This window comes from Pseudomonas sp. URIL14HWK12:I6, from assembly GCF_000514195.1.
GTDB lineage: Bacteria > Pseudomonadota > Gammaproteobacteria > Pseudomonadales > Pseudomonadaceae > Aquipseudomonas > Aquipseudomonas putida_A.
Genome location: NZ_AZVL01000001.1, coordinates 572944 through 688286, shown reverse-complemented (window position 1 = coordinate 688286; position 115343 = coordinate 572944). Strand labels below are relative to the sequence as shown.

The 115343-nt window shown below is 61.0% G+C and carries 99 protein-coding genes and 1 riboswitch (2 of these 100 only partly in view); of the genes, 44 read left to right on the top strand and 55 right to left on the bottom strand.

Translation table 11 applies throughout. The annotated features are described in order from the left end of the window. The 3 genes from creC to H043_RS0103135 all read right to left on the bottom strand — a co-directional run. Window positions 1-1190, bottom strand: the 5' portion of a protein-coding gene (creC, locus tag H043_RS0103145) for a two-component system sensor histidine kinase CreC (protein ID WP_027610671.1). The gene continues 229 nt to the left of window position 1, outside the view; the window shows 1190 of its 1419 coding nt (coding positions 1-1190); its start codon is at window positions 1188-1190; its stop codon lies beyond the left edge, outside the window. Further along, the gene (gene creB, locus H043_RS0103140) at window positions 1190-1870 is read right to left on the bottom strand and encodes a two-component system response regulator CreB (RefSeq protein WP_027610670.1); all 681 of its coding nucleotides are present in this window, start codon (window positions 1868-1870) and stop codon (window positions 1190-1192) included. The genes creC and creB overlap by 1 nt, the downstream gene beginning before the upstream one ends. Before the next feature lie 68 nt (window positions 1871-1938). Continuing rightward, a complete protein-coding gene (locus tag H043_RS0103135) occupies window positions 1939-2442 on the bottom strand; it encodes an ATP-dependent zinc protease (RefSeq protein ID WP_007962587.1) in 504 nt (167 codons plus the stop codon). Between the two features lie 310 nt (window positions 2443-2752). Between H043_RS0103135 and H043_RS0103130 the strand changes: the two genes are divergently transcribed. Further along, complete coding sequence (locus H043_RS0103130) at window positions 2753-3640, top strand: acyltransferase (RefSeq protein ID WP_027610669.1); 888 nt, start codon at window positions 2753-2755, stop codon at window positions 3638-3640. Window position 3641: 1 nt separating this feature from the next. On the opposite strand, the gene H043_RS0103125 is transcribed toward H043_RS0103130, so the two are convergent. Beyond that, a complete protein-coding gene (locus tag H043_RS0103125; RefSeq protein WP_027610668.1) occupies window positions 3642-4199 on the bottom strand; it encodes a DUF2780 domain-containing protein in 558 nt (185 codons plus the stop codon). A 148-nt stretch (window positions 4200-4347) separates the two neighbouring features. On the opposite strand from H043_RS0103125, the gene H043_RS0103120 reads away from it, so the two are divergent. Continuing rightward, window positions 4348-4983 (top strand): RNA polymerase sigma factor, encoded by a 636-nt coding sequence (locus H043_RS0103120; protein WP_027610667.1) that lies wholly within the window; start codon window positions 4348-4350, stop codon window positions 4981-4983. Beyond that, window positions 4980-5654: an anti-sigma factor gene (locus tag H043_RS0103115; RefSeq protein WP_027610666.1), complete on the top strand. Its 675-nt coding sequence runs from the start codon at window positions 4980-4982 to the stop codon at window positions 5652-5654. Before H043_RS0103120 ends, H043_RS0103115 begins: the two co-directional genes overlap by 4 nt. 117 nt (window positions 5655-5771) lie before the next feature. Here H043_RS0103115 and fdhA read toward each other — a convergent pair whose 3' ends face one another. From fdhA to H043_RS0103075, 8 genes are all read right to left on the bottom strand, one after another. After that, complete coding sequence (gene fdhA / locus H043_RS0103110; protein WP_027610665.1) at window positions 5772-6971, bottom strand: formaldehyde dehydrogenase, glutathione-independent; 1200 nt, start codon at window positions 6969-6971, stop codon at window positions 5772-5774. A gap of 203 nt (window positions 6972-7174) precedes the next feature. Continuing rightward, entirely contained in the window at window positions 7175-8032 is an 858-nt protein-coding gene (gene purU, locus H043_RS0103105) for a formyltetrahydrofolate deformylase (RefSeq protein ID WP_027610664.1), read from the bottom strand. Window positions 8033-8248: 216 nt separating this feature from the next. Next, window positions 8249-8881 (bottom strand): sarcosine oxidase subunit gamma, encoded by a 633-nt coding sequence (locus H043_RS0103100; protein ID WP_008086919.1) that lies wholly within the window; start codon window positions 8879-8881, stop codon window positions 8249-8251. A gap of 143 nt (window positions 8882-9024) precedes the next feature. Further along, window positions 9025-12042 carry a sarcosine oxidase subunit alpha gene (locus tag H043_RS0103095; RefSeq protein WP_027610663.1) on the bottom strand — a complete coding sequence of 1006 codons (3018 nt, stop codon included), beginning with the start codon at window positions 12040-12042 and terminating at the stop codon, window positions 9025-9027. Then, complete coding sequence (locus H043_RS0103090) at window positions 12039-12368, bottom strand: sarcosine oxidase subunit delta (RefSeq protein ID WP_003228964.1); 330 nt, start codon at window positions 12366-12368, stop codon at window positions 12039-12041. Before H043_RS0103090 ends, H043_RS0103095 begins: the two co-directional genes overlap by 4 nt. 14 nt (window positions 12369-12382) lie before the next feature. Further along, window positions 12383-13633, bottom strand: coding sequence for a sarcosine oxidase subunit beta (locus tag H043_RS0103085; protein ID WP_003206307.1), 1251 nt, complete (start codon window positions 13631-13633; stop codon window positions 12383-12385). A 20-nt stretch (window positions 13634-13653) separates the two neighbouring features. Further along, the gene (gene glyA / locus H043_RS0103080) at window positions 13654-14907 is read right to left on the bottom strand and encodes a serine hydroxymethyltransferase (protein ID WP_027610662.1); all 1254 of its coding nucleotides are present in this window, start codon (window positions 14905-14907) and stop codon (window positions 13654-13656) included. Between the two features lie 273 nt (window positions 14908-15180). Further along, entirely contained in the window at window positions 15181-15891 is a 711-nt protein-coding gene (locus H043_RS0103075; protein ID WP_027610661.1) for a TraX family protein, read from the bottom strand. 126 nt (window positions 15892-16017) lie between these two features. Here H043_RS0103075 and H043_RS0103070 point away from each other — a divergent pair, with 126 nt between their 5' ends. Both H043_RS0103070 and H043_RS0103065 read left to right on the top strand, forming a co-directional pair. Then, entirely contained in the window at window positions 16018-17058 is a 1041-nt protein-coding gene (locus tag H043_RS0103070; RefSeq protein ID WP_016772826.1) for a low specificity L-threonine aldolase, read from the top strand. A 208-nt stretch (window positions 17059-17266) separates the two neighbouring features. Further along, window positions 17267-18091: an NAD(P)-dependent oxidoreductase gene (locus H043_RS0103065; RefSeq protein ID WP_027610660.1), complete on the top strand. Its 825-nt coding sequence runs from the start codon at window positions 17267-17269 to the stop codon at window positions 18089-18091. A gap of 120 nt (window positions 18092-18211) precedes the next feature. On the opposite strand, the gene gbcB is transcribed toward H043_RS0103065, so the two are convergent. Next, window positions 18212-19312 carry a glycine-betaine demethylase subunit GbcB gene (gbcB, locus tag H043_RS0103060; RefSeq protein ID WP_027610659.1) on the bottom strand — a complete coding sequence of 367 codons (1101 nt, stop codon included), beginning with the start codon at window positions 19310-19312 and terminating at the stop codon, window positions 18212-18214. A gap of 281 nt (window positions 19313-19593) precedes the next feature. Between gbcB and gbcA the strand changes: the two genes are divergently transcribed. Next, window positions 19594-20889 carry a glycine-betaine demethylase subunit GbcA gene (gene gbcA, locus H043_RS0103055; protein WP_027610658.1) on the top strand — a complete coding sequence of 432 codons (1296 nt, stop codon included), beginning with the start codon at window positions 19594-19596 and terminating at the stop codon, window positions 20887-20889. A 102-nt stretch (window positions 20890-20991) separates the two neighbouring features. Here the strand turns inward: gbcA and H043_RS0103050 are convergent, their stop codons facing one another. The 9 genes from H043_RS0103050 to H043_RS0103010 all read right to left on the bottom strand — a co-directional run bounded on the left by H043_RS0103050 (window position 20992) and on the right by H043_RS0103010 (window position 36724). Beyond that, window positions 20992-22236: a metallophosphoesterase gene (locus H043_RS0103050; protein ID WP_027610657.1), complete on the bottom strand. Its 1245-nt coding sequence runs from the start codon at window positions 22234-22236 to the stop codon at window positions 20992-20994. A 25-nt stretch (window positions 22237-22261) separates the two neighbouring features. Then, on the bottom strand, window positions 22262-24130 hold the full coding sequence (locus tag H043_RS0103045; protein WP_027610656.1) for a hypothetical protein: 1869 nt from the start codon (window positions 24128-24130) through the stop codon (window positions 22262-22264). A 165-nt stretch (window positions 24131-24295) separates the two neighbouring features. Continuing rightward, window positions 24296-27748 (bottom strand): GMC oxidoreductase, encoded by a 3453-nt coding sequence (locus H043_RS0103040; protein WP_027610655.1) that lies wholly within the window; start codon window positions 27746-27748, stop codon window positions 24296-24298. A gap of 1073 nt (window positions 27749-28821) precedes the next feature. Next, on the bottom strand, window positions 28822-29592 hold the full coding sequence (locus tag H043_RS0103035) for an electron transfer flavoprotein subunit beta (RefSeq protein WP_027610654.1): 771 nt from the start codon (window positions 29590-29592) through the stop codon (window positions 28822-28824). 10 nt (window positions 29593-29602) lie between these two features. Then, on the bottom strand, window positions 29603-30823 hold the full coding sequence (locus H043_RS0103030; protein ID WP_027610653.1) for an electron transfer flavoprotein subunit alpha/FixB family protein: 1221 nt from the start codon (window positions 30821-30823) through the stop codon (window positions 29603-29605). Then, window positions 30823-32772: a dimethylglycine demethylation protein DgcB gene (gene dgcB / locus H043_RS0103025; protein WP_027610652.1), complete on the bottom strand. Its 1950-nt coding sequence runs from the start codon at window positions 32770-32772 to the stop codon at window positions 30823-30825. Before dgcB ends, H043_RS0103030 begins: the two co-directional genes overlap by 1 nt. Before the next feature lie 153 nt (window positions 32773-32925). Beyond that, window positions 32926-34986: a dimethylglycine demethylation protein DgcA gene (gene dgcA, locus H043_RS0103020; protein WP_027610651.1), complete on the bottom strand. Its 2061-nt coding sequence runs from the start codon at window positions 34984-34986 to the stop codon at window positions 32926-32928. 15 nt (window positions 34987-35001) lie between these two features. Next, window positions 35002-35532 (bottom strand): DUF5943 domain-containing protein, encoded by a 531-nt coding sequence (locus H043_RS0103015; RefSeq protein WP_007926354.1) that lies wholly within the window; start codon window positions 35530-35532, stop codon window positions 35002-35004. A gap of 214 nt (window positions 35533-35746) precedes the next feature. Beyond that, window positions 35747-36724 carry a dipeptidase gene (locus H043_RS0103010; RefSeq protein ID WP_027610650.1) on the bottom strand — a complete coding sequence of 326 codons (978 nt, stop codon included), beginning with the start codon at window positions 36722-36724 and terminating at the stop codon, window positions 35747-35749. 234 nt (window positions 36725-36958) lie between these two features. On the opposite strand from H043_RS0103010, the gene H043_RS0103005 reads away from it, so the two are divergent. Then, window positions 36959-37360, top strand: a complete 402-nt coding sequence (locus tag H043_RS0103005) for a lysozyme inhibitor LprI family protein (RefSeq protein ID WP_027610649.1) — start codon at window positions 36959-36961, stop codon at window positions 37358-37360. 48 nt (window positions 37361-37408) lie between these two features. Beyond that, window positions 37409-37825 (top strand): DUF3010 family protein, encoded by a 417-nt coding sequence (locus H043_RS0103000; protein WP_027610648.1) that lies wholly within the window; start codon window positions 37409-37411, stop codon window positions 37823-37825. A 139-nt stretch (window positions 37826-37964) separates the two neighbouring features. Here H043_RS0103000 and H043_RS0102995 read toward each other — a convergent pair whose 3' ends face one another. Further along, window positions 37965-38909, bottom strand: coding sequence for a GlxA family transcriptional regulator (locus H043_RS0102995; RefSeq protein ID WP_027610647.1), 945 nt, complete (start codon window positions 38907-38909; stop codon window positions 37965-37967). Window positions 38910-39101: 192 nt separating this feature from the next. Here H043_RS0102995 and H043_RS0102990 point away from each other — a divergent pair, with 192 nt between their 5' ends. From H043_RS0102990 to H043_RS0102965, 6 genes are all read left to right on the top strand, one after another. Then, the gene (locus H043_RS0102990; RefSeq protein WP_027610646.1) at window positions 39102-40046 is read left to right on the top strand and encodes a choline ABC transporter substrate-binding protein; all 945 of its coding nucleotides are present in this window, start codon (window positions 39102-39104) and stop codon (window positions 40044-40046) included. Window positions 40047-40122: 76 nt separating this feature from the next. Continuing rightward, on the top strand, window positions 40123-41010 hold the full coding sequence (locus H043_RS0102985) for a 3-keto-5-aminohexanoate cleavage protein (protein WP_027610645.1): 888 nt from the start codon (window positions 40123-40125) through the stop codon (window positions 41008-41010). Window positions 41011-41150: 140 nt separating this feature from the next. Beyond that, window positions 41151-42116, top strand: coding sequence for an L-carnitine dehydrogenase (locus tag H043_RS0102980; RefSeq protein ID WP_027610644.1), 966 nt, complete (start codon window positions 41151-41153; stop codon window positions 42114-42116). A 127-nt stretch (window positions 42117-42243) separates the two neighbouring features. Next, window positions 42244-42720 carry a thioesterase family protein gene (locus H043_RS0102975; RefSeq protein ID WP_027610643.1) on the top strand — a complete coding sequence of 159 codons (477 nt, stop codon included), beginning with the start codon at window positions 42244-42246 and terminating at the stop codon, window positions 42718-42720. Between the two features lie 23 nt (window positions 42721-42743). Next, a complete protein-coding gene (locus H043_RS0102970) occupies window positions 42744-43907 on the top strand; it encodes a gamma-butyrobetaine dioxygenase (RefSeq protein ID WP_027610642.1) in 1164 nt (387 codons plus the stop codon). 370 nt (window positions 43908-44277) lie between these two features. Beyond that, on the top strand, window positions 44278-44541 hold the full coding sequence (locus H043_RS0102965) for a hypothetical protein (RefSeq protein ID WP_007962640.1): 264 nt from the start codon (window positions 44278-44280) through the stop codon (window positions 44539-44541). Window positions 44542-44628: 87 nt separating this feature from the next. Here H043_RS0102965 and H043_RS0102960 read toward each other — a convergent pair whose 3' ends face one another. After that, the gene (locus H043_RS0102960) at window positions 44629-45732 is read right to left on the bottom strand and encodes a GlxA family transcriptional regulator (RefSeq protein WP_007949927.1); all 1104 of its coding nucleotides are present in this window, start codon (window positions 45730-45732) and stop codon (window positions 44629-44631) included. Between the two features lie 515 nt (window positions 45733-46247). After that, window positions 46248-47624, bottom strand: a complete 1377-nt coding sequence (locus H043_RS0102955; protein ID WP_007962642.1) for an L-serine ammonia-lyase — start codon at window positions 47622-47624, stop codon at window positions 46248-46250. Window positions 47625-48060: 436 nt separating this feature from the next. On the opposite strand from H043_RS0102955, the gene H043_RS0102950 reads away from it, so the two are divergent. From H043_RS0102950 to choV, 3 genes are all read left to right on the top strand, one after another. Next, the gene (locus H043_RS0102950) at window positions 48061-49008 is read left to right on the top strand and encodes a choline ABC transporter substrate-binding protein (RefSeq protein WP_027610641.1); all 948 of its coding nucleotides are present in this window, start codon (window positions 48061-48063) and stop codon (window positions 49006-49008) included. 66 nt (window positions 49009-49074) lie between these two features. Beyond that, window positions 49075-49920, top strand: coding sequence for a choline ABC transporter permease subunit (choW, locus tag H043_RS0102945; protein ID WP_007962645.1), 846 nt, complete (start codon window positions 49075-49077; stop codon window positions 49918-49920). Then, a complete protein-coding gene (choV, locus tag H043_RS0102940) occupies window positions 49917-51095 on the top strand; it encodes a choline ABC transporter ATP-binding protein (RefSeq protein ID WP_007962646.1) in 1179 nt (392 codons plus the stop codon). Before choW ends, choV begins: the two co-directional genes overlap by 4 nt. Before the next feature lie 201 nt (window positions 51096-51296). Here the strand turns inward: choV and H043_RS0102935 are convergent, their stop codons facing one another. After that, window positions 51297-53237 (bottom strand): BCCT family transporter, encoded by a 1941-nt coding sequence (locus tag H043_RS0102935; RefSeq protein ID WP_256214117.1) that lies wholly within the window; start codon window positions 53235-53237, stop codon window positions 51297-51299. Between the two features lie 485 nt (window positions 53238-53722). Here H043_RS0102935 and betI point away from each other — a divergent pair, with 485 nt between their 5' ends. The 9 genes from betI (at window position 53723) to yccS (ending at window position 67837) form a co-directional block, all read left to right on the top strand. Next, window positions 53723-54316, top strand: a complete 594-nt coding sequence (gene betI / locus H043_RS0102930) for a transcriptional regulator BetI (RefSeq protein WP_025108530.1) — start codon at window positions 53723-53725, stop codon at window positions 54314-54316. Window positions 54317-54405: 89 nt separating this feature from the next. Next, on the top strand, window positions 54406-55878 hold the full coding sequence (betB, locus tag H043_RS0102925) for a betaine-aldehyde dehydrogenase (protein ID WP_027610639.1): 1473 nt from the start codon (window positions 54406-54408) through the stop codon (window positions 55876-55878). A 209-nt stretch (window positions 55879-56087) separates the two neighbouring features. Further along, the gene (gene betA / locus H043_RS0102920; protein WP_027610638.1) at window positions 56088-57791 is read left to right on the top strand and encodes a choline dehydrogenase; all 1704 of its coding nucleotides are present in this window, start codon (window positions 56088-56090) and stop codon (window positions 57789-57791) included. Window positions 57792-58048: 257 nt separating this feature from the next. Further along, a complete protein-coding gene (locus tag H043_RS0102915) occupies window positions 58049-59491 on the top strand; it encodes a TldD/PmbA family protein (protein ID WP_027610637.1) in 1443 nt (480 codons plus the stop codon). After that, on the top strand, window positions 59491-60828 hold the full coding sequence (locus tag H043_RS0102910; RefSeq protein ID WP_027610636.1) for a TldD/PmbA family protein: 1338 nt from the start codon (window positions 59491-59493) through the stop codon (window positions 60826-60828). The genes H043_RS0102915 and H043_RS0102910 overlap by 1 nt, the downstream gene beginning before the upstream one ends. Before the next feature lie 151 nt (window positions 60829-60979). Then, window positions 60980-62419 (top strand): multidrug transporter subunit MdtD, encoded by a 1440-nt coding sequence (gene mdtD, locus H043_RS0102905; protein WP_027610635.1) that lies wholly within the window; start codon window positions 60980-60982, stop codon window positions 62417-62419. A gap of 281 nt (window positions 62420-62700) precedes the next feature. Further along, the gene (dbpA, locus tag H043_RS0102900) at window positions 62701-64086 is read left to right on the top strand and encodes an ATP-dependent RNA helicase DbpA (protein ID WP_007962660.1); all 1386 of its coding nucleotides are present in this window, start codon (window positions 62701-62703) and stop codon (window positions 64084-64086) included. 153 nt (window positions 64087-64239) lie between these two features. After that, window positions 64240-65418 carry an NAD(P)/FAD-dependent oxidoreductase gene (locus H043_RS0102895; RefSeq protein ID WP_027610634.1) on the top strand — a complete coding sequence of 393 codons (1179 nt, stop codon included), beginning with the start codon at window positions 64240-64242 and terminating at the stop codon, window positions 65416-65418. 226 nt (window positions 65419-65644) lie between these two features. Continuing rightward, window positions 65645-67837 (top strand): YccS family putative transporter, encoded by a 2193-nt coding sequence (gene yccS, locus H043_RS0102890; protein ID WP_027610633.1) that lies wholly within the window; start codon window positions 65645-65647, stop codon window positions 67835-67837. Window positions 67838-67958: 121 nt separating this feature from the next. Here the strand turns inward: yccS and H043_RS0102885 are convergent, their stop codons facing one another. Next, on the bottom strand, window positions 67959-68696 hold the full coding sequence (locus H043_RS0102885) for an ABC transporter substrate-binding protein (protein WP_027610632.1): 738 nt from the start codon (window positions 68694-68696) through the stop codon (window positions 67959-67961). A gap of 256 nt (window positions 68697-68952) precedes the next feature. Here H043_RS0102885 and H043_RS0102880 point away from each other — a divergent pair, with 256 nt between their 5' ends. After that, entirely contained in the window at window positions 68953-69405 is a 453-nt protein-coding gene (locus H043_RS0102880) for a GNAT family N-acetyltransferase (protein ID WP_027610631.1), read from the top strand. A 115-nt stretch (window positions 69406-69520) separates the two neighbouring features. Here the strand turns inward: H043_RS0102880 and H043_RS0102875 are convergent, their stop codons facing one another. Genes H043_RS0102875 through H043_RS0102865 form a run of 3 tightly spaced genes read right to left on the bottom strand, consistent with a single transcriptional unit; the run spans window position 69521 to window position 72496 of the window. Next, window positions 69521-69817, bottom strand: a complete 297-nt coding sequence (locus H043_RS0102875) for a helix-turn-helix domain-containing protein (RefSeq protein ID WP_027610630.1) — start codon at window positions 69815-69817, stop codon at window positions 69521-69523. A gap of 20 nt (window positions 69818-69837) precedes the next feature. Next, entirely contained in the window at window positions 69838-70329 is a 492-nt protein-coding gene (locus tag H043_RS0102870) for a M48 family metallopeptidase (protein WP_027610629.1), read from the bottom strand. Window positions 70330-70372: 43 nt separating this feature from the next. Further along, a complete protein-coding gene (locus H043_RS0102865) occupies window positions 70373-72496 on the bottom strand; it encodes a bifunctional diguanylate cyclase/phosphodiesterase (protein ID WP_027610628.1) in 2124 nt (707 codons plus the stop codon). Window positions 72497-72830: 334 nt separating this feature from the next. Between H043_RS0102865 and H043_RS0102860 the strand changes: the two genes are divergently transcribed. Further along, window positions 72831-73499 carry a polysaccharide lyase family 7 protein gene (locus tag H043_RS0102860; RefSeq protein WP_027610627.1) on the top strand — a complete coding sequence of 223 codons (669 nt, stop codon included), beginning with the start codon at window positions 72831-72833 and terminating at the stop codon, window positions 73497-73499. Between the two features lie 220 nt (window positions 73500-73719). Here the strand turns inward: H043_RS0102860 and H043_RS30220 are convergent, their stop codons facing one another. The 7 genes from H043_RS30220 to tkt all read right to left on the bottom strand — a co-directional run bounded on the left by H043_RS30220 (window position 73720) and on the right by tkt (window position 80918). Then, on the bottom strand, window positions 73720-74166 hold the full coding sequence (locus tag H043_RS30220) for a hypothetical protein (protein ID WP_155953472.1): 447 nt from the start codon (window positions 74164-74166) through the stop codon (window positions 73720-73722). 392 nt (window positions 74167-74558) lie between these two features. After that, the gene (gene fba, locus H043_RS0102850) at window positions 74559-75623 is read right to left on the bottom strand and encodes a class II fructose-bisphosphate aldolase (RefSeq protein ID WP_003229012.1); all 1065 of its coding nucleotides are present in this window, start codon (window positions 75621-75623) and stop codon (window positions 74559-74561) included. Window positions 75624-75875: 252 nt separating this feature from the next. Then, window positions 75876-76208 carry an MliC family protein gene (locus tag H043_RS0102845; RefSeq protein WP_027610626.1) on the bottom strand — a complete coding sequence of 111 codons (333 nt, stop codon included), beginning with the start codon at window positions 76206-76208 and terminating at the stop codon, window positions 75876-75878. A gap of 57 nt (window positions 76209-76265) precedes the next feature. After that, a complete protein-coding gene (locus tag H043_RS0102840; protein ID WP_007961876.1) occupies window positions 76266-76487 on the bottom strand; it encodes a hypothetical protein in 222 nt (73 codons plus the stop codon). 34 nt (window positions 76488-76521) lie between these two features. Continuing rightward, window positions 76522-77685, bottom strand: a complete 1164-nt coding sequence (locus tag H043_RS0102835) for a phosphoglycerate kinase (protein ID WP_027610625.1) — start codon at window positions 77683-77685, stop codon at window positions 76522-76524. A 26-nt stretch (window positions 77686-77711) separates the two neighbouring features. After that, window positions 77712-78770, bottom strand: a complete 1059-nt coding sequence (gene epd / locus H043_RS0102830) for an erythrose-4-phosphate dehydrogenase (RefSeq protein ID WP_027610624.1) — start codon at window positions 78768-78770, stop codon at window positions 77712-77714. 150 nt (window positions 78771-78920) lie between these two features. After that, window positions 78921-80918 carry a transketolase gene (gene tkt / locus H043_RS0102825; protein WP_027610623.1) on the bottom strand — a complete coding sequence of 666 codons (1998 nt, stop codon included), beginning with the start codon at window positions 80916-80918 and terminating at the stop codon, window positions 78921-78923. Window positions 80919-81177: 259 nt separating this feature from the next. Between tkt and H043_RS0102820 the strand changes: the two genes are divergently transcribed. The 4 genes from H043_RS0102820 to H043_RS0102805 all read left to right on the top strand — a co-directional run bounded on the left by H043_RS0102820 (window position 81178) and on the right by H043_RS0102805 (window position 85785). Further along, entirely contained in the window at window positions 81178-82173 is a 996-nt protein-coding gene (locus H043_RS0102820) for a metalloregulator ArsR/SmtB family transcription factor (protein WP_027610622.1), read from the top strand. A gap of 18 nt (window positions 82174-82191) precedes the next feature. Beyond that, window positions 82192-83382 carry a methionine adenosyltransferase gene (gene metK / locus H043_RS0102815; protein ID WP_027610621.1) on the top strand — a complete coding sequence of 397 codons (1191 nt, stop codon included), beginning with the start codon at window positions 82192-82194 and terminating at the stop codon, window positions 83380-83382. Between the two features lie 235 nt (window positions 83383-83617). Beyond that, entirely contained in the window at window positions 83618-85294 is a 1677-nt protein-coding gene (gene ligB / locus H043_RS0102810; protein ID WP_027610620.1) for an NAD-dependent DNA ligase LigB, read from the top strand. A gap of 95 nt (window positions 85295-85389) precedes the next feature. Then, window positions 85390-85785 (top strand): DUF1090 domain-containing protein, encoded by a 396-nt coding sequence (locus H043_RS0102805; RefSeq protein WP_007961884.1) that lies wholly within the window; start codon window positions 85390-85392, stop codon window positions 85783-85785. Window positions 85786-85911: 126 nt separating this feature from the next. Here the strand turns inward: H043_RS0102805 and H043_RS0102800 are convergent, their stop codons facing one another. Then, complete coding sequence (locus tag H043_RS0102800) at window positions 85912-86361, bottom strand: cytochrome c (protein WP_027610619.1); 450 nt, start codon at window positions 86359-86361, stop codon at window positions 85912-85914. Window positions 86362-86489: 128 nt separating this feature from the next. On the opposite strand from H043_RS0102800, the gene H043_RS0102790 reads away from it, so the two are divergent. Beyond that, window positions 86490-87674 (top strand): murein transglycosylase A, encoded by a 1185-nt coding sequence (locus H043_RS0102790; RefSeq protein WP_027610618.1) that lies wholly within the window; start codon window positions 86490-86492, stop codon window positions 87672-87674. Between the two features lie 140 nt (window positions 87675-87814). Here the strand turns inward: H043_RS0102790 and H043_RS0102785 are convergent, their stop codons facing one another. Both H043_RS0102785 and H043_RS0102780 read right to left on the bottom strand, forming a co-directional pair. Next, window positions 87815-88198, bottom strand: a complete 384-nt coding sequence (locus H043_RS0102785) for an MAPEG family protein (protein ID WP_027610617.1) — start codon at window positions 88196-88198, stop codon at window positions 87815-87817. A 39-nt stretch (window positions 88199-88237) separates the two neighbouring features. Continuing rightward, window positions 88238-89071 carry an EamA family transporter gene (locus tag H043_RS0102780; protein ID WP_027610616.1) on the bottom strand — a complete coding sequence of 278 codons (834 nt, stop codon included), beginning with the start codon at window positions 89069-89071 and terminating at the stop codon, window positions 88238-88240. 155 nt (window positions 89072-89226) lie between these two features. Between H043_RS0102780 and H043_RS0102775 the strand changes: the two genes are divergently transcribed. After that, a complete protein-coding gene (locus H043_RS0102775; RefSeq protein ID WP_027610615.1) occupies window positions 89227-90489 on the top strand; it encodes a sodium:proton antiporter in 1263 nt (420 codons plus the stop codon). 30 nt (window positions 90490-90519) lie between these two features. Here H043_RS0102775 and H043_RS0102770 read toward each other — a convergent pair whose 3' ends face one another. Beyond that, the gene (locus tag H043_RS0102770) at window positions 90520-91383 is read right to left on the bottom strand and encodes a LysR family transcriptional regulator (protein ID WP_027610614.1); all 864 of its coding nucleotides are present in this window, start codon (window positions 91381-91383) and stop codon (window positions 90520-90522) included. Window positions 91384-91474: 91 nt separating this feature from the next. On the opposite strand from H043_RS0102770, the gene H043_RS0102765 reads away from it, so the two are divergent. Further along, complete coding sequence (locus H043_RS0102765) at window positions 91475-91888, top strand: VOC family protein (RefSeq protein WP_027610613.1); 414 nt, start codon at window positions 91475-91477, stop codon at window positions 91886-91888. A gap of 39 nt (window positions 91889-91927) precedes the next feature. Then, the gene (locus tag H043_RS0102760) at window positions 91928-93217 is read left to right on the top strand and encodes a cation:dicarboxylase symporter family transporter (RefSeq protein WP_027610612.1); all 1290 of its coding nucleotides are present in this window, start codon (window positions 91928-91930) and stop codon (window positions 93215-93217) included. A 2-nt stretch (window positions 93218-93219) separates the two neighbouring features. On the opposite strand, the gene H043_RS0102755 is transcribed toward H043_RS0102760, so the two are convergent. Further along, entirely contained in the window at window positions 93220-94116 is an 897-nt protein-coding gene (locus H043_RS0102755) for a formate/nitrite transporter family protein (protein WP_027610611.1), read from the bottom strand. A gap of 174 nt (window positions 94117-94290) precedes the next feature. Further along, complete coding sequence (locus H043_RS0102750; RefSeq protein WP_027610610.1) at window positions 94291-94698, bottom strand: acyl-CoA thioesterase; 408 nt, start codon at window positions 94696-94698, stop codon at window positions 94291-94293. A 196-nt stretch (window positions 94699-94894) separates the two neighbouring features. Beyond that, a riboswitch (S-adenosyl-L-homocysteine riboswitch) is annotated at window positions 94895-94993 on the top strand. Window positions 94994-95016: 23 nt separating this feature from the next. On the opposite strand from H043_RS0102750, the gene ahcY reads away from it, so the two are divergent. From ahcY to H043_RS0102730, 4 genes are all read left to right on the top strand, one after another. Then, window positions 95017-96426, top strand: a complete 1410-nt coding sequence (gene ahcY / locus H043_RS0102745; RefSeq protein ID WP_027610609.1) for an adenosylhomocysteinase — start codon at window positions 95017-95019, stop codon at window positions 96424-96426. A gap of 160 nt (window positions 96427-96586) precedes the next feature. Further along, window positions 96587-97432 (top strand): methylenetetrahydrofolate reductase [NAD(P)H], encoded by an 846-nt coding sequence (gene metF / locus H043_RS0102740; RefSeq protein WP_027610608.1) that lies wholly within the window; start codon window positions 96587-96589, stop codon window positions 97430-97432. 146 nt (window positions 97433-97578) lie between these two features. Further along, window positions 97579-98391 carry an ABC transporter substrate-binding protein gene (locus H043_RS0102735; protein WP_027610607.1) on the top strand — a complete coding sequence of 271 codons (813 nt, stop codon included), beginning with the start codon at window positions 97579-97581 and terminating at the stop codon, window positions 98389-98391. A gap of 221 nt (window positions 98392-98612) precedes the next feature. Beyond that, entirely contained in the window at window positions 98613-100478 is a 1866-nt protein-coding gene (locus H043_RS0102730; protein ID WP_027610606.1) for a DEAD/DEAH box helicase, read from the top strand. Window positions 100479-100729: 251 nt separating this feature from the next. Here H043_RS0102730 and H043_RS0102725 read toward each other — a convergent pair whose 3' ends face one another. The 3 genes from H043_RS0102725 to H043_RS0102715 all read right to left on the bottom strand — a co-directional run bounded on the left by H043_RS0102725 (window position 100730) and on the right by H043_RS0102715 (window position 104026). Continuing rightward, window positions 100730-101323, bottom strand: coding sequence for a YceI family protein (locus H043_RS0102725; RefSeq protein ID WP_027610605.1), 594 nt, complete (start codon window positions 101321-101323; stop codon window positions 100730-100732). Between the two features lie 31 nt (window positions 101324-101354). Next, window positions 101355-101906, bottom strand: coding sequence for a cytochrome b (locus H043_RS0102720; protein WP_027610604.1), 552 nt, complete (start codon window positions 101904-101906; stop codon window positions 101355-101357). Window positions 101907-102244: 338 nt separating this feature from the next. Further along, entirely contained in the window at window positions 102245-104026 is a 1782-nt protein-coding gene (locus H043_RS0102715) for a flavin monoamine oxidase family protein (RefSeq protein WP_027610603.1), read from the bottom strand. A 224-nt stretch (window positions 104027-104250) separates the two neighbouring features. On the opposite strand from H043_RS0102715, the gene H043_RS0102710 reads away from it, so the two are divergent. Next, window positions 104251-105657: an adenosylmethionine--8-amino-7-oxononanoate transaminase gene (locus tag H043_RS0102710; RefSeq protein ID WP_027610602.1), complete on the top strand. Its 1407-nt coding sequence runs from the start codon at window positions 104251-104253 to the stop codon at window positions 105655-105657. Between the two features lie 142 nt (window positions 105658-105799). Then, on the top strand, window positions 105800-106519 hold the full coding sequence (locus H043_RS0102705; RefSeq protein ID WP_027610601.1) for a 16S rRNA (uracil(1498)-N(3))-methyltransferase: 720 nt from the start codon (window positions 105800-105802) through the stop codon (window positions 106517-106519). A gap of 121 nt (window positions 106520-106640) precedes the next feature. Here H043_RS0102705 and H043_RS0102700 read toward each other — a convergent pair whose 3' ends face one another. Continuing rightward, window positions 106641-107543 (bottom strand): transporter substrate-binding domain-containing protein, encoded by a 903-nt coding sequence (locus tag H043_RS0102700; RefSeq protein ID WP_027610600.1) that lies wholly within the window; start codon window positions 107541-107543, stop codon window positions 106641-106643. Window positions 107544-107584: 41 nt separating this feature from the next. Further along, window positions 107585-108826, bottom strand: a complete 1242-nt coding sequence (locus H043_RS0102695; protein WP_027610599.1) for a D-amino acid dehydrogenase — start codon at window positions 108824-108826, stop codon at window positions 107585-107587. Between the two features lie 108 nt (window positions 108827-108934). Between H043_RS0102695 and H043_RS0102690 the strand changes: the two genes are divergently transcribed. Beyond that, window positions 108935-109852 (top strand): LysR family transcriptional regulator, encoded by a 918-nt coding sequence (locus tag H043_RS0102690; protein ID WP_027610598.1) that lies wholly within the window; start codon window positions 108935-108937, stop codon window positions 109850-109852. 43 nt (window positions 109853-109895) lie between these two features. Here H043_RS0102690 and H043_RS0102685 read toward each other — a convergent pair whose 3' ends face one another. Beyond that, window positions 109896-110513 carry a hemolysin III family protein gene (locus H043_RS0102685; protein ID WP_007964065.1) on the bottom strand — a complete coding sequence of 206 codons (618 nt, stop codon included), beginning with the start codon at window positions 110511-110513 and terminating at the stop codon, window positions 109896-109898. A gap of 142 nt (window positions 110514-110655) precedes the next feature. On the opposite strand from H043_RS0102685, the gene H043_RS0102680 reads away from it, so the two are divergent. Further along, a complete protein-coding gene (locus H043_RS0102680) occupies window positions 110656-111570 on the top strand; it encodes a LysR substrate-binding domain-containing protein (protein ID WP_027610597.1) in 915 nt (304 codons plus the stop codon). A gap of 110 nt (window positions 111571-111680) precedes the next feature. Here H043_RS0102680 and madM read toward each other — a convergent pair whose 3' ends face one another. From madM to H043_RS0102650, 6 genes are all read right to left on the bottom strand, one after another. Further along, window positions 111681-112445 carry a malonate transporter subunit MadM gene (gene madM, locus H043_RS0102675; protein ID WP_027610596.1) on the bottom strand — a complete coding sequence of 255 codons (765 nt, stop codon included), beginning with the start codon at window positions 112443-112445 and terminating at the stop codon, window positions 111681-111683. Window position 112446: 1 nt separating this feature from the next. Beyond that, a complete protein-coding gene (gene madL / locus H043_RS0102670) occupies window positions 112447-112863 on the bottom strand; it encodes a malonate transporter subunit MadL (protein ID WP_027610595.1) in 417 nt (138 codons plus the stop codon). A gap of 66 nt (window positions 112864-112929) precedes the next feature. Beyond that, window positions 112930-113850: a malonate decarboxylase subunit epsilon gene (gene mdcH, locus H043_RS0102665; protein WP_027610594.1), complete on the bottom strand. Its 921-nt coding sequence runs from the start codon at window positions 113848-113850 to the stop codon at window positions 112930-112932. After that, a complete protein-coding gene (locus tag H043_RS0102660; protein WP_027610593.1) occupies window positions 113847-114467 on the bottom strand; it encodes a malonate decarboxylase holo-ACP synthase in 621 nt (206 codons plus the stop codon). Before H043_RS0102660 ends, mdcH begins: the two co-directional genes overlap by 4 nt. Next, window positions 114461-115246 carry a biotin-independent malonate decarboxylase subunit gamma gene (gene mdcE, locus H043_RS0102655; RefSeq protein ID WP_027610592.1) on the bottom strand — a complete coding sequence of 262 codons (786 nt, stop codon included), beginning with the start codon at window positions 115244-115246 and terminating at the stop codon, window positions 114461-114463. The genes H043_RS0102660 and mdcE overlap by 7 nt, the downstream gene beginning before the upstream one ends. Further along, window positions 115243-115343, bottom strand: partial view of a biotin-independent malonate decarboxylase subunit beta gene (locus tag H043_RS0102650; RefSeq protein ID WP_027610591.1) — the 3' end only. Its footprint extends 751 nt past the window's final position; the window shows 101 of its 852 coding nt (coding positions 752-852); its start codon lies off the right edge, out of view; its stop codon occupies window positions 115243-115245. The genes mdcE and H043_RS0102650 overlap by 4 nt, the downstream gene beginning before the upstream one ends.

Sequence of the window (115343 nt, the reverse complement as noted above, 5' to 3'; positions counted from 1 at the left end):
CGCTCGGCACTGAAGCGCAGCAGCCCGGCGACCGGGGTGAAATCCAGCGCATTCTCCAGCAGATTGCCCAACGCCTGACGCAACAGAAACGGCTCGCCGATCAGCAGCAGATCTGGCGCAATCGTCTGCTCGACCTTGAGCCGCCGGCCTTCGATGCGCGCTGCCTGCGCCCGCAGCAAATCATCAACCAATGCCGCCAGAGGTACCGCCACGCGCTCGTCCAGTCCCTGACGCTGCTCGACTTGCGCCAGATTCAACAGCCGCTCGATCAACTGCTGCATCCGTGCGCTTTCGCTGTCGATGTTGCCGACAAAGCGCAGGCGCTGAATCGCTGGCATCTCATCCTGCAGCAATTCCGCAGCACCGCGAATCGCCGCCAGCGGACTCTTCAATTCATGGGTCAGGGTGTGCACGTAGCGTTCGACGTAAGCCTTGCCTTCGAGCTGGGTGCGCATCTGCTCCACCGCTGTGGCCAGTTGCTTCAGTTCGCCGCCACGGTAATGCGGTACTTCCACTCGCCGGCCTTCGCTCACCGCCTGCGCATACCCGGTCAAACGGTGCAGCGCGCGGCTCAGCCACCACGACAGCAAAGCGCCGAACAGCAGACCGAGGCCGATCAGCCCGGCACCGTAAAACAGCAAGCGCCGCTCGGTACGATCAACATAAGGCTGCAATGAGCTGTTGGGTTTGGCCACGGTAACCACGCCGATGATCCGGCCGTTGTCGCGGATCGGCGCACCGACGTGCATCACCGAGGAGTTCGCATCATTCGGATCGCTGCGGCTCGAACGAGCGCCGTACTCACCACGCAAAGTCAGGTACACGTCGTTCCAGCGCGAGTAATCCTGACCGACCGCCACGCCGCTGGAATCCAGCACCACGATGCCTTTGGCGTCGGTGACGTAGATGCGGTGGTTGACCTGGTTTTTCGGCAAACCCCAAATCGTCGCCTGTGGTTGGCGCTCGCCGTAGGCCCGCAACAATTCGGGCCAGCGGTTCTCGCTGAGCGTGCCGGCCTTGAAATCATCACGGAGAATTTCCGCCATCAGGTTGGCGGTGTCGACCAGGGTTTCTTCGGTGGACTGGCGCACGCCCGGGCGGATTTCTTCCATCACCGTGTTGAGCACGAAGTAACCGGTCAGGCCGATAAACAGCACATACACCAGAAAAATCCGCAGCCCCAACGACATCAGCTGTGCCCCGGGCTGTAGCTGTAACCGAGGCCGCGGTGGGTCTGGATCGGCTCGGCATCGGCCCGCACCAGGCGCAATTTGGCGCGCACGCTTTTGATGTGGCTGTCGATGCTGCGCTCGTAGCCGGCGTCCGCCGCCACGCCCAGCGCATCGAGCAATTGCTCGCGGCTGAACACCCGCTGCGGTTGTTCGAGCAGGCATTGCAACAGACGAAACTCATGACGGGTCAGGCTCAACGGCTGTCCCCGATAGACGATCTGCACACGCTCGGCATCGATGCGAAACAGCGTCGAGGACGCTTCAACCGCAGGACGCGGCGCCATGCGCTTGAGAATCGCCCGTACCCGTGCGGCGACTTCCCGTGGGCTGAACGGCTTGACCACGTAATCGTCGGCGCCGATCTCCAGCCCCACCACCCGATCGATCTCGGCGTCCCGGGCACTGAGAAACAGCACCGGCACTTCACTGAAGCGCCGCAGCTGTTTGCAGGTTTCGAAACCGCTGATGTCCGGCAGGCCGATATCGAGAATGATCAAGTCAGCCGGGGTCTGCCGTTGAAACTCCAGCGCCGCCGCGCCGAGGCTCAGCCACGTGGTCGCGAACCCCTCGCCCTGCAGGGCAAAAATCAGCGTGTCGGCAATCGCCGCTTCGTCTTCGACAATCAGGATATGAGGCATGGCGTCCGAGCCCATGGGTTAAGTGCGCGAACGGTGCCCCAAGCCTGACGTTACGTCAATGAGACCACTTAGCAGTCCGGCTTGTCGGCGGTGAAACGCCGCGCCGGATTCACTGCCGCGCCGAACTCGCGCAGGGCCTTGGCACCGATCAGCAGCGGGTAGTTGAAGTTGCTGCGGTCGGTCAGGTTGACCTCAACGGTGCGCTTGACGTTGCCCAGGCACAGTTCCAGATCGACCACCGGGCGCTTGGCGACTTCAGTGCTGTCACCCTCGTCCTCTTCATCCGAGCGGCTCTTGATCTTGCTGATCCGCGCGACCTTGTGTTCGTAGACCTTGTTGCTGGCATCCTTGGTGCCGAGGCGGAAACGCACCCAGTTCTCGCCGTCGCGGGTGAAAGTCTCGATGTCCTTGGCCGACAGCGAGGCGGTCAGCGCGCCGGTGTCCATCTTGGCCTTGAGCACCTCACCACCGATTTCCGGCAGCGCGATGTATTCGTAACGCCCGTACAGGGTCGGCTCGGCGGCCATGACCGGCAGGGCGACGAGGGCAAACAGTGCAAGGAGGGATTTCACGTAGAGGGCTTCCTTGGAAAATGAGGGCGTCAGACGCGAGATTTTAGACAGCGGACGGGCAATTGGTTCGCCTCAAGTCAGCCTTCGCGAGCAGGCTCGCTCCCACAGGGGATCCGGGATCTGTTGGAGATGGCATGCACACTGAAGATCCACTGTGGGAGCGGGCTTGCTCGCGAAGAGGCCAGCCCTGCCAACACGGTAATCAGCTCCAGCATAGCCAGCCAAAAGTGAAACATTCGTCACCATCGATTTGGCCTGTCACCCGAAGCCACTTATCATGGCGCGCCCATCCGCCTTCATAGAGTTGCTTATGCGCCGCCTGCTCACCGGCTGTTTCGTCACCCTGCTGCTGTTGCTCAACACCCTGATCCTGATCGGGCCGTTGCTGGTCTTTGCCCTGCTCAAGCTGATCGCGCCCGGGCGCTGGCGCGATTACGCCTCGTGGGCGGTGATGTGGATTGCCGAGACCTGGGCCGAGATCGACAAACTGATCTTTCGCCTGTGCATTCCCACCCAATGGGACATCCGCGGCGGCGCAGACCTGCGCGGTGACACTTCGTATCTGGTCATCAGCAACCATCAGTCGTGGGTCGACATTCCGGCGCTGATCCAGACTCTCAACCGGCGCACGCCGTTCTTCAAGTTCTTCCTCAAGAAAGAGCTGATCTGGGTACCGTTTCTGGGGCTGGCGTGGTGGGCGCTGGATTACCCGTTCATGAAGCGCTACAGCAAGGCGTTCCTGGCCAAACATCCGGAGTTGGCGGGCAAGGATCTGGAAATCACCAAACAGGCCTGCGAGCTGTTCAAACGCCAGCCGGTGACGGTGGTGAATTATCTGGAAGGCACCCGCTACACCGCGGCGAAAAGTGCGCAGCAGCAGTCACCGTTCAGACACCTGCTCAAACCCAAGGCCGGTGGCGTGGCGTTTGTGCTGGCGGCGATGGGGGAGCAGCTGGATGCATTGCTCGACGTGACCGTGGTTTATCCACAGGAGAACATTCCGGGGTTCTGGGATCTGATCAGCGGCAGCGTGCCGCGGGTGATCGTCGACATCCAGACCCGCGAACTCGACCCGGCGTTGTCGCAGGGCGATTACGAGAACGATCCGGCGTTTCGCGAGAAGGTCCAGAACTGGGTCAACCAGCTCTGGACCGAGAAGGATCAGCGCATCAGCGAACTGCGCGGCGAGCGCGGCTGAATCAGCTACCGGTGCCGGCGCCCCAGATGCTGCCCAGGCTCTGCAGAATCGGGCCGCCGACGCCCTGATCACCCAGATACTTGAGCAGCACCGGGGCAAACTGGCCGACCATGCCGCTGTCCATGCCCAACGCACCGAAGGCATTGTTCAGGTCGTTGGTGTCCTTGACGTTGCCCAGCGCGTTTTCCAGCCCGGCCGACTTGCCCGACGAACCCAGCAAACCACTCAACGCCGCCAGGTTGCCGCTGCCGCCCGACAGTTTGTCGATGCCCGGCACTTCTTTGGCCAACTGCGAATAATCGGTGCTGCTCAACTGATTCTTGGCCAGGCCGAGCATGGCGCTGGTGCCACCGACGGCTTGCTGAGGCGTAACACCGAGACCGGTAACGGCTTGCAGCAAACCGGCGGTTTCCGAGGTCGGCGCGGCGGCGGTGGCAGCGTTGCCACCCTGCATGCTTGCAGCCGCTTTGGTCACGTCGTCCAGACTGAAGCCAGCAAACACCGGGCTCGCTGCAAGGGTCATAAGTGAAGCCAAGGCAATACCGCGTGAAATCTTCATTCAGACATCCTCTTGCACTGTGGTAACCGCCCGTCTATGAGCGGTAAAACTGCCGGTTTGACCGGGTTTCAGCCTGCATGTTCCTCGCCGGCGCATCCATTTTCAGGATAGCCACGTATATAAAACGTGAAACCGTGGATAACCGCAGATGAATGGCACAAGCGCTGTCGCTGAACTAGCCTGTGAACAGCCCGAGCAGCGCCCTCGTCGCCCGCCCATTGCCTGGAGAGCCGTCATTTCCATCGCCGACCACGATCAGTTGCGCCAGCTGTTGGCCCAGTGCTCACTGGGCGACCGCGGTGCATTCGAAACGCTCTATCGCAGCGTTGGCCCGCGCCTGCACGGCGTGGCCCTGCGCTTCATGGGCCGGGCGGATCTGGCCGAGGAAGTGCTGCAGGAAAGCTTCGTGCGCATCTGGAACAACGCCTCGCGCTACGAAGCCCATTTGTCGGCGCCGCTGACCTGGATGATCAACATCACCCGCCATCAGGCCATCGACCAATTACGCAAACAGCGCGAACGGCCGATGACCGACTTCGAACAGGACACCCTGCCGGACGAAGGCCCTTCGGCCCACGACCTGTTGAACAGCAGCCGCGAAGCCAGCGCGCTGCACCGTTGCCTCTACACCCTCGACGGCATGCAGCGCCAGTCGATCAGCGTCGCCTACTTCCAGGGCCTTTCCTGCTCGGAACTGGCCGAACACCTGGCGGCACCGCTGGGCTCGGTGAAGTCGTGGATTCGTCGCGGCATGGAGCGTCTGCGCAGGTGCCTTGAATCATGAACTACCAGACCCCCGCCCTGCGCCGCGCCCTCGCTGCCGATTACGCCATTGGCCTGATGTCGGCGGCGGCGCGTCGACGTTTTGAACAATTGCTGCTGGATGACGCAGCACTGCGAACCGAGTTGGCGCAGTGGCAGGAGAGCCTCGCCAGTCTTACCGAAACGCTGCCGGAGCACCCGGTGCCGGATCGGGTGTGGCAAGGCATCACCGCACGGATCGAACCGCAAGTGCTGCACGTCCCGGAAAAACGTCCGTTCTGGAACTGGCTGCGGGTTACCGCCGCACTCTGCTCGATCGTGGTGCTGGTGTTCCTCGGCTCCCTGTACAACCGCGACGACGCCCGCTACCGCGCCACCCTGCTGACCGCCGACGCGCAACCTGCGCTGAAAGTCGAGGCGCATGCGGATTATCTGCAGGTCGAACCGCTGACATTGGCAGCAATAGGGCCAGATCGCAGTCTGGAATTGTGGGCGATACCGGCGGACGGCAAGCCGATTTCACTGGGGGTGATTCCTGCAGGCGGCAAAGGCAAGGTCGAGTTGAGCGCGGCGCAGAAAGTCTTGATCGGCCAGCCGATTGCGCTGGCGGTGAGTCTGGAACCGAAGGGTGGCTCGCCGACCGGGCAGCCGACCGGTCCTGTGCTTTACCAGGGCGCTTTGGCAGCCCTCTGATTGCAAAAATCAAAAGATCGCAGCCTTCGGCAGCTCCCACATCGATCCCTGTAGGAGCTGCCGAAGGCTGCGATCTTTTGATCTAAAAAAAGGCGACCCGTGGGTCGCCCTTTTTACTTACGCCGCACTGAACAACCGATGCGGATCGATCACAAACTTCTTCGGCACACCCGCATCGAACTCGCCGTAACCTTCCGGCGCCTGATCGAGGCTGATGACCTGCACGCCAACCACTTCGGCGATGTTGATGCGGTCCCACATGATCGCCTGCATCAGTTGGCGGTTGTATTTCATCACCGGGGTCTGGCCGGTGTGGAAGCTGTGGGATTTGGCCCAGCCCAGGCCGAAGCGGATGCTCAGGCTGCCCATTTTCGCGGCGGCGTCCACGGCACCTGGATCCTCGGTCACGTACAGGCCCGGAATACCGATCTTGCCGGCCACACGCACCACGCCCATCAGCGAGTTGAGCACGGTAGCTGGGGCTTCGGCTTTCACCCCGTCGTGACCGTGGCCGCGTGCTTCGAAGCCCACGCAGTCCACCGCGCAATCGACTTCCGGTTCGCCCAGCAGCGCGGCGATCTGTTCGTGCAGCGGCGTGTCCTTGGACAGGTCGACCACTTCAAAACCCTGAGCCTTGGCGTGCGCCAAACGGATGGTGTTGACGTCGCCAATGATCACCACCGCCGCCCCCAGCAGACGCGCCGAGGCTGCAGCGGCCAGACCGACCGGGCCGGCGCCGGCGATGTAAACGGTGCTGCCCGGGCCAACGCCCGCCGTCACCGCACCGTGATAGCCGGTCGGGAGGATATCGGAGAGGCAGGTCAGGTCGCGGATTTTCTCCATGGCCTTGTCGCGATCCGGCAGCTTCAGCAGGTTGAAATCGGCGTACGGCACCAGCACGTATTCGGCCTGGCCGCCGGTCCAGTCGCCCATGTCGACATAACCGTAGGCACCGCCGGCACGGGCCGGGTTGACGGTCAGACAGACGCCGGTGTGTTGCTCCTTGCAGGAACGGCAGCGCCCGCAAGCCACGTTGAACGGTACGGAGACCAGATCGCCGATCTTCAGATTCTCGACGTCGGAACCCTTTTCGATCACTTCGCCGGTGATTTCGTGGCCCAGCACCAGACCGGTCTGCGCCGTGGTCCGGCCGCGCACCATGTGCTGGTCGGAGCCACAAATGTTGGTGGACACCACACGCAGAATCACCCCGTGCTCGATCTTCCTGCCACGCGGGTCCTGCATTTTCGGATAGTCGATTTTCTGCACTTCGACCTTGCCAGCGCCGAGATACACCACACCACGATTGCCAGACATGCTTTCACCTCGCTGTTGTTTTTATGGAACTGCGTTGCCCAGGCAGGCAGCGCGTTAAGTGCTCGGGTACAGATGCTGATTGTTGTGTTGCCTGTTATGGCCTCTTCGCGAGCAGGCTCGCTCCCACAGTTGATCTTTGGTGTGACAGAGACCTGTGTTTCGACACAAATCCCTGTGGGAGCGAGCCTGCTCGCGAAAGCGATCTAGAGAACGACCGTGCGATTGGCGTTGAGAAACACCCTGCGCTCAATGTGATAACCCACGGCCCGGGCCAACGTCAGGCCCTCGATATCCCGCCCCTTGGCAATCAGATCCTCCGGGTAATGACTGTGATCCACCGCCTCGACGCCCTGGGCAATGATCGGCCCTTCATCGAGGTCGTTGTTGATGTAATGCGCCGTCGCGCCGACCAGCTTCACGCCCTTGTTGTAGGCCTGGTGATACGGCTTGGCACCCTTGAACCCCGGCAACAGCGAGTGATGAATGTTGATCGCCTTGCCATCGAGCTTGCGGCACAGCTCCGGTGACAGCACCTGCATGTAGCGGGCGAGGATCACCAGTTCGGCGCCGGACTCTTCGATCACCTGCCACACCTGACGCTCCTGCGCCGGTTTGTCGTTAGGGTCGAGGGGGAAATGGTAGTAGGGAATCTGGTGCCAGTCGGCCAGCGGCTTGAGGTCCGGATGGTTGGACACCACCGCCGCCACGTCCATCGACAACTGGCCAATGCGCTGGCGGTAGAGCAAATCGTTGAGGCAGTGATCGGCCTTGGAGACCATGATCACCACTTTTGGCCGGTAGTTCGGCGCGGTCAGCTCGAAGACCATGCCGAATGCCTCTCCGCGCTCGGCGAGGCCGGCGCGGAAGGACTGCTCGTCGAAACCGTCGGGCTGACGGAATTCCACGCGAATGAAGAAACGGCCCGAGAGCCGGTCATCGAACGAATGGTGCTCGGTGACGTAGCAACCCTGCTCGAACAGAAAACGCGTCACCGCGTCCACCGTGCCGAGCACGCTGGGGCAGTCGGCGGTCAGAATCCATGTGTCTGGGGCGCGGCTCATGGTGCGGTGACTCCTGTTCTTTTGTGCGCGGTGTCTGGGGGATTTTTGCCCCTCACCCTAGCCCTCTCCCGGAGGTAGAGGGGACTGACCGAGGTGTTCTTTCGAGCTACGCCGACCTGAAATATCGCGGCGAACTCAGGCTCGAAAACTACACAAATCTGCTCCCTTTCCCCCTCTCCCCCTTGGGGGAGAGGGCTGGGGTGAGGGGGTAAGCTTTTAGGCTTGTACGCTCAACCCGTATTCAGCCGAAGCATCCTGCAGCCACAACCACCAGTAGTCCGAGAAGCTGCGGCGGATCAGCAGTTCCCAGGTGTCTTCGGCGGTATGGCGGATCATCAGCTGCGACTTGGCGAACACCGTGCCCACCGCTTTGCCGACCGGGAAGTTGTTCGGGTGCACGTCGTAGCTGGTGGATTTCATCAGCACCTGACGCACGTTCGGCCCGCTCAGTTCGAGCACTTGCTGGCCGCCGCTGACGTTGACGATCGCGATGTGCAGGTCGCCCAGCGCTTCGCGCAGTTTCTGCTCGGCGGCGAATTCTTCACCGCTTGGCACGATCAGCAGCCACTCGTCCGGGCCCATCCATTGCAGGCTGGTTTCGCCTTTGACGATCACGCTCAGGGCGCCCGGCAACTCAATGCCGAGGGCCTTGTGCACGCCAGCGGCGAAGGCTGCATCGTGGCCATCGCCACGAATGGTCAGATGACCGAGGAGTTTCTTTTCACGCACGATCACGCCGGCGTTCTTGCGACCCTTGCCGACCAGGCTGGCGAGGTCGGCATGGTGCAGCGACGACTCGGCCTTGGCCCCGGTGGTCGGGCGTTGTTGGTACACGTTGGCTGTGGTCATAAAGCACCTTCCTGAATTCTGTTGGTTCCTGCGGGGGCTGATCTGCCGCTTTCGCGAGCAGGCTCGCTCCCACAGGGGAACGCGGTCGAATGTGGGAGCGAGCCTGCTCGCGAATAGCCGCCCGCCCACAATTCCTGAGGCCATCAGATGTTCTGCCGATCCCCCTTCGGATCGAAGAACACCGAAGACACAATCTCCGCCTCGATCACGCTGCCATCGGCCAGCGGCGCAAACACCCGCTCGCCCATGCGCTTCAGACCGCCCTTGACCACGCCCATGGCAAACGAATAGCCGAGGGAGTTGTGCGCGTAGCTGGAGGTCACGTGGCCGACCATGGTCATCGGGATCGCCTGCTTGGTGTTGAACACCAGTTGCGCACCTTCCGGCAGCCAGACGTTCGGGTCGATCGGCTTCAGGCCCACCAGTTGTTTACGCTGATCCTTCACGCAGTCTTCTCGGTTCATGCCGCGCTGGCCGATCCACGAGAACGGTTTGGTGCGACCGACGCACCAGCCCATGTTCAGGTCGTCCGGGGTCATCGAGCCGTCAGTGTCCTGACCGACGATGATGAAACCTTTCTCGGCGCGCAGGACGTGCATGGTTTCAGTGCCGTACGGCGTCAGGTTGTACTGCTTGCCAGCCTCGACGATTTTCTCCAGCACGCCCATCGCGTAGTCGGCCTGCACGTTGACTTCGTACGACAGCTCACCGGTGAACGAGATACGGAACACCCGCGCCGGCACACCGCCGACCAGACCTTCTTTCCAGGTCATGAACGGGAAGGCTTCGTTACTCAGATCAATGTCGGTCACGGCGCTGAGCAGCTTGCGGCTGTTCGGCCCGGACAGGGTCATCGTCGCCCAGTGGTCGGTGACCGAGGTGAAGTAGACCTTCATCTCCGGCCATTCGGTCTGGTGGTACAGCTCCAGCCATTGCAGCACGCGCGCCGCGCCGCCAGTGGTGGTGGTCATGACGAAATGGTTGTCGGCCAGACACGCCGTCACACCGTCGTCGAAGACCATGCCGTCTTCTTTGCACATCAGGCCGTAACGCGCCTTGCCCACGTCGAGCTTGGTCCAGGCGTTGGTGTACACGCGGTTGAGGAACTCGCGGGCATCCGGGCCTTGAATGTCGATCTTGCCCAGGGTCGAGGCGTCGAGCAGGCCGACGCTGTCGCGCACGGCTTTGCATTCGCGTTTGACGGCGGCATGCATGTCTTCACCGTTTTTCGGGAAGTACCAAGGACGTTTCCACTGGCCGACGTCTTCAAACTCGGCGCCGTTTTTCAGGTGCCATTGATGCAACGCGGTGTAGCGTACCGGTTCGAAGATGTGCCCACAGTGACGGCCGGCCACGGCGCCGAACGTTACCGGCGTGTAGTTGGGGCGGAACATCGTGGTGCCCATCTGCGGGATGGTCACGTTCAGCGAACGCGCGGCGATGGCCAGGCCGTTGACGTTGCCGAGCTTGCCCTGATCGGTGCCGAAGCCCAGCGCGGTGTAGCGTTTGACGTGTTCGACCGACTCGAAACCTTCGCGGGTCGCCAGTTCGATGGCGGCGGCGGTGACGTCGTTCTGCAGGTCGACGAATTGCTTCGGCGCACGCGAAGTGCCCTTCTCGTGCGGCACCTGGAACAGCGCCAGGGTCGCTTCTTCGAGACGGCTCAGCGCTTTTGGCAGCGTGCCTTCGACCACCGCAAAACCGGCTTCACTGGCAGCGCGTGCGCCACCTTCGAAACCATCGGCCAGCGAATCTCCGAGGCCGTAAACGCCGTTGATGCCGCCGACGCACACACGCTTCTGCGGTGCTTCGCCCGGTACGAAACCGAGGATGTCTTCGCGCCAGATCGGCTTGCCACCGAGGTGCGAAGCCAGGTGCACGACAGGGCTGTAACCGCCGGAACTGGCGATCACGTCGCAGTCGAGCCATTCGCCCGGGCTGGTCACGGTGTGCGCTTTGACGTCAATCGCGGCGATGCGGGCAGCGGTGACGCGCTTGCTGCCACGGGCCTCGATCACGGCGCTGCCGGTGAGGATGCGAATGCCTTTGGCGCGGGCTTCTTCCACCAGCGCACCACGCGGATTGCTGCGTGCATCGGCGATGGCCACCACTTGCAGGCTGGCGTCGAGCCAATCCAGCGCAACGCGATAGGCGTGATCGTTGTTGGTGGTCAGCACCAGCTTCTTGCCCGGCGCCACGCCGTAACGACGCACGTAAGTCGAGACCGCACCGGCAAGCATGTTGCCCGGCACATCATTGTTGCCGTAGACCAGCGGACGCTCATGGGCACCGGTCGCCAGCACTACACGCTTGGCGCGAACCCGGTGGATGCGCTGACGCACCTGACCGATTGGCGCGCGGTCACCGAGGTGATCGGTGAGGCGTTCGTGAATGGTCAGGAAGTTGTGATCGTGGTAACCGTTGACCGTGGCGCGTGGCAACAGCAGCACGTCCGGGGTGTTCTTCAACTCAGCGATAACACTGGCCACCCACTCGATCGCCGGTTTGCCGTCGAGGCTTTCGCGCGAATCGAGCAGGCTGCCGCCGAACTCTTCCTGCTCATCGGCGAGGATCACCCGCGCACCACTGCGCGCAGCCGCCAGGGCCGCGGCGAGACCGGCAGGGCCGGCGCCGACGATCAGCACGTCGCAGTGCTGGTTCATGTAGTCGTAGGTGTCCGGATCGACTTCGGTCGGCGAACGGCCCAAACCGGCAGCCTTGCGAATGTACTTCTCGTAGGTCATCCAGAACGATTGCGGGTACATGAAGGTTTTGTAGTAGAAACCCGGCGGCATCAGCTTGCCGCCGACCTTGCCGAGAATGCCCATCATGTCGTTGTTGACGCTCGGCCAGCCGTTGGTGCTGGTGGCGACCAGGCCTTGGTACAGCGCCTGTTGCGTGGCGCGCACGTTGGGAATCTGCGTGGCTTCGGTGGCCCCGATCTGCAGCACGGCGTTCGGCTCTTCGGCACCGGCGGCGAAGATCCCGCGTGGACGCGAATACTTGAAGCTGCGACCGATGATGTCGACGCCGTTGGCGATCAGTGCCGAGGCCAGCGAGTCGCCCTCGAAGCCTTTGTAGCTCTGACCGTTGAAGGTGAAGCTCAGCACTTTGTTGCGGTCGATCCGTCCACCGTTGGACAGGCGATTGGTCTGGCTCATACCTTCTCTCCCAGCGCCGTCGTGGCTGTTTTCGCCGTATCAGCCTTGTCGGTGAATTGCGGCTTGGTGCCGATCTTGTAGGTTTCGAGAATCTCGTAGGTCACGGTGTCGCGGGTGACGTTGAAGTACTGGCGGCAACCGGCGACGTGATCCCACAGCTCGTGGTGCAGACCACGCGGGTTGTCGCGGAAGAACATGTAGTCGCCCCACTCTTCATCGGTGCAGGCGTTCGGATCCAGCGGACGCGGAATGTGCGCCTGACCGGATGCATGGAATTCCTCTTCGGAGCGCAGTTCGCCGCAGTGAGGACAGAAGATATGCAACATGGGGATTTCTCCTGTTAGTGGGCAACCGCAGCAGCGCCGTGTTCATCGATCAACGCACCGTTGTGGAAACGGTCGATGGAGAAAGGTGCGGCCAACGGGTGCATTTCACCCTTGGCCAGACTCGCGGCAAACACGTTGCCCGAGCCAGGAGTCGCCTTGAAGCCACCGGTGCCCCAACCGCAGTTGAAGAACATGTTCGGTACCGGGGTTTTCGAAATGATCGGGCAAGCGTCCGGGGTGGTGTCGACGATGCCGCCCCACTGGCGGTTCATGCGCACCCGCGACAGCACCGGGAACATCTCGACGATGGCCTGGATGGTGTGCTCGATCACCGGGTACGAACCGCGCTGGCCGTAACCGTTGTAACCGTCGATACCGGCGCCGATCACCAGGTCGCCCTTGTCCGACTGGCTGATGTAACCGTGCACGGCGTTGGACATGATCACGCTGTCGATAATCGGTTTGATCGGCTCGGACACCAGCGCTTGCAGCGGGTGAGATTCGATCGGCAGACGGAAACCGGCGAGCTTGGCCATGTGCCCGGAGTTACCGGCGGTGACCACACCGACACGCTTGGCGCCGATGAAACCCTTGTTGGTTTCGACGCCGATGCACACGCCGTTTTCCTTGCGGAAACCGATGACTTCGGTCTGCTGGATCAGATCCACACCCAAGGCGTCGGCGGCACGGGCAAAGCCCCAGGCCACGGCGTCGTGACGAGCGACGCCACCACGACGCTGAACGGTTGCGCCCATCACCGGGTAGCGGGTGTTTTTCGAGCAGTCGAGGTACGGAATCTCGTCGGCCACTTGCTTGGCGTTGAGCAGTTCGCCATCAACGCCGTTGAGGCGGTTGGCGCTGACCCGACGCTCGGAATCTCGGATGTCCTGCAGGGTGTGGCACAGGTTGTAGACGCCGCGCTGGGAGAACATCACGTTGTAGTTCAGGTCCTGCGACAGGCCTTCCCACAGTTTCATCGCGTGTTCGTACAGGTGCGCCGACTCGTCCCACAGGTAGTTCGAGCGCACGATGGTGGTGTTGCGCGCGGTGTTGCCGCCGCCCAGCCAGCCCTTCTCGACCACGGCGACGTTGGTGATGCCGTGCTCTTTCGCCAGGTAGTAGGCGGTCGCCAGACCGTGCCCGCCGCCGCCGACGATGACCACGTCGTAGACCTTCTTCGGCGTCGGCGTGCGCCACATGCGCTGCCAGTTCTCGTGGTGGCTGAGGGAGTGTTTGAAGAGGCCGAAGCCCGAATAGCGTTGCATAGTCATTTACTCCAAACCGCTCAGCGATAAACCGGGTAGTCGGCGCACAGTGCCGCGACGTTCTTGGCCACATTCGCTTCAACGTCGGCGTCACCGAGGTTGTCGAGGATGTCGCAGATCCAGCCGGCCAGCACTTCGCACTGGGCGACCTTGAAGCCACGCGTGGTGACGGCCGGGGTGCCAATGCGCAGGCCCGAGGTCACGAACGGCGACTGCGGGTCGTTCGGCACGGCGTTCTTGTTGACGGTGATGTGCGCGCGGCCAAGCGCAGCGTCAGCATCTTTGCCGGTCAGGCCCTGACGGATCAGGCTGACCAGGAACAGGTGGTTGTCGGTACCGCCGGACACTACATCGTAGCCACGTTTGATAAACACGCTGGCCATCGCCTTGGCGTTGTCGATCACTTGCTGCTGATAGGCCTTGAAGCCTGGCTCCAGCGCTTCCTTGAAGCACACCGCTTTACCGGCGATGACGTGCATCAACGGGCCGCCCTGGGCACCGGGGAATACCGCGGCGTTGAGCTTCTTCTCGATCTCTTCGTTGGACTTGGCCAGGATCAGCCCGCCACGCGGACCGCGCAGGGTTTTGTGGGTGGTGGTGGTGACCACGTCGGCGTACGGCAGCGGGTTCGGGTACAGGCCAGCAGCGACCAGACCGGCGACGTGGGCCATGTCGACGAACAGCAGCGCACCGACCTTGTCGGCGATCTGGCGGAAACGCGGGAAGTCCAGGGTCTTGGAGTAGGCGGAGAACCCGGCAACGATCATCTTCGGCTTGCACTCGACGGCCAGACGCTCGACTTCGTCGTAATCGATCAGCCCGGTGTCGGTGTTGATCCCGTACTGCACCGCGTTGTACAGCTTGCCCGAGGACGACACTTTCGCGCCGTGGGTCAGGTGACCGCCGTGGGCCAGGCTCATGCCGAGAATGGTGTCGCCCGGCTGGATCAGCGCCAGGTACACGGCGCTGTTGGCCGAGGAACCGGAGTGCGGCTGGACGTTGGCGTAATCGGCGCCGAACAGCTGCTTGGCGCGTTCGATGGCCAGCGCTTCGACTTTATCCACATGCTCGCAGCCACCGTAGTAGCGCTTGCCCGGATAACCTTCGGCGTATTTGTTGGTCAGGCCGCTGCCCTGCGCTTGCATGACGCGTTTGCTGGTGTAGTTCTCCGACGCGATCAGCTCGATGTGATCTTCCTGACGTTGCTCCTCGGCATTCATTGCCGCCAGCAGTGCATCGTCGTAACCCTGGATCTGGTCTTGCTTGCTGAACATCGCGTCTCTCCCAGCGGCATCTGTGCGCCATTCGTCTCGGTAAGGCACTGGCAATCAAGGCAGTGCCCTTTGATGCCGATGGTATGACCGGCGCAGACAGCTCAAATGCCTGCGGACGCCACGCAAAGGTGCGTTTACGACATGGCCTGAAATGACCGATTGAATTCGTGGAGATCCCCTGTGGGAGCGAGCCTGCTCGCGAAGAGGCCGGCACATCCGACATGGAAGTTGGCTGACAGACCGCCTTCGCGAGCAGGCTCGCTCCCACAGGGGTCAGGTGTATGCCGCACGGATGGCGAGCAGCAGGAGGAAATGCAGGGGATAGAGCGCATACGCCCAGCGGCGCATGGGCAATGGATGAAGGGATCCGGCATGTCGCAACAAGACTATCCCGAGCAGTGGCGCAATCAGACACGCCGCGATGCCAAACACCGCCACGTAGTTACCGAACTCCGCAGCCTCATACAGCACCCGCCATTGATTGCCCGCCAGACACACTAGCCCCGGCAGCAGGCCGAAGTACCAGGGACGACGGATCACCCACAGCAGCGCCAGCGGCAACAGCACGCCAAATATGCCGAACATCAGCCACTGCGAAAACAACGCCGCCAGCAGCAAGGCGCCCGCGCCCAAAAGTCGCGACAACAACGTACGATCCTGCCAGCCCCGCGCCACCAGCAACCCCAGCGCCAGCGTAGGCATCACGTTCAAGGTGTCGGGATCGGGAATGTACAAGCGGTAAGGAATCTCGCTGACCAGGCTGAACAGCAGCAACCAGCCCAGATAACGCCACTCGGTCTTCTGCGCACCGGCCCGGGACAGGTTCGCCGCCATCGCCAGACAGAACCACGGGAACGCCAGGCGCCCCGGCACATACAGCCAATCGGCGCTGATCCCGACATATCGCAGGTGATCGAGCAGCATGCTCAGCAGCGCCAGCCACTTGAGCAGATCCAGCGCGCCGTCGCGTTTAGTCACGTGCATAATCGGGTAACAAACTGGTAATTTTCTGACAGCGACATCCCGTGTGCTCCCCGGAAGATCTTCGGTAAAGTGCGCACCCTCATTGACCACGAGCCTTCACAAGAGTCTCGACCACGGAAGCCGGCCATGACCGACAAGAGCCAACAATTCGCCAGCGACAACTACTCCGGTATCTGCCCTGAAGCCTGGGCCGCCATGGAACAGGCCAACCACGGCCACCAGCGCGCTTATGGCGACGATGAATGGACCGCACGCGCGGCCGACCATTTCCGCAAGCTGTTCGAAACCGACTGCGAAGTGTTTTTCGCCTTCAACGGCACCGCCGCCAACTCGCTGGCGCTGTCGTCGCTGTGCCAGAGTTACCACAGCGTGATCTGCTCGGAAACCGCCCACGTCGAAACCGATGAATGCGGCGCCCCGGAATTCTTCTCCAACGGCTCGAAACTGCTGATCGCCGGCACCGAAAACGGCAAGATCACCCCGCAGTCGATCCGTGAGGTCGCGCTCAAGCGCCAGGACATCCACTACCCGAAACCGCGCGTCGTGACCCTGACCCAGGCTACTGAAGTCGGCAGCGTCTACACCCCGGAAGAAGTCCGCGCCATCAGTGCCACCTGTAAGGAGCTGGGCCTGCACCTGCACATGGACGGCGCGCGTTTCTCCAACGCCTGCGCATTCCTCGGCTGCTCGCCGGCCGACCTGACCTGGAAGGCCGGCGTCGATGTGCTGTGCTTCGGCGGTACGAAAAACGGCATGGCCGTGGGTGAAGCGATTCTGTTCTTCAACCACAAACTGGCCGAAGACTTCGACTACCGCTGCAAGCAGGCCGGGCAACTGGCGTCGAAAATGCGCTTCCTCTCGGCACCGTGGGTCGGCATCCTCGAAAACGACGCCTGGCTCAAATACGCCCGCCACGCCAACCACTGCGCGCAACTGCTGGCCGAGCTGGTCAGCGACATTCCGGGCGTGGAACTGATGTTCCCGGTACAGGCCAACGGCGTGTTCCTGCAACTCTCGGAACCGGCCATCGCCGCGCTGACCGCGAAAAACTGGCGCTTCTACACCTTCATCGGCAAGGGCGGCGCACGCTTCATGTGCTCGTGGGACACCGAAGAAGAACGCGTACGCGAACTGGCCCGCGACATTCGCGAAGTCATGTCCGCCTGATAGCTCCCTTGCCCTGTGGGAGCGAGCCTGCTCGCGAAGAGGCCGGCACATCCGACGTAGAAGTCGGCTGACAGACCGCTTTCGCGAGCAGGCTCGCTCCCACAAAAGCTCACCCAATCCAATCGCCCCTCCTCGTTCGCACCTGAAGACATCGTCTACATTGTCTGTCGAGCCCTCCGCTCACATAACAATAAGCAGGAGCATCGGCATGTCGCTACAAGGCAAAACCCTGTTCATCACCGGCGCCAGCCGTGGCATCGGCCGTGAGATTGCGCTGCGCGCCGCGAAAGGCGGGGCCAATATCGTGATTGCGGCCAAAAGCGCCGAAGCCCATCCCAAACTGCCCGGCACCATCCACAGCGTAGCCAAGGAAGTCGAAGCCGCTGGCGGCAAGGCGTTGGCGCTGCAAGTCGATGTGCGTGATGAAGACGCGGTGCGCAATGCGCTGGCCCAGGCCAACGAGCATTTCGGCGGCATCGATGCGCTGGTCAATAACGCCGGGGCGATCAAGTTGACTGGCGTGCAGCACATCGAACTCAAGCGTTTCGACCTGATGCACCAGATCAACACCCGCGCGGTACTGCTGTGCAGCCAGGCCGCCCTGCCCTATCTGAAGAAATCCGCCGGACACATTCTCAACTTGTCGCCACCGCTGAACATGGCGAACAAGTGGTTTGCCCAGTTCAGCCCCTACACCGTGACCAAATACGGCATGAGCATGCTGACGATCGGGATGAGCGAGGAATTCGCCAGTTACGGCATCAGCGTCAATTCACTGTGGCCGCAGACGATGATTGCCACCGCCGCCATCGAATTTCAGCTGGGCAACCGCGAGTCGTTCAAGCATGCGCGCACGCCGGCGATCATGGCGGATGCGGCGCATGTGATTCTGAGCAGCAGCGGGCGGAAGATCAGCGGGCGGTTTTTGATTGATGAAGAGATTTTGCGCGAGAGCGGTGTGACTGAGTTCAAGCATTACCGGTTCGAACCGGACAGCGACGCCGCACTGATGCCCGATCTGTTTATCGATTGAAGCGCATAACCCTGTGGGAGCGAGCCTGCTCGCGAAGAGGCCGTGTCAGACAGCACAGATGTTGAATGACACATCGCCTTCGCGAGCAGGCTCGCTCCCACATTGGATTTGTGCAGTGGTCTAGAACTCGATGCGCACGTCGCCCTTCGGCACGCTGCAGCACGACAGAATGTAACCCTCGGCCTCGTCGTCCTCGGTAATCCCGCCGTTGTGCTCCATCTCTACTTCGCCGCCCAGTTTCATCACCTTGCACGTGCCGCAGATCCCCATACCGCAAGCTTTCGGAATCATCAGGCCAAGCTTGGCCGCCGCCGCGTGCACGGTTTCGCCCGGTGCCACGCGAATGCTCTTGCCGGAGGCGGTGAACTCGACCTGATGCAGATCCGCCGCATCGATTTCCGGTGCATCGGCTGCCTGCTCGGCCTGTTCCACCGCATCGGCACGAGCTTCCGGTGGCGTTGCGCCGAAGGATTCCTCGTGATAACGCGACATGTCGTAACCGGCCACTTCCAGCAGGCGCTTGACCGCGTTCATGTACGGCGTCGGGCCGCAGCAGAACACTTCGCGCTCAAGGAAGTCCGGCACCATCAGTTCGAGCATCTTGTGATTGAGGTAGCCGCGATAACCGGCCCACGGCTCGCCCAGCCCGTGTTTCTCGCAGATCAGGTGCAGGCTGAAGTTGTCGATCCGCGACGCCATGTGCTCCAGCTCGCGGTGATAAATGATGTCTTTCGGCGAGCGCGCGCTGTGGATAAAGGTCATGTCGACGTTGGCGTTGGTGTCGTAGAACCAGCGCGCCATCGACATGCACGGAGTGATCCCCACGCCGCCGCTGAGATACAGCACTTTCGGGCTCGGGAAGTCGATGGCGTTGAACAGCCCGACCGGCCCGTGCACCGCCAGCTCCTGGCCTTCATGCAGGGTGTCGTGCAGCCAGTTGGAGACCTTGCCCCCCGGCACACGCTTGATGGTCACCGAGAAGCTGTACGGCACCGACGGCGAACTGGAAATGGTGTACGAACGCATGATCGGCTGGCCGTCGATTTCCAGCTCCAGGGTCACGAACTGCCCGGGCTTGAAGAAGAACAGGATCGGCTGGTCGGCCATGAAACAGAAGGTGCGCACGTCCCAGGTTTCCTGGATGACTTTGACGCAACGGACGATGTGTCGGCCATTGGCCCAGGTCTGGGTGGTGACCGGATTCAGAAAGCTGTTGGACATGCTGTTCTCCACGGCCGACTGTCGGCCTTCATGTGGCGATTCTGCGTATAGCGTGAACCGTCCGTTTACCTATCCGCGACATCGGCATACTTATCGCGACCAGCCCCCAACCGCCGGGGGTTGCGCGTCGGGAACAGATTGCACCATGTCGCCCATGGATAAGGTTCCGGGCAGCGTCGGCCCCACACTCGCCCCACACCAAGACGAATTCTTTACACCTTGCGTAGCAACCCTGATCAGCCACTTTCGCGGCCACGCAGATGGCCTTGAGGAATACATCGATGGACGTCACCGCAAAAATCAGCCTGGGCGATCCGCTGGAACCCGCACGCAAGGCCACCGCACAGATGCTGCAGGAGCGCGAGCGCACCTTTTCGCTGCCGCAGCCGTTCTACAGCGACGAGCGCCTGTTCGATATCGATATGCAGGAGATCTTCCAGAAAGAGTGGTTGATCGCCGGCATGACCTGCGAGATCCCGGCCAAGGGCAACTACCTGACCCTGCAGGTCGGCAAGAACCCGATCATCGTCATCCGTGGCGCCGACGGCGTGGTGCATGCCTTCCATAACGTCTGCCGCCACCGTGGCTCGCGCCTGTGCACCAGTGAAAAGGGCAAGGTTGCCAAACTGGTCTGCCACTACCACCAGTGGACCTACGAACTGGACGGACGCCTGCTGTTCGCCGGCACCGAGATGGGCGCCGACTTCGACATGAAGCAGTACGGCCTCAAACCGGTGAACGTGAAGACTGCCGGCGGCTACATCTTCATCAGCCTGGCGGAAAATCCGCCGGCCATCGATGACTTCCTGTCGACGCTGAACCACTACATGGAACCGTACGACATGGAGAACACCAAGGTGGCGATCACCACCACCTTGATGGAAAAGGCCAACTGGAAACTGGTGCTGGAAAACAACCGCGAGTGCTACCACTGCAACGCGTCGCACCCGGAACTGCTGAAAACCCTGCTGGAATGGGACGACGTCACCGACCCGCGCGCCGATCAGGCGTTCAAGGATCACGTCGCCGCGTCTGCTGCTGCGTGGGAAGCCGAGAAGATCCCTTATGCCCACGCCAGTTTCGGCCTGCGCAACCGTATCGTGCGCATGCCGCTGCTCAAGGGCACCGTGTCGATGACCCTGGACGGCAAACAGGGCTGCGCCAAACTGATGGGCCGGATCAAGAACCCGGATCTCGGTTCGATGCGCATCCTGCACCTGCCGCACTCGTGGAACCACTGCATGGGCGACCACATCATCGTCTTCACCGTATGGCCGATCAGCGCCCAGGAAACCATGGTCACCACCAAATGGCTGGTGCACAAGGACGCGGTCGAAGGCGTGGATTACGACGTCGAACGCATGCGCCAGGTGTGGGACGCGACCAACGATCAAGACCGGCGTCTGGCCGAAGAAAACCAGCGCGGGATCAACTCCACTGCTTATCAGCCAGGGCCGTACTCGAAGACCTATGAGTTTGGTGTGGTCAACTTCGTGGACTGGTACAGCGAGCGGATGCTGAACAACCTTGGGGCTGAGCCTGCGCCGTACCTCAAGGGCGTCCCGGTTCAGGGCTAAGATCAAAGGCAAAAGCTTCGCGAGCAGGCTCACTCCTACAGGGGAACGCATTCCAACTGTAGGAGTGAGCCTGCTCGCGATGGCGTCAGAACAGCCACCTCATTACTTGGATGACCACCTCACCGATCCATCCTCCCCAATAAACTCCTCAAAAATATCCTCCCCCACCAGCCTGATTTTCGCGTAGCCATTCAACACCCGCAGCGGATACGCCGGATCATTGGCATCCTGCGTCTCCGACCACAACACCCGCGAATGCCCGTTCAGCTCGCTGGCATTGCCATAGGGAATCGCCCCGTGTCCGGCGCAGCGCGCGTGCAAACCGCCCTGCTGTGCGTAAACGATGCCGTTGTGCAGATGCCCCCAGTACCAGTAATCCGGCTCGCGCCCCAGGGCATCGCACACCGGTTGATACAGCGCGGTCTGGTGATGCCCGGAAATATCGAAGCCCTGGTGATGGCTGAGCACCATGATCTTTTTGCGTTTCGGCAGGGCTTTCATCCAGGTGATCTGCGGCTCGTTGAGCGTGCCGTCCATGTACAGGTTCATCGCGTCCGAGGCATACGCCGAATCCAGCCCGACCACCAGCCAGTCGTCGTTGATCAAGGCGAAATAACTGGTGCCCTGCTGCCCCGGAAAGCGCTTGGCCAGTTCTTTGAAATAGCCGTGGGCGCCGCTGTACATCTCGTGGTTGGAGTTGAGGGTGAACGAGCCGTGGCTGCCCATCGGCCAACCGGCCATGTCGACGTCTTCCTGCGAATGGCTGCCGGCGTAGTAGACGTCGCCCAGATGGATGGTGAAATCCGCTTGCGCCAGTTGCATCTGGTTGGCGACTGAAACCGCCGGCGCATGACTGTCGAAGGGGCCGGTGCCCCAGTCGCCGGCAATCGCCAGGGTCACGTCGCGCTCCATCTGCACCACCGCCGGGTCAGTGCCGAAGGTCGCGTGATGGCGCAGGTTTTCAATCCACTTGAGCAATGCCTCGCTCCACAGCAGATCAAGCAATTCCCACTTGCGACAGCCGAGCAGGCTGCCGTCCTGCAACACCCGGGTCGCCAGTTGATCGGGCGATTGCGGGAGCGGCGTGGCATTGCCGATGCGCAAAATCGACAGGCCATGAGACAACTCCCACGGCACCGCCGGTTCATCGCCCGGCAACTCACCGTTTTTCAGCACGTATTGCGCCTGATCGTGACCGCGCTGCAGCAGCTTGATGATCGCCTGAAACTCCTGCGGCTCCAGCTCGCTGATGAGCTTCATCCAGGCCATTTCCATGCGCGTGAACAAGCCGTGAATGCGCAGTTTGACCTTGTCGTACTCGTGTTCCCAATGACTGACCAGTGACATGGCGTAATCCTCTATCCGTAAGGGCTCACAGGGTTTTCATGAACTCGATCAACGCACGTTTGTCGTCGTCCGACAGCGTGGTGCCATACAGGTGACCGCTGTTGTGGTTGCCCTCCAGTCGGGTGTCGTATTTGAAATCCGCCGAGGCTTTGGCCTGAGCGCCCGTGGTGACAAAACCGACGTTGACCGGGTCGTAGACGTCGGAGCCGGTGATGAACACCACCGGACGTTTTTCCGGCGGTTGCAGCAGGTCCCACAGGGTCGGCACCGAACCGTTGTGCAGGTACGGCGCACGCAGCCAGATGCCGTCAGTCGGCGTGTTGCTGTAGCTCTGGGTCTTGCGATAGGCACCGAAGTCGAACGGCGGTTTCTTGAAGGTGTGGAACGCCGTCACCAGACCGGTGGTGAACGAGTCCAGCCGATGTGGATCGGTGCCGAGTTGATCGATATTGGTGGTGACCTGCCCGGTGTCGGCGCGACCGAAGTCGTGGCACGCGGCGCAATTTGCATCCCAGATCGGTTTGCCCTGCGCGACTTTCGCCTGATCCAGCGCCCATGGCCACGCCGGCGCCTTGTGCCCGAGCAGCCAGTTGGTCACGCGGTTGAAGCTTGGCGGCAACACCGACTCCGGCGTTGCGCCCACGGCCATCGCGGCGGCGTAGTTGCGTTCGTGGATCTTGTTGTTATTGCCGTCCCAATGCAGGTACATCGATTCCCGCGGCTTCTGGTTCCACACTTGCGGCAGGTCGACGGTGCCGATGGTCGAGTCATCCGGGAAGCCGAACACCACCATTTTCGTCGGGTTGAAGGTGTCGGTGCGGCCCGGGCCCTGTTGCGGACGCAGCTTCTGCCAGGCGTAGGCCTGTTTCTGCTTGAGCAAAGCGCTCTTCGCCATCGGAATAATCAGATATCGGTTGTAGAGCTTCTCGAAAAAGCCCAGTTGGAATTTGCCGTTGATCGCCGCCATCACCGCGTCGGTGGTGAATTTCGGGTCGCTGGCGCAATCGTAGGCGAACCACTGGAAGGCCTGCAGTTGCAGGGTGTTGGCCGGCGCGCTCGGCACGTTGACCGCGACGTCGCTGGCATTGGCCCGGTAGGAACCGGTGTGGCACAGCGCGCAGTTCGGTTCAACGGTGGGGTAACCGATCTGCCGCTTGGCCATGCCGATCGGCAGGTCCTTGCCGTTTTCATAGAGAAAGCCGAAGACCTCCCAGCCGCCGGGTTTGGGCAGTTTTTCCGGGCACATCTGCGGCAGCACGGCGAACAGGTAATACGGGATCCGCGCTTCGATGCCCAGACCGATGGCCGCGTATTTGTAGTGATCTTCGTCGGAGGCGTACTCCTGCTCCGGCACCACCCGCAGCATCTGGTACCAGGTCTGGTAACCGATGAAACCGAGCAGCGCCAGTACGACCAAGGTACCGACCTTGAAGGTATGGCTCTGCCATTGCCGCGCCCAGGCCGCGCGCAACTCGCGCCAGCCATCGCACAGCAGCGCCCATGGCCGGTTCGCGGGCGTGGTACCGAGGTACAGCAGAATGCCGAGGATCAGGAAGAAGCTCAGATCGCCCATCAGCATCGGCACGAACACCGAGCCTTGAATGCTCGTATTGATCAGGTAAATCCAGAACACCACGGCGATCAGCCGCGTCAGTACGCACAGCCAGGAATGCACCACATAGCGCGGCGCATTGAAGCCCGACGGCATGTAAAACACGCTGATGCCCACCAGCAGCATCCCGGCGTTTTCCAGCCACGGGTCGGAGAGTTGCGGCGGCAGACCGACCACCGATGTCAGCAATCCCGGCGCGAACAGCGCCGGGATCGCGAACACCATGTTCATCGCAATGCCGATCCAGATGAAGCGTTGAAACCAGCGGATGTAGCTGTCCATATCATCCATTTCCTTGTGCAGACCTGAGAGGTGTTGTGCCAGATGCACCGCTTTCGCGAGCAGGCTCGCTCCCACATTGGATTGGGGATGCCCACTGGTTTTTGGGACTGGCACAAAACCCTGTGGGAGCGAGCCTGCTCGCGAAGCGGTCGACTCGGTCTGCAGTCAACCGAGGGCCGTTTTCTCCAGGTGCTCAAGGATGAGCGGATACACATCCACCACCGCGTTCTTGCCGAACATGCAGTCGATGTGGCCGTAACCCGGCACTACGTGCCGGCTGTAGCGCTCCGGCCCGTGGGCTTCGCAGACTCGCTGGTAGGTCTTGAGCGTGCTTTCCGGCAGATAGCACTGGTTCTCCGCGCCGCTGATAAAGCAGATCGGCATAGTCAGCCGCTCGAAGTGCGGCATGTACACATCGTTGCCTTTGAAATCCACCAGATGCCCTTTGCGCACGATCAGCGCCAGGTGCTCGAAGGTCTCGATGTTCGACTCGCCGAACAGCTCGTGCAGGTTGTCGTGCAGGGTTTCATTGAGCGTGTCGTGGCGATACAGCGAGGCGTACATAAAGGTGATGCGGTGGCACACCGGGTTGGTGCAATAACCCTGCGCCTCGATCCGCGCGTAGCCGTTGAGGGCCTTGTCGTAGAGGCGGTTGAACCAGTTCTCCTTGCTGTCGGCGTAAGCCGTCATCGATTTGATGCCGATGGCATCGAGCATGCCCGGCAAGTGCAGACCAGCCTTCAACCCGGTAGCCGTGGCAACCACAGTGTCAGCGGCAATCTGCGAGCAGACCACCGAGCGCACACCCTGCAGCCCTGCCAGCAACGACATGAAGAATGTCGTCGCGCCGTAGCAATGCACCACGCACTGCACGTCTTTGGCCTGCGTCTCCTGCTGAATTTGCGCAATGGCAGCCTTGAAGTCGTACTGGGCGATCTGGTCGCCATTCCACTCTTTCTTGCTCGCCGGCAGCAGAATGCTCACCCGGAAATCCAGCAGCCACACGTCATAGTCGTGCTTGCACAGGTACTCCAGCAGGTTGGTCTGGATGGTGTCGGTGGAAAAGATATTCGAGCCGACGCCCAGGCCATGCACCAGCATCACCGGGCCTTTGCTACCGGCCTGATAACGGGTCAGGCGCAGCTCGACGCCGTCCTCGGTGGGGAAGAAATGCACCGCCGGGATCGGCGCATCCAGTGGCCGTTTCAGGCGTGGCGGCGCGTCGGGGTTGAAGTAGATATCGCCAGCGAAGACCCCGCCGTAACTCTCCCAGAGAATCCCGGCGAAGAACTTGCCGAAGCGCGCCAGGCCTTCGATGCGCTCGCGCTCGTTACGCGCGTTGAGCACTTTCATGGTGGTCATCTGCTTGGCGAAATCGGTCGGATGAATGTGCATCACCCCGGAGCCGATCACCTCGCCCGACTTGTCCGGTCCGCGATACAGCGTCACGTACAGGGTGCTGGTGTCGTGCCAGATATTCAGCACACCGTTGTCTTCCGGCACGGTTTTGAAGGCACTGAAGAAGTAATCGCTGCCGTCCTCGGCGGTCAGTTTCATGTCGTATTTCATGTGCCGTGTGTCGACCTGCTGCTCGAATTGTTCGAACAGGTTGAACACGCCGTTGCTGGCGGTCAGCGGTTGCGGCGACAGCGCCGGGGCATTGACCGTACCGACAATGGTCGCGGCGTGCTCCGGTTCCTTGATCATCCGGTTGAGGTCGTTGGCGGTGATGGTCAGGGTAAAGTCGATCGGCGAATTATCTGCCTCACCGCGTTTGGCCGCCGCTTCGTAGACTTTCAGATCGGTGCTTTGCGCGGCGGTGAAGGCGCGGGAGAAATAGCCTTTCATGGTTTCGGTGAACTGCACGCCGAGAGTCGGTGGTGCCACCTGTTTGCGCGGTGCCGACGGCAGCGTGTAGTCGATCTTCCAGCCACGGTCGGCGGCCAGCAGGCCCATGTTGCGTTCACTCACAGCGGAGATGGTCAGCAGCGGATTGACCGCCAGCGAAGTCGGAATCACCGCGCCGTCAGTCACGTAGAGGCTGGCGTAGACATCAGTGCCGTTGGCGCCGCTGAACACCTGGCCCTTGTGATTGACCACGCCTTGCGCGGCGTCCTCGCCCATCACGCAACCGCCCAGCGGATGCACCGAGACGATGCTGTGCTTGAGCAGTTGGGTCCAGATCGGATTCTCGACCCAGACCCCGCCCAGTGCCTTGGTACTCTGGTACAAACGTTCGTTGCCAAGCTTGAAGTTTTCCTGCTCGCCGACACCCGGCCAGTCGATGCGCAACTGGTCCTTGTTGTCGAGAATCATCCGGCCCTGGCCACTGTCGTGGCTCATGATCAGGTAGGTCTGCATATTGTGCAGCGCGCCGTAATAGGGGCCGCGCAGGAAGCTTTCGGCCTCGCGCTCCTTGTAGCCGAGCTTGCCGCTGAAACTGTCGTCCGTGGCCTTGCCGATCAACTCGGCAAACCCGGCCATTGCCGGCACCATCGGCCGGCCGAGGGCGCCGGGGATCGAACCTTCCTCGATGACCATGCGGCTGCGCCAGTCACCGTCGGTGCGCATGTCGATGATCGAGGTGATGCACGGGCCGACCGGGTGCAGCTCCTTGGCCGAATGCGCGCCGAAGCCGATGCCGTTGATGGTCTGCTCGCAGTTGTGGCCGAAACCGAGGATGTCACCGTTACCGCTCATGTTCTCGCCGAGCTGACCGGACATCACCAGCCCCTTGTCCCGCGAACGCAGAAGGATCTCGGTAGAGCCGAGAGTGCCGGCGGAGACCACGACGATAGCGGCCTTCACGAACAGCGTCGGCGCGTCGAACTTCTCGCGACCGCTGTCGAGGTACTGGAAGTGCACGATCCAGCCATCGCCGTCGCGCTCCAGATGCCGCACCTCAGCCTGGCAGAAAATCTCCGCGCCATGGTTCCAGGCATCCGGCAGATAGTTCATCAGCGTGGTGTTCTTGGCCTTGTTGTTACAGCCCGAGACGCAGTCGCCGCACTGGTTGCACGGCAGTTGCTCGACGCCGACGTGGTTGAGGTTGTTCGGCAGTTTGTCGAAGGTCACGTTGATCGGTGGCTTGTAGAAATGCGCGCCTTGCTTGAGGTAGTCCGCAGACTTTTTGTTGGCGTCGAGCTTGGGCAGGTTCGGTGCGTTGTTCGGGTACGGATTAGGCTTGAGCATTTCCCGGGCACGGGCGTAACCGTCCTTGAGCAGCGTATCGCGATGATCGCGTACCGCCTGCGGCCAGCGTGGATCCTCGAACACCCCGGGTTCCGGCTCCAGGGCAACGTTGGCGTTGATCAGCGATGTACCGCCGAGGCCGCAGCCGACCACCACGTTCTGCTGGGCGTTGACGTGCAGATCGAACAGCCCGGTGCGCGAGCCGATGTGGCCGTCCGGGTCATGCACCTGCAACTCTTCGGTCGCGGCGATCATGGTGTTGGGGTATTCACCGGGCTGGATTTCCCGCCCGCGTTCGAGCAGGCACACCTGCTTGCCGGCCCGGGACAGGCGCGACGCAGCAATGCCGCCGCCATAACCGGAGCCGATGACGATCACGTCGTAGTGTTCCTTGATCTCGCTGATGGGCGTTGCGATGCGTGTCATGAGGGTGTTCCTCTTCTCAGGCAGATGGGGCAACTCTGCGGTTGCCTGCAATCTATGGGCGAACGGGCACCTGGCCTCCGGGTCGAGCCCGGCGACAGCACAGCGGTTAAAGCAGGAGGTCGCTACAGACGAGCGCGTTGATTGGCCGCACGACGTAACGTGCGCTTGCGTGGCGAGGGGGGATGGCGGTGTGGGCGGCTATCCATCATGCGTTCTCCCAGAACCTGATGTGGATAAGTGACGGCTGTCCTTGTGCCATTGCAGTGAAGACAGCGCAGGAATCGAAGTCAAGGCAACGGTTTAGAACTGTATGAAATCTGATCAATTGCTGTTTGGACTATGCCCGACGGGGCCTGCAGGGTTTGGCAAACAAGTTATCCACATAACCGCCCACAGCAATTGGGGGTAACTGTGGATGACTGGAAAAATAACTCGCTGATTTGTGAAGAAAAATCGTGACTTATCCAGAATGATGGTTTGCCAGACACATTGGCTATTTTTTGATCAAGTCTTTGTAAGCCACGGTTTTCATGGCTTGTAGAGGATGGCGAACACGTTATCCACAGAAGCACCAACAGAGTTCGGGGGTAACTTCGCGGCGGCTGTGGAAAAGCGCTGAGGGCTGTGTGAAATCGCGGTCTACACGGGGATTATCAGCTTTAAAAGCTTAATCGATCAATTATTGATCAATCCTATACAGGCCACGTTTTATATGGCTTGCAGCGGACAGCGAACATCTTGTCCACAGAAGCGCCAACAGAGATTGGGGGCAACTCTTGGCGTTATGCAGGAGAAAAAGCCCGGAAAAACCGTGACTTAGGCTGGTTGTTTTTTGAGCTGGAGCCTGGAGGGCTTGATTGGCGTGGGGTACAGGGATGGGCGAACACGTTATCCACAGATCCGCCAACAGGGATTGTGGGTAAACATATTCAGTCAGGTACACATGGATTCCAATGTGGTAGCGAGCCTGCTCGCGAAAGCTTCGGATCAGTCGACATATGTATCAACTGACAATCCGCTTTCGCGAGCAGGCTCGCTCCCACAGAGGGTTCAGAGTCTGGAAGAAGGTGTCGCTAGCGAACGACGCCTTCTTCGATCAGGAGTTTGAGGATCGCTTCCGCCCCGGCCTGCGCGGTGACGCCTTTAAGCACTTGTCCACCGCCGCCACTGGCTTTGGCGGTGGCAGCTTTCATGCGGTCCGCACCGCTCTTGGCCTTGATCACCTTCAAACGTTTCGGCCGTGGCTTGGCCGGTTGCAGTGTGGAGACGGCCAGCAGTTCATCGTCCAGCACGTCGACGTCTTCGGCGTTCAGCACACCGCGCCGCGCCGGACCGTAGGCACTCTGTCGAGGTTTGGGCGCGGCGTTATCCACAGTCGCCAGAAACGGCAGCTTCACCTTCAACCGCCGCCGCTGCCCACGGGGCAAGGCTTGCAGCACCAGCGCCGAACCATCATTGATCGACTCGACCTGCGCCAGCCCGACCACCAGCGGCCAGCCCAGCCCTTCGGCGAGCAAGAACGGCAACATGCCCGAGCCTTCGCCGGTTTCCGCCTGACTGCCGGTCAGCACTACCTGGGCGCTGGCATCACGCAGATACGCGGTCAGCGCCGGCAAGGCGTCCGCGCCAGCGGGTTGCTCCAGCACATGCAGCTGTTCCAGGCCCATGCCCAGATAGGCGCGCAGTGCCGGTTCCGCGACATCCCCGGCATGCAGCACTTGCAGGTTATCCCCAGCCAGTTGCAGGCCCAGTTCTACGGCGCGCGCGTCCTGTTCGGCGCGGCGTGGCCGGCCCGAGGTCGGATGGGCACCGATGGAAACCAGACTGATGATCTTTGTGCTCATAACCCGTTCCTTAAGCCGCATCGCGCTTGGCTTCGTTGCGGTAAGCCGCTACCGCCGCGATCAACGCCTGAAGAATTTCCGCGCTCTCGCCAATCACCGACAGGTCGGCGCGTTTGATCATGTCGCAACCGGGGTCGAGGTTGATCGCCACCACCTTGTCGCAGGCACCAATGCCTTGCAGGTGCTGGATCGCCCCGGAGATACCCACAGCCACGTAAACCCGCGCAGTGACCCAGGTGCCGGACGCACCGACCTGCCGATCACGGGCCATGAAGCCATCGTCTACCGCCACCCGCGAGGCGCCTTCGGTGGCGCCGAGTGCCGCAGCGGTCTGGTGGAACAACGCCCAGTCCTTGACCCCGTTGCCGCCGGAGAAAATGAATTCGGCCTCGGCCATCGGAATCGCCGCCGGGTCCACCGCGACCGCGCCAAGATCCTCGATCCGCGACAGGCTGCGCGCAATCGTTGTGGATAACTCCACCGGCAGTGCCTCATGACGGGTTTCGCTGACCGGTTCGGCGCATTCGGCTGCGGCCAGAATCAAGCGTGCGACCGGACGCGCCAGATCTTGCAGGCCCGCGCCAGCGCGACCGATGCATTCCTGATCCTTGACTTGCCAGACCCGCGTTGCCGGCCGTTCGCCCAGTGCCGCGGCAAAACGCCGACCGAGTTCACCGCCACCGCTGCGGCTGTCCGGCAGCAGCCAGTGACGCGGGTTGAACTGGTTATCCACAGCCCGCAAGCCCTGCACCCGTTGCTCCGGTGCATAACCGCTGAATTGGTCGCCCTCCAGTACCAGCAAGCGATCGACGCCGGCCGTGGCGAAGGCGTTCTCTTTGTGTTCGCCAAACACCACCGCCAGCACCGCGCCGTCGTTGCCGGCCAATTGATGAGCCAGGCCCAGCAAGTCGCGGTCGTGGCTGCTCAGGCGGCCGCCGACCATGTCCGGCACCACGCTGATGTAGAACGCCGGGGCTGGCACCTGATGCAGCGGCAACTGCACTTCAACCGTGGCCGAGCGTTTGACCGCCCCGCCCTGTTGCGCGCCGCTGCGGTCGATACGCTTGATGCCGTTGGGGCCGATGAATCCGATGCCGTGCAGGTTCTTGCGGATGACACCATTGGGGCCCATCCAGCTGTGTTGCGCCGGTTGCATCGCCGCGTGCAACGGGTGCAGGCGGTTACGCGCAATCCATTCGGCGCGCGGGTCGCGGCGGATAATGTCGCTCATCAGTGGGCCTCCGCAGGTTCACGTTTGGCCGGTGCAGTCGGCTTGTTCGGCGCGGCGTCTTCGAGCAGCGCGTCGGCCACCAGTTCGGCGATGTCCTTGATCAGCGGACGCGGTTCGACCACGCCCTCGAGCATCGCAGTGCACTGTGGACAACCTACTGCCACCAGCTCGGCGCCGGTCTCGCGGATGTCATCCATGCGCATGTCGGGGATCCGCTGCTTGCCGGGAATGTCGGTGATCGGCGCACCGCCACCGCCGCCGCAGCAGCGCGAACGGAAGCCGGAACGTTGCATCTCTTTGACCTCGATGCCGAGGGCGCGCAGCACTTCACGCGGCGCCTCGTACTCGCCGTTGTAGCGGCCGAGGTAGCACGGATCGTGGTAGGTCACGCTGTTGCCTTTGTGCTGACCGAGATTGAGCGCACCGGCCTGAATGATTTCCGCCATGTAGGTGCTGTGGTGCTGCACCAGGTAGTTGCCGTCGAACGCGCCGTACTCGTTTTTCAGCACATGGAAGCTATGCGGATCGCAGGTGACGATGCGGTTGAAGCTGTATTTGGCCAGGGTCTGGATATTGCGTTTGGCGAGCAGCTGGAAGGTCGCTTCGTCGCCTAAACGCCGGGCCACATCACCGCTGTCACGTTCTTCGAGGCCGAGCACCGCAAAGTCGACCTTCGCGGCTTTCAGCACTTTGACGAACGCACGCAAGGTGCGCTGGTTGCGCATGTCGAAGGCGCCGTCGCCGACCCAGAACAGTACGTCGGTAGACTTTTTTTCGCTGAGCAGAGTGAGGTTCAGATCCGCCGCCCAGTTCATCCGCCCGCCCGGAGCGAAACCGCCGGGGTTGTCAGTGGCGATGAGGTTTTCCAGGACCTCGGCACCCTTGTTCGGGGTCGCGCCTTTTTCCAGCGTCAGGTGGCGGCGCATGTCGACGATGGCGTCGACGTGCTCGATCATCATCGGGCATTCCTCGACGCAGGCGCGGCAAGTGGTGCACGACCACAGGGTTTCGGCATCGACCAGACCATTGACGATAGGTTGATGCGGATTGCCGCTGTGCTCACCGATTGGCTTGCCCGGATAAGGACTACCGGCAAACTTCGCGTCAGTGCCGCCAGCCAGGCCGACGACCATGTCCTGAATCAGCTTTTTCGGGTTCAGCGGCTGGCCGGCAGCGAAGGCCGGGCACGCCGCTTCGCACTTGCCGCACTGCACGCAGGCGTCAAAACCGAGCAACTGGTTCCAGGTGAAATCCTTGGGTTTTTCCACGCCGAGCGGCGCGCTTGGATCATTCAGATCCAGCGGTTTCAAACCGGTGGAACGACCGCCGCCAAAGCGCTCGGCGCGGCGGTGCCAAGCCAGGTGCAGGGCGCCGGCGAAGGCGTGCTTCATCGGCCCGCCCCAGGTCATGCCGAAGAACAACTCCGACACGCCCCACAAAACACCGAGCCCGAGAATCGCCGCCAGCAGCCAGCCGCCGAAGTTCTCCGGAAGGATTCCGGCCACCGGCAGGGTCACCAGGAAGAACGAGGCGGAGAAAGCCAGCAGGCTTTTCGGCAGGCGCATCCACGGGCCTTTCGACAACCGTGCCGGCGGATTGAGCCGGCGCCGATAAACGAAGAGCGCACCGACGAACATCACCGCCGTCATCAGCAGCAGCGCATAGCCGAGGATGCGGTTATGCAGGCCGAAACCGTGCACCAGAATCGCCAGCACGATCGACGCCACCGCACCACCGGCCGTGGCGACGTGGGTGTTGGCGATGTATTTGTCCCGCGCCACCACGTGGTGCAGATCGACCATGTAACGCTTGGGCATGGCGAACAGGCCGCCGAGCAGATCGACCTTCGAGGCCCGGCCCCGACGCCACATGGCCACCCGCCGCAACGCACCCAGCACCGCAAGGGCCAGGGCTGCGAACAACAGGATTGGAAGAAGGGTGTTCAACATGGTGAAGCTCCCACCAGTACAGCCTGGAGAAACACGGTCCGCTTTACTGTGGGAGCGAGCCTGCTCGCGAAAGCGCTGGGTCAGTCGACATCATCGTCAACTGACAGATTGCATTCGCGAGCAGGCTCGCTCCCACAGGGTTTGGTGCAAGTCTTAGAAGTCTTTGCAAAGGCGCAACGCGTCATAGATCGCAGCATGGGTATTACGCTGCGCCACGCAGTCGCCGATGCGGAACAGCAAGTAGCCGTCGCCCGCCTCGCTCAGCGAAGGTTGCGGCTGGATCGCGAACAACGCTTCCACGTCGATCTGGCCCTTGTTGCGCGAACCCTCTTTGAGCGCGTAGTAGATTTCCTCATCCGGACGCACGCCGTTTTCCACCACCACCTGATCCACCACCCGCTCCTCTTTGGCGCCGGTGTATTCGTTCTCCAGCACCGCCACCAGCTTGTCGCCTTCGCGGTAGACCTTTTCCAGCATCATGTCGCCGGTCATGATCACTTCTTTCGGGTACATGCTGCGGTAGTAGGTCGGGAACGACGTACCGCCGATGGCCACGCCCGGCTTGATGTCGTCGGTAACGATCTCGACCTGGCTGCCCTTGTCGGCGAGGAAGTCGGCCACCGACATGCCGGTAAACTCGCAAATGGTGTCGTAGACCAGCACGTTCTTGCCCGGCGCGACCTTGCCGTCGAGCACGTCCCAGCTGCTGACCACCAAGCCTTCGGCGGCGCCCCAGTGTTCGTTCTGCTCAAGGAACGGATGCCCACCGACCGCCAGCACCACCACGTCCGGACGCAGATCCATAATGGTTGCCGCATCGGCCGCCGTGCCCAGACGCAGGTCGACTTTCAGCCGCGCCAGTTCCAGCTGGAACCAGCGGGTGATGCCGGCGATCTGGTCGCGCTGCGGCGCTTTCGACGCGGTAGTGATCTGCCCGCCGATAAATTCTTTCTTCTCGAACAGGGTCACGTCGTGGCCACGCTCGGCAGAGACGCGTGCTGCTTCCATCCCGGCCGGGCCGGCACCAACGATCACCACTTTGCGTTTGACGCCTGTGGACTTCTCGATGATGTGCGGCACGCCCATGTATTCACGAGAGGTCGCGGCGTTCTGGATGCACAGCACGTCCAGACCTTGATACTGACGATCGATGCAGTAGTTGGCGCCGACGCACTGTTTGATCTGGTCGATCTGGCCCATCTTGATCTTGGCGATCAGGTGCGGGTCAGCGATGTGCGCACGGGTCATGCCGACCATGTCGACGTAACCGCCTTCAAGGATGCGCGTGGCCTGGTTCGGGTCCTTGATGTTCTGCGCGTGCAGCACCGGCACCTTGACCACTTCCTTGATTCCGGCCGCCAGGTGCAGGAACGGCTCCGGCGGATAGCTCATGTTCGGAATCACGTTGGCCAGGGTGTTGTGGGTGTCGCAACCCGAGCCGACGACGCCGATGAAATCGAGCATGCCGGTGTCGTCGTAATACTTGGCGATCTGCTTCATGTCCTCGTGGGAGAGACCGTCCGGGTGGAACTCGTCACCGCAGATACGCATGCCCACGCAGAAATCGTCACCGACCTCAGCGCGCACGGCTTTCAGCACTTCCAGACCGAACTTCATCCGGCCTTCGAAGCTGCCACCCCATTCATCGGTACGCTTGTTGACGCGCGGGCTCCAGAACTGGTCGATCATGTGCTGGTGCACGGCAGACAACTCGACGCCGTCCAGGCCACCGGCCTTGGCGCGACGCGCCGCTTGCGCGTAGTTGCCGATCACCCGCCAGATTTCTTCCGGCTCGATGGTCTTGCAGGTCGCACGGTGCACGGGTTCACGGATACCCGACGGCGACATCAGGGTCGGCCAGTGGAAACCATCCCAACGCGAGCGTCGGCCCATGTGGGTAATCTGGATCATGATCTTGGCGCCATGCTTGTGCATGGCGTCGGCCAGGTTCTGGAAGTGCGGGATGATCCGGTCGGTGGACAGGTTGACCGAACTCCACCATTGCTGCGGACTGTCGATGGCGACCACCGACGAACCGCCGCAGATCGCCAGGCCAATGCCGCCCTTGGCTTTCTCTTCGTAGTATTTGACGTAGCGCTCGGTGGTCATGCCACCGTCGGTCGCGTAGACCTCAGCGTGCGCTGTGCTGAGCACGCGGTTGCGGATGGTCAGTTTGCCGATCTGGATCGGCTGGAACATTGCTTCGAAAGCCATGGCGGGTTCCTCGACTTACAACGGCTTGACGGTGAACAGGCCGTCGTCGTGGCCTTCTTCGGAGCCACCGTAGACTTGCTCGGCAACCGTACGAATCTTGCTGCCGCGAGCGGCGAGGATCTGGTCCATGGCGCCGGCAAACCAGCCGGTGAACATGTAGTCAACCTTGCGCCCGACCTTGCCGTAGACGTAGACGAACGCGGAGTGTTCGAGCTTGACGCTGGCGGTGCCTTTATCGAGGTCGATGTCCTGAATCTTGAACAGGCCCCAGCCGCGTTGCGACAGGCGCTTCATGTAGTGTTCGAACACCGCGACGCCTTCCAGGCCGTGACATTCGGCTTCTTTTTCACACCAGTGCCAGGCGGACTTGTAGCCGGCCTTGTAGAGGATTTCGGCATAGGCGTCGGCGCCCAGCACTTCCTCGATGCCCATGTGGTTATTGACGAAAAAGTGGCGTGGCACGTAGAGCATCGGCAGGGCGTCGGAGGTCCAGACACCGGTCTCGCTGTCGACTTCGATTGGCAATTGCGGGGCGATCTTGGCCATGGAAACTTAACTCCAGAAAAATTCGTGGTTGGTGCCGAGCGAAGCTTTTGCTTTGCTCTTATAAACAAGCCGTATGAGTGACTTTGGAGCCGTAGCGAGCACGTCGAGAGCAAGGAAGGACCGGAGCGACAAGCGAGACAGTACGGGACGTACGGCGAGTTTGGCGCGAGGACCTGACGCAGCTATCGGCGAGCGGAGTAGGCTCCAGAGTTATTCATTCGCCCCAGACGTCTTTGAGGACGTTCACCCAGTTCTCGCCCATGATCTTGCGCACCACACGCTCGGAGTGGCCGCGCTTGAGCAGGGTTTCGGTCAGGTTCGGGAACTCGCCGACCGTGCGGATGCCAAGCGGGTTGATGATCTTGCCGAAGCTGGTCAGACGACGGGCGTAGCCCTTGTCGTGGGTCAGGTATTCGAAGAAGTCCTGGCCGTGACCCTGGGTGAAGTCGGTGCCGATGCCGATGGCGTCTTCACCAACGATGTTCATGGTGTATTCGATGGCTTCGGCGTAATCGTCGATGGTCGAATCGATGCCTTTGGCGAGGAACGGCGCGAACATGGTCACGCCAACAAAACCGCCGTGGTCAGCAATGAACTTCAGTTCTTCATCGGACTTGTTGCGTGGGTGCTCTTTCAGACCCGACGGCAGGCAGTGGGAATAGCAGACCGGTTTTTTCGATTCGAGGATGACTTCTTCGGACGTCTTGGAGCCGACATGAGACAGGTCGCACATGACGCCGACGCGATTCATCTCGGCGACGATTTCGCGACCGAAGCCCGACAGGCCGCCGTCACGCTCGTAGCAACCGGTGCCGACCAGGTTCTGGGTGTTGTAGCACATCTGCACGATGCCGACGCCGAGCTGCTTGAACACCTCGACATAGCCGATCTGGTCTTCGAACGCGTGGGCGTTCTGGAAGCCGAAGAGGATGCCGGTCTTGCCCTGCTCCTTGGCACGACGGATGTCGGCGGTGGTGCGCACCGGCATCACCAGGTCGCTGTTTTCGCGGATCAGCTTCTGGCTGGCGGCAATATTGTTCACAGTCGCCTGAAAGCCTTCCCACACCGACACGGTGCAGTTGGCCGCCGTCAGACCGCCCTTGCGCATGTCTTCGAACAGCTCGCGGTTCCATTTGGCAATGATCAGACCGTCGATAACGATGCTGTCGGCGTGTAATTCGGCTGGGCTCATCAGGCGTCCCCTTATTGGCGATTCATGCGCCGAATCGTCTGCCGGCGCTTTGGGGCCAGCATATGCCTCGGTGCCGGGGCGACCGGGTGCAAAAACGACAGGGGAATTGCCGAAAGCGTCAATCCGCGACAAAGGGTCGCCAGGCGTCCCGATCAGCTACCTGTTCAAGCCCGCCAGCTTGAGCCAGAATCTGGCGCATCTTGGATACACCACTGGATTAGAGCGGCGACAACCATGAAATCGATCTTCCTGGCTTTGGCACTGATGGCGACTGGCGTACACGCCGCCGAAGAGACCGACAACAACCCGTGCGACGCGGTGGAAAACGACGTCCAGACCCTGGAATGCTCGACCTACAGCCGCAGTACCGCCGAAGACCTGCTCAAGGACAACTACGCCAGCCTCAACGAACGCATGCAGGCCACCTACGGCAAAAACGCCGCGCAACTGGCCGACATCACCGCCAAACTGAAAACTGCCCAGCAACAATGGCTGAAAACCCGCGACGCCGATTGCGCCGTGGAAGCCTTCCCCGCCACCGAAGGCAGCAAGGCATTCAAGATTGCGCAGAATGACTGCGTGGCACGGATGAGTGACGAACGGTCGGAGTTTTTGGAGTCGATCGGGCAGGAATGAGGATCTGCGCTGTAAGCTGCACCTCATATAGCCAATCAAGGGACACTCATGAACATCTGCGGCATCGAAATCAAAGGCAGCGAAGCGATCATCGCCGTGGCCTCCCTTGACGGGGCAACGCTGAGCCATGTGGCGCTCAACACCAAGAAAATCGCCCTCGACGATGATGACGAGGCAGCCAACGTCAAACGCTTCGCGGCGCAGGTCGCTTCGTTTGTGCGCGAGCATTCGATTGACCGGATTGCGATCAAGAAGCGCAGCAAGAAGGGTGAGTTTGCCGGTGGGCCGACCACGTTCAAGATCGAAGGTGTGTTTCAGTTGCTGGAGGGGTGCGAGGTAACGCTATTGTCGCCGCAGACGATCAATGCGCAGGCCAAGAAGCACAACTTTGAGCTGCCGGGGACGCTGAACAAGTATCAGCATGAGGCTTACAAGGCGGCGTGTTCGGCGTTGGTGAAGAAGTAACCTTTTCTTCAGACACTGAAGATCAAAAATGTGGGAGCGGGCTTGCTCGCGAATGCGGAGTGTCAGTCGACACATGAGTTGACTGATCCACCGCATTCGCGAGCAAGCCCGCTCCCACATTGGTTTTGTGTACATTCATTCAGGCTTGGGCGGTACGCCGGTCTTCGCGGGGGCAGCGAGCGAACCTCGCTCGATAGCTGCGGGTGAAATACGACGGTGATTCAAAGCCGCAGGCGATGCTGACTTCGAGCACGCTCATATCGGTCTGACGCAACAGCTGCCGGGCTTTCTCCAATCGCAGGCGCAGATAAAAATTGCTCGGTGTGTCGTTCAGATGCAGCCGAAACAGGCGCTCCAGTTGCCGCCGTGTCACCTTGATCGATTCCGCCAGTTGCAGCGTGGTCAGCGGTGGTTCGCTGTGTTGTTCCATCTCGCCAATCACTTGCACCAACTTCTTGTTGTTGATGCCGTAGCGCGTGGCGACTTCCATGCGCTGGTGGTCCTTGCGCGGACGAATCCGCCCCAGCACGAATTGTTCGCTGACCTGAATCGCCAGTTGCGGGCCGTGGGCCTGGGCGATCAGATCAAGCATCAGATCGATAGACGCCGTGCCGCCCGCCGAGGTGATGCGCCGCCGGTCAATCTCGAACAGTTCCTGGGTGACGCTGAGCTGTGGATAAGATTCCTTGAACGCATCGATGGCTTCCCAGTGCAGGGTCAGGCGATGGCCGTCAAGCAGGCCGGCCTCCGCGAGGACGAAGCTGCCGGTGTCGATAGCGCCAAGGGTCACGCCTTCGTTGTCCAGGCGGCGCAGCCAGTGCTCAAGGGTTGGCGTGGCGAACTTCAGCGGTTCGAATCCGGCCACCACTAACAGCGTCGCACCTTTCTTCAGCGGCTCCAGCGCCGCGTCGGCGTTGACCGACATGCCGTTGCTCGCCAGCACCGCCCCGCCATCGGCGCTGAGCACGTGCCAGCGGTACAGCTCGCCACGAAAACGGTTGGCCACCCGCAGCGGTTCGATCGCGGAGATAAAGCCGATGGCGGAAAACCCCGGCATCAGCAGAAAGTAGAAATCCTGGGACATGTGCGCACTCGGTTAGCGGGTAGCGTGGATCGTTGATACGCCGATTGTCGTCAGCGTTCAAGCGCACAGGTCGCTACAGTGCAAATGCCAGTCGCCGCAGTGCGCTTTCACGGGGCCGTTGCTGCGTAACTTGGCATCACCGGCACGCCAGATGCCGGAACTCACAATAAACGACCTGCCGAGGAACCCGACATGAAACGACTGATCAGCAGCTGTGTTCTTGCACTCAGCGGTACCGCTTTCTTGAGCGCCAGCGTCATGGCAGCCGAACCCGCCTCGTGCCAGAACGTGCGCATGGGCGTCGTCAACTGGACCGACGTGATCGCCACCAGTGCCATGACCCAGGTCCTGCTCGACGGCCTCGGCTACAGCACCAAACAAACCAGCGCGTCCCAGCAAATCATCTTCGCCGGGATCCGCGATCAGCGTCTGGACCTGTTCCTCGGTTACTGGAACCCGCTGATGACCCAGACCATCACCCCGTTCGTCGACGCCAATCAGGTCAAGGTCCTGCCGGCGCCAAGCTTGAAGGACGCCCGCGCCACCCTCGCGGTGCCGACCTATTTGGCGGACAAGGGCCTGAAAACCTTCGCCGACATCGCCAAATTCGAGAAGGAACTGGGCGGCAAGATCTACGGCATCGAGCCGGGTTCGGGCGCCAACACGCAGATCAAGGCGATGATCGCCAAGAACCAGTTCGGCCTCGGCAAATTCCAGCTGGTCGAGTCCAGCGAAGCCGGGATGCTCGCCGCCGTCGACCGCGCCGTGCGCCGCAAAGAGGCCGTGGTGTTCTTCGGCTGGGCGCCGCACCCGATGAACGTCAACGTCAAGATGACTTACCTCACTGGCAGCGAGGACGCCCTCGGCCCGAACGAAGGCATGGCCACGGTATGGACTGTCACCGCGCCGAAATACGCTGAACAGTGCCCGAACATCGGTCGCCTGCTGAGCAACCTGACGTTCACCGCCGAAGACGAGAGCCGGATGATGCAGCCACTGCTCGATCACAAGGACGCCTTCGAATCGGCCAAGCAATGGCTCAAGGATCACCCCGAAGACAAGCAGCGCTGGCTGGAAGGTGTAACCACCTTCGACGGCAAACCGGCCGCTGAAAATCTGCAACTGACCAGCAAATAACCCAAGCCCGAACACACGCTTCGCAGCCCGAGAAAAGGCTGCGAACAGACCCATCACGCCTGAAGGAAACCGCACCATGAACCACGACGTCATCATCACCTGCGCACTCACCGGTGCTGGCGACACGACCGCCAAAAGCCCCCACGTGCCGGTCACCCCGAAACAGATTGCAGCGGCTGCCGTGGAAGCAGCCAAGGCCGGCGCCACCGTTGTGCATTGCCATGTGCGCGACCCGCAGACCGGCAAGTTCAGCCGTGACGTGGCGCTGTACCGCGAAGTGATGGAGCGCATCCGTGAGGCCGACGTCGACATCATCGTCAACCTCACCGCCGGCATGGGCGGCGACCTCGAAATCGGTGCCGGCGAGCACCCGATGGAGTTCGGCCCGAACACCGATCTGGTCGGCCCGCTGACCCGTCTGGCTCACGTTGAAGAACTGCTGCCGGAAATCTGCACCCTCGATTGCGGAACGCTGAACTTCGGCGACGGCGACACCATTTACGTCTCGACCCCGGCGCAACTGCGCGCCGGCGCCAAGCGCATCACCGAGCTGGGGGTGAAGGCCGAGCTGGAAATTTTCGACACCGGCCACCTGTGGTTCGCCAAGCAGATGATCAAGGAAGGCTTGCTCGACAACCCGCTGTTCCAGCTGTGCCTGGGCATCCCGTGGGGTGCGCCGGCCGACACCACCACCATGAAAGCCATGGTCGACAACCTGCCCGCCGATGCGGTGTGGGCCGGGTTCGGCATCGGCCGCATGCAGATGCCAATGGCCGCGCAAGCGGTGTTGCTCGGCGGCAACGTGCGGGTCGGCCTGGAAGACAACCTGTGGCTGGACAAGGGCGTGCTGGCGACCAACGGTCAACTGGTCGAACGCGCCAACGAGATCCTCAGCCGCCTCGGCGCTCGCGTACTGACCCCGGCTGAGGGCCGCAAGAAGATGGGCCTGACCCAGCGCGGCTGACCCAGCACTCATTTCCCCCTGTGGGAGCGGGCTTGCTCGCGAAGGCGCTGGCTCTGCCCATAAAGATGCGTCGGATGTACCGGCCTCTTCGCGAGCAAGCCCGCTCCCACAGTTTTTTGTGCCAAATTCAGGAAATCACCATGAGCTTTATCACCGACATCAAAACCTTCGCCGCCCTCGGCAGCGGTGTCATCGGCAGCGGCTGGGTCGCGCGTGCCCTCGCCCATGGCCTCGACGTGGTGGCCTGGGACCCGGCGCCCGGCGCTGAAGCTGCGCTGCGCAAACGCGTGGCGAATGCCTGGGGTGCGCTGGAGAAAAACGGTCTGGCGCCCGGTGCTTCGCAGGATCGTCTGCGTTTTGTCGCGACCATCGAAGAATGCGTGCGCGATGCCGATTTCATTCAGGAAAGTGCCCCGGAACGCATCGAGCTGAAACTCGATCTGCACAGCAAAATCAGCGCAGCGGCCAAGCCTGATGCCTTGATCGGATCGAGCACTTCCGGCCTGTTGCCGAGCGAGTTCTACGAGAGCTCGACCCACCCTGAACGCTGCGTGGTCGGGCACCCGTTCAACCCGGTTTACCTGCTGCCGCTGGTGGAAGTGGTCGGCGGCAAGAACACCGCGCCCGAGGCCGTGCAAGCGGCGATGAAAGTCTACGAATCCCTCGGCATGCGCCCGCTGCATGTGCGCAAGGAAGTGCCGGGATTCATCGCTGACCGTCTGCTCGAAGCGCTGTGGCGCGAGGCGCTGCACCTGGTCAACGACGGGGTGGCGACCACTGGCGAGATCGACGACGCGATCCGTTTTGGCGCCGGGCTGCGCTGGTCGTTCATGGGCACGTTCCTGACCTATACGCTGGCCGGCGGTGACGCGGGGATGCGTCACTTCATGTCGCAGTTCGGCCCCGCGTTGCAGTTGCCGTGGACTTATCTGCCGGCACCGGAACTGACCGATAAGCTGATCGACGATGTGGTCGATGGCACCAGCGACCAGCTCGGCCGCCACAGCATTTCAGCACTGGAGCGCTATCGTGATGACTGCCTGCTGGCGGTGCTGGAGGCGGTGAAGACCACCAAGGAAAAGCACGGGATGAGTTTCAGCGAGTAATCCTTGCTCAGCAGTTCCGGCCCCTTCGCGAGCAAGCCCGCTCCCACAGGTGACCGCATTCCAATGTGGGAGCGGGCTTGCTCGCGAAGACGGCAGCCCAGTCACTATTAATGTTGGATCTGACACCATGCCCACTCTCACCACCTACCAAACCACCATCATCCCCGACTGGGTCGACTACAACGGCCACCTGCGCGACGCCTTCTACCTGCTGATTTTCAGCTACGCCACCGACGCGCTGATGGACCGCCTCGGCATGGACAGCAACAACCGCGAAGCCCGCGGCCATTCGCTGTTCACCCTGGAACTGCACCTGAATTATCTGCACGAAGTGAAGCTCGACGCCGAGGTCGAGGTGCGCACGCAGATCATCGGTCACGACAGCAAACGCCTGCACCTCTATCACAGCCTGCACCTGGCCGGCGACGACCAGGAACTGGCCGGTAACGAGCAGATGCTGTTGCACGTCGACCTCGCCGGCCCACGTTCCGCGCCGTTCACCCCGGACACCTTGAGCCGCCTGCAAGCCATCGCCGCCGAGCAAGTCGATCTGCCCGCCCCGGCTTACATCGGCCGTGTCATCGCTCTGCCACCCGCCCGTTAATCCCTCCCACGCAAGGAGCCGCCATGCACACCGCTGCCGCTGTTGCCGATTTCCGTACTTATCCGTTGATCAGCGCGCTGAGCGGCGTGCAGAACCTGGCGGATCGCGTGTCGATTGCCTGGGCCGACGGCCGCATCAGCCCGTTCCATCACGTCTGGTTGCGAGATAACTGCCCGTGCGAGCAGTGCGTCTACAACGTCACCCGTGAGCAGGTATTCGAGATCGTCGATGCTGCGCCGGATCTCGTCCCCGCCAACGCGCACATCGACAGCGACGGCTGTCTGCAGATCGACTGGCAGGACGGCCATCGCAGTCGCTTCGATCCGGGCTGGCTGCGCGCGCACGCCTATGACGACGAGTCCCGCTCCGAACGTCTGGCGGCCAAACCCAAGGCTTACCTGTGGCGCAGCGATTTGCAGCTACCGGTATTCGAATATTCAGCGCTGATGAACGACAACGGCGCGCTGCTGCAATGGTTGATCGCGGTACGCGACATCGGCCTGACTCAGGTGCGCGGCGTGCCCACCGAACCAGGTTCGCTGAAGCTGATCGCGCAGCGCATTTCGTTCATCCGCGAGAGCAACTTCGGCGTGCTGTTCAACGTGCAGTCCAAGGCCGATGCCGACAGCAACGCCTACACCGCTTTCAATCTGCCATTGCACACCGATTTGCCGACTCGCGAACTGCAACCGGGTCTGCAATTTCTGCATTGCCTGGTGAATGATGCCGAGGGTGGCGAGAGTATTTTTGTCGACGGTTTTGCGATTGCCGATGCTTTGCGTCAGGAAGCACCGGAGCTGTTTCAGGCGCTGTGCGAAATCCCCGTGGAGTTTCGCAACAAGGACCGCCACAGCGACTATCGTTGCCTGGCGCCGATCATTGCGCTGGATGCGCTGGGCCGAGTCGCGGAGGTTCGCATGGCGAACTTTTTGCGCGGTGCATTCGATACATCGGTGGAGCAAATGCCGCTGCTGTACCGGGCCTATCGGCGCTTGATCGCCATGACCCGTGAGCCACGTTTTCGCCTGATGCAGCGACTCAATCCGGGTGAGCTGTGGTGCTTCGATAACCGCCGCACGCTGCATGCGCGCAATGCGTTTGATCCAGCGACCGGGGCGCGGCATTTCCAGGGCTGCTACATCGATCGGGATGAGTTGTTGTCGCGGATTCTGGTGTTGCAACGGTAAACCGCGTCATCGTTCTTCGCGAGCAGGCTCGCTCCCACACTGGAAATGCATTTCAAATGTGGGAGCGAGCCTGCTCGCGAAGGCGTCAGCGCCAACCACACCCCTCTCCCGGATTCACAGGCAAAAAAAGCCCCGATACAAGCCGTGACAGGATCGGGGCAGAGGGTACTGTTGAGGAGCTGCCAGTCGAGGGTGACCAAACCGTCTGTAGCGAGCTGAGGTCAGTGTGCCGACTCCCCTTGGCACTGAGTTAGCCGAAAACGACCTGTTCATAGCCGTCGCGGCCACTGCGACAAATCGCCCTTGCCGTGCCTCCACATGCCCACCAGAATCGAGTCACGACCTCCGTTGCCGAAGAAGGAAGCGCGCCATGATGTATGCCGATTTGATCGATCAGGAAGACTTGTTGGGCCAGCTCAAGGCATTGGGTTTTCAAGTGCCGAGCGGTTCGACCGCCGAGCAGGCCTGTGAGTGTGCGGTGCGTGGTCTGGACAATGTTCGCGCGTTTGAATTGCGCAAGATGGTCAAGGACATGTACACCAGCGGCGCCAGTATCCAGCCTGCGGTGCGCCAGGCGATCGACAAGCAGTTGTTGCCGGCGTTGGCGGATTACCAGCAAAGCCATAGCGCCTGATAAATCCATTCGCGAGCAGGCTCGCTCCCACATTTGAAATGCATTCCAGGTGGGAGCGAGCCTGCTCGCGAAGAACGATGACGCGGTCTACAGCCTTACGCTGGCAAACGTCGACTCATTACGCGCCTGACTCAACGCCGACATCGGTCCCGACAGCGGCGACATCACGATCGCCTGCGGCAGCGGCAGCATCGCCACTTGCTGGGTGGTATTGGAGCCTACGCGTTCGTCACGCGGCGGAATGCCGAAGTATTCGCGGTAGCACTTGGAGAAGTGCGGCGTCGAGACGAAACCACACACCGACGCGACTTCGATGATCGACATCGGCGTCTGCTTGAGCAGTTGCCGCGCGCGGATTAGGCGCAGCTTGAGGTAGTAGCGCGACGGCGAGCAGTGCAGGTATTTCTGGAACAGCCGCTCCAGCTGTCGACGCGACACGGCGACGTACACCGCCAGTTCGTCGAGGTCGATCGGCTCTTCCAGATTGGCTTCCATCAGCGCGACGATTTCCTGCAGTTTCGGCTGATTGGTGCCGAGCATGTGCTTGAGCGGCACGCGCTGGTGATCCTGCTCGTTGCGGATGCGCTCGTAGACGAACATTTCCGAGATCGCGGCGGACAGTTCACGCCCATGATCGCGGCTGATCAGGTGCAACATCATGTCCAGTGGCGCGGTGCCGCCGGAGCTGGTGAAACGGTTACGGTCGAGGGTGAACAGGCGAGTGCTCATCGCCACACGCGGGAAAGCTTCCTGCATCGCCGCCAGACATTCCCAGTGCACGCTGCAATCGAACCCGTCGAGCAGACCGGCGCAAGCCAAAGCCCAGCTGCCGGTGCACACCGCGCCCAGACGCTTGGACTGACGCGCCTGACTTTGCAGCCACGAGACGTGTTCACGGGTCACGGTGCGTTGAATGCCGATCCCGCCGCAGACGATCACGGTGTCCAGGGGCGGGGCTTTGTGCATGGAGGCATCGGGGGTGATTTGCAGACCGTCACTGGCCCACACCTGACCGCCATCGACGGTGAGGGTGCTCCAGCGATACAGCTCACGACCGGACAATTGGTTGGCCATGCGCAGGGGCTCGACTGCGGAGGCCAGAGAAATCAGCGTGAAATTGTCCAGCAGCAGAAAGCCGATGGATTGAGGCGCACGGTTCTGGGGTTGGGCCCCGGAGTTGAACGACGTCATCGCGGTATCTCCTCACACAAAGCGGGTGATGGCCTCAGGCGGAGGCTCTTGTTATTGCCGGCGTTCTCGCGTGGGAGACGGGCTTTGTTATGACAGAGCAATTGCCATGCCTAAAATTGAATGGCTGTTCAATAACTCCTGAAAACGACGTCGCGACGTGTCTATTCAAGACGTCGGACCAAGGGTGTTTCGAAGTGCCATCAGCGGCGCCGAGAGCCCTGCCCCGCTGCCTGTGAGCAGATCGGTAGCACTTGTGGGAACGGGCTTGCGCGCAGTTGTTTCAGAGTGTCACCGCAAGCACGGGTGACGGACGGCAGGGAGTGCGAATGGCGCACTGCGAGTGGGAAAAGCTCTTATCTGATTGCGACGCGCTAAAAGGTGGCGTGATTGTTTTGTTGTGTTCACTTAGCGCGCAGTTTTGACTGGTCTGGCGCTATCGCGAGCAGGCTCACTCCTACAGGGGAACGCATTCCAAGTGTAGGAGTGAGCCTGCTCGCGATGGGAGCGACACGGTCTCAGCACTCAACCGCGCTGACCGCCAAACCACCCCGCGAGGTCTCTTTATATTTGTCATGCATATCGGCGCCGGTATCACGCATGGTGCGGATCACCCGGTCCAGCGAGATGAAGTGCTGACCATCACCACGCAGGGCCATCTGCGCCGCGTTGATCGCCTTCACAGCGGCAATTGCGTTGCGCTCGATGCACGGCACCTGCACCAGGCCGCCAACCGGATCACAGGTCAGGCCGAGGTTGTGTTCCAGGCCGATTTCCGCCGCGTTGCACAGTTGCTCCGGCGTCGCGCCGAGAATCTCCGCCAACCCCGCCGCCGCCATCGCGCAGGCCGAACCAACCTCGCCCTGGCAGCCGACTTCGGCACCGGAGATCGAGGCGTTCTTCTTGCACAGAATCCCCACCGCCGCCGCGCCCAGGAAGTAATCGACCACATTGGCGTCGGTGACCGCTTCGCTGAACTTCATAAAGTAGTGCAACACCGCCGGAATGATCCCCGCCGCACCATTGGTCGGTGCGGTGACCATGCGCCCGCCCGCCGCGTTTTCTTCATTGACCGCGAGGGCAAACAGGTTGACCCACTCCATGGCACTGAGGGTCGAGCCGATCACGTTGGGCTTGTTCAACTCCTGCAGGCTGCGATGCAACTTGGCCGCGCGCCGGCGCACATTGAGACCGCCGGGAAGGATGCCTTCGTGCTTGAGGCCCTGCTCGACGCAATCCTGCATCGCCCGCCACAGCTTCATCAGCCCGGCACGGATTTCCTCTTCGCTGCGCCAGACCTTTTCGTTGGCCATCATCAGTTCGGCGACGCGCAGGTTGTTCTTTTGGCACAGCTGCAGCAGTTCCACCGCGCTGGAAAAGTCATAAGGCAATTCGGTGCGATCCAGATCGACAACACCGCTGGATGCCTGCGCCTGATCCACGACAAAACCGCCACCGACCGAATAGTAGGTGTCGCGATGAATCTCGCCGTGATCGCCTTCGGCAACCAGAGTCATGGCGTTGGGGTGGAACGGCAGGTTCTCGTCGATCAGGCGCATGTCGCGAGCCCAGACAAACGGCACCGACAGACGACCATCCAATAACAGCGTGTGAGTTTCGCGCAGCGCCTGAATGCGCGGGCCGATCTGCGACGGGTCGATTGCGTCCGGCCACTCGCCCATCAGGCCCATGATCACTGCATTGTCGCTGCCGTGGCCGATACCGGTAGCCGACAGTGAGCCGAACAGTTGCACTTCTATACGCCGTACCTGCTCCAGCAGGTGCCGGTCGCGCAGCGCTTCGACAAACAGGGCGGCGGCGCGCATCGGGCCGACGGTGTGGGAACTGGACGGGCCGATGCCGATTTTGAACAGGTCGAAAACGCTGATAGCCATTGCTGCAGAGCTCCTGAGGATGCCGTTCCCGGGCGTTAAGCGCCCGCTGGCGGAGCTGCTACGCTCAAGCTGCGATCCGCCGGAATGCCCGCATCATCAGGCTTTTGTCAGGTCGCTCGGCGTCTGACACCGACGCACTCATGCCCACCAACGCCGTGCCGGTTTCCTCCCGTGTTTTCGCCGTTTTTATGCGGTTCAGATGGCCAAACGGGGCGGAAAAAAGCTGTAAACGACGTCACTGACACTGGATGCGACCATCCCTGTACTGGATACGACCCACCCTGTAGGCGTCAGATTTTCACTGGTACATGATCGTTATGACTCGATTGCAAGGCGCCGTGGTAGAGCTGTCTCCAGAACGCCATCCAACCGCAACCTATAAGTGCGGTGGTCCACAGTCGGAACACTGCCAAAAAAAACACCAAGGAGTCCATCCATGAAAGGTTCCCCGTCGTTGTTGTTGGCCGCCATGCTGAGTCTGCCGTTACTGGCTCAAGCCGCAGAACCGGCGCAGTGCAGTACCGTTAACTTCTCCGATGTCGGCTGGACCGACATCACCGCCACCACCGCCACCACTTCGGTGGTGCTCGACGCCCTCGGCTACAAGACCAAGACCACCATGATCTCCGTGCCCGTGACCTACAAGTCGCTGGCCGACGGCAAGAACATGGACGTGTTCCTCGGTAACTGGATGCCGACCATGGAAAACGACATCAAGGCCTACCGCGATGCCGGCACCGTCGAAGTGGTGCGCACCAACCTCAAAGGTGCCAAGTACACCCTCGCCGTACCGCAAGCCCTGTACGACAAGGGTCTGCATGACTTCGCCGACATCGCCAAATTCAAGAAAGAGCTCGATGGCAAGATTTACGGTATCGAGCCTGGCAACGACGGCAACCGCCTGATCCAGAGCATGATCGACAAGGACGCTTTCGGTTTGAAAACCGCCGGCTTCAAGGTCGTCGAATCGTCCGAAGCGGGCATGCTCTCGCAGGTCGACCGCGCGCAGAAACGCGACACCGCCGTGGTCTTCCTCGGCTGGGCGCCGCACCCGATGAACAAGCGCTTCAAGATTCAATACCTGACCGGCGGCGATGACTTCTTCGGCCCCGATTTCGGTGCTGCCACCGTGGCGACCAACACCCGCAAGGGCTACACCACCGAATGCAGCAACGTCGGTCAGTTGCTGAAGAACCTGGAGTTCACCGTCGACATGGAAAGTACCCTGATGGGCAACATCCTCGACGACAAGATGAAGCCTGAAGCGGCCGCCAAGGCCTGGCTGAAAAAGAACCCTCAGGTGCTCGATACCTGGCTCGCTGGCGTGACCACCATTGACGGTAAACCAGGCCTGGAGGCCGTGAAAGCCAAGCTCGCACAGTAATTGCCTTACGCCGGGCGAGTTCGCTCGCCCGGGCTGTTTATTCCTTGCATGCGGACGTTCACTACCATGCTGATTGATCAGAAAATCCCTTTAGGCCAGTACATCGCGGGCTTCGTTGAATGGTTGACGCAACACGGCGCCAGCACCTTCGACGCAATCGCCGTGACACTGGAAACGATGATCCACGGCGTGACGTTTGCGCTGACCTGGTTCAATCCCTTCGTCTTGATCGGCCTCATCGCCCTGCTCGCGCATTTCATCCAGCGCAAATGGGGGCTGACTGTTTTTGTGATTGCCTCGTTCCTGCTGATCCTCAACCTGGGGTACTGGCAGGAAACCATGGAAACCCTCGCCCAGGTCATGTTCGCGACCCTGGTCTGCGTGGTCATCGGCGTACCGCTGGGCATCGTCGCTGCGCACAAGCCGATGTTCTACACTTTAATGCGTCCGGTACTCGATCTGATGCAGACCGTACCGACCTTCGTTTACCTCATTCCTACCCTGACCCTCTTCGGGCTGGGTGTGGTGCCGGGCCTGATCTCCACGGTGGTGTTCGCCATCGCTGCGCCGATCCGCCTGACCTACCTGGGCATCCGCGATGTCCCGCAAGAACTGATGGACGCCGGCAAGGCCTTCGGCTGCTCGCGTCGCCAATTGCTCTCACGGATCGAACTGCCTCACGCCATGCCGAGCATCGCTGCCGGCATCACCCAGTGCATCATGCTGTCGCTGTCGATGGTGGTGATCGCGGCACTGGTAGGCGCCGACGGACTCGGCAAACCGGTGGTCAACGCACTGAACACTGCTGATATCGCCTTGGGCTTCGAAGCGGGCCTGGCGATCGTACTGCTGGCGATCATGCTCGACCGTATCTGCAAACAACCCGACGCCAAAGTAGGGGGTGACGCATGAGCATAATTCGCTTCGATAACGTTGACGTGATCTTCACCAAGGATCCGCGCGAAGCACTGAAACTTCTCGATCAAGGTTTGACCCGCAGCGAGATCCTGAAAAAGACCGGGCAGATCGTCGGCGTGGAAAAGGCCAGTCTGGACATCAACAAGGGCGAGATCTGCGTACTGATGGGCCTGTCCGGCTCCGGCAAGTCGAGCCTGCTGCGCTGCATCAACGGCCTCAACACCGTGAGTCGCGGCAAGCTGTTCGTCGAGCACGAAGGCAAGCAGATCGATATCGCTTCCTGCACCCCGGCCGAACTGAAAATGATGCGCACCAAACGCATCGCCATGGTGTTCCAGAAGTTCGCCCTGATGCCGTGGCTGACGGTGCGCGAGAACATCAGTTTCGGTCTGGAGATGCAGGGCCGACCGGAAAAGGAACGGCGCAAGCTGGTCGACGACAAGCTCGAACTGGTCGGCCTGACTCAATGGCGCAACAAGAAGCCCGATGAACTCTCCGGAGGCATGCAGCAGCGTGTCGGCCTGGCCCGGGCACTGGCGATGGACGCCGACATTCTGCTGATGGACGAACCGTTCTCGGCACTCGACCCGCTGATCCGTCAGGGCCTGCAGGATGAACTGCTGGAACTGCAACGCAAGCTGAGCAAGACCATCGTGTTTGTGAGTCACGACCTCGATGAGGCACTGAAACTGGGTAGCCGCATTGCGATCATGAAGGACGGCCGGATCATCCAGTACAGCGTGCCGGAAGAGATCGTGCTCAACCCGGCGGACGACTATGTGCGCACCTTCGTAGCCCACACCAACCCGCTCAACGTTCTGTGCGGGCGCAGCCTGATGCGCACGCTGGACAACTGCAAACGCATCAACGGTTCGGTGTGCCTCGACCCGGGCGGCGATTCGTGGCTGGACCTGGCCGAAGGCAACACAATCAAGGGTGCGCGGCAGAACGGTTCGGTGCTGAACCTGCAGAACTGGGCACCGGGGCAAGCAGTGGAAGCCCTGGAGCGCAAGCCGACCCTGGTGGATTCGAATATCGGCATGCGCGATGCGTTGCAGATCCGCTACCAGACCGGCAACAAACTGGTGCTGCACGACAACAACCATGTGGTGGGGATTCTCGGCGACAGCGAGCTGTATCACGCGCTGCTGGGCAAGAACCTGGGGTAAGAACCCCGCAGACACAAAAACGCCGCGAGAGGATCGCGGCGTTTTTGTTTATCGGAATACAGGGCGTTCAGCGTTGGAGCTGATGGCCCCTTCGCGAGCAAGCCCGCTCCCACATTTGAAATGCATTCCAATGTGGGAGCGGGCTTGCTCGCGAAGAATGCGGCACGGTGCTTCAGACAGAAACACCGCACCACCTACAACTTAGCTATACACCCGGCCAAGGAGCTGCCGATGGCTTTCAAACTGATCGAGCACATCGCGTGTGATCTGATCCTGCGTGAAGCCCATCAGGTCGTAGTCCTGGCTGCCGTTGTGCAGATACACCTCGGCGCGGTAGTAACGCTGGCGCGCTTCATCGGACTGGGCCGATTCGGTCGGGGTCGCCAGGTAGCCGTCCAGGCTCACTTCATAGACGAAAGGATTGCCCTCTTCCATCTCGACACGCACGCCCATGCAGCGTTTGGATTTGCCCAGCAGCGTCTGCACTTCCAGACCCTGTGCACGCAGTTGCGCAGCAGCGTCGTCCAGTGCCGGGGTCACGTGTTTGTCCATGAAGCGCTGCACCACCGATTGGCTCGGTTGCAGATCCAGCTGCGTCAGACGCTCGCTGAAACCACGACGACCGCGCTCAGCCAGTTGCGCCTGCTCCTGTTCGATCTGCACGTCCTGGCGCATCGCCTTGTGCAGCCCGAACATGAAGCACACCAGCACCACCGAGAACGGCAAACCGGCCAGCACCACCATGGTTTGCATGGCTTCGAAGTTACCGGCGAACAGCAGACCGATGGTCACCAGCGTGATCACCACCGACCAGAAGATCCGCAGCCAGTGCGGCGCATCTTCATCAACGTTGCCGCCCTTGCAGGAAAGATTCGCCATCATCACCGCGCCGGAGTCGGCCGGGGTCAGGAACAGCACGAAACCGACGAAGATCGACACACCGATAACGACTTTCGACGCCGGGTAGTGTTCCAGCAACTGGTAGATCGCCATCGACGGTTGTTCCAGCGCCGTCTTGCCGAGTTCCACCGCCCCCTGGTTCATCACCAGATCCAGTGCCGAGTTACCGAAGATCGACAGCCACGCCAGGGTGAAGCCCAGCGGAATCAGCAGCACGCCGGCCACCAGCTCACGCACGGTACGACCACGGGAAATACGCGCGATGAACATGCCTACGAATGGTGCCCAGGAAATCCACCACGCCCAGTAGAACAGGGTCCACAGGCCCAGCCAGCGGTCGGACTTGGCGCTGTCACCTTCATAGACGTACAGATCGAAGGTCTTCAGCACCACGCCGTTGAGGTAGTCGCCGATGTTCTGCACAAAGCCGTTAAGCAGGTGCAGGGTCGGGCCGAACAGCAGGACAAAAATCAGCAGACCGCTGAACAGCACGATGTTCAGGTTGGACAGACGACGAATGCCATTTTCCACGCCGGACACGGCAGCGATGGTCGCCACGGTGCTCATCACGATGATCACGATCAGCAGGTTGGTGTTGCTGTGTTCCATGCCGAACAGGTTTTCCAGCCCCGAGGACACTTGCAGCGAGCCGATCCCCAGGTTGGTCACCAGACCCAGCAGGGTCACGAACATGCCGAAGCCGTCCACCGCGTGACCGGCGGCGCCCTTGACCCAACGTTCGCCGACCAGCGGATACAGCGCCGAACGCAGGGCCAATGGCTGGTTATGACGGTAAGCGAAGTACGCCACGGCCAGACCGACCAGCGCATAGATCGCCCAGCCGTGCAGGCCCCAGTGCAGGAAGGTCAGTTGCACCGCCTGACGCGCGGCCAGGTTGGTGGCCGCTGCGCCTTCCGGCGGATTGAAGTAATGGTCCAGCGGCTCGGACGCGCCGAAGTACAGCAGCGAAATACCGATACCCGACGAGAACAACATCCCCGCCCAGGCGCCGTAACTGAAATCCGGAGTGTCGTCCTTGCTGCCCAGTTTGAGTTTGCCGTAGGAGGAAAACGCCAGGCCCACCACAAACACCAGGTACGCGGCGATCACCACCATGTAGTACCAGCCGAAGCTGCGCGACAACCAGGCCTGAGCGATACCCAACAATCTGCCGGCCTCTTGCGGGGCGATGATCAGAATGGCGGTCAACAACAGAATCAACGCGGTAGAGGTGTAAAACACCCAACCGTTGACCGTCACCTTCTCGGGCGGGGTCTTTATAAGAGAGGCAGAACTCATGGCACAAATGCTCCAGGCAGTGCGAGAGAAGAACACAAGGCAACACGGAACCCGACCAATCGGTTAGTTGGCAGCCGACCGGCGGGTGATATAAAGACACCCCGAAAAAAGCCCGAACCTGCCGAAATGGCGTTGCGAATCGCTTTCGTGGCCAAAGCTGTGCGGACGTTCATCCGAAACCTGGCCCCGAGCGTCTTGCCCATTCAACACGTCCATCGAACAGCGAACCGCGCCATGCCCCACGCAGGTTTCAAGCATTTTCGGATGTCGTTTTATCGCCATTTACAAGCAGAAAAAATCTGTAGGCAGCGACGATTTGTCGCAGATCTTATTCTTTGTTGATTGAACGTTCAATCAAAACAAAATAGACTGGCCCTCAATCCGATAGGCGTTTATCGCCCTTCGGAAGGCCTAAGGAGATGTGCAAGATGCCCAAGGTCGGTATGCAACCCATCCGCCGCCAACAACTGATCGAAGCCACGTTGCAGGCGGTCGATCAGGTCGGTATGGGGGACGCCAGCATTGCGCTGATCGCCCGTTTGGCCGGTGTCTCGAATGGCATCATCAGTCACTATTTTCAGGACAAGAACGGCCTGATTGCCGCCACGATGCGGTATCTGATGAATGTCCTCAGCGAGAACGTCACCGCGCGCCGACAGGCGCTGGCAGACAGCAGCCCACGGGCGCATCTGCAGGTGATCATCGAAGGCAACTTCGACGCCAGCCAGGTCAATGGCCCGGCAATGAAAACCTGGCTGGCCTTCTGGGCCACCAGCATGCACCAGCCGTCTTTGCACAGGTTGCAGCGGATCAACGATCACCGTCTGTATTCCAACCTGTGCTGCGAGTTCCGCCGTGTGTTGCCGCTCGAAGATGCGCGCAGCGCCGCGCGTGGACTGGCAGCGTTGATCGACGGCTTGTGGTTGCGCGGCGCACTGTCGGGAGACGCTTTCGACACGGCGCAGGCGCAACAGATCGCTTACGAATACATGGATTTCCAATTGGCCAAGCAGGTGAGCTAGAGCACACAGAAAACGCTCGGCCCCTGAACCGCCATCGCAGCAACACCGCGATGGTCAACGCCAACCACTAATGCACTTGCGAGGACACTATGGCCCGTTTCGAACTGCAAAAACTCTACATCGATGGCGCGTACTCCGACGCTGGCAGCGATGCCACTTTCGAAGCCATCAACCCGGCGAACGGTGAAGTCCTCGCCCAAGTGCAACGTGCGACCAAGGAAGACGTCGAGCGTGCTGTGGTCAGCGCTGAAAAGGGCCAGAAAATCTGGGCCGCGATGACCGCCATGGAGCGTTCGCGCATCCTGCGTCGCGCCGTCGACATCCTGCGCGAGCGCAACGATGAGCTGGCTGCTCTGGAAACCCTGGACACCGGTAAAGCCTTCTCCGAAACCAAATACGTCGACATCGTCACCGGCGCCGACGTGCTGGAATACTACGCAGGCCTGGTGCCGGCGATCGAAGGCGAGCAGATTCCGCTGCGCGACACTTCCTTCGTCTACACCCGTCGCGAGCCACTGGGCGTGGTTGCCGGTATCGGCGCGTGGAACTACCCGATCCAGATCGCTTTGTGGAAATCCGCACCGGCCCTGGCCGCCGGTAACGCGATGATCTTCAAGCCAAGCGAAGTCACCTCGCTGACCACCCTGAAACTGGCCGAGATCTACACCGAAGCCGGCCTGCCGAACGGCGTGTTCAACGTACTGACCGGCAGCGGCCGTGAAGTCGGTACCTGGCTGACCGAGCACCCGCGCATCGAAAAAGTCTCCTTCACCGGCGGCACCGACACCGGCAAGAAAGTCATGGCCAGCGCTTCGGCTTCGTCGCTGAAAGACGTGACCATGGAACTGGGCGGCAAGTCGCCGCTGATCATCTGCGACGACGCCGACCTCGATCGCGCCGCCGACACCGCGATGATGGCTAACTTCTACAGCTCCGGTCAGGTCTGCACCAACGGTACTCGCGTATTCGTGCCGAGCCACCTGAAAGCCGCTTTCGAAGCCAAGATCGTCGAGCGCGTAGCGCGTATCCGCATCGGCAACCCGGAAGACGAAAACACCAACTTCGGCCCGCTGGTCAGCTTCGCCCACATGGAAAGCGTGCTGGGTTACATCGCCAAGGGTAAAGAAGAAGGTGCCCGCGTGCTGTGCGGCGGCGAGCGTCTGACCGACGGCGAATTCGCCAAAGGTGCATTTGTCGCGCCGACCGTGTTCACCGACTGCACCGACGAGATGACCATCGTCCGTGAAGAAATCTTTGGCCCGGTGATGGCGATCCTGTCCTACGAGACCGAAGAGGAAGTAATCCGCCGCGCCAACGACACCGACTTCGGCCTGGCCGCCGGTATCGTTACCAAAGACCTGAACCGCGCACACCGCGTGATTCATCAACTGGAAGCCGGTATCTGCTGGATCAACGCCTGGGGCGAGTCCGACGCAAAAATGCCGGTTGGCGGTTACAAGCAGTCGGGCGTGGGCCGTGAAAACGGCATCAGCTCGCTGACCAACTACACACGCATCAAATCGGTACAGGTCGAGCTGGGCGATTACGTCTCGGTGTTCTGATCTGACGCAACTCTGAAGTTGGGGCCCTTGTGGCGAGGGAGCTTGCTCCCGCTGGGCTGCGCAGCGGCCCCAACTGCAGACACCGCGCTCATCCAGACAGAGCTCGGTCGCAGGTTCTGCGACTGCTTCGCAGTCGAGCGGGAGCAAGCTCCCTCGCCACAGAAAGTGGCCACTCGGCAGCCTGACCACATCTAAAGAGGGTGCATTCAATGTCCCAAGAATTCGATTACATCATCATCGGTGCCGGCTCGGCCGGTAACACCTTGGCGACCCGTCTGACTGAAGACGAAGGCGTCACCGTGCTGCTGCTCGAAGCAGGCGGCCCGGACTATCGTTTTGACTTCCGCACGCAAATGCCGGCCGCGCTGGCATTCCCGCTGCAGGGTCGTCGCTACAATTGGGCTTATGAAACCGATCCGGAGCCACACATGGACGGTCGTCGGATGGAGTGCGGTCGCGGCAAAGGCCTCGGCGGCTCCTCGCTGATCAACGGCATGTGCTACATCCGTGGCAACGCGATGGACTACGACGGCTGGGCGAAGCTGCCAGGTCTGGAAGACTGGACCTACCTCGACTGCCTGCCGTACTTCCGTAAAGCGGAAACCCGCGACATCGGCCCGAACGACTACCACGGTGGCGACGGCCCGGTCAGCGTGACCACGCCAAAGGCGGGCAACAACCCGCTGTTCCACGCCATGGTTGAAGCCGGCGTGCAGGCCGGTTACCCGCGCACCGAAGACTTGAACGGCTACCAGCAGGAAGGCTTCGGCCCGATGGATCGCACCGTGACGCCGAACGGCCGTCGTGCTTCCACCGCCCGTGGCTACCTCGACGTCGCGAAAAAGCGCTCGACCCTGACCATCGTCACCCATGCCCTGACCGACAAGATCCTGTTCGAAGGCAAGCGTGCGGTCGGCGTGCGTTACCTGGTCGGTTCGGCGGAAGAGCGCGTTGAAGCCAAAGCGCGCAAAGAAGTCCTGCTGTGCTCCGGCGCCATCGCTTCGCCGCAGATTCTGCAGCGCTCCGGTGTCGGCCCGGCAAAACTGCTGGAAAGCCTCGACATCCCGGTGGTGCATGACCTGCCGGGCGTCGGTGAAAACCTGCAGGATCACCTTGAGCTGTACCTGCAATACGCCTGCACCCAACCGGTTTCGCTGTACCCGTCGCTGCTCTGGTACAACCAGCCGGCCATCGGTGCCGAGTGGCTGTTCAACGGCACCGGCATCGGCGCCAGCAACCAGTTCGAAGCCGGCGGTTTCATCCGTTCGCGTCCGGAATTCGAGTGGCCGAACATCCAGTACCACTTCCTGCCGGTAGCGATTAACTACAACGGCAGCAACGGTGTGAAAGAGCACGGCTTCCAGGCGCACATGGGTTCCATGCGTTCGCCGAGCCGTGGCCGCATCCAGTTGAAGTCCAAGGATCCGCGCCAGCACCCGAGCATCCTGTTCAACTACATGGCCACCGAGCAGGACTGGCAGGAATTCCGTGACGGCATCCGCCTGACCCGCGAAATCATGCAACAGCCTGCGCTGGACGCCTTCCGTGGCCGCGAAATCAGCCCGGGCATCGACGTGCAAACCGATGAGCAGCTGGACAAGTTCATCCGCGAGCACGCCGAAACCGCGTTCCACCCGTCCTGCTCGTGCAAGATGGGCACCGACGAGATGGCGGTTGTGGATGGCGAAGGTCGCGTGCACGGCATGCAGAGCCTGCGTGTGGTCGATGCCTCGATCATGCCGATCATCACCACCGGTAACCTCAACGCGCCGACGATCATGATCGCCGAGAAAATCGCCGACAAGATCCGTGGCCGCAAGCCACTGCCGCGTAGCAATGCTGCCTACTACGTGGCTGGCGGTGCGCCGGTGAAGGGCAAGCCGATGCGTGATATTACGCCTGTTGCTCAGTAAGACGTAATACCGAGGCGCTACCTTCGCGAGCAGGCTCGCTCCCACATTGGAATGCATTTCAAATGTGGGAGCGAGCCTGCTCGCGAAGGGGCCCTCACCTCCAGCACAAATTCCCCTGCTGCACAGTAAATCCTCCTACACCCCCTCTTCACTTGATCCTACCCCCCACGCAGGCCTACTCTAGACCTCGCGCAATCGTTTCACCCCTCCCCGCCGAATCGCGTCACCCCGCAACTCCATAACAAGGAGGTTCCCGAATGTTCGATTTTCACCCCCAGCTCAAGCAGCGCTTCGCTGCCTTGCGCACGGGCGCCGAGTTTTTTTCCCTGCGGTATGTACGCGAGTCCGGCCAGTACCTGTCGGTGCGCAAGAACGTCGCCGAGCCGCCAAGCCTGAGCCGCGACGAAGGCGCGATGCTCACTGTGCGCGTCAACGGCGTCGAGGCTTACGCGGCGACCAACGACCTGTCGCAGCAAGGCCTGCAAGCCGCCCTTGAGCGCGCCGAACAGCAGGCCCGGCGACTGAAGCCGCACGCCTTGCTCGACCTGCGCAACCAGCCGGTGTCGAGCGATCGCGCTGATTACTTTTCGCCCAATCTTGAGCAACCCTTCCCGTCCCTGAGCGAATGCTTCGAGCTGCTCGGCGCGGAATCCGCCTCGGTGCCAAAGGATGAGCGCCTGGTGAATTGGGAAGCGAGCATCGGCATCACCCACGTCGAGCAGATCTACCTGAGCAGCGCCGGCGCCGAATTGCGCCAGGCCCAGCGCTTCGTCTATCCAGGCCTCGACGTCACCGCCTACGACGGCCACGACAGCCAGACCCGTTCCCTCGGCCGCGAGAACTTCGGCCAGCAGGGTGGCGCGGACGTGATCAGCCGTTGCGGCCTGGTCGGCGCCGGCCCGAAGGTGGCCGATCAGGCCCTGCAACTGCTGCTCGCGCCGAACACCCCGCAAGGCCCGCGCGATCTATTGCTGATGCCGGACCAGATGATGCTGCAGATTCACGAGTCCATCGGTCACCCGCTGGAGCTCGACCGCATCCTCGGTGACGAGCGCAATTACGCCGGCACCAGCTTCGTCAAAACCAGCGACTTCGGCAGCCTGCAATACGGCTCGAAGCTGCTCAACGTGACCTTCGATCCGGACATTCCCGAAGAGCTGGCCAGCTACGGCCACGATGACGACGGCAGCAAAGCCAGCAAACAATTCCTGATTCGCGAAGGCTTGCTGTTGCGGCCATTGGGCGGCGCGCTGTCGCAGTTCCGCGCTGGTCTCGACGGGGTTGCCAACAGCCGCGCCTGCGGCTGGAACCGGCCGCCGATCGACCGCATGGCCAACCTCAACATCGAGCCGGGCGATCAGTCGCTGACGCAACTGATCAGCGGCATCGAGCACGGCATTCTGATGAGCACCAACCGTTCGTGGTCGATTGACGATGCGCGCAACAAATTCCAGTTTGGTTGCGAGTGGGGTCAGTTGATCGAGAACGGTGAACTCAAGGGTGTGGTGAAAAATCCGAACTACCGGGGCATTTCCGCGCACTTCTGGAAGAGTCTGCGCGCGGTCGGCAATGCCGGCACCCGAATGGTGCTGGGCACGCCAAACTGCGGCAAGGGCGAGCCGAACCAGGTGATCCGCGTCGGCCACGCTTCACCGGCCTGCGTATTCAGCAACGTTGATGTGTTTGGGGGAGACGCCTGATGAGCATTTCGAAGAGTCAGTCCGACGCCTTCAAGGTCATGGTCAATTGGCTGCGCGACAGCGTGCGCGAGCCGGAACAATTCACCCTCAGTTACGCCGCCGAATCCTCGGCGTTCGTACGGTTCAATCACGCCAAGGTGCGTCAGGCCGGCCAGGTGCAGCAAGCCGACGTCGGGCTGAAGCTGATCAATGACGGCCGCCATGCCGACCTGCACATCACCCTGTCCGGTGATCAGGAAGCCGATCTGCAACGCCTCTCCGAAGGCCTGCAACAACTGCGCGAAACCCTGCCGCTGCTGCCACAGGATCCCTACCTGCTGCTCAACCACAACGGCTGGCAGAGCAACAACGTGCAGGAACATCCGCTACCGGACACCGAGCAGGTGGTCGAGGAAATCTGCAGCGCTGCTGAAGGTCTGGATCTGGTCGGCTTCTATGCTGCCGGCCCGATCAGCCGCGGTTTCGCCAGTTCCTCGGGGGCGTTCGGCTGGCATCAGGCCAACAGCTTCAACTTCGACTTCAGCCTGTTCCACGACAATGGCGAAGCGGTGAAAGCCAGCTACGCCGGGCACGAGTGGAGTAGCGAAGGCTTCACCCGCCGCTTCCAGCAGGCGCGCGAGCAACTGGCGTTCCTCGGTCGACCGTTGCGGACTCTGGCACCGGGGCAATACCGCGCGTACCTGGCGCCGGCCGCGCTGGAAGAAATCATGGGCATGCTCAGCTGGGGCGGTTTCTCGGCGCAGTCGATTGCCAGCAAAAGCAGCCCGCTGCAGAAGCTGTATGTTGGCGATCAGACGTTCAGTCCGCTGGTCTCGCTGGATGAGCAAGTCAGCGGTTCGTTGAGCCCGGCATTCTCCGGCGAGGGTTATCCGCGCAGCGATCTGCGGCTGATTGTCGAAGGCAAAGCCGGTGATCAACTGGTCGGTTCGCGCAGTGCCGCCGAATACGGCCTGACCGCCAACGGCGCCGGCGGCGGTGAAATGCCAAGTGCACTGAACATGGCGGCCGGCAATCTGTCACAGGCAGAGATCCTCAAGCAGTTGGGCACCGGGCTGTACATCAGCAATCTGTGGTACCTGAACTACTCGGATCAACCGGCGGCGCGCCTGACCGGCATGACCCGCTTCGCAACTTTCTGGGTCGAGAACGGCGAGATTCAGGCGCCGGTCAGCACCATGCGCTTCGACGACAGCGCCTACAGCCTGCTGGGTTCGCAGCTGGAAGCGTTGACCGCCGAGCGTGAGTTGCTGCTGTCGGCGAGCACGTATAGCCAGCGCAATACCTCGTCGGCACTGCTGCCGGGGGCGCTGGTGAGCCGACTCACGCTAACCCTGTAAAAGCAAAACCTGGGGGAACGAGCCTGCTCGCGAAAGCGGTAGATCAATCGACATCAATGTTGAATGAAATGGCCTCTTCGCGAGCAGGCTCGCTCCCACACTGACCGCGCTCGACAATGGATATGCATTAACTCCAACCACAAGAGGTTCCATGCCCACTCGCCCGCCTCTCGACGCCATCACCGCCCGCTGGTTGCCGTGGGTCGTCGCCATTGCATTCTTCATGCAGTCCCTCGACGGGACCATTCTCAACACCGCCCTGCCGGCCATGGCCCGGGATCTGGCCGAAGACCCGTTGCGCATGCAAGGTGTGGTCATCGCCTACATGCTCACCGTGGCCTTGCTGATTCCGGCCTCGGGCTGGATCGCCGACCGCTTCGGCACCAAGAAGATTTTCTTCGGCGCGATCCTGCTGTTCAGTTTCGGCTCGCTGCTCTGCGCGTTATCCTGCAGCCTGAGCATGCTGGTCGGCGCGCGGGTGATCCAGGGTCTGGGCGGCGCATTGATGCTGCCGGTCGGACGGCTGGTGGTGCTGCGCGCCTACCCGCGTTCGGAACTGGTGCGGATCATGGGCTTCATCACCATTCCCGGCCTGCTCGGCCCGCTGATCGGCCCAACCATGGGCGGATGGATGGTGCAGTACCTGACGTGGCACTGGATCTTTTTGATCAACCTGCCGGTCGGTGTTCTCGGCTGCTACGCGGTGTGGAAATTCATCCCCGACCTGCGCGGTACTGAACGCACGCGCTTCGATAGCCTCGGTTTCCTGCTGTTTGGCGCGGCGATGATCCTGATCACCATCGCCATGGAAGGTCTGGGCGAATTGCACTTGCCGCATCTGCGGGTGATGTTGCTGCTGTTCGGCGGTCTGGCCTGTCTGGCGGCGTACTGGCTGCGCGCCGGGCGCGTCGAAAATCCGCTTTTCGCCCCTTCGCTGTTCAAGACCAGGACTTTCGCGGTCGGAATTATCGGCAACCTGTTCGCCCGTCTGGGCAGCGGCGCCCTGCCGTTTCTGGTGCCGTTGCTGCTGCAGGTGGCGCTGGGTTATTCGCCATCGCAGGCAGGGATGAGCATGCTACCGCTGGCTGCAGCGGCGATGTTTGCCAAGTGGATGGCGCGGCCGCTGATCGAACGCCTCGGCTATCGCATTGTGCTCACCGGCAACACTCTGGCGCTGGGGATCATGCTGGCTAGCATGGGCCTGGTCAGCGAGCAGACACCATACTGGCTGCTGCTGTGCCTGCTGGCGGTTCTCGGCGCGATCAACTCACTGCAATTCACCGCGATGAACACCGTAACGCTGATCGACCTCGACGACGCCAGCGCCAGCAGCGGCAACAGCTTGCTGTCGGTGGTGGCGCAATTGTCGCTGAGTCTGGGCGTGGCCTGCGCCGGTGCGTTGCTTGGTGGCTTTACGGCGGAGATCGGCAACGATGGCGTCGAGACCGTACTGGGCGCGTTTCAGCTGACGTTTGTCACGGTCGGAATCATGGCGATGCTGGCAGCGACGATCTTCTCGCAACTGTCGAAAGAGGACGGTCGCCGGGTCAAACGCCCGGATGAACATCCGGATGAGCACATCGAACACTAGGCAGTGTCATGTCTGGTGGAGGCTTTTGTAGTGAGGGGATTTATCCCCGATGGCTGCGCAGCAGCCCCAAAATCTGCCACCTCAGTACATCAGGCTGATCGCATTCAACCTTTTCAGGGGGTGCTGCGCACCCCATCGGGGATAAATCCCCTCGCCACAGGTTTATCTTCATTCAAGAAAAGCTTGGGCGAATGAATTCAGGCACTGTTCGTCCAGAACTTTCGAGGAAAGTGGCACGGGGCTGCTACACTGCGCGACATTTTGTTTTGCAGGCCAGTCCCGTGACCACCATCGCCACCGCTTTTAATACTCTGCCGCTGTCCGCCGCCATGCTGGCTAACCTCGAATCCCTCGGTTATGCCCAGATGACGCCGATCCAGGCGCAGAGCTTGCCGGTGATCCTCAAGGGGATGGACCTGATCGCCCAGGCCAAGACCGGCAGCGGCAAGACCGCCGCGTTCGGCATCGGCCTGCTCAACCCGATCAACCCGCGTTACTTCGGTTGCCAGGCGCTGGTGATCTGCCCGACCCGTGAGCTGGCCGACCAGGTCGCTAAGGAAGTCCGGCGTCTGGCCCGTGCCGAAGACAACATCAAGGTCCTGACCCTATGCGGCGGCGTGTCGTTCGGCCCGCAGATCGCTTCGCTGGAGCACGGCGCGCACATCATCGTCGGCACCCCGGGGCGTATCCAGCAACACCTGCGCAAGGGTTCGCTGGTGCTCGACGGCCTGAACACGCTGATCCTCGACGAAGCCGACCGCATGCTCGACATGGGCTTCTACGACGCCATCGAAGACATCATCGAAAAGACCCCGGCACGCCGTCAGACCCTGCTGTTCTCCGCCACATACCCGGTGGGCATCAAGCAACTGGCGTCGAAATTCATGCGCGATCCGCAAACGGTGAAAGCCGAGGCGTTCCACGACGACACGCAGATCGAGCAGCGTTTCTACGAGATTTCCCCGGAAGAGCGCATGAGCGCAGTGACCAAAGTCCTGCACCACTTCCGCCCGGCTTCCTGCGTGGCGTTCTGCTTCACCAAGCAGCAAGTGCAGGAAACCGTTGACCACCTGACCTCCAAAGGCATTTCCGCCGTCGGCCTGCACGGCGATCTGGAACAGCGTGACCGCGATCAGGTACTGGCGATGTTCGCCAACCGCAGTACGTCGGTACTGGTCGCCACCGACGTCGCCGCCCGTGGTCTGGACATCGATGCGCTGGACATGGTGATCAACGTCGAGCTGGCCCGCGACTCGGAAATCCACATTCACCGCGTCGGCCGTACCGGTCGTGCCGGCGAGAAAGGCATTGCGGTCAGCCTCGTTGCGCCGTCCGAAGCGCATCGCGCGCAAGCCATCGAACAGTTGCAGAAAGCTCCGCTGAACTGGGATCAGGTCGATAACCTCAAGTCCCAGGGCGGCGCCCCGCTGCAGCCACCGATGAGCACGCTGTGCATCGCCGGCGGGCGTAAAGACAAAGTGCGTCCGGGCGACATCCTCGGCGCACTGACTGGTGACGCCGGCATCCCCGGCGCTCAGGTCGGCAAGATCGCGATCTTCGACTTCCAGTCGTATGTGGCGGTTGAACGCACCGTGGTCATGCAGGCACTGCAGCGCTTGAACAACGGCAAGATCAAGGGCCGTTCGCTGCGCGTACGGGTTTTGTAAGCGATCTTCCACCCAAAGAAGATCCCCTGTGGGAGCGGGCTTGCTCGCGAAAGCGGTGTATCAGGCGACTTATGTGTCAACTGACACACCGCTTTCGCGAGCAAGCCCGCTCCCACAGTTTGTTTTGTAGCGACCTACCAAGAGGACACCGTTTTGCGCTCTACCGAAGTCGTGATCATTGGCGCTGGCGCCGCAGGGTTGATGTGTGCACTGACCGCCGCCGGGCGTGGGCGTCAGGTGCTGCTGCTCGACCACGCGAACAAGGCCGGCAAGAAAATCCTGATGTCCGGTGGTGGCCGCTGCAATTTCACCAACATGTACACCGAGCCGAGCAATTTCCTCTCGCACAATCCGCATTTCTGCAAATCGGCACTGGCGCGCTACACCCAGTGGGATTTCATCGGCATGGTCGCCAAGCACGGCGTGCCGTACCACGAGAAGAAACTCGGTCAGCTGTTCTGCGATAACAAATCCAGCGACATCCTCGGCATGCTGCTCGACGAGTGCGATCAGGTCGGCGTCGAGCTGCACCTGGACACCTCGATCCAGACCATCGAGAAGGTCGAAAGCGGTTACCTGCTCGACACCACCCTCGGCCAGGTTCAGTGCCAGTCGCTGGTGATCGCCACCGGCGGGCTGTCGATCCCGACGCTGGGCGCTACCGGTTTCGGTTATCAGGTCGCCAAACAGTTCGGCCATGAACTGCTGCCGACTCGCGCCGGACTCGTGCCGTTCACCATCACTGATCAGCTCAAGGAACTCTGCACCGAGCTGTCCGGTACTTCGGTGGATTGTCTGGTCAGCTGCAACGACCAGAGCTTTCGCGAGAACATTCTGTTCACTCACCGTGGTCTCAGTGGCCCGGCGATTCTGCAGATCTCGTCGTTCTGGGAGCCGGGCGACACCGTGGAGATCAACCTGTTGCCGGATCACGACACCGCGGCATGGCTGCAACAGCAAGTGGCCGAACGCCCGAACAGTGAACTGAAAACCCTGCTCGGCGAAATCTTCACCAAGAAGATGGCCAATCTGCTGGCGGACAACTGGTTCGTGTCCAAACCGATGAAGCAATACACCCACGCCGAACTGGCGCAGATCGCCGACAAGCTCGGCAGTTGGAAAGTCGTCCCGGCCGGCACCGAAGGCTATCGCACCGCCGAGGTCACGCTGGGTGGCGTCGATACCCGCGAAGTGTCGTCCAAGACCATGGAGTCGCTGAAAAGCCCGGGGCTGTATTTCGTCGGCGAAGTGCTCGACGTCACCGGGCATCTGGGCGGTTTCAACTTCCAGTGGGCCTGGGCCTCGGGGTACGCTGCTGCGCAGTACGTCTGATCCAACACAAATCAAAACTGTGGGAGCGGGCTTGCTCGCGAATGCGCTGGATCAGTCGACATGCATGTTGAATGACACACCGCTTTCGGGAGCAAGCCCCCTCCCACAGTTGTTATGTGTGATGCAGTAAGGAACACTTTTTGCTGTCAGATGTGATCGGCGCCATTGCGTCGGCGTCATTACTGGCTCAATTTAGCGGCATCGCCTTGGAAGGCCTTCGCACTTCATGTCCTCGACCTCGTTTCGTCAGTCTTTGCGGCGCCTGTGGGCGCTGGATAAATTCAGCTACAGCGTGCGGGTGTTCATCGCCCTGACCGGCAGCATGGCGCTGTGTTGGTATCAGGATGAAATGGGCCTGCTGATCCCGTTGTTCCTCGGGATTATCGCCAGCGCCCTGGCCGAGACCGACGACAGTTGGCAGGGGCGCCTCAACGCCCTCGCCGTGACGCTGGTGTGTTTCAGTATCGCCGCGCTGTCGGTGGAACTGCTCTTCCCCTACCCCATCGTGTTCGCCATCGCCCTGGCCTTGGCCAGCTTCGGCCTGACCATGCTCGGCGCACTCGGCGAGCGTTATGGCGCGATTGCCTCGGCGACCTTGATTCTGTCGGTCTACACCATGATCGGCGTGGATCAGCGCGGCGGCGCGGTCACCGATTTCTGGCACGAACCGATGCTGCTGGTGGCGGGTGCCGCGTGGTACGGCCTGCTCTCGGTGCTGTGGCAAGCGATGTTTTCCAACCAGCCGGTGCAGCAGAGTCTGGCGCGGCTGTTCCGTGAACTCGGTTTCTACCTGAAGCTGAAAGCCTCGCTGTTCGAGCCGATCCGCCAACTGGATGTCGAAGGACGACGGCTGGAACTGGCGCAGCAAAACGGTCGAGTGGTAGCGGCGCTGAACAGCGCCAAGGAAATCATTCTGCACCGGGTCGGCAACGGTCGCCCGGGGTCGAAAGTCAGCCGTTATCTGAAGCTGTATTTCCTCGCCCAGGACATTCACGAACGCGCCAGCTCCTCGCACTATCCGTACAACGCGCTGGCCGATGCGTTCTTCCACAGCGACGTGCTGTTCCGCTGCCAGCGTTTGTTGCGCCAGCAGGGCAAGGCCTGCCGCGCGCTGGCCGAATCGATCCAGATGCGCCAGCCGTTCGTCTACGACGCCAGTTTTGCCGAAGCGCTGACAGACCTCGATGCCTCCCTTGAACACCTGCGCATCCAGAGCAATCCGGCGTGGCGCGGCCTCCTGCGATCGCTGCGTGCCCTGGCCGCCAACCTCGGCACCCTCGACCGTTTGCTCAGCGATGCGAGCAACCCCGACGCACTGGCGGACGCCACCGACAGCAGCCTGCTCGACCGCTCGCCGCGCAACCTCAAGGACGTGTGGGTTCGCCTGCGTACGCAACTGACGCCGACTTCCCTGCTGTTCCGTCACGCCCTGCGCCTGCCGCTGGCGCTGAGTATCGGCTATGGCATGGTGCATCTGATTCACCCGTCGCAGGGTTACTGGATCATCCTCACCACGCTGTTCGTCTGCCAGCCGAACTACGGCGCGACCCGGCGCAAACTCGGGCAGCGGATTCTCGGCACCGCCATCGGCCTGACCGTGGCCTGGGCGCTGTTCGATCTGTTCCCCAGCCCGCTGGTGCAGTCGTGCTTCGCGATCGCCGCCGGGGTGGTGTTCTTTACCAACCGCACCACGCGCTACACGGTGGCGACCGCCGCGATCACGATCATGGTGCTGTTCTGCTTCAACCAGATCGGCGATGGCTACGGGCTGTTCCTGCCGCGCCTGTTCGATACCCTGCTCGGCAGCCTGATCGCCGGCCTGACGGTGTTCCTGTTCCTCCCGGACTGGCAGGGCCGACGCCTGAACAAGGTGCTGGCCAACACCCTGACCTGCAACAGCATCTACCTGCGCCAGATCATGCAGCAATACGCCGCCGGCAAGAGCGACGACCTCGCCTATCGCCTGGCCCGACGCAACGCGCACAACGCTGATGCGGCGCTGTCGACCACCTTGGCCAACATGCTCATGGAGCCGGGGCATTTCCGTAAGGAAGCGGATGTCGGTTTCCGTTTCCTGGTGCTGTCGCACACCCTGCTCAGCTACCTCTCCGGGTTGGGCGCGCATCGCGAAACGCAGCTACCGGCAGACGTGCGTGAACAACTGATCGACGGCGCCGGAGTGAAACTGGCCGCGAGCATCGACGACATTGCCCAGGGCCTGGCGAACAAGCAACCGGTGGCGATTCAGAGTGACGAAGAAGAAGCGCTGGCCAATGAGCTGGAGCAGATGCCGGACGAGATCGATGAAGGACAGCGACTGGTGCAGACGCAACTGGCGCTGATCTGCCGGCAGTTGGGGCCATTGCGCACGTTGGCGGCGCATTTGATCAAAGACACTAATGAGATTAGCGCTGGCTGAAAGGACGCCTTCGCGAGCAGGCTCGCTCCCACAGTGAATGTGTGTACGAAGCAGAACCCATGTGGGAGCGAGCCTGCTCGCGAAGAGGCCATCAACCACTCAGAAGATTCTTGATCAGCCTTCACATCCCATGCTGGCGCAGCAACTTGTCATAACTGCCATCCGCCTTCATCGCCGCAATCGCCTTATCAAACCCGGCCACAATCTGCTCATGCTGCGGATTCTTCAGACTCACCAGAATATGCAGGCTGTTCTCGCTCAACGGCTTGGGCAGAAACTCCACGGCGTTGCGCACTTTGGCTGATTCGCGGGCCAGGTAATAGCGCGCGACGTATTCATCTTCCAGGGTCAGCTTGACCCGGTCCGCCGCCAGCATGCGCACGGCCATGGCGAAGTTATGCACAGGGACTTTCTCCAGTGCGGTATCGGCATCGAAGGCCTGCGAGTAGGCATAACCGCGCACCACCGCCACCGGGTAGGTGTGCAGTTGTTCGAGGCTGCCGTACTCCAGCGGCGTGTCCTTGCGCTTGAGAAAGCGGATGCGGTTGAGCAGGTATTCGCCAGAGAACTGGCCGATTTTGGTCCGTTCGTCGTTGTACCAGGCGTTGACCAGCACGTCGTATCGTCCTTCGCCCACCCCCAGCAGTGCCCGCGCCCAAGGTACCTGTTCATAGTCGCTGGCATAACCGGCCCGCGCCAGCGCGGTGCTGACGATGTCGGTGGCCAGGCCACCGTTGACCAGCGTGTCATCGGTAAAGGGCGGCCAGATATCAAACACCAGTCGCAACTTCTCCGCTGAGGCGGTTTGGGCCAGCAAGAGCAATCCGATCAAAGCAAAGGCTCGATGCAGTCGCGGCATGCTTGAAAATCCTTAGCGGGCGGGCTGCCCAGCGTGTTTTCAGTCAAAACCCCAAGGCCCCTTACCGGCGAAACCCAGGCCCTAACAGTAGCTCATTGAAGCCAGTGCACAGCGCTTTCCAGCAGATTACACAAAGCAGCCGCTATCGCGAGAAAGGAATGATGGCATTTTGACCTTTGTCACAGACTGTTCCGCCATACAGACATCCAGGGCCTGTGCGCTTAGTATCGGGCGACGGAGTTCAAGGAGTCGGAAGATGACAATCGAGTGGGTCTGCAAGCATCACAGTGATCTGGGCAAAGAAGAGTTGTACGCACTGCTGAAGCTACGCTCGGAAGTGTTCGTGGTCGAACAGAAATGCGCCTACCCGGACCTCGACGGCCAGGATCTGGGCGGCGACACCCATCACCTCATGGGTTGGGAAGATGATCAGTTGATGGCCTATCTGCGCCTGCTTGATCCCGAGTCCCAGAGCGGTGACGTGGTGATTGGCCGCGTGATCATCGCGCCGCAGGGCCGCGGCAAAGGGCTGGGGCATGTGATGATGGAACACGCGCTGAAACAGGCCGGGAAGCATTGGCCGCAGGTGCCGATCTATCTGTCGGCGCAGGCGCATTTGCAGGGGTATTACGGCAAGTACGGGTTTGTGGTGGCGGGTGAGGAGTATCTGGAGGATGACATTCCGCATATAGGCATGCGTCGTCCTTGAGGGCCCCTTCGCGAGCAAGCCCGCTCCCACATTTGATTGCATTCCATCTGAAGGAACTCGATCGACTGTGGGAGCGGGCTTGCTCGCGAAGGCGTCAGCTCAGCCACTGCAAGACTCAGGGATACTCCAGCACAGCCTTGATCTGCCGCAGATTACGCTCGATCCACCCGCGATCTATCGCTCCCCACTCGCGAATCCGATAGCGCCCGGCATGATTGCGCGCGCCCTCTTCCTGCTCGAATTCACAGATGATATCCAGATCCGCCAGCGCGGCGATCGTGTCCTGCGCCGTGCGCCGGGGCATGCCGGTCACTTCGGTCAGCGCCGGGACGCTTGGGGCCAGGCCGCTGTCGATCAGGTAGGCCACGTACAGGCGCCGGTAAAAGCTGCTTTTGGTCTTGCTGACGTCCATCTACCCGCTCCTTGTTGCGGCTATTGCAGATCCCGCCACGTCAGGTATACCCGCAGATCGAACTCGATCTGGTGATACCCCGGCAGCATGTGTTCGCACAATTTATAGAAGGCCTTGTTGTGGTCCGATTCCTTGAAGTGCGCCAGTTCGTGCACGACGATCATCTTCAGGAACTCAGGGGCCGCCTCCTTGAACAACGAGGCGATGCGAATCTCTTTCTTGGCCTTGAGCTTGCCGCCCTGCACCCTTGAGACCGTGGTGTGCAGGCCCAGCGCGCGGTGCGTCAGGTCGAGGCGGTTGTCGAACAGCACTTTGTCGATGGCCGGTGCGTTGCGCAGGTATTCCTGCTTCAGGTCCAGCGCATAGCTGTACAGCGCCTTGTCGCTCTGCACATCGTGACGCCCCGGATAGCGTTGACTCAGGTACTCACCCAGACGCTGTTCGGCGATCAGTTGGCGCACCTGATCCTGCAATTGCGCGGGATAGGCCTGGAGGTATTTCAACGCAGTCATGGGCACGGCAATACGGTTCGAAAAGAGCGCCAGTGTAACGAATTCAAACCGGCAGCGCGCTCCAGTCGAAGGGCTCGGCGAAGCTGGCGGCGTCTTCGGAGGTCAGCGGACGCGCCACCAGGAAACCCTGCACATATTCGCAGCCATGCGCTTGCAGCCATTGATACTGTTCGATGGTTTCCACACCTTCGGCGATCACCAGCAAGCCGTACTGTTTACACAGATTGATCACGTTGCTGACCAGCGCCGCGTCGCGCGTCGAATCCGGCAGCCGCGCAATCAGGTGTCGATCAAGCTTGAGCGTATCCAGCTCCAGATCACGCAGATGCGCCAGCGAACATGGCCCCGAACCAAAATCATCCAGCGCCACGCGCACCCCGAGATTACGCAGCAGGCGCAGCTGTTTGCGGGTCTCGTCGGGGTTGTGCATCAGTGCGTCTTCGGTGATTTCCACCTCCAGTTGCCGTGGCTGCAGCGCGTGCCGCTCCAGCACCTGGCGCAATTCGGTGACCAGGTTCGGCAGACCGAACTGGGTGTTGCTCAAACTCACGCCAAGCACCAGATCCTCGGCGAACAGGGTTTCCCAGGCTTTGCGCTGGCCGGCGCCGCGATGATAGATCCAGCTGCCGAGCCGACTGATCAGCCGTGCTTCTTCCAGTAGCGGCAGGAACAGCCCCGGCGGCACGTCGCCGACGCTCGGATGCTGCCAGCGCAGCAACGCCTCGAAACCGCGGATCTGCCCGCTGTCGATCGCCACTTGCGGCTGATACACCAGATTGAAATCACGGTTCTCGATGGCGTTGCGCACGCTCTCTTCAAGCATCAGCCGAGAGCGGGCGCGGCCGTTCATTTCGTGATCGTAAAAACGATACTGCTGACGCCCGGCGCGCTTGGCTTCGTACATGGCAATGTCGGAGGCGCGCAGCAAGCCGTCGAGGTTCGAGCCGCAGTCCGGGTAAGTGGCGATGCCGATACTCGCGCCGAGGGCAATATCCAATCCCTCGATCTGCTGACAGACCGACACCCGTTCGATGAGCTTCTCGGCAATCTTCGCCGCCTGCTCGGGGAACTCCAGATCGAGCAATGCCGTGAACTCGTCACCGCCCATGCGCGCGAGAATATCGAACGGCCTCAAGCACGCCTTCAACTGCTCGGAGACCCAGCGCAGCACCCGGTCGCCGGCATCGTGGCCAAGGGAATCGTTGACCCGTTTAAAGCCATCGAGATCCAGATACAGCAGCACCCAACTGCTGTCGCTGCGTTCACCGCGCAGCAGCAGGTTTTCCACCGTCTGATAAAAGCCCCGGCGATTGAGCAGTCCGGTCAACGGATCGGTGACCGCTTGAAATTCCAGCTGCTGATGCAGGTGACGCACCACTGACATGTCCAGCACCGTCACCACCATCGCCCGCTGCTCGGGCGGCAACGGCGCGCAGGACAACGCCACCGGCACCTGCTGCCCCGGCGCCGTGCGTAACAACGCATCATGTAGACGCAAGGTCTCCCCGCGTTTATAGCCGGCCAACAACTCGGAATCGGCCCACAGCGGGATGTGCGGTTTCTGCAGATAATCGAGAAATTCCTTGCCCTCCAGCTCTTTCACCGGCGCATTCAGCAGACGCGAAATCGCCGGGTTGGCGAAGCGGATCAAACCGTCCTCGCCGAGCACCAATATTCCTTCCGCCGCGTTATCCAGCACCGAGGCATTGAAGGCCCGCGCGACCTCCAGATCATGACTCAGGCGCTGCAAGGCGCGGCGGTTGCGCTGGTGTTCGAGCAACGCCTGGACTTTCGGTTTGAGGATCTGCGGATCGAACGGTTTGAACAGGTAATCCACCGCGCCACTGGCGTAGCCCTTGATCACGGCGTCCTGGGACTGTTCGTTGGCGGTAAGGAAAATGATCGGCGTGAGGCGTGTGCGCTGGCTGCCGCGCATCAATCGCGCGACTTCAAAGCCGTCCATGCCCGGCATCTGCACATCCAGCAGCACCAGGTCGACGTCGTGTTCGAGCAGCAGATTGAGTGCCTCGAAGCCGGAGGCGGCGGTCATGACGTGCCAATCCTGACGCTGCAGCAACGCGCGCATGCTGATCAGGTTTTCAGGGTAATCATCAACGATCAAAAGGACAGAGCTGCCTTCACCTGGCTGGGGTTGCGCGCATTCCATGCTGCTTCTCTTGTCGGGACATCTCTTGTCGGACTATCGGCCGGTTCTTGGGAAAACCGTACAGTTACTGAGCCATCACTCTAGTCGCGGATCTGTGAAAGCAGAAGCTGTCACGCCGCCATCATTTAGCCAAAGCGGCGACTTACCGACTAACGGTCACCCCTGCAGCCCCCGAAAACCGGCACAGATGGCATTTCGACAGGATGTTGACGCCAATCATCTGCCAAACGGGCGTTAACAAAAAACTCCTCTACGCTTATAACTGCCGCCCGAAAAGGCGCGGGCTAGAGCTTCTGGCACTCGCGTTCAGGATGAATTGAGTGGAAGAACCGACATGATCGATCTCGCAACCTGGAACCTCAGCGTTCCCGTCGGCAGTCCGCCGTACACCGTCGAAACCTCCAAACTGGTGAATGGCTTCAAGGATCAGTACTTCCATTCCGACACCGGCACGCTGTTTTTCTGGTCACCGGTGACCGGGTCAAAAACCGAAAACGCCATCTACCCGCGCACCGAACTGCGCGAAACCTTCAGCAACGGCACCCTGCGCAACTGGTATTACCCGGACGCCGACAACACCCTGCGCGCAACCCTCGCGGTGAACAAGGTGCCCAGCTCGGGCAAGATCGTCATCGGCCAGATCCACGCGTATGAAAGCCAGAAGCCGATGGTCAAGCTCGAATACCAGTACAAGACCAAGACCGAAACCGGCAACCTGGTGATCAAGGTGCGCATGCACCCCGATGACGACGAAAGCCGCGTCATCACCCTCGCCACCGGCATCAAACTCGACCGCGAATTCAACTACCTGATCCACCTCAGCCCCGGCGGTGCACTGGGTGTGAGCGCAGCGGGTTATCAGTGGGATTCACAAATCAGCGCGACGTGGCGCAACAAGCCGCTGTACTTCAAGGCTGGGGTGTATGTGCAGGACAACACCGGGTATACCAGTGAGGGTGGGCAGGTGACGTTTACCAAGCTGGATATTGATCACAACAAGTGATATCGGCGGCCTCGACACTTACACAAATTCCTGTAGGAGCGGGCTTGCTCGCGAATGCGGAGTGTCGTTCAACATCAATGTTGCTGACCCACCGTATTCGCGAGCAAGCCCGCTCCCACAGGGGATCAATTGCGTGATGAATATCAAGGGGGGTCTAGTCTTGAAATGGTTTAAACCTATTTCAGGACTAGACACTTGGATTCTCCTTTCCCGCCCTTTCCTACGAAACAGAAGTAGGGAAATTTACAAAAAACTCACCATCCGAAACTGCGAACCCCTTATTCCCTGGCTCCTTATGAAACCTAAACTTTCCTTTAATAACTCCAACGCTATTTTTTTCCAGTACAAATAATCCTGATTGAGGCCTCCATGCAGGGGCATATCGCGCGTCGCATACAAAATCAATTACATTGGGGAAGTCGGGAAAATAGTGATACGTACCTGGAATAAGATCCTTGGAGAATAAAAATAAAATATCTTCTGAATGATGTTCAGTATGGCTACTTGTATGCACATAAATGTTGTCAGAGTAATCTCCATAAAGATGGGTAGATTTATACTCAGCTTTCTCTTCGCCACTTTCGCCATCCTTGCCGTACAAGATACAGCTGACCTCACCACTGAGCTCATGCTTTTTAAATTTCTCACGGACATCAATGCTTGACATATCAATCTCTCCATTACATAGAAGGAACAAAATCAGTAAAGGGAGGGATAAATATGTTTATCGTTACTTCCTTTCTGACTGCATTAAGACGATAGGCTGCAATGAATTTTAAATCACCTGTCAGAAATGACAGTTCTTTATGCGATTTCGAAATAAGCAAAACGATTTACGCAGTCGTTAACGAAATTTATTTTTCTCTCAAAAATAACTATGCCTTCGACCACATTACGTGCGGGGAAAATGTCACACATATCGGACTTATCGAGAGAAATTTTAAAAATCTTTTTAACGACATTTTTAGCCGCCAGCCGTTAATTTGTTCACAATGAAAAACTCACAAAAAAAACCCGCCACTCGGCGGGTTTTTCATTTACGCGATCAAACGCCCAGGCTTAGTTCACCTTGGCGTTCAACTCACCCTTCAGATAACGCTGGAACATCGCTTCCAACGAGATCGGCTTGATCTTCGAAGCATTACCGGCAGTACCGAACGCTTCATAACGAGCGATACACACATCACGCATCGCCGTCACGGTTGCGCCGAAGAATTTACGTGGGTCGAATTCGCTCGGATTGGTGGCCATCAGGCGACGCATTGCGCCGGTGGATGCCAGGCGCAGGTCGGTGTCGATGTTGACCTTGCGCACGCCGTACTTGATGCCTTCGACGATTTCTTCAACCGGTACGCCGTAGGTTTCTTTGATGTCGCCGCCGTACTGGTTAATGATCGCCAGCCACTCTTGCGGAACCGAAGAGGAACCGTGCATCACCAGGTGGGTGTTCGGGATGCGCTTGTGGATTTCCTTGATGCGGTCGATCGCCAGTACGTCACCGGTAGGTGGCTTGGTGAACTTGTAGGCGCCGTGGCTGGTGCCGATAGCGATGGCCAGGGCATCAACCTGGGTCTTCTTGACGAAGTCAGCGGCTTCTTCCGGGTCGGTCAGCATCTGGCTGTGATCCAGAACGCCCTCAGCGCCGATGCCGTCTTCTTCACCGGCCATGCCGGTTTCCAGCGAACCCAGGCAGCCCAGCTCGCCTTCAACCGAAACGCCGCAGGCGTGAGCCATGGCGACGGTTTGTTGGGTAACGCGGACGTTGTATTCGTAGTCGGTCGGGGTCTTGCCGTCTTCGCCCAGGGAGCCGTCCATCATCACCGAGCTGAAGCCCAGTTGAATGGAGCGCTGGCAGACGTCAGGGCTGGTGCCGTGGTCCTGGTGCATGCACACCGGGATGTGCGGGAATTCTTCGATCGCGGCCAGGATCAGGTGACGCAGGAATGGCGCGCCGGCGTATTTGCGAGCGCCGGCCGAAGCCTGGACGATCACCGGGGAGTCAGTCTTGTCAGCGGCTTCCATGATGGCGCGCATCTGCTCAAGGTTGTTGACGTTGAAGGCTGGAACGCCGTAGCCGAACTCGGCTGCGTGGTCCAGCATCTGGCGCATGCTGATAAGTGCCATTGTGTGTGTCTCTCCCGGTTGAGGGTCGTTAATCGTGCCAGCCTGCCGGAGCGGCGGCGGCTATTCAAGTGATTGCAGATCGGGGGTCGAAGCCCGGTCTGGTGATTCGATAAAGCAAAATCCTGAGAACTGCACAGATCCCCTGTAGGAGCGAGCCTGCTCGCGAAAGCAATCTCGCAGTCACTGATGCAATGCCTGTCAAACCGCTTTCGCGAGCAGGCTCGCTCCCACATTAGAATCGCAGTGCTTCAATTACTCGGCTTTGCAGCCGCGGCCAATCAGGTCATTGGTGGCGACCCAGTACACCAGGCCTTCGTCACCCTTGACGTGAAACGCCAGCATGCCGTCGCTGTACAGCACACCCGAGGCGCCCGGCTCTTCTTTCAGGCGATAGACCTGATCACCGCCGCCCAGTCGAACATCGACTTCCTTCTGGCCGGCATCGGCGTAGCGCCACAGCACTTTGGCCTGGCTGTCGCAGGTCCAGGTGGTCCAGTTGTCCGCAGGCGCGGACGACTGAAACAGGTTCAACTGCGCACAACCGCCCAACAATGCCAACGCCGCAATGGCGATCAAGCCTTTCATCCGTGTTCCTCGACTGACAACCAACGCCGCCAGCCCTGAGTTAAAGAGTCAGACCGGTCAAGGACAACCATGTTCCTTGGCCGGGGTTTGCGTCTCGTATTTGTCCAGACCGTCCGGCCCCGAGCGCTTGTTCAGCACCGGGTTGGTTTCGGCCTGCCAGTCGGCCTGGTAGCAGCCTTTCTGTGCCGCATCCGGCGCAGGTGTCGCCTCGGCCTTCGGGTTACTCCCGCAGGCCGCCAGCGTACCGGTCAGCAACAACAGCGCTAACGACTTGACCATCTGAACACTCCTTTGCCTGGCCAAACGGGCGGCCTCAGGCCTTGGCCCGACTTTCCAGGACTTCAACGGCCGGCAGCACCTTGCCTTCGACGAATTCGAGGAACGCGCCGCCACCGGTGGAAATGTAGGAGATTTGCTCGGCCACGCCATATTTATCGATGGCCGCCAGGGTGTCGCCACCGCCGGCAATGGAGAACGCGGCGCTGTCAGCGATGGCCTGGGCCAGCACCTTGGTGCCGTTGCCGAACTGGTCGAATTCAAACACGCCGACCGGGCCGTTCCACAGAATGGTTTTCGACGATTTCAGCAGTTCGGCGAAGTTGGCTGCGGTTTGCGGGCCGATATCCAGGATCATGTCGTCAGCGGCAACGTCAGCGATCAGTTTAACGGTGGCCTCGGCGCTTTCAGCGAACTCCTTGGCAACCACCACGTCCACCGGCAGCGGTACGCTGACCTTGGCGGCGATGGCGCGCGCGGTGTCCAGCAGGTCCGGCTCGTACAGCGACTTGCCGACCGGGTGACCGGCGGCAGCCAGGAAAGTGTTGGCGATGCCGCCACCGACGATCAGTTGATCGCAGATCTGGCTCAGGCTGTTGAGTACGTCGAGTTTGGTCGACACCTTGGAGCCGGCAACGATCGCAGCCATTGGCTTGGCCGGTGCGCCCAGCGCCTTGCCCAGTGCGTCCAGCTCAGCGGCCAGCAACGGGCCGGCAGCGGCGACTTTGGCGAACTTGGCCACGCCGTGGGTCGAACCCTCTGCGCGGTGCGCGGTGCCGAAGGCGTCCATCACGAACACGTCGCACAGGGCGGCGTATTGCTGGGCCAGCTCGTCAGCGTTCTTTTTCTCGCCCTTGTTGAAGCGCACGTTTTCGAACAGCACGATGTCGCCGGCCTTGACGTCAACGCCGCCCAGGTAATCGGCCACCAGCGGCACGTCGCGGCCCAGGGCCTTGCTCAGGTAGTCAGCGACTGGCTTGAGGCTGTTCTCGGCGGAGAACTCGCCTTCGGTCGGACGGCCCAGGTGCGAACACACCATCACCGCCGCACCTTTTTCCAGGGCCAGCTTGATGGTCGGCAGCGAAGCCAGGATACGCGCATCGCTGGTGACAACACCGTCCTTGACTGGGACGTTGAGGTCTTCGCGAATCAATACGCGCTTACCTTGCAGATCGAGGTCGGACATCTTCAACACGGTCATGGGTCGCACTTCCTGAGTAGCTGTTCTTAGAGAGCAGGTTTTTTTGAAATCGCTGTTTGCAGATAGTGGTCTGCAACGTCCAGCATTCGGTTGGCAAAACCCCATTCGTTGTCGAACCAGGCCAGGATGTTCACCAGTTTGGGGCCGGAAACACGGGTCTGACTGGCATCGACGATGGCCGAATGTGGGTCATGGTTGAAATCACAACTGGCGTGCGGCAACTCGGTATAGGCCAACAGGCCTTTGAGCGGGCCGTTGGTGGCGGCCTCGCGCAGGATCCGGTTGACCTCGTTGGCATCGGTCGCGGTGGCGGTCTGCATCGTGATGTCGAGGCAGGACACGTTGACCGTCGGCACGCGTACGGCTTTGGCCTGAATTCGCCCGGCAAGTTCCGGCAGCAGACGCTCGATGCCACGTGCCAGACCAGTGGACACCGGGATCACCGACTGAAACGCCGAACGGGTGCGGCGCAGGTCTTCGTGGTGATAGGCGTCGATCACCGGCTGATCGTTCATCGCCGAGTGAATCGTGGTGATCGACACGTAATCCAGGCCGATCGCCTTGTCCAGCAGACGCAACAGCGGCACGCCGCAGTTGGTGGTACAGGAGGCGTTGGACACCAGCAGTTCATCGCCAGTCAGGCAATCCTGATTGACGCCGAAGACGATGGTGGCGTCGACATCCGCCTCGCTGGCCATCGGTTGCGAGAACAGCACGCGTGGCGCGCCGGCGTCGAGGAAACGCTGGCCGTCTTCGCGGGTGTGGTAGGCGCCGGAGCACTCCAGCACCAGGTCGACGCCCAGCGCCGCCCAGTCGATGCCTTCGGGGGTGGCACTGCGCAGGACCTTCACGCAGTCGCCATTAATATGCAGACAATCGCCGTCTACTCGCACTTCGCCGGGAAAGCGGCCGTGGGTGGAGTCGAAGCGTGTCAGGTATTCGATGCTGGCCATGTCCGCCAGATCGTTGATCGCGACAATTTCAAACCCGGCCTTCTCGCCACGCTCGAACAACGCACGCAAGACGCAACGACCAATCCGGCCGTAGCCGTTGAGTGCAACTTTGTAGGGACGCGGTTGAGGCATGGGGTTCTCGATTACCGTGGTGAATCGGGTAGTGCGATGTTGCCTGAACCAACGCTTTCGCGAGCAGGCTCGCTCCCACAGGGAAATACATTCCAATGTGGGAGCGAGCCTGCTCGCGAAGGCGTCAGCTCAGACGACATCTTTTCCAGATCAGTCTTCCAGCAGCTCTTCAGCCTGACCCAGGATGTTTTCCAGGGTGAAGCCGAACTCTTCGAACAGTGCCGAAGCCGGAGCCGATTCGCCGTAAGTGGTCATGCCGATCACGCGACCTTCCAGACCCACGTACTTGAACCAGAAGTCGGCGTGAGCCGCTTCGATCGCAATACGTGCGCTGACCTGCAGCGGCAGAACCGATTGCTTGTAGCCGGCGTCCTGCGCATCGAACACGCTGGTGCAAGGCATGGAAACCACGCGCACCTTGCGGCCTTGCTCGGTCAGCTTGTCGTAGGCCTGAACGGCCAGACCGACTTCCGAACCGGTGGAAATCAGGATCAGCTCAGGCTCGCCTGCGCAGTCCTTCAACACGTAACCACCGCGGCTGATGTCGGCGATCTGACCGGCATCGCGTTCCTGGTGCTGCAGGTTCTGACGCGAGAAGATCAGCGCCGAAGGGCCGTCCTTACGCTCCAGCGCGTTTTTCCAGGCCACTGCCGATTCAACGGCATCGGCTGGACGCCAGGTGTCGAGGTTCGGCGTGGTCCGCAGGCTGGTCAGTTGCTCGATCGGCTGGTGCGTCGGGCCGTCTTCGCCCAGACCGATGGAGTCGTGGGTGTAGACGTGGATCACACGCTTCTTCATCAGCGCCGACATGCGCACCGCGTTGCGCGCATATTCCATGAACATCAGGAAGGTCGCGCCGTAAGGCACCAGGCCACCGTGCAGGGACACGCCGTTCATGATCGCGGTCATGCCAAATTCGCGCACGCCGTAGTACATGTAGTTGCCGCTGGCGTCTTCAGCGCTGACGCCTTTGCAACCTTTCCACAGGGTCAGGTTGGAACCGGCCAGGTCAGCCGAACCGCCGAGCAGTTCCGGCAGCAGCGGGCCGAACGCGTTCAGGGTGTTCTGGCTGGCTTTACGGCTGGCGATGGTTTCGCCTTTGGCCGCCACTTCAGCAATGTAGGCCGAGGCTTTTTCCGCGAAGTCAGCCGGCAGTTCGCCGCTCAGACGACGGATCAGCTCGTTGGCTTCGGTCGGGAACGCCGCGGAGTAGGCAGCGAAACGCTGATCCCACTCGGCTTCGGCAGCGCGACCTTTTTCCTTGGCATCCCACTCGGCATAAATGTCTGCAGGGATTTCGAACGGGCCGTAGTTCCAGTTCAGCGCCTGGCGGGTCAGAGCGATTTCCGCGTCACCCAGTGGGGCGCCGTGGCAGTCTTCCTTGCCCTGCTTGTTCGGCGAACCGAAACCGATGGTGGTCTTGCAGCAGATCAGGGTCGGCAGCGGGCTCTTGCGCGCGGTTTCGATGGCGGTCTTGATCTCTTCCGGATCGTGACCGTCGACGTTGCGGATCACCTGCCAGTTGTAGGATTCGAAACGCTTCGGGGTGTCATCGGTGAACCAGCCTTCGACTTCACCGTCGATGGAGATGCCGTTGTCATCGTAGAAGGCGATCAGCTTGCCCAGGCCCAGCGTACCGGCCAGGGAAGCGACTTCGTGGGAAATGCCTTCCATCATGCAGCCATCACCGAGGAACACGTAGGTGTGGTGATCAACGATGTTGTGGCCAGGACGGTTGAACTGCGCGCCCAGGACTTTTTCAGCCAGGGCGAAGCCGACGGCGTTGGCCAGACCCTGACCCAGCGGGCCGGTGGTGGTCTCGACGCCCGGGGTGTAACCGAATTCCGGGTGACCTGGGGTGCGGCTGTGCAGTTGACGGAACTGCTTGAGGTCGTCGATCGACAGGTCGTAACCGGTCAGGTGCAGCAGCGAGTAGATCAACATCGAGCCGTGGCCGTTGGACAGCACGAAGCGGTCACGGTCGGCGAACGATGGATTGCTCGGGTTGTGCTTGAGGTAGTCGCGCCAAAGTACTTCGGCGATATCTGCCATACCCATAGGGGCACCGGGATGGCCGCTGTTGGCTTTTTGCACGGCATCCATGCTGAGGGCACGAATGGCGTTGGCACGCTCACGACGGCTAGGCATCGCTGATCTCCTGGGTGTGAATAGATTGAAACGGAAAAAAGGAGGGCATTTTCCCTCACCGGAGCGCCTCGGGGCAATGACAGATAGTCATCCGAGGGCGTTTTTCCCGTGCTGGACGGCGGTTTCGTCTGGTGAAACCTTTCCGCTGTTCGTTTGTAGAGTTAACCAGCCAGTGAGAAGTGCCATCTATCGAGCAATATCAAAACTTTTTGATATTGCCCTTGCAGCGATTTCCCACCGTCACTAGACTGCTGGCCCTATGAACTTACGCGTGCCTTCCATTCGCCATGACGATTGCGACGAGCTGGCGGCCCTGTGCAAGGCCGGTGGCGATCCGCTGCGCCTGAATGTATTGCGCGCGCTGGCCAACGACTCGTTCGGCGTACTGGAGCTGGCGCAGATTTTCGGCATCGGTCAGTCCGGCATGAGCCACCACCTCAAGGTGCTGGCCCAGGCCGACCTGGTGGCGACACGCCGCGAAGGCAACGCGATTTTCTATCGCCGCGCCCTGCCCCACACCGAATTGCTGGGCGGCAAGTTGCACGCCGCATTGTTAGAAGAAGTCGACAATCTGGCGCTGCCGGACGACGTGCAGGCACGCATCGCCCAGGTCCACGGACAACGCGAAGCCGCCAGTCAGGACTTTTTCACCCGGGTTGCGGAGAAATTCCGCGCCCAGCAAGACTTGATCGCAGGCCTGCCGCAGTACCGTGACAGTGTGCTGGCCCTGCTCGACAAACTGAACTTCAATGGTGCTGCCACGGCCATTGAAGTCGGCCCCGGCGATGGTGCTTTCCTGCCGGAACTGGCCCGCCGCTTCGGCACCGTAACCGCGCTGGACAACAGCCCGGCGATGCTCGAACTGGCGCGTCAGGTATGTGAACGTGAACGGCTGGCTAACGTCAGCCTGCAATTGGCCGATGCATTGAATGGCACCAGCCTTCAGGCCGATTGCGTGGTACTGAACATGGTGTTGCACCATTTCGCCGCGCCGGCCGAAGCGCTCAAGCACATGGCCGGCCTGCTGCAACCGGGCGGTAGCCTGCTCGTGACAGAGTTATGTAGCCACAACCAGAGTTGGGCCAGGGAGGCCTGCGGTGATCTGTGGTTGGGGTTTGAACAGGACGATTTGGCCCGTTGGGCCACCGCTGCGGGACTCGTTCCCGGGGACAGCCTCTATGTAGGCTTACGTAATGGTTTCCAGATCCAGGTTCGCCACTTTCAGCGACCGGCTGGCGACACTCACCATCGGTAAATTCAGGAAAACATCGAGATGAGCGAATACTCCCTCTTCACCTCCGAGTCCGTGTCTGAAGGACATCCGGACAAAATCGCCGACCAGATTTCCGATGCGGTGCTGGACGCCATTATCGCCCAGGACAAACACGCACGCGTTGCCGTGGAAACCCTGGTCAAGACCGGCGTGGCTATCGTTGCCGGTGAAGTGACCACCAGCGCCTGGGTCGACCTGGAGCAGATCGTTCGTGACGTGATCTGCGACATCGGCTACACCAGCTCCGAAGTCGGCTTCGACGGCGCGACCTGCGGCGTGATGAACATCATCGGCAAGCAGTCCCCTGACATCAACCAGGGTGTTGACCGTGCCAAGCCTGAAGATCAGGGCGCCGGCGACCAGGGCCTGATGTTCGGCTACGCCAGCAACGAAACCGACGTGCTGATGCCAGCGCCGATCACCTTCTCGCACCAGCTGGTGCAGCGCCAGGCCGAAGCCCGCAAATCGGGTCTGCTGCCGTGGCTGCGTCCGGACGCCAAGTCGCAAGTGACGTGCCGTTACGAAGGCGGCAAGGTTGTCGGTATCGACGCCGTTGTTCTGTCGACCCAGCACAACCCTGAAGTGTCCTACAAAGACCTGCGCGAAGGCGTGATGGAGCTGATCGTCAAGCACGTGCTGCCTGCAGAACTGCTGAGCAAAGACACCCAGTTCCACATCAACCCGACCGGCCAGTTCATCATTGGCGGCCCGGTAGGTGACTGCGGTCTGACCGGTCGCAAGATCATCGTCGACAGCTACGGCGGCATGGCCCGTCACGGCGGTGGCGCGTTCTCCGGTAAAGATCCATCGAAGGTTGACCGTTCGGCTGCCTACGCTGGCCGTTATGTTGCCAAGAACATCGTCGCTGCCGGCCTGGCCGAGCGTTGCGAGATTCAGGTGTCCTACGCCATCGGTGTCGCTCAGCCGACTTCGATCTCGCTGAACACCTTCGGTACCGGCAAGATCAGCGATGACAAGATCATCAAACTGGTGCGTGAAGTGTTCGACCTGCGTCCATACGCAATCACCACCATGCTGGATCTGCTGCACCCGATGTACCAGGAAACTGCAGCCTACGGCCACTTCGGTCGTGCTCCGCAGACCAAGACGGTTGGCGAAGACACCTTCTCCACCTTCACCTGGGAAAAAACCGACCGCGCCGACGCTCTGCGTTCCGCTGCTGGTCTGTAAGCCCTCCCCGGCTGCAAAAAAAGCCCCGCACGGTTCACGCCGTGCGGGGCTTTTTCATGCCTGAAATACCCTTCCAATATCAATAAAGAGCCCTGTGGGAGCGGGCTTGCCCGCGAAGAGGCCGGCCCATGCGCCCCCTGTATGGGCACGGAAACACGATGCAAAACACCCACCCGGTGCCTCTCTGAATCCTCGCCTAGCCTTAAAGCATTCCCCCTGAGCAAGGACGCTCAAAATGCTTGCCACGCTGCGCCTGTTTTCAGTTCTTTTGCTGAGTTTCACCCCTCTGATCGCCCATGCAGCCTGCCCCGACTGGCCATTCGGCAAAGCGCAAGTTGAAATTTCGGCTCTGCAACAGCAGATCGACCAATGGGACGACGCCTACCACCGCGAAGGCCGCTCGCTGATTGCCGACGAACTCTACGATCAATCGCGCGTGCGGCTCATCGAATGGCGCCAGTGCTTCCAGCAGCCCGCAGCGCCCGAACCGTTGCGCAGCGCGTCTGGCTCCGTCGCGCATCCAATCGCCCACACCGGTCTGGACAAGCTTCACCAAGCCGCCGCCGTTCAAGCATGGTTAAAGGATCGGCAGGATGTCTGGGTACAACCCAAGGTCGATGGTGTAGCGGTCACGCTGATTTACCGTCGCGGCCTGTTGCAGCAGGCGATCAGTCGCGGCGACGGGATCAGCGGTCAGGACTGGACAGCGTCGGCGCAAAAGATCGCTGCCATTCCGCAACAACTGACCCAACCGCTGGACCTGCTGGTGCAGGGCGAGCTCTATTGGCGCCTGAATCAGCATGTGCAAGCCAGCGCCGGCAGCGTCAACGCCCGCGCCACCGTTGCCGGGCTGATGAGCCGTAAAACCTTGAGCGCAGAACAGGCGTCCGGGATCGGTCTGTTCGTCTGGGACTGGCCGCAGGGCCCGGCGAATCTGCCTGAAAGAATATCGACGCTAGCGACGCTGGGCTTCGCCACGACAGCGCCATTCAGTCAGGTCATCGCCAACCTTGCCGACGCGCAAAAATGGCGCGAGCACTGGTATCGATCGCCCCTGCCCTTCGCCACCGACGGCATTGTCTTGCGCCAGAGCCAGCGCCCACCGGCTGAGCGCTGGCAGGCGAGCGCGCCCTACTGGGCCGTCGCCTGGAAATACCCGTTTGCCCGGGCGCTGGCCGAGGTGCGCAAAGTGAACTTCAAAGTCGGCCGCAGCGGACGCATCACCCCGGTATTGGAGTTGTCGCCGGTGATGCTCGATGACCGCGAGATCAGACGCGTCAGTGCCGGTTCACTCAAGCGCTGGCAGACGCTGGATATCCGCCCCGGCGATCAAGTGGCAATCAGCCTGGCCGGGTTGACGATTCCACGACTCGACAGTGTGGTGTTGCGCACCACCGAACGGGCCGCCCTCGACATTCCCGACACGCGCGACTTCCACGCCTTGAGCTGCTGGCAACCGACACCCGGTTGCGAAAGCCAGTTTCTCGCGCGCCTGACCTGGCTCAGTGGCAAGCAGGGGCTGGCGCTGCAGAATGTCGGGCGCGGCACCTGGGAGAAACTTCTGGAAACAGGCCGCCTGAACAACCTGCTGGATTGGTTGACCCTCGACGAGCCAGAGCTTGCTAACATTGCCGGCTTCGGCGAACGCAGCAGCACACGTCTGATCAACAGTTTTCACAGCGCCCGCCAACGGCCGTTCACGCAGTGGCTCAAAGCATTGGGTTTACCGCCGACGGGGCAGGCACAACTGGCCGACTCGTGGCAGGCGCTGGCACAACGCGACACCGAACAATGGCAGGCAGAAGCCGGAATCGGCCCGGGCCGCGCGGCGCAATTGAGCGCATTCTTTCGCGACCCGCAGGTGCTGGCCCTGATTGACACATTACGCGCCGCCGGAATCGACGGTTTCTGATCACGCAATCCCCCGGCAGCCGGGAACCCAAGGGCCGTCAGACGCTCAAACAGCGCAGTGCCCCCGACCCGACTGCCTTTGCACATGGAGCTTTTATGAAATTTCTTGCACCGCTTGCCTTGCTGACTCTCTGTGGTGTTCTGGCCGCGCCTGTGATGGCTGACGAAGATGCACCGGGCCTGACCGGTTGCGCCGCGAAGAAGCAGGGCATCATCAATCAGCTCGAGCAGGCGAAATCCCGGGGCAACACCGATCAGCAGGCCGGTCTGCAAACCGCTCTGGATGAAGTGACGAAGAACTGCACCGATGCCGGCCTGAAGAAAGAACGCGAAAACAAGGTGCTGGAAGCCAAGCACGAAGTGAGCAAGCGTCAGGCGGATCTCGACAAGGCGATGAAGAAAGGCGATCCAGAGAAGATCAACAAGCGCAAGGACAAGCTCGCCGAGTCGCGCAAAGAGCTGCAGGATGCGCTGGACCAGATCGACAAGTAACCGTTAATGCGGGGAATTTGATGCCCTCTTCGCGAGCAAGCCCGCTCCCACATTTGATTTGTGAACGACACAGATCCAGTGTGGGAGCGGGCTTGCTCGCGAAGGCGTCAGCTCAAACAACAGAAATCAATGATCGCGAAACTCTTTATGGCAAGCGCTGCAGGCATCCTCAACCTTCTGCACCGCAGGCCCGAGGTTACTGGCCTTGTACGGCTGAACCTTGCTGGCGATCACCAGTTCACCGGTGGCCGCCTCAAGGTTACGGGCCAATTCCTGAAAGCGGGCCTGACGCAGCCAGACATCATCCTTGGCGCTGGTGTGATCTTCTTCACGAACCTGCGGGAAATGCTTCCACGGTTCATGCGACAACGCATCGAGCTTCACCGCGCCTTCGGCGAATTTCGGCCCGTCGAAAGGAATGCGTCCGCGCAACATGCCACCCAGGTCTTCGCCGGTCTTGAGCATCTGCTTGAAGATCGCCTTGCGTTGCCCCAGCGGAGAATTCGGATCGACGCCGCCACAGGCGGACAAGGTCAGACAGGCCAGCAATACAACAGAAATTCTTTTAAGAGTCATGGTGGCTTCAGGTCACGGAATTCGGCGGCCAGTATCCTCGCGTCGCCGACAAACACCAATAGCCCTATTAAAAATACGGGTTGCCGGAGCGCATGGAGCACTTGGGCAACCGGCACAGGAATCACTCCATGAACAGCCGTTTCAAGGCCTGGCGTCACCCACTGATCGCAACCCTGCCACTGCTGGCAATCCTTGCCGGCTGCACCGGTGGCGACACTGCCAAACCGAAAACCCATGCCTTGGCCACTTATTCCAGCGCCACTTGGGAAGCCTTGCCGGCGGTGTCCGACAGCGATCTGGTGGCCGGTTTCGGTTCATGGCGCAGCGCCTGCACCCGACTCAAGGCTGATCCGGTCTGGGGCGGCACCTGCGCGGCAGCCGCCAACGTGCCGCAAAGCGCCAACGAGATTCGCGCGTTCCTCAAGCAGAACCTCGACGTGTTCGGACTGCGCGCCGAGCATGACAACCCCAACGGTCTGATCACCGGTTACTACGAACCGGTCTACCCCGGCAGCCTGACGCCCACCGAGGTGGCGAACGTGCCGGTGTACGGCGTGCCGGAAGACATGATCATCGTCTCGCTGGACAGCATTTACCCGGAACTGAAGGGCAAGCGCCTGCGTGGCCGTCTCGAAGGCCGAGTGCTCAAGCCGTATGACGACGCGGCGACCATCGAGTCCAAAGGCGTCAAAGCGCCGGTAGTGGCGTACCTGACCGATCCAATGAACCTGCAGTTTTTGCAGATCCAGGGTTCCGGGCGGATTCAGACGCCGGATGGCAAACAACTGCGCATCGCCTACGCCGACCAGAACGGCCACCCGTATCGACCGATTGGTCGCTGGCTGGTCGAGCAAGGCGAGCTGAAGAAAGAAGACGTGACCATGAGCGCGATCAGCAACTGGGCCAAGGCCAATCCGTCGCGCATTCCGGAACTGCTGGGCAGCAACCCGAGCTACGTGTTTTTCACTCGCAACCCGGACAGCAACGAAGGCCCACGCGGCTCGCTCAATGTGCCGCTGACCGCCGGCTACAGCGCAGCGGTGGATCGCAAGGTGATTCCGTTGGGCAGCCTGCTGTGGCTGTCGACCACCCGTCCGGACGGCAGCGCTTTGGTTCGCCCGGTCGCGGCGCAGGACACCGGTGGCGCGATTGCCGGCGAGGTGCGTGCGGATCTGTTCTGGGGCACCGGCGATGCTGCCGGGCAACTGGCCGGGGACATGAAGCAGCAGGGGCAGATCTGGATGCTCTGGCCTAAGGGTGCGGCGTTGCCGCAAGTACCGCAGGTGGCCGATACGGTTAAGGACAAGCCTTAAGCGCCTCGGCGCCAGAGCTACCGCCTTCGCGGGCAAGCCCGCTCCCACAGGGTTCTTTGGTGTACACAGGATTTGTGCTCGCCATTGATACCTGTGGGAGCGGGCTCGCTCGCGAAGAGGCCAGCTGCAACACCCGAGATTCAGACCGACACAAAGAAGAACGCAGCAATCAACCCCATCCCGACAAACCACACGAGCGACCGCAAGATCGCCCAATCCGCCAGGTAGCAGATGATGTACAGCAGGCGACTGGTGATAAACAGCACCGCCAGCACATTCACTGTCACCAGCTGCGCCGTGCCCACCAGATGGGCAACAATCACTGCGGCAGCAAATGCCGGCATCACCTCGAAGCTGTTCAACTGCGCCGCATGCGCCCGTCGGGCGACGCCGCCCACGCTATCGAGAAAATCCCGAGGATCATGATTGTCACTGAGCCTGAAACCGCCCGAGACCTTGGCCACAATCGTGCACACATACGGCAGGAAAATCGCGATCAATACACACCACAGAGCCACCGTCATAACGCCGTCCTTCTTCGAGTGATAGAGAGTTGCGGGCAGTCAGAACTTCATCACCAGCATGCCGATCAATACCAGCCCACAGGCTAAGAGCCGCGGCCTGCCGAAAGGTTCTTTCAGGTAGCGCATGCCGAACAGCACCACCAGGATCACGCTGATCTCACGCAAGGCCGCCGCCTCGGCAATCGAGCCCAACTGCATCGCCCACAGCACCAGAGCGTAGCTGAACAACACGCAGAACCCGACCGCCAGACCCAGCTTCCACTGCTCGCGCCAGAACACCAGAAATGCCGGGCGTTTGGCGACCCATGCCAGCAACGGGAACGGCCAGGCGCTGAGCAACGTGACCCAGACCAGGTAATCCAGTGGATGCGACCAGCGCCGCAAGGCCTGACCATCGATATAGGTATAACAACCGATACACAAGCCGATCAGCGCCACCACCGGGAGCATCGACCACGGCAGATGCTTGCCGCCGCCGCCCTGCCAGAGCAGGCAGGCCATGCCCAACGGAATCAGCATGATCCCGAAGATCTGCTGCGCAGTGAGCACTTCGCCGGCGAAGATCAGGGTCAGCGCCAGCACCACCAACGGCGACAAGCCGCGCATCAGCGGGTAGACCAGTCCTAGGTCGCCGACCCGATAAGCTTGAATCAGCAGATAGCGATACAGCAGCTCGAACGCCGCCGAAGCCAGAATCCACGGCCAGATTTCCACCGGCGGCAGGCTGATGAATGGAAATGCCAGCGCCACGAACAACAGCGCCACCGTGTCCATGCACGCCACCACCAGCAGCCGTTCGGCACTGAACTTGATCAGGGTATTCCACGTCGCATGCAACAGCGCCGCCATTAACACCAGAACTGTCGCCGCCACGTCCCACTCCTTGATTTTTTTGTTGACCCTACACCAATGTCTGCGGCTGACCAACCGAGGGGGCATGATTGTGTCCCCACCCCGAAACAGCCCATCCAACCTTTGCACCGAAGAATCGGGGCGCTGTCTTTCCACCCCCATCCAATGGAGCCCGGATGCTAGAACTTGTCGCCGCTTTTATCTGCCTCACCACCCTTCTCACCTTCGTCAATTACCGCTTCATCGGCCTGCCGCCGACTATCGGCGTGATGGTCACCGCGCTGATGTTCTCCCTGTTGCTGCAAGGCCTGAGCGTGCTCGGCTATCCCGGCCTCGAAGAACGCGTGCAGCAACTGATCGGCCAGATTGACTTCGGCGATCTGCTGATGAACTGGATGCTGTCGTTCCTGCTGTTCGCTGGCGCCCTGCACGTCAACCTCAACGACCTGCGCAGCTATCGCTGGCCCATCGGCCTGTTGGCCACTTTCGGCGTGCTGATTGCCACCGTCGTGATCGGCAGCCTCGCTTTTTACATCTTTGCCCTGTTCGGCTGGCACGTGAGCTTCCTCTACTGCCTGCTGTTCGGCGCGCTGATTTCGCCGACCGACCCGATCGCGGTGCTCGGCGTACTGCGTACCGCCAATGCCTCGAAGCCGCTGAAAACCACCATCGTCGGCGAGTCGCTGTTCAATGACGGCACTGCGGTGGTGGTGTTCACCGTGTTGCTGGGCATCGCCCAACTGGGCGAGACGCCGACCCTCAGCGCCACGGCCATGCTGTTCGTGCACGAAGCCATTGGCGGTGTGCTGTTCGGCGGGCTGATCGGTTATGGGGTGTACCGGATGATCAAGAGCGTCCAGCAGCATCAGATCACGGTGATGCTGACCCTGGCGCTGGTGATCGGCGGTTCGGCGATGGCCACCGAGCTGCACGTCTCGGCACCGATTGCGATGGTGGTCGCCGGTCTGATCATCGGCAACCTGGGGCGCAACCTGGCGATGAACGACATGACCCGCAAGTACCTCGACGGCTTCTGGGAGCTGCTCGATGACATGCTCAACGCCCTGCTGTTCGCGCTGATCGGCATGGAGCTGTTGTTGCTGCCGTTCAACTGGGCGCACGTGGCGGCGGCCAGTTTGCTGGCGCTGGCGATCCTGCTGTCGCGCCTGCTCACCGTGGCCCCGGCCATCGTTCTGCTGCGGCGTTGGCGCACGGTGCCGCGCGGCACCATCCGCATTCTGACCTGGGGCGGTTTGCGCGGCGGCGTCTCGGTGGCACTGGCGCTGGCCCTGCCGCTGGGTCCGGAGCGCGATCTGCTGCTGAGCATCACCTACATCGTGGTGCTGTCGTCGATCCTGTTGCAGGGCCTGACCATCGGCAAACTGGTCAAGCACGCCACCCGTGACGAGCCGACGACCGTGGCTGAACCCGCACACTGATGTATCACCGCAGCGCCGTCGTGCCCCCCCTCACGACGGACCGCACAGCAAATCAAGCAGATGCCGCATCGCCAATGGGCGATGCGGCGTCGAGCCATGCATCACCACCAACTCGCGCGCATGACGCTGCCCGTCCTCGACCGGTAACACGTACATCCCTTCCAGCCTCATCCCGGCCCACTGCGGCACCAGCGATACCCCCATCCCCTGCGCGACCAGCATGACGATCGTTTCCAGCGCATCCAGTTCGCACAGCACGTTGGGCTCGATGGCCTGTTCATCGAGGTAGCGCTGAGCAATCTGCCCACCCCACGAGCGTGCGTCATAACGAATGAACGGATGAACGCGCAACAGCGTTTCCAGCGACTGCCCGGCGTACGCGGCTGGAGCCACCAGAATCAGCGGCTCTACCTTGAGCACGACCAAGGCCAATGCCTTGGGCGGCTGGAATGGAGGCCTGACCAGAATCGCTGCGTCCAACTCCCCTGCAAGCACCTTCTCGTAAAGACTTTTCGAGTCACCCGGGGTGATCTTCAGCTTCAAATCAGGTGCTGCAAGCGCCAATCGTTCGATCAAGGTGGGTAACACGCCGGTCAGAGCTGTGGAAATTGCACCGATTGTCAGTTCACCGGCCACCCCATCGGGATGCAGATCGCTCTGTAGATCCTGGGCCAATTCGATGATCGCCCTGATCTTCGGCAGAATCAGCAGGCACTGGTCCGAGGGCCGGGCAGCGTGCGCGGTACGCAGCAGTAACGTGCAACCCAGCAACCTCTCGAGCGCCTGGACGCGCTGACTGATAGCCGCCGCAGTGCGACTCTCGCGCCGTGCCGCTGCCGCAATCGAACCGGTCTCGACCACCGCCACCAGACTTTTCAGAAACCGTACATCCATAAGTTTTCCTTTCGCTCAGAACAAGGCGAAGTCGTTATGCCCCGCCGCACGGTCTGTTTACCCTGAGCGCTCCTTCACTTGGGGACATCGCATGAACAGACCTTTTCACGCTGCATACCATGTTTGCGACCTGGAACAGGCGCGGACTTTTTATCGAGATGTGTTGGGCTGCACCGAAGGCCGCAGTACCGAGACATGGGTCGACTTCGACTTTTTCGGCAATCAGCTCTCGCTTCATGTGGGCACGCCCTTCACCACGACCCGTACCGGCCAGGTTGGCGATCACAAAGTATTGATGCCGCACATTGGCGTCGTCCTGCCGCTGGAGGAGTGGCTGGAGCTGGCCGATCGTTTGAGCCGCCTCGGCACAACGTTTGAAATCCCTCCGGTGATCCGCTTCGCCGGCGAACCCGGCGAGCAGCGCACGATGTTCTTTCTCGATCCCAGCGGCAATCCGATCGAGGTCAAGGGTTTCAAGGACTTCGACGGTCTCTTCGCACACTGAGCTTCACCCCAACAAACACAACAACAAAAGGGGCACATCATGACTACCAGGAAACCCACCAGTCTGGTCACCCGCATCATGCTCGGGCTGGCAGCCGGAATAATCGTCGGCATCCTTCTCAACCAGTTTCCCGAACACAAGATCTGGTTCATCGACAATCTGCTGCAACCGGCCGGTGACCTGTTCATCAGGCTGATGAAAATGATCGTCGTACCGTTGGTCTTTGCGTGCATGGTCGTCGGCATCACCGGGGCAGGCAGCACCAGGGCATTGGGCCGGGTCGGGATAAAGACGCTGGTTTATTTCTTTACCATCACCAGCATTGCCATCGTCTTCGGACTGATCGTCTGCAATGTTTTTCAGCCCGGCGCCGGCGCGGACTTCAGCAGCACCCTGCAATCACCGGCCATTGGTCTGGCGAATACGGGGGACACACAGAACCTGGGCCGAACTCTGGTGAACATCGTGCCGGACAACATCGTCCTGGCCATGTCCCAGGGCAAGCTGCTCTCCGTGCTGTTTTTCGCGATCCTGTTCGGCTGTGCCCTGTCGATGCTGCCCGAGCCGCAGAAGGCGCCATTGATCGCCGTGATTCAGGCGGTATCGGACACCATGTTCAAGGTCACGCATCTGGTCATGCACTATTCACCCATCGGCATCTTCGGCCTGATCGGGGTCACCGTGGCCAGCTTCGGCCTCAGCGCGTTGCTGCCGCTGGCGAAGCTGATCGGCATCACTTACGTCGCGGTGTTGCTTTTCGCGTTGGGCGTGCTGGGGCTGGTGGCGCGGATGGCCGGCATTCGCTTTTTCCACCTGATTCGGGAAATACGCAGTGAATTGATACTGGCTTACAGCAGTGCTGCGTCGGCCACAGTGATGCCACAACTGATCGAGAAAATGGAGAAGTATGGCGCTCCGCGCCCGATCACCAGCATGGTCATTCCACTGGGGTACTCGTTCAACCTTGATGGCGCCTCGCTGTTCGCGGGACTGGGCACGCTGTTTATCGCCCAGGCGTACGGGATTGATCTGGGTCTGGCGGATCAGGCCATGCTGGTGCTGATCATGGTGTTGACGTCAAAGGGCGCGGCGGGAGTGCCGGGTTTCATGTTCATCATCCTCACAGCGACCCTGACCACCGCCGGTTTGCCAGTGGAAGGCGTGGCAATCATCGCCGGCGTCTACCGCTTGATGGACATGCCGGTCACCGCGCTCAATGTGTTGGGCAATGCACTGGCACCGTTGGTCATAGCGCGGTGGGAGGGACAGCTCAAGGCACCTGAAAGCGAACCGACGACAGACCCGGTCAGCCCGCCGTTCAAGGCCTGAAACTATCGGGGCTTGCTGTCGGATTGATCTTCGCGGGGTTTGCCGGAGTTCGGTTTATCCGTCTTGGGCGCCCCGCTTTCGCTGCGGATCTGCGCATGGCTGATCAGGGCGAAGATGAAACTGCCGCCGATGATATTCCCCGCCAGCGTGGGCCCGGCAAACACCATCCAGAAATCACTCCACGGCAGCTCGCCGGCAAATACCAGATACGACACTTCCGCCGAACCGACCACGATGTGGGTGAAGTCGCCCAGCGCCATCAGGTAGGTGATGAGGATGATGATCCACATCTTCGCGCTCTCCATGGACGGGATCATCCAGACCATGGTGGCGATCATCCAGCCTGAGACGATGCCCTTGGCGAACATCTGACTGGCGTGGTTTTCCATGACCTTGCGGCCGATTTCAAGGAAGGCGTGATCAGTCTTGCTGTCGAAGATCGGCAGCTCGAGCATCACGTACGCCACCAGAATCGTCCCGCACAAATTGCCGAACAGGACAACGCCCCACAAGCGTATCAGCCGGCCGAAGTTTTTCAGGGTCGGTTTGGTCATCACCGGTAGAACGGCGGTCAGGGTGTTTTCGGTGAACAATTGCTGGCGGGCGAGAATCACCGCGAGGAAACCGGCGCAGTAGCCGAAACTGGCGATGACCTTGAACTCGTCACCTTCGGGCAGTCGCGAATTGAGCAGGCCCATGCCCATCAATGACAGGCCCATGGTCAGCCCGGCGGCGAGCGCCGACCACCACAATGCAGCGATGCTGCGCTCCAGTTCCTGATCGCCCTGAGTGCGGATGATTTCATGCAGAACCGCCGCGCGGGGCGGCTGGTTTTTCTCGACTTCGTGTTGTTCGTCGGTCGAGAGGTTGGGGGTCTTGCCGTCTGTCGGGGTGGTCATGGCGTGGGAACCGGGTGGGGGGCTTTTAGCTACGACCCCTGCGGTTCCTGGCTGTTCAGTGACCGGATAAATCTTCGGTGCATGCACAACCGCATTCGCGAGCAGGCTCGCTCCCACAGGTACAACGCAATCCATGTGGGAGCGGGCTTGCTCGCGAAGGGCGCGCCGCCGATGTTACTTGCTGACCAGTTCATCTTCCTTGAACTGGTCTTTGACGTACTTGATCTCGGTGCGCCCGTGCGGCGCCGGCAGGCCGTCTTCGCCGAGGTTGACGAAGACCATCTTCTCGACCGTGAGGATGCTCTTGCGGGTGATCTTGTTGCGCACTTCGCAGGTCAGGGTGATCGAGGTGCGGCCGAACTCGGTGGCAGTGATGCCCAGTTCGATGATGTCGCCCTGGCGCGAGGCGCTGACGAAGTTGATTTCGGAAATGTACTTGGTCACCACGCGCTGATTGCCCAACTGGACGATCGCGTAAATCGCCGCTTCTTCGTCGATCCAGCGCAGCAGGCTGCCGCCGAACAGGGTGCCGTTGGGGTTCAGGTCTTCGGGTTTTACCCATTTGCGGGTGTGGAAATTCATGTTCACTCCTGAGCGTTTGCCGAAAGATGGCGCCATCTTGGCAGACCGAGCGGTCAGGCTCCATGAGCCTTCTACTATGGTCGCTATTAGCGATCTTCATCTGGCCGACAGAAACCCTTTGGAAGATCAGTCTAGACGGCTATAATCGCCCCCGTTTCAAAACGGTAACCTTCACTTGCTACCGTTTTCCCGCCACCTGTCCGAGGGGCGCTGCAGCAGGATCAACCTGTCAGGCTCGGATGGGGCGTTGACTGGCCACGGCCGGACACTAAACGCACAACGGCGCCCATTCGCATACATTACGAATGGAGGCTCTTCATGAGCGCTGTTATCACGCCTGCAGATTTTAACGATTACAAAGTTGCCGACATGTCCCTGGCTGCCTGGGGCCGTCGCGAAACCATCATCGCCGAGTCGGAAATGCCGGCCCTGATGGGTCTGCGCCGCAAGTACGCCTCCGAGCAGCCGCTCAAGGGCGCGAAAATCCTCGGCTGCATCCACATGACCATTCAGACTGCCGTGCTGATCGAAACCCTGGTTGCCCTGGGTGCCGAAGTGCGCTGGTCGTCCTGCAACATCTTCTCGACTCAGGATCAGGCTGCTGCGTCCATCGCCGCTGCCGGCATCCCGGTTTTCGCCTGGAAAGGCGAGACTGAAGAAGAGTACGAGTGGTGCCTGGAGCAGACCATCCTGAAAGATGGCCAGCCATGGGACGCCAACATGATCCTCGACGACGGCGGCGACCTGACTCAGCTGCTGCACGACAAGTACCCACAAGTACTGGATCGCGTTCACGGCGTGACCGAAGAAACCACCACTGGTGTTCACCGTCTGCTGGACATGCTGGCCAAGGGCGAGCTGAAGATCCCGGCGATCAACGTCAACGACTCGGTGACCAAGTCCAAGAACGACAACAAGTACGGCTGCCGTCACAGCCTGAACGATGCGATCAAGCGCGGCACCGACCACCTGCTGTCCGGCAAGCAAGCGCTGGTCATCGGTTACGGTGACGTGGGTAAGGGTTCGGCCCAGTCCCTGCGTCAGGAAGGCATGATCGTCAAGGTTTCCGAAGTTGACCCGATCTGCGCCATGCAGGCCTGCATGGACGGTTTCGAACTGGTTTCGCCGTTCATCGACGGCATCAACAACGGCACCGAAGCAAGCATCGACAAAGCGCTGCTGGGCAAGATCGACCTGATCGTGACCACCACCGGTAACGTCAATGTTTGCGACGCGAACATGCTCAAAGCCCTGAAGAAGCGCGCTGTTGTCTGCAACATCGGTCACTTCGACAACGAAATCGACACCGCTTTCATGCGCAAGAACTGGGCATGGGAAGAAGTGAAGCCACAGGTACACAAGATCCACCGTACCGGCCCGGGCGCTTTCGACGCACAGAACGACGACTACCTGATCCTGCTGGCCGAAGGCCGTCTGGTGAACCTGGGCAACGCCACTGGTCACCCGAGCCGCATCATGGACGGTTCGTTCGCCAACCAAGTACTGGCGCAGATCTTCCTGTTCGGCCAGAAGTACGCCGACCTGTCGCCAGCCGAGAAAGCCGAGCGTCTGACCGTTGAAGTACTGCCGAAGAAACTCGACGAAGAAGTTGCCCTGGAAATGGTGCGCGGCTTCGGCGGCGTGGTCACGCAACTGACCAAGCAACAGGCTGACTACATCGGCGTGACCGTCGAAGGCCCGTTCAAGCCGCACGCTTACCGCTACTGATTGACGCGGCGGCCTGCTCTCCCTGTGGGAGCGGGCTTGCTCGCGAAAGCGGTCTGTCATTCAGCATTGATGTTGCCTGACCCGCCGCTTTCGCGAGCAAGCCCGCTCCCACATGGGCGGTGCAAGCCTCACAGGCTTCGTGTTTCCAAGGGTATTTCCCATGTCCCAAGACCGTCGCTACAGCTTCGAGTTCTTCCCGACCAAGACCGATGCTGGGCATGAAAAACTGCTCAACGTTGCCCGTCAGTTGGCAACGTACAACCCCGACTTCTTTTCCTGCACCTACGGCGCTGGTGGTTCGACCCGTGATCGCACCCTCAATACCGTTCTGCAACTGGAAAGCGAAGTCAAAGTACCGGCCGCACCGCACCTGTCGTGCGTCGGCGACAGCAAGGACGACCTGCGCGGCCTGCTGAACGAGTACAAGGCTGCCGGCATCAAGCGCATCGTTGCGCTGCGTGGCGACCTGCCATCCGGCATGGGCATGACCAGCGGCGAGCTGCGTCACGCCAACGAACTGGTTGAATTCATTCGTGAAGAAACCGGTGATCATTTCCACATCGAAGTTGCCGCTTACCCGGAGATGCATCCGCAAGCGCGCAATTACGAAGACGATCTCGCCAACTTCGTGCGCAAGGCCCGCGCCGGCGCCGACAGCGCGATCACCCAGTACTTCTTCAACGCCGACAGCTACTTCTACTTCGTCGACCGTTTGCAGACGCTGGGCGTGGATATTCCGGTGGTGCCGGGGATCATGCCGATCACCAACTACAGCAAGCTGGCGCGGTTCTCCGATGCCTGCGGTGCGGAAATTCCGCGCTGGATCCGCAAGCAACTGGAAGCCTATGGCGATGACAGCCAAAGCATTCAGCGCTTCGGCGAGCAAGTTGTCAGCGAAATGTGCGAACGCCTGCTGCAAGGTGGCGCACCAGGGCTGCACTTCTATTCCATGAACCAGGCTGAGCCTAGTCTGGCGATCTGGAATAACCTGAAGCTGCCACGTTAAGCACTAAAAGAAAGATCAAAAGATCGCAGCCTTCGGCAGCTCCTACAGGGGTGTCGTTGCTGCGATTTTTTGCTTTTGAATCCCCGAATTAGAGCTTGTGCAGGCACTTTCTGGCTCTTTCGCGTTTCTCGTCGTAATCTCAAGCCATGCCTTTTTTCGCGCAGTTACTCACCGTGCTGGTTTTTGCTTGCCTGAGCTTTGCCGCTCGGGGCGAGAAATTGCGTATTGTCACCGAGCCGTGGGCACCTTACGTCTACGAAGAGGGCGGCAAGAACCTCGGACTGGACTACGAAACCACCGCCATTGTGTTCAAGCGCCTGGGGATTGAGGTCGAATGGCAGTTCCTGCCGTGGAAGCGCTGCCTGTCGATGCTCGAGACCGGCCAGGCCGACGGCGCACTGGATATCTTTCACAGCGACGAGCGCGATGCCACCTTGCTCTACCCCATCGAACCGCTGTCGGACGTCGAGTTCGTGATGTTCTACGCCAACGACCGTCCCCATCCGTTCCGCCAGCTCGAAGACCTCAAAGGCCTGACCATCGGCACTTCGCCGGGCTATCTGTACAGCCCGGATTTCAGTCAGTCGACACTGTTTACCCGTGAACCGGCACCGACCCACGAAGCCAACTTCGGCAAACTGCTGCGCGGACGCATCGACTTGCTGATCACCGATCGCCGCGTGGGTCAGCATTTGCTCGATCAACTGAATATTCGCGATCAAATCACCGAAAACCCCACGGTCATCAGCCGTCAGAGCCAATATCTGGCGGTTCGACGCAATGCCGGGATGGACTTGCTGGTGGCGCGTTTCGGTGCCGAACTCAAGCGTTTCAAGCGCGAACCGGCCTACGCCGAGCTCAGCGCACGCTATGGCGCCGCCCCGGTCGATTCCGTGCCGCTGGGCAATGCTTCGGCCAGCCGCAAAACCGTTGAGCAGCAGGAAAGCAGCGCGCAGTGATTGCTCTGTTATACTCCGGCGTTCCCGCCAGGCTCACGCCCGGACGCCCGGAACCGTAACAGGCCTCTCGACCCGCTACAGCGCAGCTTTCAGCCCGCGCGAGCGCTCCTGACGTGCCTTCGGAACCGCAGCAGGACCGGACGGGATCGCGTCCTCTTAAACGCGATTCGCGCCAGGCAAGACTCCCATTGGGCCAAGCCCTAACTAAAACAGGATTACTCATGTCCTTTGCTTCCCTCGGTCTCTCCGAGGCTTTAGTCCGTGCCATCGAAGATGCGGGCTATACCGAGCCTACTCCGGTGCAACAGCGGGCCATTCCCGCCGTGTTGCAAGGTCGCGACCTGATGGTTGCGGCACAGACAGGTACCGGTAAAACCGGCGGTTTCGCCCTTCCGATCCTGGAGCGGTTGTTCCCCAACGGTCACCCGGACAAATCCCAGCGTCATGGCCCGCGCCAACCGCGCGTTCTGGTCCTGACCCCGACCCGCGAACTCGCGGCCCAGGTACACGAGAGCTTCAAGATCTACGCCCGTGACCTGAAATTCGTCAGCGCCTGTATCTTCGGCGGCGTCGGCATGAACCCGCAGGTCCAGGCCATGTCCCGTGGCGTTGACGTGCTCGTTGCGTGCCCGGGTCGACTGCTCGACCTCGCCGGCCAGGGCAGCGTTGACCTGTCCCACGTCGAAATCCTCGTGCTCGACGAAGCCGACCGCATGCTCGACATGGGCTTCGTTCACGACGTGAAGAAAGTCCTCGCGCGTCTGCCGGCCAAGCGTCAGAACCTGTTGTTCTCGGCGACGTTCTCCAAAGACATCACCGATCTTGCCGGCAAACTGCTGCACAACCCGGAACGCATCGAAGTCACACCGCCGAACACCACGGTCGAGCGCATCGAGCAACGCGTGTTCCGTCTGCCGGCCAGCCACAAGCGTGCCCTGCTGGCGCACCTGATCACCGCCGGTGCCTGGGAACAGGTACTGGTGTTCACCCGCACCAAGCACGGCGCCAACCGTCTGGCCGAGTACCTGGACAAGCACGGCCTGCCGGCTGTGGCGATCCACGGTAACAAGAGCCAGAACGCCCGCACCAAAGCCCTGGCCGACTTCAAGGCCGGTGAAGTGCGCATCCTGGTCGCGACCGACATCGCCGCGCGCGGTCTGGACATCGACCAGTTGCCACACGTGGTCAACTTCGAACTGCCGAACGTCGATGAAGACTATGTGCACCGTATCGGCCGTACTGGCCGTGCCGGTCGTTCGGGCGAGGCGATCTCGCTGGTGGCCCCGGACGAAGAAAAACTGCTGAAAAGCATCGAACGCATGACCAAGCAGAAAATCGCCGACGGCGACCTGATGGGCTTCGATGCCAGCACCATCGAGGCCGAGAAGCCTGAAGTGCGTGAGCGTCCGGACATGCGCAACCCGCGCAACGCCCGTGGCCCGCGTGGCGACGGCCCGAATGGCGGCGGTGGTGGCGGCGGTCGCAAGGACAAAGGCAAAGACAAGGGCAAGGAAAAACCCGCCGGCGAACGCGGCGAGCGCCCTGCCCGTCAGCAGAAACCACGTGAAGGCACCCCGGCCCGCGAACAGCGTCCGAGCCAGCCACCACGCGCGGCGGCTGATCGTGCACCGGACGAGTTCCTCGACGACGATATCGATAACTTCGGTAACCGCGTTGATTACGTGCCGAAAGCTGCTCCTGCCGGTGGCCGTGGTCGCCGTCCAGGCGCGCCAGCTCAGGGCGCAGGTGCAGGCGCTCCACGCGGCGGTCAGTCGCAAGGTCGCCAGAACGGCCCGCGTAACAGCAACGGTTCGAGCACCGGCACCCCACCGGGCAAACGCAACGGCCCGCGCAACGGTGCTCCCCGTGATGGCCAGGGCCGTCGTGACGAGTCCTCGCGCAACCGCCGCCCGGCTCGCGACGATCAGCAACGCGCCGAACCGGCCGTGCAGAACCCGCGCAGCACCGGGCCGAAGATCATGCACAAGGAGTCCAAGGCAGACCGCTTCCCGACGCCTGAGCAGCTCGATCAACTGCCGACCCGTCCGCGCGGCGAAAAACCAGCTTTGCTGACCCGCAATCGCTGAGTTATCGCGGCAATGAAAAATGCCCCGGTTCGAAAGAGCAGGGGCATTTTTTTATGCCGTCACAAATATCCCTGAATCACTGCATATCCCCTGTGGGAGCGAGCCTGCTCGCGAAGGCGGCGGATCAGTCAGCAATGATGTTGACTGAATGACCGCTTTCGCGAGCAGGCTCGCTTCCACAAGGGGCGTGGCAGGCAATAAAAAACGCCCCCGGCCTTACGACCGGGGGCGTTTTTGTATGGCGGCGAAAATTACTTCGCTTTCACACCTTCGAACGAGATGTACAGGTCGACCTTGTCGGACTGTGGACCCAGATCCATCATCTTGCCGAAATCAGAGCGCTTGATGCTGGTAGTGCCTTCAAAGCCGGCACGGTAGCCGCCCCATGGATCCTTGCCTTCGCCCAGGAACACAGCCTTGACCACGATTGGCTTGGTCACGCCGTGCAGGGTCAGGTCGCCGGTCACGTCAGCAGTGTCTTTGCCCTCGGCGTTCTTGCCGGTGGATTTGACGCTGGTGGAGACGAACTTGGCGTCAGCGTATTTGCCCACGTCCAGGAAGTCTTTGCTGGAGATGTGCTTGTCGCGCTCGGCGTGGTTGGTGAACACGCTGGCGGTTTTCACGTTGAATTCGATTTTGCTGTCTTCAGGCTTGGCGGCGTCGAAGCTGAACTTGCCGTCGATGTCCTTGAAGGTACCGGTGATGTAGCTGTAGCCCAGGTGGCTGATCTTGAAGTCGACGAAAGCGTGCTGGCCTTCCTTGTCGACGGTGTAATCAGCAGCCATCACGTTCGCGGACAGTACGGCCGAACCAATTGCCAGAGCGGCCAGAGTCTTTTTCAACATGCTTTCTTTTCCTTTGAGTCGAGGTTGAATTTCAGGCTTTGCGACCGAGCATTCGAGTGAGGGTCGCATCACGATCGATAAAGTGGTGCTTCAATGCTGCCAACGCATGGAGACCGGAAAAAATTACCAGCGCCCATGCCAGCCAGAGATGAATCACCCCAGCGGTGTCTGCCTGATCCGGTAGCCCGGAAACCAGTGCAGGAACTTCAAACAGGCCAAACACCGGGATCCCGACACCGTCTGCGGTGGAAATCAGGTAACCGGCAAGCATCACAGCGAACAGCCCGACGTACAGAAACCCGTGGCCGAATTTGGCGCCGATGCGGGTCATGCGGCTGTAGCTTTGCAGCATCGGTGGCGGTGGGCTGATAAAGCGCCACAACACCCGCAACACCATCACACCCAGCAGCACCAGACCGATGCTCTTGTGCAGATCCGGCGCGTCTTTGCGCCAGCTGCTGTAGTAATCCAGCCCCACCATCCACAGACCCAGCGCGAACAGCCCGAAGACCGCCAGCGCCACGCCCCAGTGCATGAAGATGCTGACCCAACCATAGCGTGAAGCAGAGTTACGTAGCTGCATTGCCCAAATCCTGTGAGAACTGCGAACCAAGACTAGCGAGTTATCTATCGAATTAAAGCGGAAAATTTTGCTTTGAAATATCGAGAAATACGATCAAGAGTCTGTAAGTGGCTTGTTAAGGAAAGATTAAACGGGAAAGTGTGGCGGGATGTTGTCGCCAGACAATGGAATTGAGTTGTCTGAGCGAGCCCTTCGCGAGCAGGCTCGCTCCCACAGGTGATCGCATTCTCTCTGAAAGCGCTCGGTCAAATGTGGGAGCGAGCCTGCTCGCGAAAGCGATCTGACAGGCAAAAAAAAGCGCGGCATAAACGCCGCGCTTTTTTCATTCACCGCAAGGCTTACTGCGCCTTGGTATCGGTCGTTGCCGCCGGAGCTGCTGCGGGCTTGGCCGCAGGTTTCGCCGCTGGCTTCTTCGCCGGCTCAGCCTTCTTCGCTGCAGGTTTCTTCGCGTCGGTTTTCGCTGCAGGCTTCTTCGCTGCAGGCTTGGCCGCCGCTTTCTTCGCCGGTTCAGCCTTCACCGGGGTCGCTGGTTTCGGCGCTTCTACCGGAGCTGGCGCAGGTGCCGGAGCCGGTGCAGGCGCTGGAGTGACCGGTGCTGGAGCTGGCTCAGGCGCCTTCACAGGTTCTGGCTTCTTCTCGTCATCCGAACCGCCAAACAGGTTGCTGAAGAAGTTGCCCTTCTTCGCCGCCACGGCACCCGCCGCGCCTGCCGCTGCTGCGGCTGGAACCACTTTGACCGGCTCAAACGACTTGCCGGCAGCCAGGTCTTCAACCTGACTGGCCGCACGCTGACCGGTGCGCAGCGCGCCTTCCAGAGTGCCCGGATACAGGGTGTCGGTGTGTTCGCCGGCAAACGCTACGCGTTGCAGTGGGCGCTCCCACATGCGCCAGAACTTGCTGATCTGGCCCGGGCCGTAAGCCAGGTAGGCGCCGCCCATCGACGGGTCGGTGCTGTAGCGACGGATTTCATAACCGGTGAACGAGCCACGGGCCTGTGGATAAAACGCGTGCAGACGGATCAGCACCTGATCGACCATCTGCTTGTCGCCGAACGCTTGCATCACGCGGGCATTGTCGCCGGACAGGTTGATCACCACGTTGGCGCCACCTTTCAGCGCCGGCTCGATCCAGAGCATGCCGAGGCCGGCGTTACTGTAGATCTCACCGGACATGCGCGCCTTGCTTTCCCACACAGGCGTCTTGAACTTCAACATGATCTGGTCGCGCCAGCCGTAGTTGGTGCCCTTGATCGCGGCCAGGTGCTGAGCGTCCAGCGCCGGGGTCAAAGCAATCTTGTTCAGCGCGCGCAATGGCACGGCCAGCACCACGTAGTCAGCCTGATAGCCAACACTGCCGACCTTGACGGTCACGCCATCCTTGTCCTGAGTGATCGCGGAAACCGGCGAGTTGGTCTTGATGGTCTTGATCTGCTTGACGAACGCCTGGGCCAGTACCTGGCTGCCGCCGACCAGACGCGAGGCGCGCAGGTCACGGTCGGAGACGCCGCGATAAACGCGGTTCTGCTGGGCAAAATACAGCAGCGACAGCCGCGAAGGCTCGTCGTAGTGGGTGCGGATGTCCTGGTTGATCAGCTGACGCGCGGTGGCCGGCAGGTTCTGCTTGTCGAGCCAGCTCGAGACGTTGATCTGGTCCAGTGCATGCAGGGTATTGGTCGCGGCCGGGTTCTGCGGGTCGTCGATCGAGCGTGCCAGATCGTCGAGGGTTTTCTGGTAGCGCTTCAGGGCATCGGCGGTGGCCGGCTGCTTGGTCGCCAGATCGGCAGCGGAGAAATATTCACCGTCGATCAGATAACCCGGTGTACGCACAAATTCAGGGGCTGGCGTGGTGCCCAGCTTGAAGGTCGAGACGTACTTGTTCAGCACCGGCTGGGTCTTGTCGTTGCCGATCCACTCGCTGGTGGCCATGCCCGAGCGACCGCCGAGGCTCGGCTTGGCTTCGAGCAGCGTGACCTGCCAGCCCTTGTTTTGCAGCTCGTAAGCTGCGGTCAGGCCCGACAGGCCGCCGCCGATCACGATTGCGGTTTTATCCTTGGCCAGCGCCGTAACGCTGAACAGCCCCAACATCACCAGCGCACAGGCGCGCAGCCAACCGACAGACATTCAGCGAACTCCGGAAATACACGTAGGAAAAAAGCAGTTTTGCGGGTCAGACGACCCAAAGAACCGCGAAGAATACGTCAGCCATCAAAACGCCGCCAGCGACGTCTATCGGCCCATACAAAGTAGCTCAATCGACGCAATGGGTTGTCCCGGCGCGATGCATTGCATAGGCTTGCGCGATTGTTTGCCCGCGCCTGACGCGAGCCGCCTCGAGGAGACTGTAAATGGGCCTGAATAACCAGTGGATGCAACGCGACCTCGCGGTGCTGTGGCATCCCTGCACCCAGATGAAAGACCACGAACAGCTGCCGCTGATCCCGATCAAGCGCGGTGAAGGCGTCTGGCTCGAAGACTTCGAAGGCAAGCGCTACCTCGATGCCGTCAGCTCCTGGTGGGTCAACGTGTTCGGCCACGCCAACCCGCGCATCAACCAGCGCATCAAGGATCAGGTCGATCAGCTGGAGCACGTGATTCTGGCCGGTTTCAGCCATCAACCGGTGATCGAACTGTCCGAGCGTCTGGTGAAGATGACCCCGGAAGGCCTGAATCGGGTGTTCTACGCCGATAACGGTTCGTCCTGCATCGAAGTCGCGCTGAAAATGAGCTTTCACTACTGGCTCAACCGCGGCCAGCCGAACAAGAAACGCTTCGTCACCCTGACCAACAGCTACCACGGCGAAACCATGGCAGCGATGGCAGTCGGCGACGTGCCGCTGTTCACCGAAACCTACAAAGCGCTGCTGATGGACACCATCAAGGTGCCAAGCCCGGATTGCTACCTGCGCCCCGAAGGCATGAGCTGGGAGGAACATTCGCGCAACCTGTTCGCCGCCATGGAACAAACCTTGGCAGAACATCATGACAGCGTTGCGGCAGTCATCGTCGAGCCGTTGATTCAGGGCGCCGGCGGCATGCGCATGTATCACCCGGTGTACCTCAAGCTGCTGCGCGAGGCCTGCGACCGCTACGGCGTGCACCTGATCCACGACGAAATCGCCGTCGGTTTCGGCCGCACCGGGACAATGTTTGCGTGTGAGCAGGCCGGCATCCGCCCGGACTTCCTCTGCCTGTCCAAGGCCCTGACCGGCGGCTATCTGCCGCTGGCAGCGTGCCTGACCACCGACGAGGTCTACAGCGCGTTCTACGACGACTACCCGACCCTGCGCGCCTTCCTGCATTCGCACAGCTACACCGGCAACCCGCTGGCCTGTGCGGCGGCGCTGGCGACCCTGGATATCTTCGAGCAGGACAACGTCATCGAGAACAACCAGGCACTGGCCCGGCGCATGGCCTCGGCCACTGCGCATCTGGTCGATCACCCGAATGTCTCGGAAGTGCGGCAGACCGGCATGGTGCTGGCGATCGAAATGGTCAAGGATAAAGCCACCAAAGAGGCCTACCCTTGGCAGGAACGCCGTGGCCTGAAGGTGTTCCAGCATGCGCTGGAGCGTGGCGCGTTACTGCGGCCGCTGGGCAGCGTGGTGTATTTCCTGCCGCCGTACGTGATTATCCCGGAGCAGATCGACTTCCTCGCCGAAGTCGCCAGCGAAGGCATCGACATCGCCACCCGGGACAGCGTCAGCGTCGCGGTGCCGAAGGATTTCCACCCGGGTTTCCGTGATCCGGGCTGATTGAGAATTTGTGGCGCCTGAACTGCCGCTTTCGCGAGCAGGCTCGCTCCCACCCTGGAATGCATTTCCCTGTGGGAGCGAGCCTGCTCGCGAATGAAGTCGACACCGATCCAACTGATTCACATCTTTCCAGAGACCCGAAATGAGACTGTCCCGCTTCTTTATCGACGCCCCCCTGAGCACCGGCGAACACGAACTGCCGGAAGCCCAGGCGCATTACATCAGCCGCGTGCTGCGCATGACCGAGGGCGATGCGGTGCAGTTGTTCGACGGTTCCGGCCATGAGTTTCGCGGCTCGCTGGTGGAAGTCGGCAAGAAATGCGTCGTCGTGCAGATCGACGAGCAGTTAGCCGGGCAGATTGAATCGCCGCTGCAGATCCACCTCGGCCAGGGCCTGTCCCGGGGCGAACGCATGGACTGGGCGATCCAGAAAGCCACCGAGCTGGGCGTGACGGAAATCACCCCGATCTTCAGCGACCGCTGCGAAGTGCGCCTGAAGGACGAACGCGCCGACAAACGCCTGCTGCACTGGCGTCAGGTGGCGATCAGCGCTTGCGAGCAGTGCGGGCGCTCGCGGGTGCCGGTGATTCATCCGCCGGTGTTGTTGGCCGACTGGCTGAAGCAAACCCAGGCCGAGTTGAAACTGGTGCTGCACCCGGTGGCCGAGTCGTTGGTCAGCCATGCCAAACCGGCGACGCTGGCGTTTCTGATCGGGCCGGAGGGTGGTTTGTCGGATGCCGAGGTCGAGCAGGCCAAGGGCAACGGCTTCCATGCAGCTCGGCTTGGGCCGCGAGTATTGCGCACCGAGACCGCGCCAGTGGTTGCACTGGCGGTGGCTCAGCAGCTTTGGGGTGACTTCTAGGGCCTCTTCGCGAGCAAGCCCGCTCCCACATTGGATTTCCAGTGAGCACAAATTTTGTGTACACCCGAGAACTACTGTGGGAGCGGGCTTGCTCGCGAAAAGCTTCCCCTCGGTTTGACTGTCACTCCACCGGATCACTGACTGGCCTGGCAATGATCGCCTTCAACTCGCTGGTCATCGGAAACTCCAGGTTCAACCCCTTTGGCGGGATCGGCTGTTCGAACCACTTACGGTAGATCCCGTTGATCTCCCCCGAGCTGTACAGATCGGCCAGCGCGTCGTTCACCAGCGCGAGGAATGGCGGATCATCCTTGCGCACCATGCAGCTGTAGATTTCCCGCGATTGTTCCTCCCCCACCACGACCCAGTTGTGCGGGTCCCGCGCCTTGGCCCGCTCGCCGTAGAGCAATGCGTCGTCCATGTAGAAGGCCGCTGCCCGTCCCGACTGCAGCATCTGGAACGCCTCGCCGTGATCCTTGGCGCTGATCACGAACATGTTCAGTTTGTGGTCGAGGTTGTAGCTCTTCAGATAGCGCTCGTTGGTGGTGCCGGCGGTGGTCACCACGTTCTTGCCGCGCAGGTCATCGAAGCTGTGAATGCCGCTGTCCTTTGCGGTCAGCAACTGCCCTTTTACGTAGATGAAACCGTAGGAGAACGCGACCTGTTTCTGCCGCTCGGCCGTCACCCCGGTGGAGCCGCACTCAAGATCAACCGTGCCGTTCTGCACCAGCGGAATCCGCGTCTGCGACGTCACCAGGTTGTACTTCACCTTCAGCTCCGGCAACGCCAGTTGCTGCTTGATCCGCTCGACAATCTTGCCCGCCAGCTCCACCGAATACCCCATCGGCTGCCCGGTGTGATCGCCCACATACGAGAACGGCACCGACGCATCGCGATAGCCCAGGGTGATGCTGTTGGCGCTGGCGATCTTGCCAAGCGCGCCGGTCAGCGGCACTTCATTGGCCTGTGCCTGGGCGCCGATGAACAGCGCCAGTGTGCAGCCGAGCAACGTGATTTTTTGCATTGTTATTCTCCGTTGTGGTTGGGGTGTTTGAGCAGAATCCGTCACGCCGCACGGGGATTGAAGCCGTGCAGATCAATGGATGTACGCTGCTGGCCGATCAGTTCGCTGAGCAACTGCCCGCTGCCGCAGGCCAGGGTGAAACCGAGCGCGCCGTGGCCGAGGTTGAGCCACAGATTGCGATACGCCGTGGCGCCCAGCAGCGGTACGCCGGTTGGGGTGGCCGGGCGCATGCCCGCCCACTCCACAGCCGCGTCGTAATTCCCGGCATCGGGAAAGGTGTCGCGGGCCTGGCGCTTGATCAGTGCCAGCCGCTCGGGATCTACCGCCGGGTCGAAACCGACGATGTCCACCATCGCCGCCACCCGTAACTGTTCGCCGATGCGCGCGTAGACGATCTTGCGGTCGTAGTCGGTGATGCTCACGTCCGGCGCCCGATGCCCGTTGCCGATCGGCACGGTCAGGCTGTAACCCTTCAGCGGATACAGCGGCACGTGTAGGCCGGGCAGCGCCAGCAAAGAGCTTCGGTGCCCGGCGGCGATCACCAGTTGGTCGACCGGCAGGGTTTCGTCGCCAAGCTCAATGGCGGTGACGGCGCCGTGGCTGTGACGAATGCCGCTGACTGCCTGACCGAAACGAAACTCGCAGCGGCCCGACGCCTTCAATCGCACCGCCAACTGCTGGCAAAAGGCGTGACAGTCGCCGACTTCTTCATCCGGCGTGTAGATCGCGCCCACAAACGGCGCCTTGGTCAAGGCCGGTTCCAGTTGCGCACATTCGGTGGCGGACAACACCTGTTGTTGCTGCGGATCGGCCAGGCCCTTGCGCGCATGGTCGAAACTGACGGCATTGCGGAAAGTCACCAGTTTGCCGTTGCGCCGCCAGTTGAAACCGGTGAGTCCGTCATCCTCGCGCCAGCGTTTCAGCGTGCTCTGGCTGAACAGCGCCAGACGCAACAGATGCGCCGCGTTTTCGCGGTTGACCGAGGTGCGGCAGGCGGCGAGAAACGACGCCATCCAGCGCCATTGCGCCGGGTCCAGACGCGGGCGCAGCTTGAGGGGTGAGTCGCCGCGCAGCATCCAGCCGATCGCCTGCAACGGCACGCCGGCATCGGCCAGCGGCGCCACATAGCGGTAGGACAACTGGCCGCCGTTGGCGAAGCTGGTTTCGCTGCCCAAGGACTGCCGCGCCTCGACCACTGTCACTTCGAAACCGTCGCGCACCAGCGCATAGGCCGTTGCCAACCCGATCACGCCGCCGCCGATGATGCACACACGCTGAGCCATGTCCGTCCCTATTTCTATTTGAAGACGAGGCTGAGGTTAGGGTGAGGTGACAGGCGCCGAACAATGAATAAAGATGCCAGACCTATAAACAAAGGTTATGGACTCGCCATGCGCCTTCGCCACATCGAGATTTTCCAGGCCATCCGCCAGACCGGCTCGGTCAGCGCCGCTGCGCAATTGCTGCACGTCTCGCAACCCGCGGTGACCAAAGTGCTGCAGCACGCCGAGCAGCAGTTGGGCTTTCCGTTGTTTCTGCGGGTGCGCGGTAAATTGCAGGCGACCCCGGAAGCGCTGGAGCTGGAGCGCGAAGTCGACAAGGTCACGGAAAGTCTGCAGGGCGTGCGGCGCCTGGCACAGAGCCTGCGCCGCGAACCCGGCCACAGCCTGCGGATCGGCGCGACTCCTGCGCTGGCCCTGTCGTTGCTGCCACCGGCGATCCGGCAATGGACGGCGCAATTCCCGGACATCGCCTGCGAACTGTCCAGTGCCCACAGCCGCGAGTTGATGCAGAACCTGCTGATGCGCGAAGTGGACGTGGCCCTGACGTTGCAGTTGCCGGATCACCCGGGGCTGAAAGCGCAGCCGCTGGCGGCGGGGGTGCTGGTGGCGTTGGCGCCAAAGGACTTCTGGCCGCCGGCAGACGTCGGCAAACCGCTGCCACTGATGGCGCTTGCGGATGTGCCGCTGATTGGTTTATCCAGCGCCGATCCATTGGCGGCAAGGCTCGACAGCTATCTGGAAGCGGTGGAGCCACCGCCACGGGTGCGGATTGCCGTGCAGACCTATTCGCTGGCACGGGCGATGGTCGAGTCCGGTGCCGGCGTCGCGGTGATCGATCCGTTCACCGCACTGGGCGCCTCTGTGGCAACCACCACCCTCCGCCCCCTCGCCCCGCCACTGCCGATCACTTTGTACGCCGTGACCCGCGCCAGCGAGCCACCACCGCATACGCTCAACGATCTGCTGCAGATTTTCAGTCAGCGAGCTGAACAACAACTCAATAACCTGCACTCGGCACAAGTCTGATGTGGGAACACAATCTAATGTGGGAGATTGGGGACAATTTCAGTTAGAGGACATAAAACAGAATCGCCACAAAGTGCAGCAGACTCCCGGCGATCACGAACAGATGCCAGATCCCGTGCGCATGCCGTAACCGGTGATCCAGGGCAAAAAAGATGATGCCCACGGTATACAACACCCCGCCCGACGCCAGCCAGGCAAAGCCTGCCGTGCCCAACGCCGCAATCAACGGTTTGACCGCCACCAGCACGATCCAGCCCATCACCGCATAGATCACGATCGACAGGATTCGCGCTTCGGAGCGTGGTTTGATCTCCTGCAGGATGCCGATCAGCGCCAGCCCCCAGACAATTCCGAACAGCGTCCAGCCCCACGGCCCGCGCAGCGTCACCAGACAGAACGGCGTGTAGCTGCCGGCGATCAGCAGGTAGATCGAGAAATGATCAACCTTCTTCATGATCGCTTTCTTGCGCCCGCGCACGCTGTGGTACACGGTCGAGGCGCTGTAGAGCACCAGCAAGGTAAAGGCGTAGATCGCCACGCTGACAATTTTCCACGGACTGCCGTCGAGGCTGGCAATCACCAGCATCCACACGCCGCCGATAAATGCGGCCACTGCCCCGACCAGGTGCGTCCAGGCGTTGAGTTTTTCCCCGTGATACATGTGTCGCTCACCTCGTTATTCGTTACCGCAGCGCGCAAGGCTCGGGCCTTGAGCGTAAAAGCGCAATGTTTCTGTTCAACGCGGACCTGCGCACGCCACGGTAATTGGGCACAATCGGTCGATACCAAAAAGAGTCCGCGCCATGCTGATCGACGAAGAGTTGACCCTGAAAAAACTCGAGGTGTTCCTCGCCTTCATGCGCACCGGCAACCTGGCGCGCGCCGCTGTCGAGTTGCAGACCAGCAACGTCAGCGTGCACCGGGCGATCCATTCGCTGGAAAGCGCCCTGCGCTGCCCGCTGTTCAAGCACGAAGGGCGCAACCTGACGCCACTGGAAAGCGCCTACGTGCTCGAAGAACGCGCGCAGAAGCTGATTCAGGACGTGGTCGAAAGCGTGCGCCTGACCCGCGAGGCCGCCGGGTTCTCCGCTGAACGCTTCAAACTCGGCTCGCTGTATTCGCTGACGGTGAAAACCGTACCGCAACTGATCATGGGCCTGAAGATCCGCCGCAGCGAACTCAACATCGACCTGATCCTCGGCTCGAACATCGACTTGCTCTACAAGCTGAAGAACATGGAAGTCGACGCGATTCTGGTGTCGCTGGACGACACGGTCAGCGACCCGGACTGCGAGCAGATCCCGCTGTTCTCCGACGACATTTTCCTCGCCACGCCGGCAGATTCAAGATTCGCTCAACGCAGTGAAGTCGATCTGGCAGAGGTGCGCGATGAAACCTTCATCACCCTGACCCAAGGCTTCGCTACGCATCAGGACGGTATCCGGGTGTTCAAACAGGCGGGGTTCGAGCCGAAGGTGGCGATGCAGGTCAACGACATCTTCACCCTGCTGAGCATGGTCAGCTCGGGGGTGGGTTATGCGTTGCTGCCGGGAAGGATTGCGGCGGTGTACGAGAACCGGGTGAAGCTGATTCCGTTGCAGGAGAAGTATCGGTTGCAGCAGCACATTGGCGTGGTGTTTTTGAAGGCCAAGGAGCGTGATCCGAATTTGCTGGCGTTGTTGGCGGAGTGTCGGATGTATGCCAATCGCCAGGCTTGAGGCCGAGTCGCGCCCTTCGCGAGCAGGCTCGCTCCCACATTGGAATGCATTTCCCTGTGGGAGCGGGCTTGCTCGCGAAAGCGTCAGCCCAGACAACTCAAATTCCGTATCTAGCCAACAATCCCGCGAACAATGAAGAACAACAGCGAAGGCCCGAGCAAACAGCCAAGCCCGGTGTGGAACGTCGCCGTCAACGCCCCATAAGGCACCAACCGCCGATCCGTCGCCGCCAGCCCTGCGGTCACCCCGCTCACCGTTCCGGCCAAACCACCGAACACCATCGCCGAACGCGGGTTATCCAGGCCCATCCAGCGCGCCGCGACCGGCGTGCCGACCATCACCAGAATCGCCTTGATCAACCCGGTGGCAATCGACAGCGCCATCACATCCGACGTCGCGCCAATCGCCGCACCGGTCACCGGGCCGACGATGTAGGTCACCGCGCCCGCGCCGATGGTGGTCATGCTCACCGCATCGCGATAACCGAAGGCCCAGGCCATGCTCGCGCCAACAATGAACGGCAGGATCGTACCAAGCAACAGCGCAATCACGCCGATCAACCCGGCCTTCTTCGCCTCGGTCGCCTGCACTTCGAACGCCGTGGCGACGATCGCGAAATCACGCAGCATCGCCCCGCCCATCAGGCCGATGCCGGAGAACAGCGTCAGATCCGCCAAGCCTTTCTGGCCGCCAGTCAGGGTGCCGCCGACCCAGGCCAGTACCAGACCGATGACGATGGCAATCGCCGAGCCGTGAATGCGCCCGAAGGTCAGGCGTTTCGAGAGAATCACCGAGACCCACATGATCACGCCGACGAAAGCGAACGCGGTGATCAGGCCGTTGTGTTCCAGACCGTTTTCAATGAGTGCCCACATGTCAGCGACCTCCTACCGGGGTGCCGACCGGAGTGACTTCCACCGGTTCGTCGGGCAACGGTTCGCCTTTATGGGTGCGGCTGATCAAGGCAATCGTGCAGCCACACACCAGCACCGAACCGATGGCCGCCAGCACCGCCACCGGGCCGCCGTGCAGGGCGGTGACGACGTTCTGTTGCGCGGCCATCGCCACCACCACCGGAATGTACATCGCGCCCCAGAAGCCGACGCCCATCTCACAATCCTTGGTCATGCCGCCGCGTTTCTGCATCCACAACCGCGCGCAGATCAACAGGATCATGGCGATGCCGACCCCGCCGACGTTGGATTTGACGCCCAGCAACACGCCGAGCATGTCGCCCATGATCACCCCTGCCAGCGTACAGATCGCCAACAGCGCCACACCGTAAATAATCATTGTTGTAGTCCTCAAAGTGCATCGTCGAATGTTGTTTTTGTTGTTCGAAGCCTGAGTCGCGGCGGTTTATGGTCGGCGGCCACCCTCCTCTCGCAACAGCGCCTGCAAGGTGTCCAGACGCGCACTGTCGAAGGCAGTGACCGTGCCCGATTCAAACACCCGGCGCGCCAGCCCGGTCAGCACCGCACCGGGCGGCAGTTCGATTTGTAAACGTACGCCGCGCTCGTAAGCGCTTTGCACGGTGCCGCGCCAGTCCACCACGCGGCACATGTTGAAGGCGAGGTCGTCACGCAAGGCATCTGGCTTGACCAGCGGACGCGCGCGGCTGCCACTCAGGTAACCGATTGTCGGGGTTTTCAGTTCAACCTTGGCGAAGGCTTCCGCGAGGATTTGCGCCGGCGCTTCCAGCAACGGACAGTGTGACGGCACGCTCACCACCAGGCGTTTCGCCAGACCGGCGCCACGACCGCGCGCCAGTTCGGCCACCGCTTGCATCGCCGCGTCGCTGCCGGCAATCACCACCTGGTTATCGGCGTTGATGTTGGCCAGGTACACCGGCGACTCCGCGCTGTGCACCTGCGCCAGCAGCGTTTCGACGGTGGATAATTGCAGACCGATGATCGCGGTCATGCCATTGCCCTGTGGATAAGCCTGCTGCATCAACTCGCCACGCAGGCTGACCAAATTTAACGCATCGCTGAAGTTCAAGGCCCCGGCAACTACTGCTGCCGGGTACGCACCGATGGACAGGCCGGCGACGTAATCCGCCGTGAGTCCGTCCTGCAGCAACTGCCGCGAGGCAGCGACCCCGGCGATCAACAAGCACAGCTGAACCGCCCGGGTGCTGCGCAACGCATCGGCAGAATCGAGCCGCGCGACATCTTCACCGAGCACCTCGCTGGCCTCGGTCAAGGTTGCCCGAGGCAAACGCTGGAGCATGCCCGGTTGTTGCGCACCCTGGCCGGGGAACACCAACAGGCTGCTCACGCTGCCTGCTCCTGCGGGTTCCACGGGTCAGCGACCAGACACGCTTGATGGGCGTTTTTCAGCAGCACCCGTGCAGACCCGCCGGCCCATTCGCGCAAAGCCACTGCACCGAACGGCGTCTGCAATTGCATGTCCACTCGACACACGGCTTGATCAAAGAACTCGACCAATTTGCGTGCCTGATTTCGGGTAATCAGCTGCGGGGCACGCAGAATCAGATCGAGATCGCTGGCCGCGTGCATCGCTCTAAAACCACTGGCCAACTCAAACCCGACACTGCCGCTGACACCCCAGACCCAACCGCAATCATCGAGCATCGGCCGCAGTTGTTTTAGTGCCTGCATCACCGGTAAATCGCGCTCGCAACCGACATGACACAGCGCCTCAGGACTAACGCGACAGGCAATCGACTCGACCGGCATAAACGCCGCAAGCCGCTGTTCACGCAATACGCCGCGAACACCCACCGCGACCAAACCTTCTGCGCTCACCGCGCGCCGCACCACCACCGGTTGCCCGGCAGCCAGCGACTCGACTGCCCACTGCGGCGCATCCGCCGGTAGCTGCGCTGGGGTCATGCCCCACAGCAGGTCGTGGGCCAGTGGCATGTTCACCACTGCGCCCTCAACAATTCACGCACGCGGCTGGACGCTTCACGATTTTTCGCGCCGAGACGCTTGCGCAAGTCAGTGCTGGAGATATCGTCGATGGCCTGTTTCAGGCACTCGGTCACCCGCGCCAGATCCTCCGCCGTCGGCTGCTCGATCTGCTGCACCGAGAGGGTTTCCCAGAGCAATCCGAGGCTGGCGTAGCTGTCGATGTCATAGGCCATCGGCGGCACGCTGGCGGCCAGCGCTTCCAGTTCCTCGACACTGCGCAAGGTCACCCGCGCCGCCGAAGCCTTGCCCATCGCATGCACCATCACACCGGGATCGCGCAGGGCAATCAAGCGGTTGGCCTGATAACCGTGGGCAAGAAACGCCCCGGACATGGCCTTGCCCACCAGCAGCGCAATCACCGGATGCCCGGCCAAACGGGCGCGGGCATAACTGTTCGCCGCACCGGCCAGTGCCTGATGAATGCCGAGGGCTTCTTCGCGACGACCGTAAGCCTGGCTCGGGACGTCGACGATGGCGATGATCGGGCGTTTCTGCGCTTTGTCGCGATCCGCCGTGATCGCGTCATCCACAGTCTTGGCCAGCCCCCAGCCTTCGAGCAAACCGACTTCGCCGTTGCGAGCCCGTGGGAAACGGTTGTCGGGGTCAGCAACCACAGCGATAAACCGCCCCAGCTCACCGTCAGCAACCTTCAACGATGGCGGCAAACCTTCGACCGCTTTCGCCCCACCGGTCAGGGCGTTGAACCAGTTCAAACCGCGCACGGAATAACCACTCATGAGCGCTCTCCTTGATACAGATCGCGAACCACCGACGGCTCGATTTGCTTGGCGGTGTCCAGGCTCGCCAGACGTTCCAGGAACCATTCGGCGCGCT

Coding starts and splice junctions, on each gene's coding strand:
- metK (WP_027610621.1), top strand. CDS start 82,192: ATGAGCGAATACTCCCTCTTCACCTCCGAGTCCGTGTCTGAAGGACAT.
- H043_RS0102800 (WP_027610619.1), bottom strand. CDS start 86,361: ATGACTCTTAAAAGAATTTCTGTTGTATTGCTGGCCTGTCTGACCTTG.
- H043_RS0102760 (WP_027610612.1), top strand. CDS start 91,928: ATGACTACCAGGAAACCCACCAGTCTGGTCACCCGCATCATGCTCGGG.
- H043_RS0102820 (WP_027610622.1), top strand. CDS start 81,178: ATGAACTTACGCGTGCCTTCCATTCGCCATGACGATTGCGACGAGCTG.
- H043_RS0102725 (WP_027610605.1), bottom strand. CDS start 101,323: ATGTTGAAAAAGACTCTGGCCGCTCTGGCAATTGGTTCGGCCGTACTG.
- H043_RS0102960 (WP_007949927.1), bottom strand. CDS start 45,732: ATGACGTCGTTCAACTCCGGGGCCCAACCCCAGAACCGTGCGCCTCAA.
- H043_RS0102980 (WP_027610644.1), top strand. CDS start 41,151: ATGAGCTTTATCACCGACATCAAAACCTTCGCCGCCCTCGGCAGCGGT.
- H043_RS0102860 (WP_027610627.1), top strand. CDS start 72,831: ATGATCGATCTCGCAACCTGGAACCTCAGCGTTCCCGTCGGCAGTCCG.
- H043_RS0102985 (WP_027610645.1), top strand. CDS start 40,123: ATGAACCACGACGTCATCATCACCTGCGCACTCACCGGTGCTGGCGAC.
- gbcB (WP_027610659.1), bottom strand. CDS start 19,312: ATGTCCAACAGCTTTCTGAATCCGGTCACCACCCAGACCTGGGCCAAT.
- H043_RS0102885 (WP_027610632.1), bottom strand. CDS start 68,696: ATGCCGCGACTGCATCGAGCCTTTGCTTTGATCGGATTGCTCTTGCTG.
- H043_RS0103030 (WP_027610653.1), bottom strand. CDS start 30,823: ATGAGCGACATTATCCGCCGCGACCCGCGCGCCGAATGGATTGCGCGT.
- tkt (WP_027610623.1), bottom strand. CDS start 80,918: ATGCCTAGCCGTCGTGAGCGTGCCAACGCCATTCGTGCCCTCAGCATG.
- betB (WP_027610639.1), top strand. CDS start 54,406: ATGGCCCGTTTCGAACTGCAAAAACTCTACATCGATGGCGCGTACTCC.
- H043_RS0103035 (WP_027610654.1), bottom strand. CDS start 29,592: ATGAGCACAAAGATCATCAGTCTGGTTTCCATCGGTGCCCATCCGACC.
- H043_RS0102950 (WP_027610641.1), top strand. CDS start 48,061: ATGAAAGGTTCCCCGTCGTTGTTGTTGGCCGCCATGCTGAGTCTGCCG.
- H043_RS0102910 (WP_027610636.1), top strand. CDS start 59,491: ATGAGCATTTCGAAGAGTCAGTCCGACGCCTTCAAGGTCATGGTCAAT.
- H043_RS0103120 (WP_027610667.1), top strand. CDS start 4,348: ATGAATGGCACAAGCGCTGTCGCTGAACTAGCCTGTGAACAGCCCGAG.
- H043_RS0102730 (WP_027610606.1), top strand. CDS start 98,613: ATGTCCTTTGCTTCCCTCGGTCTCTCCGAGGCTTTAGTCCGTGCCATC.
- H043_RS0102710 (WP_027610602.1), top strand. CDS start 104,251: ATGGGCCTGAATAACCAGTGGATGCAACGCGACCTCGCGGTGCTGTGG.
- H043_RS0102970 (WP_027610642.1), top strand. CDS start 42,744: ATGCACACCGCTGCCGCTGTTGCCGATTTCCGTACTTATCCGTTGATC.
- H043_RS0102875 (WP_027610630.1), bottom strand. CDS start 69,817: ATGGACGTCAGCAAGACCAAAAGCAGCTTTTACCGGCGCCTGTACGTG.
- H043_RS0103005 (WP_027610649.1), top strand. CDS start 36,959: ATGAAATCGATCTTCCTGGCTTTGGCACTGATGGCGACTGGCGTACAC.
- dgcB (WP_027610652.1), bottom strand. CDS start 32,772: ATGTTGAACACCCTTCTTCCAATCCTGTTGTTCGCAGCCCTGGCCCTT.
- fba (WP_003229012.1), bottom strand. CDS start 75,623: ATGGCACTTATCAGCATGCGCCAGATGCTGGACCACGCAGCCGAGTTC.
- H043_RS0102775 (WP_027610615.1), top strand. CDS start 89,227: ATGCTAGAACTTGTCGCCGCTTTTATCTGCCTCACCACCCTTCTCACC.
- betI (WP_025108530.1), top strand. CDS start 53,723: ATGCCCAAGGTCGGTATGCAACCCATCCGCCGCCAACAACTGATCGAA.
- H043_RS0103085 (WP_003206307.1), bottom strand. CDS start 13,633: ATGCAACGCTATTCGGGCTTCGGCCTCTTCAAACACTCCCTCAGCCAC.
- H043_RS0103095 (WP_027610663.1), bottom strand. CDS start 12,042: ATGAGCCAGACCAATCGCCTGTCCAACGGTGGACGGATCGACCGCAAC.
- H043_RS0102805 (WP_007961884.1), top strand. CDS start 85,390: ATGAAATTTCTTGCACCGCTTGCCTTGCTGACTCTCTGTGGTGTTCTG.
- madL (WP_027610595.1), bottom strand. CDS start 112,863: ATGATTATTTACGGTGTGGCGCTGTTGGCGATCTGTACGCTGGCAGGG.
- H043_RS0103065 (WP_027610660.1), top strand. CDS start 17,267: ATGTCGCTACAAGGCAAAACCCTGTTCATCACCGGCGCCAGCCGTGGC.
- creB (WP_027610670.1), bottom strand. CDS start 1,870: ATGCCTCATATCCTGATTGTCGAAGACGAAGCGGCGATTGCCGACACG.
- H043_RS0103010 (WP_027610650.1), bottom strand. CDS start 36,724: ATGAGCCCAGCCGAATTACACGCCGACAGCATCGTTATCGACGGTCTG.
- H043_RS0102720 (WP_027610604.1), bottom strand. CDS start 101,906: ATGCAGCTACGTAACTCTGCTTCACGCTATGGTTGGGTCAGCATCTTC.
- H043_RS0103050 (WP_027610657.1), bottom strand. CDS start 22,236: ATGTCACTGGTCAGTCATTGGGAACACGAGTACGACAAGGTCAAACTG.
- H043_RS0102715 (WP_027610603.1), bottom strand. CDS start 104,026: ATGTCTGTCGGTTGGCTGCGCGCCTGTGCGCTGGTGATGTTGGGGCTG.
- H043_RS0103070 (WP_016772826.1), top strand. CDS start 16,018: ATGACCGACAAGAGCCAACAATTCGCCAGCGACAACTACTCCGGTATC.
- H043_RS0102755 (WP_027610611.1), bottom strand. CDS start 94,116: ATGACCACCCCGACAGACGGCAAGACCCCCAACCTCTCGACCGACGAA.
- H043_RS0102750 (WP_027610610.1), bottom strand. CDS start 94,698: ATGAATTTCCACACCCGCAAATGGGTAAAACCCGAAGACCTGAACCCC.
- H043_RS0102700 (WP_027610600.1), bottom strand. CDS start 107,543: ATGCAAAAAATCACGTTGCTCGGCTGCACACTGGCGCTGTTCATCGGC.
- H043_RS0102695 (WP_027610599.1), bottom strand. CDS start 108,826: ATGGCTCAGCGTGTGTGCATCATCGGCGGCGGCGTGATCGGGTTGGCA.
- ahcY (WP_027610609.1), top strand. CDS start 95,017: ATGAGCGCTGTTATCACGCCTGCAGATTTTAACGATTACAAAGTTGCC.
- H043_RS0102680 (WP_027610597.1), top strand. CDS start 110,656: ATGCTGATCGACGAAGAGTTGACCCTGAAAAAACTCGAGGTGTTCCTC.
- H043_RS30220 (WP_155953472.1), bottom strand. CDS start 74,166: ATGTCAAGCATTGATGTCCGTGAGAAATTTAAAAAGCATGAGCTCAGT.
- H043_RS0103090 (WP_003228964.1), bottom strand. CDS start 12,368: ATGTTGCATATCTTCTGTCCTCACTGCGGCGAACTGCGCTCCGAAGAG.
- mdtD (WP_027610635.1), top strand. CDS start 60,980: ATGCCCACTCGCCCGCCTCTCGACGCCATCACCGCCCGCTGGTTGCCG.
- yccS (WP_027610633.1), top strand. CDS start 65,645: ATGTCCTCGACCTCGTTTCGTCAGTCTTTGCGGCGCCTGTGGGCGCTG.
- betA (WP_027610638.1), top strand. CDS start 56,088: ATGTCCCAAGAATTCGATTACATCATCATCGGTGCCGGCTCGGCCGGT.
- H043_RS0103125 (WP_027610668.1), bottom strand. CDS start 4,199: ATGAAGATTTCACGCGGTATTGCCTTGGCTTCACTTATGACCCTTGCA.
- epd (WP_027610624.1), bottom strand. CDS start 78,770: ATGCCTCAACCGCGTCCCTACAAAGTTGCACTCAACGGCTACGGCCGG.
- H043_RS0102965 (WP_007962640.1), top strand. CDS start 44,278: ATGATGTATGCCGATTTGATCGATCAGGAAGACTTGTTGGGCCAGCTC.
- H043_RS0102840 (WP_007961876.1), bottom strand. CDS start 76,487: ATGGTCAAGTCGTTAGCGCTGTTGTTGCTGACCGGTACGCTGGCGGCC.
- H043_RS0102880 (WP_027610631.1), top strand. CDS start 68,953: ATGACAATCGAGTGGGTCTGCAAGCATCACAGTGATCTGGGCAAAGAA.
- choV (WP_007962646.1), top strand. CDS start 49,917: ATGAGCATAATTCGCTTCGATAACGTTGACGTGATCTTCACCAAGGAT.
- H043_RS0103045 (WP_027610656.1), bottom strand. CDS start 24,130: ATGGACAGCTACATCCGCTGGTTTCAACGCTTCATCTGGATCGGCATT.
- madM (WP_027610596.1), bottom strand. CDS start 112,445: ATGTGGGCACTCATTGAAAACGGTCTGGAACACAACGGCCTGATCACC.
- H043_RS0102995 (WP_027610647.1), bottom strand. CDS start 38,909: ATGTCCCAGGATTTCTACTTTCTGCTGATGCCGGGGTTTTCCGCCATC.
- H043_RS0102870 (WP_027610629.1), bottom strand. CDS start 70,329: ATGACTGCGTTGAAATACCTCCAGGCCTATCCCGCGCAATTGCAGGAT.
- H043_RS0102845 (WP_027610626.1), bottom strand. CDS start 76,208: ATGAAAGGCTTGATCGCCATTGCGGCGTTGGCATTGTTGGGCGGTTGT.
- H043_RS0102915 (WP_027610637.1), top strand. CDS start 58,049: ATGTTCGATTTTCACCCCCAGCTCAAGCAGCGCTTCGCTGCCTTGCGC.
- H043_RS0102690 (WP_027610598.1), top strand. CDS start 108,935: ATGCGCCTTCGCCACATCGAGATTTTCCAGGCCATCCGCCAGACCGGC.
- fdhA (WP_027610665.1), bottom strand. CDS start 6,971: ATGTCTGGCAATCGTGGTGTGGTGTATCTCGGCGCTGGCAAGGTCGAA.
- mdcE (WP_027610592.1), bottom strand. CDS start 115,246: ATGAGTGGTTATTCCGTGCGCGGTTTGAACTGGTTCAACGCCCTGACC.
- H043_RS0102955 (WP_007962642.1), bottom strand. CDS start 47,624: ATGGCTATCAGCGTTTTCGACCTGTTCAAAATCGGCATCGGCCCGTCC.
- H043_RS0103040 (WP_027610655.1), bottom strand. CDS start 27,748: ATGACACGCATCGCAACGCCCATCAGCGAGATCAAGGAACACTACGAC.
- purU (WP_027610664.1), bottom strand. CDS start 8,032: ATGAGCCGCGCCCCAGACACATGGATTCTGACCGCCGACTGCCCCAGC.
- H043_RS0102685 (WP_007964065.1), bottom strand. CDS start 110,513: ATGTATCACGGGGAAAAACTCAACGCCTGGACGCACCTGGTCGGGGCA.
- H043_RS0102865 (WP_027610628.1), bottom strand. CDS start 72,496: ATGGAATGCGCGCAACCCCAGCCAGGTGAAGGCAGCTCTGTCCTTTTG.
- H043_RS0102765 (WP_027610613.1), top strand. CDS start 91,475: ATGAACAGACCTTTTCACGCTGCATACCATGTTTGCGACCTGGAACAG.
- H043_RS0102785 (WP_027610617.1), bottom strand. CDS start 88,198: ATGACGGTGGCTCTGTGGTGTGTATTGATCGCGATTTTCCTGCCGTAT.
- H043_RS0102735 (WP_027610607.1), top strand. CDS start 97,579: ATGCCTTTTTTCGCGCAGTTACTCACCGTGCTGGTTTTTGCTTGCCTG.
- H043_RS0102990 (WP_027610646.1), top strand. CDS start 39,102: ATGAAACGACTGATCAGCAGCTGTGTTCTTGCACTCAGCGGTACCGCT.
- dgcA (WP_027610651.1), bottom strand. CDS start 34,986: ATGGCTTTCGAAGCAATGTTCCAGCCGATCCAGATCGGCAAACTGACC.
- H043_RS0103115 (WP_027610666.1), top strand. CDS start 4,980: ATGAACTACCAGACCCCCGCCCTGCGCCGCGCCCTCGCTGCCGATTAC.
- H043_RS0102790 (WP_027610618.1), top strand. CDS start 86,490: ATGAACAGCCGTTTCAAGGCCTGGCGTCACCCACTGATCGCAACCCTG.
- H043_RS0103100 (WP_008086919.1), bottom strand. CDS start 8,881: ATGACCACAGCCAACGTGTACCAACAACGCCCGACCACCGGGGCCAAG.
- H043_RS0102835 (WP_027610625.1), bottom strand. CDS start 77,685: ATGACCGTGTTGAAGATGTCCGACCTCGATCTGCAAGGTAAGCGCGTA.
- metF (WP_027610608.1), top strand. CDS start 96,587: ATGTCCCAAGACCGTCGCTACAGCTTCGAGTTCTTCCCGACCAAGACC.
- choW (WP_007962645.1), top strand. CDS start 49,075: ATGCTGATTGATCAGAAAATCCCTTTAGGCCAGTACATCGCGGGCTTC.
- H043_RS0102705 (WP_027610601.1), top strand. CDS start 105,800: ATGAGACTGTCCCGCTTCTTTATCGACGCCCCCCTGAGCACCGGCGAA.
- H043_RS0102770 (WP_027610614.1), bottom strand. CDS start 91,383: ATGGATGTACGGTTTCTGAAAAGTCTGGTGGCGGTGGTCGAGACCGGT.
- ligB (WP_027610620.1), top strand. CDS start 83,618: ATGCTTGCCACGCTGCGCCTGTTTTCAGTTCTTTTGCTGAGTTTCACC.
- H043_RS0103075 (WP_027610661.1), bottom strand. CDS start 15,891: ATGCACGTGACTAAACGCGACGGCGCGCTGGATCTGCTCAAGTGGCTG.
- H043_RS0103000 (WP_027610648.1), top strand. CDS start 37,409: ATGAACATCTGCGGCATCGAAATCAAAGGCAGCGAAGCGATCATCGCC.
- H043_RS0103015 (WP_007926354.1), bottom strand. CDS start 35,532: ATGGCCAAGATCGCCCCGCAATTGCCAATCGAAGTCGACAGCGAGACC.
- H043_RS0103130 (WP_027610669.1), top strand. CDS start 2,753: ATGCGCCGCCTGCTCACCGGCTGTTTCGTCACCCTGCTGCTGTTGCTC.
- gbcA (WP_027610658.1), top strand. CDS start 19,594: ATGGACGTCACCGCAAAAATCAGCCTGGGCGATCCGCTGGAACCCGCA.
- H043_RS0102975 (WP_027610643.1), top strand. CDS start 42,244: ATGCCCACTCTCACCACCTACCAAACCACCATCATCCCCGACTGGGTC.
- glyA (WP_027610662.1), bottom strand. CDS start 14,907: ATGTTCAGCAAGCAAGACCAGATCCAGGGTTACGACGATGCACTGCTG.